Raw genomic sequence first — 111,048 nt, 5'->3', positions numbered from 1 at the left:
CGCGCACGGCGAGGCAGCCGCTGGGGCAATGGGTATAGCCCATCTCGGTCAGGGCCGTGACGAGATAGATGATCGCCAGGGTGCCGTCCATCGGCTTGCTCCGCAGGTTGCGCCGCGATTCACACTAGTGACGACGCGAGGGGACTGCCAGCGCCGTTCATTCCGCGCCGTGTCGTCGTGGACGACCCCACGGAACGACAGACCAGCGCGGGCACGCCTGGTTTCAGGAAGACTGACTGGCCTTGGCCGGCAGCGCCGACCGCAAGGCCTGCCGGCTCTCAATCGTCGTCCGCCGCGGCTCGCATGAGCGGCGCATCGGCATCGGGAGGCAAGAGGCCGAGACCCCTCAGATAGACGCCGATCCCGGTTTCCAGCAGGTCCTCCGGCGGGAAGGGCGAACGTGTGCCCGGAGAGCCCCGCGCGAAGAGCTCCACCACGCCGTGGCTCATCGCCCAGATATGGGCCGAGAACATCTGCGGCGGCGGACGTTTCTCGGGCGGGATGTGGCTGGCGAGATCCGTCGCTGCTTTCTCGAGGACGGCCATGGCGCGGGTGGCGGCGGCGTGCAGCTCAGGCGTGCGCTGGATCGAGATGCCGCTTTCGAACATCGCAACGTAATGCCCCGGGAACCGCCTTGCGAAGGCGAGATAGGCACGGCCCGTGGCCTCGAAGGCGGCGAGAGCCGAGGGCTGACCGCCGGCATAGGCATGGTCCATGAGGTCCCCGAAGATGGCGTAGCCCTGCTTTGCTGCCTCGGCGATGAGGTCTTCACGGCCCTCGAAGTGGCGGTAGACGGCGGCCGGGGTAACGCCGGCGCGCTTGGCCGCCTCGGACAATGTGAACCCGGTCGGCCCCTTCTCCTCGATCAGCTCGAGCGAGGCCTCCACCAGCGCCTGCCGCAGGTTGCCGTGATGGTACCCGCGTTTAGGCATCCCAGATGTCGGGGCCGCGACAGATGTCGAGGTCGATCGCCCCGATCCGTTTCGACCGTTTCCCCGCATAATCGATGCGGCTCAGGACGGTCTGCACCGCGGCGATCCGCGCACGGCTCTTGTCGTCGGAGCGGACCACGGTCCAGGGCGCGACATGGGTATCCGACCGGCGCAGGGTCTCGGTGATCGCCATGGAGTATTCATCCCATTTGCGCAGGCCCTCGATGTCGATCCAGCTGAGTTTCCACTGCTTCAGCGGATCGCCTTCGCGCTTGAGAAATCGGCGCAGCTGCTCGGCGCGGCCCACGTTCAGCCACAGCTTCACGAGGTAGATGCCCTCGTCGACGAGCATCTCCTCGAAATGTGGAAGCTGGCGGAAGAAGTGCTCGCGCTGGCGGTGCGTGCAGAACTGGAAGACATGCTCCACCACGCCGCGGTTGTACCAGGACCGGTCGAAGAGAACGATCTCCCCCGCGGTCGGCAATTGCTCGATGTAGCGCTGGAAATACCACTGGCCGGCCTCGATGTCCGAGGGCTTGGAGAGGGCCACCACGCGGGCGACCCGGGGGTTGAGATTCTCCGTCATGGCCTTGATCGTGCCCCCCTTGCCGGCGGCGTCGCGTCCCTCGAAGACGATTACCACGCGCTTGCCCGACTGCCTGACGTCGGCCTGCAGGCGCACGAGCTCCTCCTGCAAAGGGTCCATCGCCGCCTTGTAGTCCTCCTTCGACAGACGCACGCTGTAGGGATAGCTGTCCGAAAGGATGTCGCGCTTCTCTCCCGTCCGGATTGCGGCGCGCAGCTCGTCGGGGGCCTCCTTCTCGAGGTAGTGAGTGATTGCGCCGTCGAAGGGAAGCTCCATGTCCGTCTCCGTCCCTGTGGTGCCGGACATCCTGCCCCCGCCTGCCGCCGTGCGCAATGTGGCCCTGTCAGTTCAGCCCGGCGCGCCGTGCGGCGCGGTCCACTGCCTCGGCCACCGCCTCGGGCGCGACGTTCTGAGGAATGTGACCGATACCCGGAAGGGCCATCAGATGGGCCGTGGGCGCCTGGCGGGCAAGAGGTTCGGCATGGATCTCGAACGGGACGGTGGTATCGGCCGTGCCGTGAACGATCTCCAGAGGGACCGTGATCGTGGCGTAGTGCGGCTGCAGGGCGGTGATCTCCTGCTTCAGCGTGGCGCGCTGCGCCGCATTGGCGCGCAGGCTCTCCGGCCGGGTGATCAGCGGCGCGCCGATCGCCTCTGCATAGCCGGGCGGCATCTCCTGTGGACCGAAGACACCCCGGATCTGCTGCGCGACATAGTCGGGAGGAACCCACGCCGAGATCAGCGGCACCGCCAGGGCGCTCCCCAGGGGATGCGAGGTTAGGCGGTAGAGCGCGGGCAGATCCCCCTCCCAGCGCTGGGAGGGGGAGGAGACGGCGACAAGGGCCGAGAGGCTCGCAGGATGACGGGCGGCCCAGGCCAGCGCCACGGCGCCGCCGTAGCTTTGCCCGAGGACGATCGGCTTCTCGGCGCCAAGCTGCGCCGCTGCTGCCTGCAGAACGCGGGCCTGTGCCTCGATCCCCTCCTTGCCCTGGAGGCGATCGGAATAGCCGAGGCCGGGGCGATCGAAGGCGATCACGCGGTAGGTGCGGGCGAGGATCGGCGCGAGGCGGAAGGTCATGTCCCGGGTATTGCCGGACGATCCGTGTATCAGGACCACATCCGGCCCCTCGCCTGAAACCACCGCATGGATACGCCGGCCCTCGACCGTGACGAAGCGACCCTCGGGAGGATAGGCGGCCTCGCCCGCCTTCACCCTGGCAGAAAGGCGCAGACCGGTCGCGACCGTGCCGAGGGCGATGACGGCGGCAAGGCCGAGCAGGGTGGCACGCAGGAGCATGAGGCGCAGATATGGCAGGCCGAGCCGATATCCATGGGCAATCCCCGGATCACGACGTCACGGACGTCAGGGCCGGCGCCGAAGTCCCCGGGGCAGGTCGGGGCATGGAACTGTCATTCAGCGGCGCAGGTCGGTGGACCGGCGGCCGATCTCGCCCATGTCGAAGGGCGTCGTGAGGTAGATTTCGGAGATCCAGTTGCCATACAGAAGATGCGCATGGCTGCGCCAACGGTTCTGGGGCTTCTTCGTCGGATCGTCGCCGGGATAGTAGTTGCGCGGCACGGCGATGGGCTCCCCCTTCACGGCGTCGCGGTCGTATTCCTCCTTGAGGGTACCGCTGTCGTATTCCAGGTGATTGAAGATGTAGAGGGCCCGGTGTGCGGGATCCTCGACGAGGCAGGGTCCGACTTCGGGACTGTCGACCAGCACGCGCAGGCCCTCATGCGCCTCGATCTCGTCGCGGCGCATCTCCGTCCAGCGCGAGACGGGGATCACCATGTCATCGGAGAACCCCCGCAAGAGCGGGCTTTCAGGCGCGCAGAGCGCATGGCGGTAGCAGCCGAAGGCCTTTGCGCTGAGCAGATGCTTGGGCACCCCGTGGAAGTGGTGGATCATCGCCATTCCGCCCCAGCAGACGCCGAAGGTCGAATGGACATGGGTCTGGGTCCAGTCGAAGACGCGGGTCAGTTCGTCCCAGTAGGTCACCTCCTCGAAGGGCAGGTGCTCTATCGGGGCGCCCGTGATCACCAGCCCGTCGAAGGTCTCACCCGAGGCCGCGACGTCGGCAAAGGGGCGGTAGAAGGCCTCCATGTGCTCTGCGGCGGTGTTCTTCGTCTCGTGCTCGGTCATGCGGATCAGGTGGAATTCGATCTGCAGGGGGGTGGCGCCGATCAGCCGGGCGAACTGCGTCTCGGTCTGGATCTTCTTGGGCATCAGGTTCAGGAGGCCGATCTTCAGCGGCCGGATATCCTGCCTCTCGGCAAGCGCCTCGTCCATCACCATCACCCCTTCGCGGGAGAGGACGGTGTAAGCGGGAAGGTCTGCGGGCAGCTTGATCGGCATCGGAAGTCCTCAGGCAGCGAAGCCCCGATGGAGTAATGCGGGCGCGCCCCCCGCACAAGCCGGGCAGGGCGGTCAGTCCCGCTGGCGGCGGGCGAGGGCGGCGGCGACCATTTCGACCACGTCAGCCGCGTCACGCGTCGCGGAGACCTCATCGGCTGTGACGCTGACGCCCCAGCGCGCCATGGCGGCGTAGAGCGGCGCGCGGTGGGCGAGGGCGCGGGCGTAGGTTGCGCGGATGAAGGCGTCCGGATCGACCTCGTGAGGCGCGCAACCGGTCTCGGCGAGATAGTCGCGCCAGCAGCTGTCGAGAAAGTCCGGCTGGTAGTACATCGGCTTCGGCGCCGCGTCGAAGCGCCGGATCAGCGTTTCGGTATGGGCCTCGCTGCCCACGAGATGCACCATGAGGCACCGGTCCGAGAGATGCCGCAGGATCGGGTCGCCCGGATCTGAGGGATCCACCACCTCGCAGATCGACCCGCCGGAATCGCAGATGAAATGGGGATAGCCGTAGAGCGTCTCCGCCCGGTCGATGAAATGCCCGGTGTCGAGCAGCGCCGCCCGCTCCGCATCGCGGTGCAGGGCCTGCCGCAGACGGTACTCCTCGATGGGCAGGCCGCCCCTTGCGGGATCGCCGGGCTTTCCGAGGTAGGTGGAGAGTGGGGCGAGATTGTCGAAGGTGATGTTCGAGCCGATGTAGATCGAATCGCTCATCAGAAGGTCACGCAGCAGCGGCACCGACATGGCCAGGCGCTTGGCGTTGTCGGCGATGGCCTCACCCATGTAGCGCGTGCCGATGCGGTAATCGACCGAATAGTGGAACCAGTCGCCGGCGCCGCGCAGGAGCGAGGCGAGGCGGGTCTTGCCGAGGCCGGACATACCGAACACCAGCAGGCGTTTTCGGTCGGAGGCCGTCCAGTCGTGGGGTGAGGTGTAGAGCATGGGCGGCATCGGTAGGGCCGGTCACAGGAATCTTCTAGAAGATTCTTGCCTCCCCATGATCTTCCAGAAGATCATGGGGCCTTAGCGTGCGCCTCGGATCCAGCCGCCGCCCAGAACGCGGCTGGTCCCGGGCTCGTAGAAGACGCAGGCTTGACCCGGCGCCACGCCTTCCTCGGCCACCGCCAGTTCGACCTCGGCCTCGGTCTCCGAGAGCGGCCGCAGGACCGCCTCGGCCGGTGGACGGGTGGAGCGGATCTTCACCGCGATCTCGCGCTCGGTTTCGCCGGCGAAGTCCCCGTCGCCGAGCCAGTTGACCTCTCTGATCGGCACCCGCCGCGTCGCGAGCATTTCTTTCGGCCCGACGATGACCCGCCGCGCCTCCACGTCGAGACGGACGACATAGAGCGGCTCCGACAGCCCGCCGATGCCGAGGCCGCGTCGCTGGCCGACAGTGTAGTGGATGACCCCCCGGTGCTCACCCAGCACGCGCCCGTCGGCGTGAACGATCTCTCCGGGATCGGCGGCGCCCGGGCGCAGCTTCTCGATCACGGAGGCATAATTCCCGTTCGGAACGAAGCAGATGTCCTGGCTGTCGGGCTTGTCGGCCACGGAAAGGCCGTGCCGCGCCGCGAGTGCCCGGGTTTCCGCCTTGCTCCTCAGGTGGCCCAGCGGAAAACGCAGGTAGTCGAGCTGTTCGCGCGTGGTCGAGAAGAGAAAATAGGACTGATCCCGTGCGGGATCGGCTGCTGCGTGAAGTTCAGGGCCGAGCGGTCCGTCCATGCGCCGGATGTAATGGCCTGTGGCCATGCAGTCGGCCTCCAGATCCTTCGCCGTTTCCAGCAGGTCCCTGAACTTCACCCGTTCGTTGCAGCGGATACAGGGAACGGGCGTGGCGCCGGCCAGATAGCTGTCTGCGAATTCGTCGATCACGCTTTCCCGGAAGACGTTCTCGTAATCGAGCACGTAATGGGGAAAGCCCATGGCCTCGGCCACGCGCCGCGCATCGTGGATGTCGCGCCCCGCGCAGCATGCGCCCTTCCGGGCCAGCGCCGCACCATGGTCGTAGAGCTGCAGGGTGATGCCCACGACGTCATAGCCCTCGGTGGCGAGTTCCGCAGCGACGACCGAGCTGTCGACGCCACCCGACATGGCGACCAGCACCCGGGTCTCGGCGGGCGGCTTGGCGAAGCCCAGGGAGTTGAGCTCAGTGTCGAGGGGCATGTCGGCTCCGGTGCGGCGGGGGCGGGGAAAGAGCCGCAAATATAGGAAAATCCGAGATACTCTCAAGACCCGGTTTCACCCGCGCTTAAGACCCCTCGCGCCAGTCTCTCCGCGATGGAACGACAGAAGGCGGGATCGACGATGTATCTCAGGAAGGTGGAAGGGCCGCGGTCGGTCAGGCTTGCCGACGGGTCGGTGATGACCCGGGCCGATCTGCCCTCCGTGAAGACGGTGCGCTGGGTCGCCTCGCGCAAGGCCGCCGTGGTGCGCGCGGTTTCGGCGGGGCTCCTGCTCCGGGAGACGGCGTTGAAGATATATGGCCTTTCGGAAGAGGAATTCGACGGCTGGCGCTCTGCGGTCGAAACCCACGGCGAGGCGGCGCTGCGGGCGACGGCGCTGCAAAGGTATAGACAACCCTAGGTAGAACATCTACCGTCGCGGAGGACGGTAACGCCGGCTTAACCATTCTGCGCCAGAACTGGCGACAGGAACGAGAGAGCGGAGAACCCTGATGCGCGTCCTGCTGGTAGAAGACGACCCGACGACCTCGAAGAGCATCGAGCTGATGCTGACGCACGCCAACCTCAACGTCTACTCCACGGACCTCGGCGAGGAAGGGATCGATCTTGCCCGGCTCTACGACTACGACCTGATCCTGCTCGACCTGAACCTGCCCGACATGAACGGCCTCGAGGTGCTGCGCCAGTTGCGCGTCGGTCGTATCGACACGCCGATCCTCGTCCTGACCGGCGAGGAAGCGACGGAAAGCAAACTGAAAAGCTTCGGTTTCGGCGCCGACGACTACCTGACGAAACCGTTCCATCGCGAGGAACTCGTCGCCCGGATCCACGCCATCATCCGCCGCTCCAAGGGCCATTCGCAATCGGTGATCCGGACCGGGCGGATCCTGGTCAATCTCGACGCCAAGACGGTGGAGGTGGACGGCGCGCCGGTTCATCTGACCGGCAAGGAATACCAGATGTTCGAACTGCTCTCCCTGCGGAAGGGGACGACCCTCACCAAGGAGATGTTCCTCAACCATCTATATGGCGGCATGGACGAACCCGAGTTGAAGATCATCGACGTCTTCATCTGCAAGTTGCGCAAGAAATTGAGCCATGCCACTGGCGGCGAGAACCATATCGAGACGGTCTGGGGGCGGGGCTATGTCCTGCGCGACCCCGATCCCGAGACGCTGGGCGGGAGCCGCCTTGCGGTCGGCGCCTGATCTGCGGTCCTGCGGTCGCGGGTTGACCCGGAGCAGGGCCTGCACCCGGTTGTGACCGGCTCATGTCCCGCGACTCCCTTCCTCGCATGCCCTGGGCCGCTTTGCAGTGACATGATCGCGCCGTGAAGTCCGGCAACCGGCGCGCTCGCAGGCGGCTTGCGCCGGCGCCGCCTCCGGCTGGCGACGCGACGTTCCCTCCGGCCGGTCCAGCGACCCGCCCCTGCCTTGCGGTCTGGACGGCTTGCCGCGGTCGGTCTAGCACCATCGTGGCGAGAAGCGGGACGGATGAGGGGCAGGCGTTATGGCCGACAGACCGGCGGTGAGCGAACTTACGGAAGCTCAGGCCCGGATCGAACTTGCGCGGCTGGCGGACCTGCTGGCCGCGGCCGACCGGGCCTACCACGTCGAAGACGCGCCCCATCTCAGCGATGCCGACTACGATGCGCTGAAGCGGCGCAATGCCGAGATCGAAGCACGGTTTCCCGGGCTGAAGCGCGCGGATTCGCCGTCGGACATGATCGGCGCGGCCCCGGCGGAGGGGTTCGGCAAGGTCACACACCGGGTCCGGATGATGTCGCTGAGCAATGCCTTCGATACCGGCGAAGTCCGCGAGTTCGACGCCTCCATCCGCAAATACCTCGGACTCGGAGCGAACGAACGGCTGACCTATACCGCGGAACCGAAGATCGACGGGCTGAGCCTGTCCCTCCGCTACGAGGCGGGCCGGCTCGTGCAGGCCGCGACCCGCGGCGACGGACAGGTCGGCGAGAATGTCACGCGCAATGCGCTGACGCTGAAGGACATCCCGGACCGTCTCCCTGATGGCCCCGAGGTTCTGGAGGTGCGGGGCGAGGTCTACATGAGCCATGCCGACTTCGCGGCGCTCAATGCGCGGCAGGAGGAGGCGGGGGCAAGGACCTTCGCCAATCCGCGCAACGCCGCGGCGGGTTCGCTGCGGCAACTCGATTCCGAGATCACGCGCCGGCGCCCGCTGCGGTTCTTTGCCTATTCCTGGGGCGAGGTCTCCGCGCCGGTCGCCGTCACCCAGCACGACGCGATGGCGCAGTTCCGGGCCTGGGGCTTCCCGGTCAACCCGCTCACGGAACTCTGCGAAGATGTCGATGCGCTCCTTGCCCATCACGCGCGGATCGAAGCGCAACGGGCGACGCTGGGCTATGACATCGACGGTGTGGTCTACAAGGTCGACGACATCGCGCTCCAGGAGCGACTGGGGTTCCGCTCCACCACGCCCCGCTGGGCGCTCGCGCACAAGTTTCCCGCCGAACTCGCCTGGACCCGGCTCGAACGGATCGAGATCCAGGTCGGCCGGACCGGTGCCCTTTCGCCGGTGGCACGCCTGATGCCGGTGACCGTGGGCGGCGTGGTCGTCTCGAACGCCACGCTGCACAACGAGGATTACATCGCCGGCAGGGCCGCCGATGGCACGCCGATCCGGGACGGCAAGGACATCCGCGAGGGAGACTGGGTGCAGGTCTACCGCGCCGGCGACGTCATACCGAAGGTCGCCGACGTGGACCTCTCGAAGAGGCCGGAAGGGGCACAACCCTACGACTTTCCCGAGACCTGTCCGGAATGCGGCTCTGCCGCGATCCGCGAAGAGGGCGATGCGGTCCGCCGCTGCACGGGGGGGCTCATCTGCCCCGCACAGGCCATCGAGAAGCTCAAGCATTTCGTGAGCCGCGCCGCCTTCGACATCGAGGGGCTGGGCGCGAAGCAGATCGAGATGTTCTGGTCCGACACCGCCCTGCCGATCCGGGAACCGGCAGACATCTTCACTCTTGCCGAGCGCGATGCCGGTAATGTCTCGAGACTGGAGCACCGCGAAGGCTACGGCGCGACCTCGGCGCGCAACCTCTTCGCTGCGATAGAGGAACGGCGGACGATCCCGCTGGCCCGCCTGATCTTCTCTCTGGGGATCCGGCACGTGGGCGAGGTGGCTGCAGGTGATCTCGCGCGGCATTTCGGCACCTGGGAGGCGCTCGCTTCCGCCGTCGATGCGGCCGCACCCGCCGCGGCGCGCCACGCGCTGGCGGAGGACGCGGTCATCGCCGAACGCGAGGCCGCAATGACCGAGGGCCGGCGCGCGCGGGTCGGCGAGACACGCGAGAGGATCTGGACGGACCCGCCGCTTCCCGAAGCGGCCCGCGCAGCCTGGGAGGACATCGTGGGCATCGACGGGGTCGGCGCCACGCTCGCGCAGAGCCTGGTGACGACCATGGCCCAGACGGAGGAACGGGCGTCGATCGACCGTCTGGTCGCTCACCTGCGCGTCGAGCCCGCCGAACGGCCCGCCGCCGACAGCCCGATCGCCGGCAAGACCCTCGTCTTCACCGGAACCCTGGAAAGGATGAGCCGCGCCGAGGCAAAGGCGCGGGCGGAGGCCCTCGGCGCGCGCGTGTCTGGCAGCGTCAGTGCCAAGACCGACCTCGTGATCGCGGGTCCGGGGGCCGGCTCGAAGGCGAAGAAGGCCGCCGAACTCGGCATCGAGACGATCGACGAAGAGGCCTGGCTCGCGCTCGCGGGCCGCGCATGAGCGGAAGACCCGAACCGCTCTGGCCCCTTTTCTCGGGCCTCGAGGTGCTGGATGGGATCGGGCCGAAGACGGCGAAAACCCTGGTTCAGGCCGGGATCGCGACACCCAGGGACATGGCCTACACGCTGCCCTATGCGGGAACGGACCGGCGGCTGAAATCCTCGATCCGGGAGGTCGTGCCGCCGGCGACCGTCACGGTAAAGGTGCGCGTGGGCCGGCACATGCCACCCACCGCCCGCGGTCGTCCCTACCGCGTGGCGGTGGACGATGCGCAGACCGAGTTTCTGCTGGTCTTCTTTCACGCGCGCGACGACTGGCTGCGCCGGCAATTGCCCACGGGCCAGACACGGATCGTCTCGGGCCAGGTGGAGCTGTTCGACGGCGTGGGCCAGATGGTCCATCCCGACCACATCCTGACGCCCGACGAGGCGCTGACGATCCCGGAGTTCGAGCCGATCTATCCGCTGCCCGGCGGCGTCACGCAGAAACTGATGTTCCGGGCGTCGCGGGCGGCGCTCTCGCTGGCTCCCGAGCTCGACGAGTGGATCGATCCGCCGCTCATGGCGCGGCAGGGCTGGCCGGGCTGGCGTGAGGCGCTGGCCGCTGCCCATGCGCCGCGGGGGCCTGACGACCTGATCGCCACCGCCCATGCCCGTCAGAGGCTCGCCTATGACGAACTCATGGCGCATCAGCTGACACTGGGTCTGGCGCGCCAGACGATGCGGCGCGGAAAGGGGAGGGAGACGCGGGGCACGGGCGCACTGCGGGACAAGGTCCTGAAGGCGCTGCCCTACAGCCCGACCGGGGCGCAGTCCCGCGCCATCGCGGAGATCGAGTCGGATATGGCGGGTCCGCGCCGGATGAACCGCCTGCTGCAGGGCGATGTCGGCTCGGGCAAGACGCTGGTGGCCTTCATGGCGCTCCTCATTGCGGTGGAATCGGGCGGGCAGGGGGTGATGATGGCCCCCACGGAGATCCTCGCCCGGCAGCATCTGGAGGGGCTGTCGCCGCTGGCCGCCGATGCGGGCGTCCGGCTGGAGTTGCTGACGGGCCGCGACAAGGGAGCGGAACGGGAGGCGAAGCTCGCGGCCCTGGCGGCGGGAGAGATCGGCATTCTCGTGGGGACTCATGCGGTGTTCCAGAAGGACGTGGCATTTGCCGACCTGCGTCTCGCCATCGTGGACGAGCAGCACCGTTTCGGAGTGTCGCAGCGCATGGAACTGGGGGCGAAGGGCGCGCGGGCGGATGTACTGGTGATGACCGCGACGCCCATTCCGAGGTCTCTGGCGCTGGCGCATTACGGCGACATGGACCTCTCCGTCCTCGACCAGAAGCCGCCGGGCCGGACTCCGGTGAAGACGTCCGTCGTCTCCGCCGCTCGGATGGTGGAAGTGGTGGAGCATCTGCGGCGGGCCGCCGGCGAGGGGCGGCAGGCCTACTGGGTCTGCCCTCTGGTGGATGACAGCGAGGCGAGCGAGCTGACATCGACCGAGACACGATACAAGGCCCTGCGCGCCGCCCTCGGCGAGGATGCCGTGGGTCTGGTCCACGGACAGTTGCCGCCCGCCGAGAAGGACGCCGCGATGGCACGCTTCGTGGCGGGCGAGACGCGGGTGCTCGTCGCCACGACGGTGATCGAAGTCGGGGTGAACGTGCCCAATGCCTCGATCATGGTTATCGAGGGCGCCGACAGTTTCGGCCTCGCGCAACTGCATCAGCTGCGCGGGCGCGTGGGACGGGGGGCCGCCGCCTCCACCTGCCTTCTGATGTATGCGCCGCCCTTGTCCGAGACGGGGAGGCGAAGGCTGGAGATCCTGCGCGAGACCGATGACGGTTTCCGGATCGCCGAGGAAGACCTTGCCATGCGCGGGATGGGGGACCTGATAGGCACCGCGCAATCCGGCCTACCCAGGTTTCGCGTGGCGGATCTGGAGCGTCAGGCCGCGCTGATGGAGCTTGCCCAGTCCGATGCGCGGGCGCTTCTCAACACCGATCCGACACTCGAAAGCGACCGGGGTCGGGCCGCCCGAATGCTGCTCTGGCTGATGGAACAGGACAGGGCGATCCGCCTGCTTTCGGTCGGCTGACACGTTTTGTTCCCCGATGTTCATAGAAAGTTCTGGACAGTCGGCGCCGAATATGAGAACAAAGGGTCAACAAACAGCAGGCACACCAAGGAGGCGAGACGATGGCACAGACGATCCGGACGGCGCTTCACCGCTCCCGCGACACTCTTCTGGCCGATACGATCGGCGTCCTCTCCCTAGTGGTTCTCCTGTTCGTCGGCCTTTCCCTGCCCGGACTGGTCTAACCCTCTGCCCGAGCCCTTCGCGCCGGCCCGTCTTGCGTCGCACCTGCCTGTCCCCGCGGCGCTGGACCCATGACTGCCTGTCCCACGGTTCCGGGGTTGCCTCCCCTGCCGACGGGTCCGGACTCCGCGATACGGTTCTGCCTGCCGCCGCCATGCCCGTCCCGGCATGTGCGGCGGTTTTTTCTTTCGCTGGAATGAAGGACGTCACGCGCCCGAGACGGACCCTTCAGTCACGGGCCGACCGCCACGCGTCAGGCGTTCGCCCGCTCTCGCGCATCCTCGAACGCCTTCAGGGTCGCGTCGAAGGCCAGAAGGATCGAGGCATGTCGGTTGCGGTAGTCGCGAGCCGGCTCCAGCACCTCGAATCCGTCCCAGGGCGCCGCCGGCACCGGGCCGCCATCCTTGAGCATAGCGGCAAGGGCATCGCGGCCGGCACAAACCTCATCCTCGGTACGGCCGATGATGTTGGCCCCGACCACCGCAGCGGAGGCCTGACCCAGCGCACAGGCCTTCACGTCCTGCCGGTAATCCGCGATGCGGCCATCGTTGAGCATCAGATCGACCGTGACGGTGGACCCGCACAGCGGCGAACGCGCCCGGGCCGTACCTTCGGGCGCCTCGAGACGCCCGACCCGGGGCATGTCCGCAGCGAGCGCGAGGATGCGCCCGGAGTAGAGTTTCATCAGCTCGGCTTCGGCCATTGCGTTGCCTCCATCCCGCATTGCGTCGTAGATAGGGCCGTTCGACGCCCGCGCAAAGGAGCAATGCCATGCGGTTCGATCCGGCCTCGCTTGAATTCGACGCGCAGGGTCTGATCCCCGCGATTGCGCAGGATGCAGAGAACGGCCAGGTGCTCATGCTCGCCTGGATGAACGCGGAGTCGGTCGCCCGGACCCTGGAAGAGGGTCGCGTGGTCTACTGGTCGCGGTCGCGCGCGGCATTCTGGCGCAAGGGCGACACCTCGGGGCATGTGCAGGAACTCGTGGAGATGCGCCTCGATTGTGACCGCGATTGCCTGTTGCTCCTGGTGCGTCAGACGGGTGCGGCCTGTCACACCGGGCGACGCAGCTGCTTCTTCACCGCGGTGCGCGAAGGCGAAGAGCAAGAGATCGCGGCGCCGCTCTAGGCGGCGTCCGCCATGGCGCGCAGCAGCGCGCGCAGGGCATCGGACGGTGTCTCCACGTCCCAGATCTCTTCGCCGATCCCGAAGAAATCCGTTATTGGAGAGAGGGTTCGGATGGTCTCTTCATCCAGGTTCCCTTCCGCGACCACGGGAACTTCGATCATGTCGGACCACCACTGGAAGAGGTCCGGCTCGGCCCGGCTGCCGTCGCCGAGGGCCGAGGCGCCCGCAGGGCCGAAGCTGACGTAATCGGCACCGGCCTCGCCGGCGGTCATTCCGTCATGGCTGGAACGGCCGCAGAAGGCGCCCACGATGGTATCGGCCCCCAGCTTCTTGCGCATGGCACGAACCGACCGGGCGCCGTCCGTCAGGTGGACACCATCAAGACCGAGGCGCTCTGCAAGGACGGCGTGGGTCTCGATCACCAGCGCGACGTCCCGCGAATGGGTCACCTCCCGCAGCGCATCGGCCGCGCGGCAGATGACGTCCTCGTCACGGGTGGCCAGCGCCAACCGGACGCAGGCCACCTCGGCCAGGTCGAGACAGGCCGCAAGCCTTGCAGGGAACGTGGATAGCTCGAATGCGGGAGGCGAGATCAGGTAGAGCTGGGGCGGCCCGGAGGCGTCTGTCATGGCAGGACTTCGTCGGTTCTTGCTGGAGCCGCGGCGCGGCGGTTTGCCGCTCGTAACAGGGAAATCCTGGCTTGGCTACTTCGGCGGTAGCGTCGCCACGTCGGCGGGGGCCAGGCCGAGGAGACGCCCCCGCAGGTCATCGTCTGCCATGGTTTCCGCGCCGGCGGTCACGAAACCGCCCATGGGCCTGCCGGTCGGCGCCAGTCGCTATACGCCGGAGGAGCGAGCGCCTCGTCCTCGCCGGCCCGTCCCCCCGGAGATGCCGGCATCGTCCAGGGCGCCAGAGGCCATGTTGCCGTCGAGCATGGAGGAGAGCGCGCCGAACATGCGCCGTTCGGCGACGGGTCCCGCGTCGGCGAGTTTCCTGCGCAGGAGGGCGGCGAGTCCGGGGTCGAAAGCCATGGCAACTGCCTTGTCCGGGGGGGCGCCTCGGCGTATCACGCCGCGGCCCCGAAGGAGAGTGCCCATGTCCGATCCCGTAGCGCCGGCATTCGTGCTGATCCGTCCCCAGATGGGCGAGAACATCGGCGCCTCTGCCCGGGCCATGTGGAATTTCGGTCTTGACCGTATGCGGCTCGTGACGCCGAGGGACGGCTGGCCGAATCCATCCGCCGTGGCACTGGCGAGCGGGGCGGGGCGGCTACTGGACGGCGCGCAGGTCTTCGAGAAGGTGGCGGAGGCGGTGAGCGACTGCACCTATGTCTACGCCACGACCGCGCGTCCGCGGGAACTGACGAAGCCGGTGCTGACGCCCGAGGCCGCCATGCGAGACGCCGCGGCGCGGGTGGCCACGGGGGAACGCGTGGCGGTGATGTTCGGCCCGGAGCGGGCTGGGATGGAGAACGAGGATATCGCCCGGGCCTCGGCCATCGTAACGGTCGACGTGAACCCCGATTTTCCCTCGATCAACCTCGCGCAATGCGTGCTTCTGCTCGCCTATGAGTGGCGACGGGCGACACACGAGGCCCTGCCCGAACGGCTGGAGGGTCAGCGCACCGATCTGGCGACGCGACTGGAGATCGAACGGCTGGGCGACCATTACGAGGAACGGCTCGATGAAGCAGGGTTCTTCTTTCCCGCGACGAAAGCGGAGGGAATGCGGCTCAATCTGCGCAACCTCTGGAGCCGTCTGCCGTTGACTCAGGCCGATGTTCAGATGCTCCACGGCATGCTGCGGCAGATGATACGCTGGAAGGAGCGCGGCTGACCCGCGTCCCGATGAAGCAAGGCGTCGGCTTGCGGGGGTCACGGGTCGAGCCTAGCTTGCCGCGCAAAGGAGCGAGGCATGGCAAAGAAACCGAGGGCGATCTTCGAGGACGTGGCGACGCCCGGGCGTCAGCAGGCGGCGGCCACGGGTGCGATCGAGCGCGCCGGCGGCAGTGGCGCACGCGGGGCGGTGCGAATCTGGCTGATGGTGCTCTTCGCGCTGGTCGTCGTGATGATCGCGGTGGGCGGCATGACCCGGCTGACGGATTCCGGGCTGTCGATCACCGAATGGGCGCCCGTGACGGGCGCGATTCCTCCGCTGAATGCCGAGGACTGGCAGCGCGAATTCGACCTCTATCGCCAGATCCCCGAATATCAGCTGCAGAACGCGGGCATGACGCTCGACGAGTTCAAGGTGATCTACTGGTGGGAATGGGGCCACCGGCAGCTCGGGCGCTTCATCGGCCTCGTCTGGGCTCTGGGGTTCCTCTGGTTTCTGTTGACCCGGACCCTGCCGCGCGGCTGGACCGGGCGCCTTCTGCTGCTTGGCGGTCTGGGCGGGCTGCAAGGGGCGATCGGCTGGTGGATGGTATCCTCGGGGCTCGAGCCCGGGATGCTCGACGTGGCGTCCTACCGGCTCGCCATACACCTGGGATTGGCCTTCGTGATCCTCGGCCTGATCGCCTGGTACACGTTCCGGCTCGCACGGCGGGAGGCGGATCTGCTGCAGGCGCGCCGCTCCGCCGAGGCGCGGCTCTTCGGCGGGACAACCGGGCTCATGCATCTGGCGTTCGTCCAGATCCTGCTCGGTGCGCTGGTGGCGGGCATCGACGCGGGCCGGATGTTCCCGACCTGGCCCGACATGGGCGGCGGCTTTCTGCCGCCCGAACCGATGGTGCTCGACCCGTGGTGGCGCAACTTCTTCGAGAATGCGGGAACGGTGCAGTTCGTCCACCGGATGGCGGGTTATCTGCTCCTCGTGCTTGGTGTCGCCGTCTGGCTGCGCGGGTGGCGCTCGCCGAACGGGCGCACGCGATTTGCCATGAACGCGGTTCTGGCGGTGATCCTGCTGCAGGTCGTCATCGGCATCGTCACGGCGCTCTACTCGGCGCCCTGGCAGCTGGGGATTCTGCACCAGGCGACGGCTGTGCTGCTCTGGGTCCTTATCCTGCGCGCGCGGTTTCTCGCGCGCTATCCGTTGCCGCAATCCCTGCGAGGTACCGCATGACCACTCCCTTCGACGACCTGATGGCCCACGCGCGCGAGACCGCCGCGCTCGAGCAGGTGGCCGGGAGGCTCGGCTGGGACCAGGAAACGGTGATGCCCCGGGGGGCGGCAGCCCAACGGTCCGAGGAAATGGCGGCGATGGAGGGCGTCCTCCACGCCCGTCGGACCGATCCGCGGGTGGGCGACTGGCTTGCGGCGCTAGAGACGGACACGCTGACCGCCGAAGATCTTGCGCAGGTGCGGCTCATCAGGCGCGCGTTCGACCGGGCCACACGGGTGCCCGCGAGGCTCTCGGCCGAGATCGCGCGGGTGACCTCCCGAGCCCAGGGCATCTGGGCCGAGGCGCGGGCGGCCGACGACTTCGACGCCTTCGCCCCCACGCTCGCCGAGGTGGTGTCGTTGAAGCGCGAAGAGGGGGCGGCCCTCTCGAACGGCGGCGACGTTTATGACGCGATGCTTCAGGATTACGAGCCCGGCATAACCGGGAACGAACTCGACGCCCTCTTCGGACGGCTCCGTCCGCGGTTGGTGGCGCTTCGGGAGGCGGTGCTGGCGAGGCCTCCCGCGCCGGCGCTCACCGGCGTGTTCGACGAAGCCGCACAGATGCGGCTGTCGCGCAAGGTGGCGGGGGTCTTCGGCTACGACATGAAACGCGGACGCGTGGACAAGGCAGTCCACCCGTTTTCCTCCGGTTCGGGACAGGATGTGCGGATCACGACGCGGACGGCGCCCACGGACCCCTTCAACCGCCTCTACTCGACGATCCATGAGGTCGGGCATGCCGCTTATGAGCAGAACGTCGATCCCCGCTATCTTCTGACTCCCCTCGGCTCCGGCGTCTCTATGGGCGTGCATGAAAGCCAGAGCCGCATCTACGAGAACCAGCTCGGCCGCAGCCGCGCCTTTCTGGGCTGGCTCTGGAGCGAGATGCGCGATGCGTTCGGCGACCTGGGCCTGGCCGACGAGGACTCGCTCTACGCAGCCGCGAACGGGGTTCACCGGGGCTACATCCGGACCGAAGCCGACGAGGTGCAGTACAACCTCCATATCCTGCTGCGCACCGACCTCGAGCGGGCGCTGATCTCGCGCGAGATCGAGGTGAGCGATCTGGAAGAGGCCTGGAACCGCAGGTTCGAGGCGGATTTCGGTTATGCCGTCGACCGACCGTCGAACGGTGTCCTGCAGGACGTCCACTGGTCGGTAGGGCTCTTCGGCTATTTTCCGACCTACACGCTCGGCAACGTCTATGCGGGCTGCCTGCACGGGGCGCTGCGCAAGGCGGTCCCTGACCTCGACGCGCATCTCGCGGCGGGCGACCTTGCGCCAGCCACGGACTGGCTGCGGGACAAGCTGCAGCGGCATGGCGGACTGCGGGAGCCTCTCGACACCATAGCGGCCGCAACCGGAGAAGCGCCCACCGAGGAGCCGTTGCTTGCCTATCTCGAGACGAAGTTCGGCGCGCTCTACGGGCTCTGAGTATCGGATCATTTGCGACTGATCCGAGCCGAATGGTCGCGAATATTGGGGGGCCTCAACACACCATCCGGATGGGTCCCGGCGCACGGACCACGAGGAACTGACCGCCAGCCTCGCGCATGTGGAAACCCCGCGACCGGACTTCGTCCAACAGCCTGTCACGACCGATCTCGCGGTCGACCCAGTCGATCTTTCGACGCACGATGTCGCCCGAACGGGCGGATTTCGTGGTGGACATCTGCCGCATCCACAGGTCGGGATCGTGGGGAAGGATCGGGGCGTCTCCCATCGCTCCACCCGCACGGACTTCGGTTAACGCATCACTAGGCGCGGCGCCTGCGCCGCCGTCCGCCGCCTCCCGCCTCGTTGCCCGCCTTGGCGGCCTCGGCATAGGGCGTGCCGGCCTCGACCTGCTCCATGACGCGTGCGAACCCGATCCAGCTCGAGCCGTTCGGGTCGTGGTTCATCAGCATGTTCGCCGCCCGGATCGCCTCCATCTCGACCGGCCGGACCGGGTTCATGATCGCCGAGGTCATGCCGGATGCGATGGCCATGGGCAGAAAGGCCGCATTGATCCCGTGGCGGTTCGGAAGGCCGAAGGAAATGTTGGACGCGCCGCAGGTCGTGTTGACCCCGAGTTCCTCGCGCAGCTTGCGCACGAGGGCGAAGACCTGCTGTCCGGCGGAGGCCATCGCTCCGATGGGCATCACCAGCGGATCGACGACGATGTCATGGGCCGGGATCCCGTAATCCGCCGCCCGCTCGACGATCTTCTTCGCGACGGCAAAGCGGACCTCGGGGTCCTCGCTGATGCCGGTGTCATCGTTGGAGATCGCCACCATCGGCACATTGTACTTCCTGACCAGCGGCAGGACGAGCTCCAGCCGCTCCTCCTCGCCGGTGACCGAATTGAGCAGCGGACGGCCCTCGCAAGCCTCGAGACCCGCTTCGAGCGCCCCGGGAACCGAGCTGTCGATACACAAGGGGACGTCCACAAGCCCCTGAACCAGCTCGATCATCCGCCGCATCAGCGGCGGCTCGGTCTGGTTCGGATCAGGGTTCGAGTTGTAGACGACGCCCGCGTTGACATCGAGCATCGTGGCTCCGCAGGCGACCTGCTCCAGCGCATCCCGCTCCACGGTGGAGAAATCGCCCGCCTCGAGCTCGGCGGCGAGCTTCTTGCGCCCCGTCGGATTGATGCGCTCGCCGATGACGCAAAAGGGCTCGTCAAAGCCGATCACGGCGGTCCTTGTCTTCGACTCGACGACGGTGCGGGTCATGCACGGGGCTCCTTTCAGGGGTGGTTGAAGAGCGCCGTTTCGAGCGCAGGATCGGAGAAGTCGCGGATCACGAGCCGGGCTCCGGCGGCGCGCAGCGCCTCGGGCGCCAGGCTCGAGGTCAGGCCCACGGCATGGGCCCCCGCGGCAGAGGCCGAGGCGAGACCCGCGCGGCTGTCCTCGAAGGCCACCGCGCTGGCCGGGTCCACGCCCAGCCGCCGCATCGCCTCGGCATAGGGAAAGGGATCGGGCTTGCCGCGCGGACAATCGTCGCCCAGCACGATGGTGCCGATGCGGTCCGAAAGCCCGATCGCGGCGAGCATGGCGTGGGCGTTCTGCGTCGGGGCGTTCGACACGACTGCGACGGGCCAGGCTTCTGCCTCGGCCCGGTCGAGGAGGGCAAGCAGCCCGGGCATGGGTTCGGCCGAACGGCCCAGCCTTTCTCGAAAGCGGGCTTCCTTCAGGTCGGCCATGGCCGAGGCATCGGCGGCGGGAAAGAACTCGCCGAAGATGTCGGCATTCTGGCGGCCGTGCAGATGGCCGATGTAGAACGCCTCGTCGATCTCCCGGCCATGCTCGGCGAAGAGCTCGACGAAGACCGCAGCATGGAGCGGGTCGGTCTCCAGCATGGTGCCGTCGAGATCGAAGAGTAGCGCAGGCATGTCCGGTCAGGCGCTCGCGGTCGTGGCGGTGCGGCCCGCTTGCCCGCCAAGACCGCCCGCCCATGTCGCCGCAACCTCGATCCCGCCGAGCGGGAACAGATGGACCTGAGCGATGCCGAAGCCCGGATGGGCGGCCTTGTGGGCCGCGAGCGCCGCCAGGAGTTCCGTGGGTTCGTAGGGCAGAAGAAGTTTGGTGACGTCCATGGCGCGTCTCTGCAGCACCCGCAGGGACGGGCCGACACCGCAGGCGATGGCGAAGCGGATCATGGTCTGGAGTTTCGCGGGGCCGGCGATGCCGACATGAACCGGAAGGTCGATGCCTTCTTCCGCAAGACCATCGACCCAGGAGATGATCGGGTCGGCCTCGAACGCGAACTGCGTGACCAGCGCCATGTTCGCATCGGTGCGCTGCGAGAAGTCGTGCTTCCAGCGCAGGGCGGCCTCCACGTTCGCGTGGCCGCCCTCTGGGTCGATGTCACGGTTTCCCTCCGGATGGCCGGCCACATGGAGCCGGGTGAGCCCCGCACGATCGAGAAGGCCGGACTCGAGAAGCTGCATCGACGAATGAAAGGCACCGCGCGGCTCGGCCAAACCGCCGGCGAGCAGAAGAGCGCCGGTCACGCCCGCCTCCCCCTGGTAGCGGGCAATCCAGTCGGCGAGTGTGGCGGTATCCGCGATCAGTCTCGCGGGCAGGTGCGGCATGACTTCGAAGCCCTCGGCGGCGAGCCGTCTCGCCGTGCTCACCATGTCCTCGATCGGCGTGCCGTCGATATGGGCGATGTAGACGCGCGTCCCCGCGGGCAGGAGCGCGCGGAAATTCCCGACCTTCGCGGCGGTGCGGGGCATCACCTCGATCGAGTAGCCCGACATGAACTCGGCCGGGCCGCCGGGGAATTGGCCGAACCTCGCAGCTGAGGCGGTCTTGCGGCGAAAGTCGAACAGGGCCATGAGCGTGTCTCCGATGCGCATCCGGGTTCAGGCCCGGCCGTCGTTTCCGATAAGGGCCATCAGCCGGCCGTCGTCGTAATCCGCCTCGAGGCCTGCCGCGATGTCCTTGGCAGCTTGACGGTCGTCGCCCTCGACCTCGATCGGATCGGCCCTGCGCCAGTCCGCAAGATAGGCGTCGGTTCCGGTGGCGCCGCTCTTCATCGCGGCGCGGTCGATGGCCTGCTCGAACCGCTCGGCGAGCGGGAGCTTCACGGCGCGTCGCCCCTTTCCGGCCATGACCTGAGCCGGAATGTCACGCCAGTAGACAATGGTGACCTGCGCCATGGACCTCTCCGGAGGATGCAACTTCCTGATGCTCTCATAGCGATGCGGCCGACACCGTCACCGCCGGAATTCGACGGAACGGCGCGACTGCGCGACGGCCGGCATGCCACGAGTAGGAGGCGGGGGACAGGGATGGCCGACAGAATATCGAGCCTGCGCCGGTGCGGCCCGCGCATCCCGGGCGGCCATCGCGGGTCTGTCACAAAGCTTGCCAGATGGGACGCGGCTGAATAATCTGATGCCAACTCATGATTGGAGGGCGTGACTGATGGCGCCCAGGCGTCCCAAGGGTGCGGGCGCCTTCCCGAAACCGGTCGAAGGCGCCGCCCCCGCTCCGCCGGATCCCGCGACGCTCTATGCGGCGCTGGATCTCGGCACGAACAGTTGTCGGATGCTGATCGCCCAGCCGAAGGGCAGTCAGTTTCATGTGATCGACAGTTTCTCGAAGTCCGTTCAGCTCGGCTCCGGGCTTGAGAGGTCGGGTCGGCTCAGCCGTGCGTCCATGGGGCGGACGATCGGAGCCATTCGGATCTGCATGCAGAAGATCCGGCGCCACAAGGTGAGCCGGATGCGCCTCGTGGCGACCGAAGCCTGCCGTCGCGCCACGAATGCAGCCGAGTTCATTCGGGAAGTGCGCAGCGAAACCGGTCTCAGCCTCGAAATCATCCAGCCCGAGGAGGAAGCGCGTCTCGCGGTGATCTCCTGCGCGCCTCTTGTGTCGACCCGGACCGAACAGCTTCTTGTGGTGGATATCGGCGGCGGATCGACGGAGCTTGTCTGGATCGACCTGACCAAGGTCCCCCGGCACGACAGGCCGAAGGCGATCATGCGGCTCCATTCCGGGTTCAGGCAGGACCCGGGACCATTTCCGGCCGCCAAGGTGGTGGACTGGATCTCCGTGCCGCTGGGCGTCGCCACGCTGCGGGACCAGTTCCGCGACGTTGAGGACGACAATGCACGGTTCGCGCTGATGTCCTGGTTCTTCGAGGAGAACCTCGCGGAGTTCGCGCCCTATGCGTCCGAGCAGGTCAAGGAGGGGTTCCAGATCATCGGCACATCCGGGACGGTCACGACCGTCGCGGCCTCCCATCTGGGTCTCAGGCGCTACGACCGGACAAAGGTGGACGGGCTTCGGATGACATCCGAACAGATCGACGCGGTCATCCGCTCCTACCTCGCCATGGGACCCGAAGGACGCCGCACCGATCCGAGGATCGGTAAGGACCGGCATGCATTGATCATGTCCGGCTCGGCGATCCTGCAGGCTCTGATGCGGCTCTGGCCGACGGACCGCCTGTCGGTCGCCGACCGGGGCTTGCGCGAGGGGCTGCTTTACGCGCAGATGTCGGCCGATGGCGTGCTCGAGGACGGGCCGTATTGAGCGGCTGAGTATCCGCGAATACTCAGGCTCGAATTCTCGCGAAAATTCGGCGGAGCGACATGGCGAAGCGCACACGGAAATCCAGCGGGCGGGGCGAGCGGGACCTGACGGTAAAGGTCAAGTCCGCCCGCGGACGAAAGTTGTCGTCCACGCTCTGGCTGCAGCGCCAGCTCAATGATCCTTATGTGAAACGCGCGAAGGCTGACGGCTATCGCGGACGGGCAGCATACAAGATCCTCGAACTCGACGACCGGTTCCGATTCCTCGTGCCCGGCGCACGCGTCGTGGACCTCGGCGCGGCGCCCGGCGGGTGGAGTCAGGTTGCGGTGTCACGGGTCAATGCGCTCGGGGAGAAGTCCGGCAAGCCCGTGGGTCGGGTGCTCGGCATCGACCTGCAGGAGATCGAGCCCATCCCGGGAGCGGAGCTGCACCGGCTTGATTTCCTCGAGACCGACGCGGACGCGCAGGTAAAGGCATGGCTCGGTGGCCTGGCGGATGTGGTGATGTCGGACATGGCTGCCGCCTCTTCCGGGCACAAGCAGACCGACCACCTGCGGATCGTCGCCCTGTGCGAGGCGGCGGCGCAGTTCGCCTTCGATGTGCTGGAGGAGGGCGGGACCTTCGTGGCGAAGGTGCTCGCAGGCGGCGCGGAGGGCTCTCTCCAGACCCTGCTCAAGCGCCGTTTCGAGAGCGTGGCCAACGTCAAGCCGCCCGCCTCGCGGTCCGACAGTTCCGAGAAGTTCGTCGTTGCCCGAGGATTTCGCGGGCGCGACGGATCGGACGGGCTGGAAGATGCCACGGATGGTGACGTGCCCGGCTGAGAGGACGCGAGGCGCAATGCCTCGGATCGGACTCAGGCGTCGAAGGCGCAGATGTCCCGGCCGGAGACCACCGCCGTCAGCCAGACGGCACCCGCGCGCTCGCGCACAGCGATGCCGTAACCGGCGAGACGGTGGCGCCATTCACGCTCCGAGACGCACCGGTTGCGCTCGTCGCGGGCAAAGCGGCGGATGTCGTCGGGGTTGCTCATGTCTGTGGGCATCTGTTTCTCCGGGCTTCATGGGTGCCGTATGGGCAAGGCCATCTGAGCGCCCGATGGCGGCGGGATGCGGTCCACAATTGGGAAATCTCGCGGCAATTGTTTCCGCTCGGCGAAACGCCTCAGTCCCCGCCGAGCAGCGCGTCGATCTCGTCGCCCGACGCCGCGCGTCCGAGTCCCACGAAGCGGCCGTGCTCGAACATGTCGCGGCCCGCATCGACGATCACGCGATGGGTCACCCGGGCGAGAGAGGATCCGAGGGAGATCCTCGCCACGCCGGCTTCGGCGAAATCTTTGACCGTCTGATTGGCGAAGCGCCCGCTGACCAGCGCGTTGACCGGAAGCGTCGTCTCCGCGCAGATCCGGCGGAGGTCGTCCATATGGGCCGGTCCCGGGGCGTAGAGGACGTCCGCACCCGCGGCCTCGAAGGCACGCAACCGGCGGATCGCCTCGTCGATGCCGTAACCTCCGCCCAGCATCCCGTCGGCACGCGCCGTCAGCACGAAGTCGCGGGGCAGGGCGCGCGCGGCCTCGACCGCCGCCGCGACACGCTCCACGGCAGCCTCGAAAGGGTAGGGCTCGGTCCCCGGCAGACGGATGTCCTCGAGGGTCATGCCGGCGAGACCCGCCTCCGCCGCGAGCCGGACGGTCTCGGCCACCGCTTCGGGGGCGTCTCCGAACCCGTTCTCGAAATCCCCCTGCACGGGGACCGAAACGGCCTCTTTCAGCCTGACCGCATGATCGAGCGCCTCGTCACGACTGACCCGTCCGCCGTCGGAACGGCCGAGCGTGAAGGCATGGGCGGCCGAGGACGTCGCCACGGCCTTAGCGCCGAGGACTTCCAGAAGACGGGCGGAGCCCGCGTCCCACGCATTTGCCAGAACGAAGGGCGCGCCGCGGCGGTGCAGGGCGCGGAAGACGGCGCCGGGGTCGTCGGTCATGGAAAATCCGCTCGGTCTGGGTACCGCCAGACCCTAGGCGCGCACCCCCTGCCGGGCAAGCCTCCTCTGAGCTCAGGCCAGACTTCCGGCGGCGAAAGGCCGGGTCGGCCGGTCGAAGATTCGCCGCCCGAGAAGGGAGGCGGTCAGATCCACCATCAACGAGGCGGTGCGTCCGCGGTCGTCGAGGAACGGATTCAGCTCGACAAGATCGAGCGAGGCCACGAGACCGCTGTCGTGCAGCAATTCGAGCACGAGATGCGCTTCGCGGAAGGTGGCGCCCCCGGGCACGGTCGTCCCCACGGCGGGCGCGATCGCCGGATCGAGGAAATCGACGTCGAGCGAGACATGCAGCAAGCCGTCGGCCGCCGCCACCCGTTCGAGAAATGCCCTGAGCGGCGCGGCGATGCCTTCCTCGTCGATGCGGCGCATGTCGACGAGTGTCGCCTCGGTCTCCTCCAGCGCGGCACGTTCGGGCGGGTCAACCGAGCGCAGACCCACGAAGCAGAGATGGCCGAGAGGCACCGGCCTCTCTATGGGCGGAAAGGCCTCGAACCCGGGCAGGCCCGCCGCATAGGCGACGGGCGTTCCGTGCAGATTGCCGCTTTCGGTCGTCAGCGGCGTGTGGAAATCCGCATGAGCGTCGAGCCAGAGCACGAAAAGCGGACGGTCGAGCGCCCGGGCATGCGCCGCCATGCCGGCAAGGGACCCGAGCGAGACGGCATGATCCCCGCCGAGAAAGATCGGCAGGCCCCGGGGCGCGACGTCCCGGGCGGTCTCGGCGAGAACGCGCGTCCAGCCGACCGTCTCCGCCAGACCGTGCACCATCGGGTTCGCCGGCGACGGCACGTCCGCGGCCGCGGCGCTGAGGTTGCCCATGTCGGTGACCCTGTGCCCGAGCGAGGCCGCCGCCCGCATGAGGCCCGCCACCCGCAGCGCATCCGGCCCCATCAGGCAGCCCCGGGCGCGCTTGCCGCAGTCGAGCGGCGCGCCGATCAGGAAGATGTCTCTCGTCATGGTTCCAGCCTACCCGGACGTGCCCCGGGATGAAATGGACTCACGCGGGCCGCCGCGCCGTTGCCGCGAAGAACCAGATCACGGCCAGCGCAAAGCTCGCAGAGGCGTTCCAACTTGCCATGGACAGGCCGAGGACCTGCCAGGCGACCTCGTCGCACATCACGACAGGATCGACCGCCGCACTGCCGGGCAACAGGCTCTCCGCCGAGAGGCCGCTGAGCCCACCTCCGCTGGAGCTGCAACTCGCGGGTCCCTCCCACCAACCGCGCTCCACCCCGGTGTGATAGACGCCGAAAGCGCCGGTCGTCAGCGCCGCCAGCGCACCGAGCACGGCCGCCGGGCGCAGAGGCAGGATGGTCAGCGCCAGCACCCCGAACAGGATCGCCGCCGCATGGGGCCAGCGCTGCCAGAGGCAGAGCTTGCACGGCGCATAGCCCAAGGCCTGAAATCCGAAGGCGCCGGCCAGCAGGACGAAGGAGCCTGCGGTCGCAAGAAGGACGAGCTGTCTCTCGGTCATGATCTTTCCGGTATCGGCTCAGAGATAGGTGACGGCCGCGAAACCGCCTGCAAGAAGCAGGCAGAAGAGAATGAACATCAGGCCCAGGCGCCGCTCGATGAAGGCCCGTATCTCCTCTCCATAGTACCACAGAAGCCATGCGACGAGAAAGAACCGCAGGCCGCGGGCGAGGATTGACGTCACGACGAATGTCGCCAGCGGCAGGCCGGTCCAGCCCGACATGATGGTGATGACCTTGTAGGGAAAGGGGGTGACCCCCGCAATCAGCACGGGCCAGAAGCCGAAGTCGTTGAAGCGTACGTTGAACGCCTCCATCGCATCGCCCTTGCCGAGACTCTCCAGAACGGGCCGGCCGATCTCGTCATAGGCCGCGAAACCGATCCAGTAGCCGGCGATCCCGCCCAGCACCGAGGCAGTCGTGCAGAGTGCCGCGATCACGAAGGCGCGGTGTGGCGCGGCGAGGATCATCGGGATCATCAGCACGTCGGGCGGGATCGGAAAGACCGAGCTTTCCGCAAAAGCAACTATGGCCAGGGCCCAGAGCGCGTAGCGTGTCTGACCGAGCGTGATCGTCCAGTCGTAAAGCCGTCTCAGCATGGTCCTGTCCGCTCTGCCCGCCGCCTTAGGGCACGGGCAGCGCCGACGGTCAAGCGCGCCGCCCCGCGTTGACGCGCACGAGGCGCGGGCGTAAGCGAGTCCCGCTGGCCGGTGTGGCGGAATGGTAGACGCAGGGGATTCAAAATCCCCCGATGGCAACATCGTGAGAGTTCGAGTCTCTCCACCGGCACCAGTTCGGAATTTCGCATGGTCGGGCCGCAACGGAGCGGCGGGGCCTTCCGGACCGGTCCCTGGGTGGCGACGGCCGGGCCGACGTCGGCGGTCTCTTGAACGCGCCCCGGGAGAGTGGTTTCTGAAAGGTGCCAGATAGGAGTGGCATCATGAGTCTCGAACCAGACATGGCCGCGCCCCTGAGCATGAGGACCGACGCGGAGACGATCCGGCGGATCAAGTTGGACGTCAGACGCCGTCTGCATCGGTCCCTGGACCACCTGATCTTCGAAGCGGCGGCGGATCAGGTGCCGCCGGCGCTGTCGCGCGAGCGGCTGGCGGCGTTGACCCTGTCCGAGCCGTTCCCGTCTCCGATCGTGTTCGCGGCCCATGCCGCCCTGCTCAGGGCGGCCGAAACCGATCGCGCCGATCTCTTCGCGCGCGACAGCGCGGCGCTCGCAGCCCTGCCCGAGGGCGAACATCACGCGCCCGAAGCCCCGGTGATGGCGCTCCTGCACGAACGGGCGCTGTCGCCGGCGGCCTGCGAGTTCCTGAAACGCGCGTTTCTCGACGACATCGGCCTGACGGCCGACCTCGTCGGGCCGTCCGAGGAGGAAGCCGACCGCGCGGCGGATCTGGTCGGACTCGCGCTTTCAGGGTTCGGCCAGGCGCTGCCCGAGCGCCACGCCGAATTTTCCGCGCTCGTCTGCATGATCGTCCTTGCGAAGCCGGGACCCGAGGCGGATCGCGGCTTTGGCGGTGCAACGGTCTTCGACGCTTTCGGGGCGGTCCTCGTGAACGTGGAGGCGCTGAAGTCGCCGGCGAGAACGCTGATGACGCTCGTGCATGAAGCGGCGCACCAGCAGCTGTTCCTGTGTCATCTCGACGACCCGGTACTTCTCAACGACGCGGAACCGCGTCATGTCTCGCCCCTCCGAAAGGAGCCGCGGCCCATGGAAGGGGTGTTTCACGCCGCGTGGGTCTCGGCGAAGATGGCGCTTGTCGCAGACGCGATGCTGCGGTCCGGCAACAGCCCGCAATGGGTCGCGGAGCTCGCCGCCTATCGCGAAAGCTCCATCGCAGCGGTGCAGGACGCCCTGCCGACGATCGAGGCCGGAGCCGAGTTCACGCCACTCGGGGCCGAGTTGTTCCGGGAACTGCGCAGCACGGCGGAGGCGCTGTGAACGAGCCTCAGGACCTCGGGCGGGTCTTTCTGAACCATCTGGGGGCCGACCCGATGGCCGTGTTCGCCGAGTCCGGGCCGCGGACGGCGACCCGCGCCGACGTCGCCGCCCGGGCGGCGACTCATGCCCGGAGGATCGGCGCCTCGGGCGTCGGTCAGGGGGATCTGGTGGCGCTCGCCTGTCTCGACAGCCTGCACGCGATGGAGGCCACCATCGGCTTGTGGTCTCTGGGGGCGGCGCCTGTGTATTTCGACATCCGCCAGCCTCCCGCCGAGATAGCGGCCGCGGCGCAGAGGGTGGGCGCTCGGGTGGTCCTGACCGACATGCCCCGGCTCGCGGGCAGGGACGGGATCGCGGCGCTGGACGAGCCGTCAGGGACCCCGGCGCAAGTTCTGCCGTCGTCTCCCGAGAACGCGGCAGACCTGCCGGCAATCTGGGTTTCCTCATCGGGAACCACGAAGACGCCGGTCCACCAGGCCCGCACGCACCGGTGGATGATCGCCGCCATGAGAGATGCGGAGGTCAAGCTGCGCTCTCATCCGCTGCCGCCGGCGCTGGTCGTGGGCAGCCTCGCATTCGGCGCGGTCGCGAACACCTGGTTGCGCGCGGTCATGGGCGGAACACCCGTGCTCGCGATGCCCCTCTTCCACCATGTCGCAGAACTCGACGCGGCGCTGATGCGGCCGGACATCCGCTTCGCTGCGCTGCCCCCGGTGGTCCTGCGGGATCTGCTTTCGCTGCACAGGGACCGGGATGTTGCCGCACTGGGACCTGCCTATCCCCAGCTCGAGTCGCTGGTGTCCCTCGGCGGTCCGATCGCCCCTGAAGACCTCAGACGGATGCGGGACCTGCTGTCGCCCACCGCGCGCAACGTCTATTCGCTCACGGGTGTCGGGCCGGTTGCCTATCTCGAGGGCGAGGCGATCGACACGCGGTCGGGCTCGGTCGGGAAGATCCTCGACGGCGTTGCGGTGACAGTGACCGACGACGAGGGAAACACGCTGCCGCCCGGGCAGAGCGGACATATCACCGCCTGTAACACTTCCATGGGAGGGCCAGCCGTGGCGACAGGCGATGTCGGGCGGCTCGACCCGGACGGGTTCCTGACCATCATCGGCCGCTCGGCTCAGCTTGCCTGCCGCAACAGCGTGACGGTCAATCTCTCCGTGCTGCAGGACCGCGTCCTCGCCCATGACGGCATCAGGGACTGCATGGCCTTCGCCGTACCCGACCCCGCCGACGGAGGCGACCGGATCGCGCTCGCCGTCGAGACGGCACTCTCGCGGAGAGACGTCGTGCTCTGGCTGAGATCGGCGATTCCCGCGCTGCAACGGCCCGATCTGGTCTGGGTCAGCGCCGAGCTGCCCCGCACACCCTCGGGCAAGATCGCTCTGCGGGAACTTCAGGCGCTGATGGCGCGCGGAGTGCAGGAAGGGACCTGTGTCTTTGTCGCGGTCTGACGGCATCCCCGACCTCGAAGCGGTGGTCGCCGCGGTCTTCGCAGCGGTCTTCCCCGATGCAGATATCACGCGGGAGAGCGATTTCTTCGACCTCGGCGGCGACTCGGGTGCGGCTCTGGAGATCGTCCTTCACCTCGAGGAGAGGCTGGGGCGTCCGGTGCATCCGGCGGCGCTCTTGCATCACCCCGTGGTCGGGGACCTCGCGTCATTCCTCATGGCGGAGGCCGATTCCACCTCGTCGAAATAGGACCGCAGCCCCGCAGCGACGCGCTCGACCGTGCCCACTTCGAAGTATCCGCCGTGAGAGACCCCCGACAGCACCTCGCGCCTGTGCGGACCGAAACCGCGGCTTGCCGCGTCGGGATCTTCGCGGAAAGGATCGCTCTGCGGGTCCTCTTCGCCGTAGAACAGCAGCTTGGGCAGATCGAGCCGGTCGCCCGGCCGCGCGTTGATGAAGGCGAGGGCCGGAACCACGGGCCGCTCGCGGTTGAGCCGCCGCACGACCTCCATCGCAATGGACGTGCCCTGGCAATTTGCGCCCACGCAGAGGAGACCGTCGCCCACCGCCGGGCGGAGCGCATCGGCATAATGGGCCGCCAGTCTTCGCCCGACGTCCAGCTTCAGCGACGCCTCGGGGACGATCATGTGGAGCGAGCGGCCATAGATCAGCGGCTGGTCGGGGCCGAGGGCCGCGGCGAGGCGCTCGGGTTCGCGCTTCGAGTTGAAGATCCAGAACAGGGGAGTACGGCTCCCGCCGGGATTCAGCCGCCGCAGCACGCCCGCGGAGTCGAGCGGTGTCCCGGACCATTGCTCCATGAGCCGCGAGAGCGCCCTCAGATTGTCGGAAAAGTCGGCGGGCATGTCCGGTCCGGGGTCCCCCATGACGCTGTCAGGACCGGACTTCCGGTCCCTCGCGAAGCCTGACCATCGAAGAGGCGGACACGCAAGGCCGGCGACAGAAACGGTGCCCGGCAGGGAACTGTTGCGCGATGAGCTGGCGCGTGGTCTACTTCGTTCGTCGAGGGCCAATGATCGCCGCCGACGTGCAGGAACCGGCCAGCCGAAAGGAAGCCCCATGAAACTCGATACGAAGAAGACCCTCCGCCTGTACGGTTCCGCCGCTGCGGCCAGCCCCAAGGCAAGCTTCGAGCCGACCGAGAACTGAACCGACGCGGTCCCGGTCGTCGAACCGACGACGCGGCCGGGAAGATCTCATGGGGCAGCACGGCCGCTTGCGCGCCCCATCTGCGCGGCGTCCTGCCGGAGCCGGTCGAGGACCGGTTCGGGCGGCTCCGCTCATCGGGACCTGAATCTCCAAAGAAGCTTCGACCCGACTGCCGTCGGGCGGTTCGCGCAGGTCGCGGTCGAGCGTTCAGGTCCAGGCGTCCTTCTCCGCACTCAACTGTTCGCCGGAACCGCCGGGCGGGGTCACGCATCCCGGGACACACTGCGACGCAACTCGCCTCGCGGGCGGGGCGGCCCGTAGGCGCGCCGGGGACGCGGCCCCCCGGACGCAGGCGCGCGCCGGGTCATCTTTCGTCAAGCGCACCATGGCGCGATTCGGAAAGCCTCCGTCGGAAGCCTGTCCAATCCCCCTCAGCTGTCCCGGATTGGTTCCCCACTCTGAACGAAATTAAGGCACCGAGATGGCGCCCTATGCCTTCAAGGCTGCCATGTCGAAGGCCCCCACTGTCTACGGAGGATGCACAATCCTCCGGCGAGTGACCTCCGATCCGGGACCGGAGATGCACAAGGTTCAGTGACAACTATAGGAAAATTGCGTGGACTCTGTCTGCCGCAACCTCTCACTCGGGCGCGCAACCGTTTCCCCATCCGGTCCGGAGCTGCCTTGAAACCGGCCCGCCAAAGCCACGAACGACCCCATTTGCGCCACAAGTCGGACCAGAATCCGCTTTGTCCGGTCGGACCGCCGGCATAAGACATGAGAGCCCGACTGGGGGGCAATTGGTCGCTGGGGGGCGACCGGGCAGGCGGACGCCAGGACGCGGACGATCTGCTTAAACGGTGTCTGCGGGTTCGAAGACCGTAAGGACATGTGGCCGTGACTCCGTTCGGAGACGGCTTTTGCAAGGCGGCCCGTTCGCGGGTTCGAAACGGCGTGGCCAAACTGGCTGCGGCTGCATGTAACAGCCCGGCCATCGGATGCCGGAAACGGTGTGGAGACGGAAAATGTCGGAACCGATTGCGATCAAGAACAGTTCGTTCGAGAAGAACAGCCTGAAGGACGGCAAGTGGGATCATGGCGTCGTCGACTGGCACAAGTCGGGCTCCGTCGGAGAGTTCAATCCAACCGCACACCAGCTCCCCCAAGGCGTTATCGACGGCCACAACGTGGCCTATCTCAGCGGCCACGGGGCGAAGCTCTTCCAGACGCTCGACGAGAAGTACGAGGCCGGAAAGGTCTACGAGTTCTCCGTGGACATCGGTGACGGCTCGTTCAGCGGCAGCGGCAACATCTCCTACGAGGTCAATGTCTATGCCGGTCACACGCTGATCGGCACGGTCTCGGGCAAGACCGGTGACATCAATTCGCTCAAGTCGGTCACGGTGGATACCTCTGGCAGCAACGATCCGTCCCTGAACGGGCACAGCCTGCGGATCGAGATCGTGAACAAGAGCGGCGGAGATCTTCTGATCGACAATGTGAAGGGCTCCGTCCACGACGTCGTCGAACTCGACGGCACGGTCCAGGGCACCGAGGGGGACGACCTGATCGACCTCGACTACGACGGCGACCCGCAGGGTGACCGGATCGACAATGCCGATGCGATCCTGCCGGGCGCCGCGCCCGATGACGACCTTGTCTTGGCAGGCGCAGGTGACGATACGGTCTTCGCTGGCGAAGGCGATGATGTCGTCTATGGCGGCGCTGGCAACGACACGCTCTCCGGCGAGGCCGGCAACGACACCCTCTTCGGGGACAGCGATCTCGACACCGAGACGCGGGGCCGCGAAGTGCTGGAATGGTCGAAGTCCGGCTTCAAGGACGACCAGGAGGTCACCGGCTTCACGCAGAACACCGGCAGCGTCTCGGTCCAGGTCTCCGTATCCAAGGCCAATTCGGGCCTCGATATCGAGTACGAGGACGATGACCGGATCAATGTCGATGGCGTCGATACCGGCGACCTCGGACCGATCAACGACACGAGCACGCTGAAGTTCAGATCGTCGTCGAGCAAGGAAGACGGCAAGGTCACTCTGAACTTCTCGGAAGAGGTCGAGAACGTCTCGTTCCGCATCGCCGATCTGGACTTCGACGCCTCCTTCTCGATCTTCGCCTTCGACGCCGCCGGAAACCCGGTGCCGGTGCAGTTCGTCAATGCAGGCAAGAACGTGAAGGTGGTGGACCGGGACGGCGACGGCACTCTCGAGGCGGTCAAGGACACCAACAGCCACGACGGTCAGAGCACCACCTCCCCGGACAACTCGGTCGGGGTCGAGATCGCCGGTCCGGTGAGCAAGGTCGTGCTGTCCTACGACGCCCTCGGCAGCAAGACGTCCGGCACCAACATCTCCGACATCTACTTCGACGCGGTCACCATCGAGGAAGGCGTGACCGGCACCGGCAACGATGTGCTCTTCGGCGGTGAGGGCGACGACACGCTCTTCGGCGAAGCCGGCGACGACACCCTGTTCGGCGGGTCGGGCAACGACAGCATCGACGGCGGCAGCGGCAACGACCTGATCTACGGGGACAACGGTCCGTCTTCGGGCACCGGCGCACCGACGGGCCCGAACCTGATCAAGAACGGCTCCTTCGAGAACACGACCGGCATGGCCAAGACGGGCTACGGGTTCGTGTCGACGAGCGGCGTCATTCCGAACTGGTCGGACATCAACGGCGAGGAGATCGACGTCCACAATGACGGGCGCGGCGGGCTCAACGCCACCGACGGCAAGAACTGGCTGGACCTCGAGGCGAGCCCCGGCAACAACCGGATCGGACAGGACGTCCACGACGTTCAGTCGGGCGAGACCTACCGTCTGACCTTCGATGCCGGCGACGGCGATTTCCTTCCGTCGAGCGGCTCTGCCGAGAACCTGGTCAAGGTCTACTGGGGTGGTGAACTCATCGCCACGATCGACCCGCCGCAGGGCAGCTTCCAGACCTTCACCTTCGACGTGGTGGGCGGCGCCGGCAACGGCTCCAACCGGCTCGAGTTCGCAGGCACCGGCAAGGAGGACAACTTCGGCGCCTCCATCGACAGCGTGTCGCTGTTCCTGCTGGATGACGGAACCGGGGCGGACGGCAACGACACCATCTTCGGTGGCGACGGCGACGACGTGGTCTTCGGCGGCGGGGGTGATGACAGCATCCGCGGCGGCAACGGCGACGATACTCTGTCCGGCGATGCCGGTGACGACAGCATCATCGGCGGCGACGGGAACGACGTGATCTTCGGCGGCGACGGGGACGACACGCTGGACGGGGCCAAGGGCGACGACAGCATCTTCGGCGGTGCGGGCGACGACTCGATCCAGGGCGGCGAAGGCGACGATTACGTCGAGGGCGGCGCGGGAGACGACCGCATCGTGACCGGCATCGGCAGCGATACGGTCTACGGCGGCGACGGCGACGACTTCATCAACACCGGAAATCACGCGTCCCCGGCTCTCGACAGCGGCTTCCCTCCCTATCTGGGGCTCCCGGGAGTGGCGCCGGACGCGAACCCTGACGACGACAAGGACCTGGTGTTCGGCGGAGCGGGGAACGACACCATCCTCACCGGCGACGATGCCGACACGATCTACGGCGGCGAAGGGGACGACTTCATCGACGCGGGCATCGACAACGACCTTGTCTACGGCGACGAAGGCGACGACACGATCATCGGCGGCCAGGGCGAGGACGTGATCTTCGGCGGTGCCGGTAATGACCTGATCTATGGCGGGCTCGAGGCCGACGTCGGACTGATCGACGACACCGGCAATCCCTTGCTCGACGATCCGCTTCCCAACGACAACCGCGACACGATCTACGGCGGAGACGGCGACGACACGATCTTCGGCAGGGACGACAACGACACCCTGTACGGCGATGCGGGCAACGACCTGCTCGATGGCGGGATCGACGACGACGAGCTCTACGGCGGTGACGGAGACGATACGCTGATCGGCGGGCAAGGCGACGACCTCCTCGTCGGAGGTGAGGGCAACGATACGGCCTTCGGCGGCGACGGGAACGACACGTTCATCGACGGCGCGGGCTCCGACACCTACTTCGGCGGCTTCGGCAACGACACCTTCTTCGGCGGAACCGGCGGAGATCTGGTGATCGGTGGCGAGGATCCCGACGACGAGGACATCGACGTTCTCGACCTGACCGGCTCGGGTGTCGTGTCGATCGACCGCAAGATCGACGTCGGCGACGGCGAGGACGATCCGGAATCGGGCCTCGTGACCTTCGAAGACGGCACGACCATGATCTTCCGCGAGATCGAGACGGTCATTCCCTGCTTCACGCCGGGCACGACCATCGCGACGCCGCGGGGCGAGGTGCTTGTCGAGGAGCTGAAGGTCGGGGACCGGATCGTGACCCGGGACAACGGCCTGCAGGAGATCCGCTGGGTCGGCCAGAAACGGTTCACCGGCCGCGACATGGCGGCGACGCCGCACTTGCGCCCAGTGCTGATCAAGGCCGGAACCCTTGGCCATGGCCTGCCAGAGCGGGACATGATGGTCAGCCCCAACCACCGGGTGCTGGTCACCGGCGAGAAGCCGCAGCTCTACTTCGAGGAAACTGAGGTACTCGTGGCGGCCAAGCACCTTGTCGGCAAGCCCGGTATCCACCGGGTGGACGTGGCGCAGACGACCTATGTCCACTTCATGTTCGACCGTCACGAGGTGGTCCTCTCTGACGGCGCATGGACGGAAAGCTTCCAGCCAGGTGACTGGACGATGAAGGGGATCGACGCTGGACAGCGTGCCGAGATCCTCCAGCTCTTCCCCGAACTGGCCGAGCGCGAAGGCCTCGATGGCTACACCTCCGCCCGGATGGCGCTGAAGAAGCACGAGGCGCGCCTCCTCGTGGACTAAGACGGACCTCCCCGCGTACTTGTGGCGCGGGGCGGACCCTGACCGGGAACTTCCGGAAAGCGACTGTTGCGCGGGTTTCGGCCGGACGGGTGCCGAGGCTCGCGCATTCCGTTCCGGATGTGGGTTGCAGGCCGCCTGGCCCGGGTCGCGACGAGGTCTGTCCAGCCCGGGCTTCGCCACCGTTCGTACATGGGTCAGACCGGTTCCAGAGGGTGAATCGTAAACCGCGCAACGATGCAGGACCAGCGGGCGCGACTGTTCGGGGAAAACAGCCAAAGACCTGACATCATTTGCATTTTTGGCGAGAATAGGCAAAGGCAGTCGCAGCGGGCGAGACTCCGCGACGCCCGATCCGAAAGAGGCCCATGACATTCGACACTCCCCCCGACCCGGCTCGCACGCGGCCCCTTTGGCTCGCCGCGCGGACGCTTGTCGCGACGGTGCGCGGGGAAATGCCGGTCGAACAGCTGCAGCCGGGGCTTCGGGTCTTGACCCGCGCGGCAGGGCTGGTCCGGGTGCTTACGGTGGGCACCGATCCGGGACGCGGCCCGAAAGGTCCGAAGGCGGTCATTCTGCCGCCGGGGGCCCTCGGCCAGGGCCTTCCGGAACGCGAACTGACCGTCATCGGGGATCAGCGGCTCCTTGTCTTCGGCGCGCGCGCCGGGAACGCCGGTGACCGGTTCGTCGCGGCGGCGGAGCTGGCGGTCGCCCGCCACGTCGAGGAGAACACGTTGATCCGGCTTGAGCTTCTCGTCGAGGGTCCCGTGGCGATCCTCGCCAACGGCGCCTGGCTTGGCTCGGCCCTTGCCTGCGACAGGGCCTGTGCGAGGGCCGGGGCGGACGAACCCGCCTGACCGCGCCTACCTCGAGAGGAAGGCCTCCCAGTCTTCGGGGCTGTCGAGATCCTCGCAGGCCCGCCGGCCTTCCAGCGGAACCTCCGTCAGCTCCTCCCGGTGAGCCCTGACCACCGCGGCCGCGCCATGGTCCCCATAGAGGTGCGCGAACTCCGGCAGCAGGTCGTGCGCGAAAAGGACCGGATGACCCGGCGTGCCGTCCTCGGCGGTGGCGCGGCAGATAAGGATGCCGGGTGTGCGGGCCGCGACGAGGCGCTGGAGATCGGCGGTTTCGATACCCGGCATGTCCGGCAGCATCACCAGCAGATCGCGGTCGGCCTCCAACGCTGCCAGTGCGCCCGCGCGCAGGGAACGGGACAGGCCCTCGTTGGCATCCGCAAGGGTCTCCGAGCGGAGCCGCCCTCCTGCCGTCGCCATCAGCCGCAGCACCAGCGCGGTTCGTGCCGGTCGATCGGGGGGCAAGGTGACGAGGACGGGCCACCCGGTCCCGAGCGCCTGAGCGACCTGCCGCCCTAGGAGCGGCACGCCCTCCACCGGCCGGGTCAGCTTGTCGGCGCCTCTCATGCGTGACGAAGCCCCTGCGGCGGGTATGAGGATCAGCGGCCCTTCCGTCATCACCCGAGCGTCCTTTCCCCTTCGGCATGGAACGGAGGCCGCGTCGCAGGCCGCGCCGGCCGCCGCTCGTCCAGGAACTCGTTTCTCATCCCGAGACCGTCCCGGGCCCGGTCGCGCGGGACGAACCCCGAAGCGACCGACACGCCCGCCCGGGGCGGATACCCGCCCGAGGTGCAGAGCCCCTGCACCCGACCGTCGATCCAGATGGGCTCATGGCCCTGTACATGGGCATCGTCCACGGCCGCCGTGAAAGCCTCAAGCACGCGGTCGCGCAGCACCGCTCTCTCGCTGTCCGCTCCTGCGCTGATGGGCCTGTCGGCTTCCCACAGGGTTTTCCACAGGCTGCACTGGTTCATCGGGGGGCAGTAGAGCCGGAAGCCGGGGTCGTCTCCATAGCTCATCCGATGCACGAGGCAGGTCACCTGGCGTACCGCCATGGGTCGAACATCGAGAAGGCGCGGATCAGTCGGATCGCGGGTCGCCAAGGCGAGCGGATCGTGCGTCCGGAGGCCGGCAATCTGAAAGCCGGTGACCCTGACTGATACATTCTCAACATCGACGTCATCCTCGAGATGCGTCTCGAACCATCGCAGGTGGATTTCCTGCGCACCATAGCTGCCGGCACGCCGGAATTCGGTCTCGCTCAGGCAGGAGATCGTGAGATCGCTCATCAGCCGGCCGGAGGGCGACAGCATCGGCGGGAGGGCGAGCGGGTTGGGCCGCGGGACTCGGCCCGCCATGATCCGGTCGAGCCAGCCGCGCGCGTTCCGGCCGGACACGCGGAATTTCCCGAAGTTCTGCAGTTCGTTCTTGCCGACGGAGTTACGCACAGGCCGACCTTGGCGGTCCGTGGCCTCCCGGGAGTTGGACCGGCGGAAGAGGGCGGGGTCTCGACGCGGGGCTGGGCATGCGTTTTCATCCGGGGGCCTCCGGGTACTGGTCTCGGGGTCAGAGTAGGGGCTGCCGGGGGTCGGGGCCATGGCCCGAGGCGACGGATCGGCCCGTCGTGGGCGACCTGTCCGGCGGGACCGGCTGCACGTCCGTGGCAGCGTTACACGATGAAACGGCATGTAACTGCATGTTTTCATTGTATTTTATGGCCTCGCCCGTGGAGTCCGTCCAATGGAGCGGGAATTTCCGATCCGCCCGCGCCCGAGGCTCAGCAGCTCTCGATGCCCCGGATCAGCAGCGCCATTCCATGATCCACCGTGGCCGCCCGGACCCGGTCCCGACCGAGGGCGCCGAAGTCCACGGTCTCCGTCATCGTCCCGGAGCGCGTCGACAGTCCGAAACAGACACGCCCCTCGGGCTTCTCCGGCGTGCCGCCGCCGGGCCCCGCGATGCCGGTGACGGAAACCGCCACGTCCGCGCGTGCGCGCGTGCGCGCGCCCTCGGCCATCTCGCCGGCGGTTTCCTCGGAGACGGCGCCATGGGCGGCGAGCGTCTCGCTACGCACCCCCAGCAGGTCGCGTTTCGCGTCGTTCGAATAGGTGACGAACCCGTAGTCGAAGATGGCGGAGGCCCCCGCCGCGTCGGTCACCCGGCCCGCGAGGAGACCACCCGTGCAGCTTTCCGCAGTGGTCACTTTCAGGCCGCGGGCGCGTGCCAGTTCCACCAGCCGGCTCACAGGATCACCGGCAGATGGGCCAGCGCGGCCAGCACGATCACGCAGAGCCCGGCCATCGCCCCCGCGATCAGGTCGTCGAGCATCACACCCCAAGGGGTCTGCAGCCGGTCGGCCCGGCCCACGGGCCCCGGTTTCCAGATGTCGAAGGCGCGAAAGAGCAGGAAGGCCGCGATCCAGCCCGGCCAGAGCGCGGTGATCTCCGACCCCACCCACCAGGCGCCGAAGCTGACGGGCAGCAGCGCCACCCACTGGCCCGCCACCTCGTCGATGACGATCCAGGACGGGTCCTCATGGGCGCCTCGGGTCAGTTCGGTCGTGGCCCAGGTGCCCGCCGCGATGACCAGAACGAGCACCGCCAGCACCAGGAACGGACCGCCGGCCCAGTGCAGCAGCAGAAGCGCGGGCAGGGCGGCGAGGGAGCCCCAGGTGCCCGGGGCGGGCTTCAGCAGGCCCACATAGAAGAAGGTGGCGATCAGGCGCGTCACGGGCGCACCAGGGTGACGGTGGCCAGCGCCGCGATGCCTTCCTCGCGTCCGGTGAAGCCCAGCCGCTCGGACGTGGTGGCCTTGATGCTCAGGCGGTCCGGAGCGATCTCCATGATCTCGGCGGTGGCGGCGACCATCGCCGCGGCATGGGGGCCGATCCTCGGCCGCTCGCAGACCAGCGTCAGATCGGCGTTCGAAATGGCGTAACCGCGTTCGCGGGCGAGGCCGCAGGCGTGGCGCAGGAAGATCTCGCTGGCCGCTCCCTTCCATTGAGGATCGCTCGGCGGGAAGTGGCGGCCGATGTCGCCGGCGGCCAGCGCGCCGTAGATCGCATCGGTCAGCGTGTGCAGGCCCACATCGGCGTCCGAGTGACCCTCGAGCGCGCGGTCATGAGGAATGCTCACGCCGCAGAGGATCACCGAGTCCCCCGGACGAAAGCGGTGCACGTCGAAACCGTTGCCGGTGCGGATGTCCATGGGTCACTCCCTGGGGCGCGCGCCGGAGCGCGGCTTGTGCTCTCGCCCTTCCTTGCCGTCCTGCGCGGCCACGTCCAGCCCCGGGATACGCGAAATTCGGTTGCTGCGCGACGGGCGGCCGATGATCGCACATCGTCTGGCCGGCCTGAACTTTGGGCATCGGGAGCCGTATGCACTTCAACGCCGCACAAAAAACAGGCAAAGGCAGGAGGCGCACCGGCTTCCCGCCGCAGGATATTGAGGTTCGGCGCCGGGATGATAGGTCTCTTGAGCATTCGCACAAAGTTTTGGCACATGACCGCCTTCGCAGCACAAGAATCGCCGGGGCTCGATCTCGGATCGGAGCGGCTGACGCCGCCCGTGGCGCTCGCCCCTCTCGCGGGCATCACCGATCTGCCGTTCCGGCAGCTCGTCGCGGGTTTCGGTGCGGGCTGGGTCGTGTCCGAAATGGTGGCGAGCCAGGAAATGGTGCAGGGTCACCTCGGGTTTCGCGCGCGGGCGGAGCTGGGATTCGGCGAGGCGCGGACGGCGGTGCAACTTGCCGGGCGGGAGGCGCACTGGATGGCCGAGGCCGCGCGGATCGCCGAGGCGAACGGCGCGCGGATCATCGACATCAACATGGGCTGTCCCGCGAAGAAGGTGACGACGGGGCTGTCGGGATCGGCGCTCATGCGCGAGCCCGACCATGCGCTCTCGCTCATCGAGGCGGTGGTGCGGGCCGTCAGGGTGCCCGTGACCCTGAAGACGCGGCTTGGCTGGGACGACGCCTGCCTGAACGCGCCCGACATCGCGCGGCGCGCGGCGGAGGCGGGCGTCCGGATGGTGACGATCCATGGCCGCACGCGCTGCCAGTTCTACAAGGGCGCCGCAGACTGGGCCGCCATCCGATCCGTCGTCGAGGCGGTGCCCGTTCCGGTGATCGCGAACGGAGACATCACCGGACCGGCGGCCGCGCGGCGCGCGCTCGCGGCCTCGGGGGCGGCGGGGGTCATGGTGGGACGGGGCGCGCAGGGGCGGCCCTGGGCGGTGGCGGAGATCGGCCATGCCGTGTTCGGCGCACCGGCCCCGAAGGTGCCACGGGGAGCGGCGTTTCTCGACATGGTGTCAGGGCATTACGAGGCGATGCTGAGGTTCTACGGGCGGGCGCTGGGCGTGAAGGTCGCGCGCAAGCACCTCGGGTGGTACATGGACGAGGCGGGCACGCCGGGGGAGCTGCGCCGGCCGGTGCTGACCGGCGACGATCCGGGCCGGGTGCTGCGCGACCTGCGGCCTGCGCTGATGGCAGAGGCCGCGGCATGACGATCCTCGATCCCGGGCTGTGGAATTCGCTGCCGGTCCCCGCGCTGCTCATCGCGCCCGACGACACGCTGGCGGAGACGAACCCGGCGGCGGAGCTGTTCCTGAACCTGTCGTCGAAGAGCCTCGCGGGTGCGCCGCTCTGGGACAAGGTCATGATCGACGCTGCGATCGAGGAGCCCTATGCGCGGGCGCGGGCGCAGCGGACCTCGCTCTTCGTCAACGACGTGGACGTGGGCTCGGGCGAGCGGCCACCGGTGCAGTGCAACATCCAGTTCGCGCCGCTGCAGGGGTCGGACGGCTACATGCTGATGATGATCTCCCCGCGGGAACTGGCCAGCCGGGTGACGCTGAACGCCCAGTCGGGCAAGGCCGCGCGCTCGGCCATCGGCATGGCGGAGATGCTGGCCCACGAGATCAAGAACCCGCTCGCCGGGATCACCGGGGCGGCGCAGCTTCTGTCCATGGGGCTGACGAACGGGGACCTGGAGCTGACGGATCTGATCGTCGAGGAGAGCCGCCGCATCGTGAAACTTCTCGAGCAGGTCGAGGAGTTCGGCAACCTGCGCCCGCCGCAGACGCGGGCGGTCAACGTGCATGACCTCCTCGACCGGGCGCGGCAGTCGGCCAGCGTGGGCTTCGGCGCGCACATGGTCTTTCTCGACGACTACGATCCCTCGCTGCCGCAGACATGGGCCGATCCGGACCAGCTTCTGCAGGTTTTCCTGAACCTGCTGAAGAACGCGAGCGAGGCGGGGGGCGAGGGCGGCGTCATCAAGCTGCACACCTTCTACGAACAGAGCCTGAGGGTGCGCGGCAAGGACGGGGAGCCGGTGCGGCTGCCGCTCCAGGTGGAGATCATCGACGACGGGCCGGGTATCCCGCCCGAGATCGCGGGAGAGATCTTCGAGCCCTTCGTGTCGGGGCGCGAGAACGGCACCGGGCTCGGCCTCGCGCTCGTGTCGAAGATCATCGCGGACAACGGGGGCTGGATCTCGGTGGACAGCATCCCGGGGCGGACCGTGTTCCGGCTGTCGCTGCCGCTCGTGCCCAAAGACGCTCAAGACGTGGAAGAGGACTGACCCATGGACGGAACCGTTCTGGTCGCCGACGACGACCGCACCATCCGCACCGTTCTGACCCAGGCGCTGACCCGCGCGGGCTGCAAGGTCCATGCGACCTCGTCGCTGGTCACGCTGATGCGCTGGGTGGAGGAGGGCAAGGGCGACCTCGTCATCTCCGACGTCATCATGCCCGACGGCAACGGGCTGGAGCAGTTGCCGCTGATCTCCGAGAAACGGCCGGGGCTGCCGGTCATCGTGATCTCGGCGCAGAACACGATCATGACGGCGATCCAGGCGGCGGAGAAGGAAGCCTACGACTATCTGCCGAAACCCTTCGACCTGCCGGACCTGATGAAGCGGGCGGGCAGGGCGCTCGAGGTCAAGCGCCGCGCGCCCGCGCCGCGGCCCGAGACCACGGAGAGCGGCGAGGGCGATCTGCCGCTCGTGGGGCGGACGCCCGCAATGCAGGCGCTCTACCGGCTGGTGGCGCGGGTGATGAACACCCAGCTTCCGGTGATGATCGTCGGCGAGAGCGGGACCGGAAAGTCGCTCATCGCGCGGGCGATCCACGACTTCTCCGACCGGCGCACGCTGCCCTTCGTGGTGGCGACCGCGGCCGATCTGGCGGGGGCGGACGGGCCTTCTGCGCTCATCAGCCGGGCCCGGGGCGGCAGCCTCGTCTTCGACGAGGTGGGCGATTTCCCGGAGGAGGCGCAGGCGCGGATCGTGCGGATGCTCGACGCGCTGTCGGACAGCGGACCGCGGATCATGTCCACGAGCCAAGTCGACCTGATGGGGCGGCTCGAGGCCGGGCATTTCCGCGAGGACCTCTATTACCGGCTGAGCGGCGTCACGCTGACCGTGCCGAGCCTGCGGGAGCGGGTCGACGACATTCCCCTGCTGGCGGAGCATTTCCTTGTCCGCGCCGAGCGGGAGGGCGCCAATCTCAAGCGTCTGAGCCCCCAGGCGCTCGATCTGGTGCGGGCCTACTCCTGGCCCGGCAACGTCCGGCAACTGGAGAACGCCGTGCGCCGGCTGGTCTATACCGCGACGGAGGACGAGATAACCCGGACGGAGGTCGAGCATGTGCTCGGCAACCAGCCCGCGATGGAGCCCCTGTCGGGCGCCGCGGAGGGCGAGAAGCTCTCCGCCTCCGTGGCCAAGCATCTGCGTCGGTATTTCGACCTGCACGGGGGCGTCCTGCCGCCCATGGGCCTCTATCAGCGCATCCTGAAGGAGGTGGAACTGCCGCTCATCGAAATCGCGCTGGATGCGACGGGCGGCAATCAGGCCAAATGTGCCGACCTCCTCGGGATCAACCGCAATACCTTGCGTAAAAAGATAACGGACCTCGATATTCGCGTGACACGCCGCCGCAAGTTGATGTAAAGCCGCCACAGAACCGTGGCGAAGCGACCATGTCGCGAGAAGACCACGGCAGCATGGCGGTGGGGTCACAGTGTGGCCCGCAGGACAGGGCGAACAGGTGCGGCGGTCCCTCATGGATCTCAAGCTCGGCCGGCTGAGTCGGTGGCGCCGCAAGAGGCCCGCCGAGACCATGATGACGTTCACACTGGTGGCCCTGGGCCCGATCCTCGCGATCCTCACGCTGATGGCGTTCGGGCCGTTCGGGGACGGCGGCGCCTCCGGCTGGCTGCGACTGATCCTGACCGCCGACCTCGTCTATGTCCTGGTGATCGCGGCCCTTGTCGGGCAGCGAGTCTTCTTCATGGTGGTGGCGCGGCGGCAGCGCTCCGCAGGCTCGCGGCTGCACCTGCGGTTGACCGGCGTCTTTGCGCTGCTGGCGCTGATCCCGACGGTGCTGGTGGCGGTCTTCGCCGTCGTCACCATCAACATCGGTCTCGAGGGCTGGTTCTCCGACAGGGTGCGCAACGTCGTGGGTTCCTCCCTCGCCGCGGCGCAGGCCTATGAGGAAGAGCACCGACAGCAGGTCTCCCGGGACGGGCAGGCGCTGGCCAACTACCTGGAGAACGAGCGGCGCGGCGAGCTCTACATGTCGCCGGGCGAGATCCGGCAGGCCCTCGGCCGGGTCGAGGCGCAGATCGAGCGCGGGCTGACGGAAGCGTTCGTGATCGACGGCACCGGCGAGATCGTTGCCCGCGGCGCGCAGTCCTACCTCTTCGATTTCGAGCGCCCCGAGCCCGAGGTGATCGAGGCCGCGCTCGAGAACGGCATCGCCATCATAGAGGACTGGTCCAACAACGAATTCCGCGCCCTGATCCCGCTCGACGGCTTCGTGGACCGTTTTCTCTATGTGAGCCGGGCCGTGGACGGCTCGATCCTCGCACTGCTCGACGAGACGCAGGAGACGGTGGCGCTCTATCAGCAGCTCGAACGCGAACGCGGGCGGGTGCTCTTCGAGGTGGGCCTGATCTATCTCGGCTTCGCGGTGATCCTGATCCTCGCCGCGATCTGGCTGGGCCTCTGGTTCGCCGAACGGCTGTCGCGGCCGGTAGGCCGGCTGGTCGTGGCCAGCCAGAAGGTCGGCGCGGGCGATCTCGACGTGCGTGTGCGCGAGGAGTCGGGCGACGACGAGATCGCCCAGCTCGGACGTCATTTCAACGCGATGACCGCGCAGCTCAACACCCAGCGCCGGGAGCTTCTGGACCGCACCGAGCAGATCGAGCGGCGTCAGCGGCTCTTTCACAGCGTGCTGTCGTCGATCAGCTCCGGGGTCGTGGGGCTCGATCCCCGGGGCCGGGTGACCTTCGTCAACCATTCCGCCCAGCGGCTCCTCGACTTCGATCCGGCGGGCGAAGCGGTTTCCGTGGCAGTCGCCGTGCCAGAGTTCGGGCCTCTCTTCGACCGGCTTCGCCGGGAAAAGCGCGCCGTGGTGCAGGACCAGATCGACCTCGTGCGGTCGGGCAAACAGGAGAGCCTCCTCGTGCGGATGTCGCCCCGGCGCGTGGCCTCGGGCAAGGTCGAGGGCTACGTCGTGGCCTTCGACGACGTGACGGACCTGGTCAGCGCCCAGCGGATGGCGGCCTGGGGCGACGTCGCGCGGCGCATCGCCCACGAGATCAAGAACCCGCTCACCCCGATCCAGCTCTCCGCCGAGAGGATCAAGCGCAAGTTCGGCCGCAGCCTCGAGGGGGCAGACGCCGAGGCGCTCGAGCAGATGACCGGGGTCATCGTGCGTCAGACAGACGATCTGCGCCGTATCGTGGACGAGTTCAGCAAGTTCGCCCGGATGCCGACCCCGGAGCGACTGACGAACGATCTCACGGCGCTGGTGAAGGGGGCGGTGACGCTGCAGGAGGCGGGACAGCCCGAGGTCCGCTTCCGCGCCGACCTGCCCGAGGTGGCGGTGATCGCCCAGGTCGATGCCACGATGATCGGCCAGGCGCTGACGAATTTGATCAAGAACGCCGGAGAAGCAATTGAAAGCTATCGTGAAACCGGAGCAGAGGTCGAGGGCGAGGTGCGGGTCGTCATGACCCTCGGAGAGGGCGAGGCGCGGATCGAGATCTCCGACAACGGGATCGGCCTCCCCGAGGACCGCGCGCGGCTCTTCGAGCCGTATGTGACCACCCGCGAGAAGGGCACGGGCCTCGGCCTGCCCATCGTCAGGAAGATCATCGAGGAACATGGCGGGACGCTGACCCTGACCGACGCCGAGCCCTTCGGGCCCGACGGCAGGCAGGGCGCCTCGGCCGTCGTCACCCTGCCGACCGCGCCCGCGAGGGTGCGCGAGGCGGAAAAAGAAGCAGTATGAGGTAGATTCATGGGCGATATTCTCATCACCGACGACGAGCGGGACATCCGCGAGCTGATCGCGGAGATCCTGCACGACGAGGGGTATTCCACCCGCGTCGCGGGCACGTCCGACGCCTGCATGGCCGAGATCGCCAAGGACCCGCCCGCCATGCTGATCCTCGACATCTGGCTCAAGGACAGCGCCATGGACGGCATCGACATCCTGTCGAAGGTCAAGCGCGAGCATCCCGACATTCCGATCGTCATCATCTCGGGCCACGGCAACATCGAGATCGCGGTCGCCGCGATCAAGCAGGGGGCCTACGACTTCATCGAGAAGCCGTTCAAGATCGACCAGCTTCTGGTGGTGATCCGCCGCGCCATGGAGACGAGCCGCCTGCGTCGCGAGAACCTCGAGCTGAAGCGCGGCGAGCGGGGCACCACGGAGCTTCTGGGCGAGAGCGCCGCGCTGAAATCGCTGCGGTCGCAGCTCGAGAAGGTGACGCGCTCGAACGGGCGGGTGATGCTGACCGGGCCGGCGGGCGCCGGCAAGGAGATTGCCGCGCGCTACATCCACGCGAAATCCACACGGGCGCAGGCGCCTTTTATCTGCGTCAACTCCGCCTCGATCGAGCCCGATCGGATGGAAGAGGTCCTTTTCGGCCGTGAAAGCCCCGAGCGGGGGATCGAGCGCGGGCTTCTCGAGGAGGCGAACGGGGGCGTTCTCTATTTCGACGAGGTGGCGGACATGCCGCTCGGCACCCAGTCGAAGATCCTGCGGGTGCTGGTGGACCAGCGCTTCCAGCGCGTCAACGGACACGAGAAGGTGCAGGTGGACATCCGCGTCATCTCCTCCACCAACCGCGACCTGCCCGCCGAGATCGCCGACGGGCGGTTCCGGCAGGAGCTCTATCACCGGCTGAACGTGGTGCCGATCTCGGTGCCCTCGCTGGAGGAGCGGCGCGAGGACATCCCGCTTCTGGCGGAGCATTTCATCGAGATGTTCAACCGCACCCAGGGCCTGCCGCTGCGGCCCTTGGCCGAGGACGCGCGGGCGCTTCTGCAGACGATGACCTGGCCCGGCAACGTGCGGCAGCTGCGGAACGTGGTGGAGCGGGTGCTGATCCTCGGCGACAGCACGGGCGAGATCACGGCGCGGGAGCTGCCCTCCACCGACGACCGCTCGGGACCGGAGGAGGACCGCGTGGTCCTGTCGGGCGGGCTCGCCACGCTGCCGCTGCGCGAGGCGCGGGAGCTGTTCGAGCGGGAATACCTGCTGACCCAGATCAACCGCTTCGGCGGCAACATCAGCCGCACCGCGGCCTTCGTGGGCATGGAGCGCTCGGCGCTGCACCGCAAGCTGAAGAGCCTCGGCGTGGTGACCTCGAACAAGGCGGGCGCGCGGGTGGCGCATGTCGAGGGGTGATCCGGAGCGGGTGGGTGGGGTCAAACCCCACCTGACATGGGTGACGACCTCGCGCCTCTCTTTCGGAGGGTGGCGCGGGTGACTGGGCGGGAGCCTCCGGCGGGGATATTTCAGGCCAGAAGAAGCCGGGGTGAGGCGCTTCGGGCCGCACGGCGCGCATATCGGGGCACTGGCCCGGTCGGGACCTGCTGTCAGTCCGGATCGGTGTCGCGGCGGATCTTCGTCGTGAGCCAGAGGGCGAGCGCGGCGAGGGTGAAGGTGGCGAGCGCGTGGGGCAGGGGCGTCCCGTCGAAGGCGAGACCCACGGGCACGGCGATCGCAACGGCGCCGAGGGTGCCCACGGCGCTCACCACAGTGGCTGCAAGCCCCGCGACATGGCCCATCGGCTCCAGCGCCAGCGCGTTGAGATTGCCGATGCAGAGCCCGGCCTGGAAGAACAGGCTGACCGTCCAGATCACGTAGAGCGGGAATTCCACCGCCTGCGGCAGGGGCAGGGCGAGCACGGCGATCATCGTGGCGGAGAACGCGATCTGTGCGGTGAACATGCCCTTGATCATCGCCCGCATGCCCAAGGTCACCACATAGCGCGCGTTCACGAAGCTGGAGCTCGCGGCCAGCACCGCGATCAGGCCGAACCAGAGGTGAAAGCTGTCGCCCCGGCCGTAGGTCTGGTCGAAGGCGAGCTGGGTGGTCTGCAGCGTGGCGAAGAGCATTCCGAGCACGATTGTCTGCACGATGGTCGAGAGCCGCGCGGTGGGATGGGCCCACATCTCGCGCAGGGCGGCGGCGATATCGGTCGGGCTGTAGCGGCGGCGGGCGGCCTCGGGCAGGGTCTCGGGCTGACGCAGGGCGAGCCAGGCCGCGCCGAGAAGCGCGAAGACCACGAAGGCGGGAAAGATGCCGCGCCAGCCCACCGTGGCGATGATGCCGTAACCGAGCGTGGGCGCGATGGCCGGGACCAGCGCGAAGACCATCATCACGAAGGACAGTGTCCGCGCCATCTGCCGCCCGGAATAGAGATCGCGCACCATGGCCATGGCCGCCACCCGCGGCGCCGCGGCGCCGAGGCCCTGGATCAGCCGCGCCGCGAGCATCGTCTCCAGCGTGGGCGCGGCCCAGGCGAGAAGCGCACCGCCGATATAGAGCACCGCCCCGCCGAGGATGACAGGCTTGCGGCCGAAACGGTCGGACATCGGCCCGGTGATCAGCGTGCCCAATCCCATGCCGGCGATGAAGGCAGACAGGATCAGCTGCGCGCGATTGGGCGCCGCGGCCGACAGCTCGGCGCCGATCTGCGGCAGGGCGGGCAGCATGGCGTCGATGGAGAAGGCCACGGTCGCCGTGAGCATTGCCACGAGGGCGATGAACTCGATCTCCGAGAGGCGTCGTCGGGGGTCGGTCGCCGCGGCGGGCCGGGTGGTGTCGGTCATCGGTCGTCCTCGTCCGCCGGTTTCTGGCGCGCCTGCTGCCGGTCGTGGCGCTTCTGACGCTCGGCCTCGGCGCGGCGCAGCGTGCGCCGGGTCTCGGCCTTGCGGATGATGGCGAACTGGCCCAGCTGCTGGATCGCCACCACCACCACCGCGATGCCGAAGAAGATCAGGACCGTCGTCGCGATCTTTCCCAGCGCCGTTGCGGGGATGAGGTTGCCATAGCCCACGGTCGACAGGGTCACCACCGTGAAGAAGTAGGACTCGAGCCAGGTCCACCCCTCGACGTGGCGGAAGAACACGGTGCTGCCCGCGACCACGAGGATCACGATGAGCACGAGCAGGAGGGCGCGGCGGCCCGTCACGGCGCGGAGTCGTCCGGCCCGTCCATCAGTTCGGCGATGACCCGACGCCAGAGCTCGGGGGGCTGCGCGCCGGGCACCGCATGGCGGCCGCCGACGATGAAGGTGGGCACCGCCGTCACGCCCATCTCGCGGACGCGGGCCTCGCGTTCGGCGATCTCCTCCCGGTCCGCGTCGCTGGCCAGGAGCCGCAGCACCACCGCCGCGTCCATGCCCGCGCCGTCGGCCACGTCCGCGAGCACGTCGGTCTCCCCGATGTCGCGGCCGTCGCGGAAATAGGCCTCGAAGAGGCGCTGGACGACGAAGCTCTGGCAGCCCTCGATCCCGGCCCAGTGGATCAGCCGCTGGGCGTCGACGGTATTGGGCACCCGGGTGATGCCGTCGAGGTCCAGCACCACGCCCGCTGCCTCGGCCCGCTCGCGCACCGCCCTGTAGGCGTCGCCGCCGGCGGGATCGCCGAACTTGGCCCGAAGATAGTCGGCGCGGTCCATGCCTCCGGGCGGCATGTCGGGATTGAGCTGGAACGGGTGCCAGACGATCTCGAACGGGTTGCCCGCGGTCTCGAGCGCGCGGTCGAGCTGGGTCTTGCCGATCAGGCACCAGGGGCAGATCGGATCGGAGATGATGTCAAGCCTGACCATGGTCGGCCTCCCAATGGGTTCTGAGCGTCCGGCGCTGGAGCTTGCCGTTCGCGCTGCGGGGCAGGGTCTCGCGGTGGATGTAGAGGCGGGGGTGCTTGTAACGGGCGAGACGCGTCGCGGCATGGGCCGCGAGCGTCGCTTCGTCGAGGGGCGTACCGGTGTAGAAGAGGCCGATGACCGTGGTGTCGGGGCGGGGGCGGAGATCGCAGGCTGCGGCCTCCTCGATGCCGGGATGGGCCTCCATCGCGGTCTCGATCTCGAGGGGCGAGACCCTGAGCCCGCCGGCGTTGAGCATGTCGTCGGCGCGCCCCTCGTAGATCAGGGCGCCCTCTTCGGTTTCGCGGGCAAGGTCGCCGGTGAGGAACCAGTCGCCGTCGAACCGGGCGGCGGTCTCTTCGGGCGCGTTCAGATAGCCCAGCATCAGGCCGGGGTCGCCGCGATGCACGGCGATCTGGCCGGAGCGCAGCGCCGTGCGCCGGCCCTGCTGGGGAAAGCCGAGGGTCCCCGGGGGTGCCGGGCGCAGGGGTGAGCCCGACACGAAGGTGGAGCATTCGGACAGGCCGTAGGCCTCGTGGAGCGCCGTGCCGGTGGCTGTCGCCCAGGCCCTGCGGATCGTCTCGGGGAGCTTCTCGCCCGCCGAGAGACCGTGGCGGAGGGTCGGCAGGGTCGGCAGGGGCTGCCGCAGCATCCGGCGGAAGACCCCGGGTGCGGCCGCGAAGATCGTGGCGTCATGGCGGCGCAACAGCAGCGGCAGAAGATCGGGGGCGCTGCCGGCTGCCGGGATGAGCGCGGTCGCCCCGAGCGTCCAGGGGTCCAGAAGACCGGTGCCGAGCGTGAAGGTCCAGTTGAAGGCGCCGGCATGGAGGAGGCGGTCCGACGGCAGGAGGCCGGTCCAGCCAGCGTGCATGGCCGCGCGGGCGAGGATCGCACGGTGGGCATAGACGACGCCGCGGGGGCGGCCGGAGGTGCCCGAGGTGTAGACGATGTAGCCCGGCCGCTCGGGATCCCCCCGGTGCCAGGGTGCAGGGGGCAGGGCGGCCATGGTCCGGAGGGTCTCGCCGGCGAGGACCGGGGCCGGATGGTCGGGCAGGGCGGGGCCCTCGCCCGCGAGGACCGCGGCTGGCGCGAGGTCCGCGGCGATGGCGGTGATCTCGGGCACGGTCAGGGCGGCGGAGGTCGGCACGGGCACGAGGCCGGCCGCGATTGCGCCGAGGAAGGCGACGGGGAACCCCGGCGTGTCGCCGAGGCGCATCAGCACGCGGTCGCCGGGGACGAGGCCCGCCTCGAGAAGGCCGGTCGCGGTACCGCGAACCGCGGAGATCAGCCGCCCGTAAGACCAGCGGTCGGCGCGGGAGGGGCCGAGGACGCAGAGCGCCACCCGGTCGGGCATGGCCGCGCCTGCGGCCAGCACATGCTCCGCAAGGTTGAAGGACACGGCAGGGGGGCGCGGCATGGACAAGGGGCTAGCGCCGGGTGGACGGAGTTGCAAGAATTGAGGCTTGGGGCTACTGGCAGGCGCATGACCACCCGGGATCCCATGAGCCTCATCCGCATCGCCCGCGCCGGGGGGCGCACCGAGCTCGCGCCGCCTCTGGATCTCGGGCAGCGGGTGCGGGCGCTCCGCAAGGAGCGGGACTGGACGCTGGAGCAGGCGGCGCGGGAGGCGGGACTGGCGCGCTCGACGCTCTCGAAGATCGAGAACGGGCAGATGTCGCCCACCTACGAGGCGCTGAAGAAGCTCGCGCTCGGCCTCGGCATCACGGTTCCCCAGCTCTTCACGCCCCCCTCCGACACCTCGGCGGCGGGGCGGCGGGTGCTGACGAAGATGGGAGAGGGGACGGCCCACGCCACGGCCACCTACGAGCATACGCTCCTTGCCGAGGAGCTGAGCCAGAAGCGGATGCTGCCCTACCGCGCCCGCATCCGCGCGCGCAGGATCGAGGAGTTCGACGGCTGGGTCCGGCACGACGGGGAGGAGTTCCTCTATGTGCTGACCGGGGAGATCCGTCTTTACACCGAGTTCTACGAACCGGTGGACATGCGTCGTGGCGACAGTGCCTATTACGATGCGGCCATGGGGCACAACGTGGTCTCCGTCAGCCCCGAGGATGCGACGATCCTCTGGGTGACGTCGCTGGCGTAGCCGAGGCATGCGGTGCGGCCCGCTGGGCCGCGCTGCCTGTGCCGGCCCCCGCCTCCGGCGGAGCCCGGCGGAGGGGGCGCTGCCCCCTTCGTCGAAGGCCCGGGGCTTTCGACGCCCCCGGGATACTTCAGGCCAGAAAAACCGGAGGCGCGGCCCCCTGGGAAGGGTCAGCGCTCGGGGACGAGGCCGCGCGGGCTGAACCGCAGCACCAGGAGCAGGACGAGGCCCATGGTCAGCAGACGCATGTGGGCTGCGGAGCCCATCAGATGGTCCGCGAGCGCGCTGCCCTCGGGCATCAGCGAGGTGACCGCGGCAAGGAGCGCGGCGCCCATGGGCTCCACCTGGACCCAGAGCCACCAGACGAGGAACCCCCCGATCACCGCGCCGTAGTTGTTGCCCGACCCGCCCACGATCACCATCACCCAGATCAGGAAGGTGTAGCGCAGGGGCTGGTATGTGGAGGGCACGAGAAGCCCGTCGAGCGTCGTCATCATCGCCCCCGCCATGCCGCAGACCGCGGAGCCGAGGATGAAGATCTGCAGGTGGCGGCGGGTGACGTCCTTGCCCATGGCCCCGGCAGCGGTCTCGTTGTCGCGGATCGCGCGCATCATGCGGCCCCAGGGCGAGTTCAGCGCGAGCTGGGCCAGGATCAGCAGGGCCACCAGCACGACGGAGAACATCGCCGTGTAGCCGAGCTTGATCGAGATGTTGGCCGCGTCCACCACGCTGACCCCCCAGTCCGAGGCGAAGGCGATGAAGCCCGGATCGGCCTGGAGTTCCACCGCGTCGGGCACCGGGCGGGGGATGTTGTTGACGTTCTTGACGCCGCGCGACAGCCAGTCCTCGCTCTTCAGGATCGCGATGATGATCTCGGCGATGCCGAGCGTGGCGATGGCGAGGTAATCCGAGCGCAGGCCGAGGGCGGTCTTGCCGATGATCCAGGCCGCGCCCGCGGCAAGGAGCCCGCCCACGGGCCAGGCGAGAACCACCGGCAGGCCGAGCCCGCCGAGAAAGCCGGTGGCCGCCGGGTCCACGGCCTCGACCGCGGTCCGCGCCGGATCGAAGACCGAACGGTAGATCGTGAAGCCCACGACGATCACCGCGAAGGTGGCCCATCCCCGCCAGCGGGCCGGCGCCGCCCGGAACGTCAGGATCGCGGCCACGATGGTCGCGGCGCCGAGCGCCATGGCCGCGAGGATGCCGAGGCCCCCCGCCTCCCAGGCCGGGCCCACGGGATCCATGGCGATGAGCACCGTGGCGAGGCCCCCGAGAGCCACGAAGCCCATCACGCCCACGTTGAACAGCCCCGCAAAGCCCCACTGCAGGTTCACCCCCAGCGCCATGATCGCCGAGACGAGGCCCATGTTCAGGATCAGCAGCGCCGAGTTCCAGCCCTGCACCATCCCCGTTCCGAGGATCAGCAGCGCCACGAGCCCCGAAAAGAGCGGAATGCGAAGGGAGTTGCTCATACGGCCTTGCCCTTGAAGAGGCCCGTGGGCCGGATCAGCAGCACCACGATCAGGATGATGAAGGAGACTGCAAACTTGTATTCCGTCGCCAGAAGCTGGACGAGGCCCGCGGGTTCCCATGCCTCCGGCAGGAGGTAGGAGAGGATCTTGCGCAGCGGATAGGTGATCGCGACCTCAGCGAAGGCGATGATGAAACCGCCCGCGATGGCTCCGATGGGCGAGCCCAGCCCGCCGACGATGGCCGCGGCGAAGATCGGCAGCAGGAGCTGGAAATAGGTGAAGGGCTTGAAGGTCTTGTCGAGTCCGTAAAGCGTGCCCGCGATGGTCGCGAGCGCGGCCACCAGAAGCCAGGTCACCATGACGACCCGTTCCGGGCTGATGCCCGACAGCAGGGCCAGGTCCTCGTTGTCGGAGAAGGCGCGCATCGACTTGCCGGTGCGGGTGCGGTTCAGGAACCAGAAGAGCGCCGCGACGACGATGATCGCGGTCACGATGGTGATGGCCTGGGTGGTCCGGAGCGCGAGGCCCTCGTCGAGGCCGGACCAGTCGCGGAAGGCGTTCGCCGACAGGATGAAGCGCTCGCCATCGGCGAAGCGCTGGTCGTCCACGCCGATCACGAAGCGGGTGAGACCGTTGTAGACGAACATCACCCCCATGGAGACGATCACGAGGATCACCGGCGCCGCCCGCTGCGCGCGGTAGAAGCGGTAGACGAAGCGGTCGGTCAGCAGGAGCAGCGCGGCCGCGCCCAGGATGCCCACGGGCATGGCGATGAGGGCGGTGGGCAGGGGGCCGAGGCTGACGCCCGCCGCCTGCAGCGCCCAGGTCAGGAGGATCGTCACCATGGTGCCGAAGGCCATGGTGTCGCCATGGGCGAAATTCGAGAAGCGCAGGATGCCGTAGATGAGCGTGACGCCGAGCGCGCCGAGCGCCAGCTGCGCGCCATAGGCGGTGGCCGGGATGACCACGAAGTTCATAAGCGCCACGAGGGCGTTCAGCATATCCGTCAAGCTCAGCGTCCCCCGCCCCCGGACGGGTCGTCGCGACGACCCGGATCAGGCAGCGGTTGTAGGCCGTGGCCGGGGAGGCTGCAACGAAAAACCCGGACGGTGCGGGGCCACGACGCCGCGATCAGGCGTCGCCGTCGTCCTCGCCGATGGGAAGGCAGGCGCCTTCGAGCGTCGAGACGAGTTCGCTGTTGACGAAATAGGCGAGTTCGGAGGTCAGATCGGGCAGCAGGGTCAGCACGTATTCCGACGACCCGAGCGACAGGAAGGCGCGGGTGCTGTCGTCCCGGTCGCGGGCGGGTTCGAACACCGGCACGATCTGGATGCCCCAGTGCACGCTGCCCTGCTGGTCGGCGCCGAACTGCTGGGTGCCGCCCGCACCGGAGTCGCTCCCCTCGACGACCGTACCGGGGGTCTGGTCCGCCCCGTCGTTCGCATTTCCTTCGCCCTCGACCGCCACCTGCGGCGCGAAGAGGGTCAGACCGGTCTCGTGAGGGGCGCAAAGCCCATCGGGCACGCAGGCCCGGACATAGGCGCAGGCGTAGCTCTCGGCCGCGGCGGGACCGGCGAGGACGGCCATCGCGGCGGCGGCGGGCAGGGCAGGGAACAGGCGGGTCATCGGCGAAACATCCGTTCTGGGGCTCGTTCCGCAGGGATCGTGAGTGCCCAATGGGTCGCGAATGGGGCGCGGGCGCGGCGTCGGTGTGGCGATCGTCCGGGCGAGGCCGGTGTCAGCCGCCGAGGAAGCTCTTGCGCACCTCGGGGTCGGCGAGGAGTTCGCGCCCGGTGCCGGTGAAGGCATTGCGGCCCTGGACCAGCACATAGCCGCGGTCGGCGATCTCGAGGGCCTGGCGGGCATTCTGTTCGACCATCAGGATCGGGATGCCGGTGCGGCTGACCTCGATGATCCGGTCGAAGAGCTCGTCCATGACGATGGGGCTGACGCCGGCGGTGGGCTCGTCGAGCATCAGCACCTTGGGCCGGGTCATCAGCGCGCGGCCCACGGCGACCTGCTGGCGCTGTCCGCCCGACAGCTCTCCGGCGGGCTGGCGGCGCTTGTCGCGCAGGATGGGAAAGAGGTCGTAGACCTGCTCCATGGTGGGGCGGATGTCGTCGCGGCGCAGGAAGGCGCCCATCTCGAGATTCTCCTCGACGGTGAGCGAGGTGAAGATGTTGCGCACCTGCGGCACGAAGCCCATGCCGGCGGCGACGCGGTCCTGGGGCGAAAGGCGGCTGATGTCCTGGCCGTCGAGCACGACCCGGCCCTCGCGCAGGTCGAGCATCCCGAAGACGGCCTTCATCGCCGTGGACTTGCCCGCGCCGTTGGGGCCCACGATCACGGCGATCTCGCCCGGGTCCACCGAGACGGTGCAGGCGTGCAGGATATCCGCCCCCCTGCCATAGCCGCCGGTCATGTCGATTCCGGCGAGAAAGGCCGTCTCGGTCGAGGGCGTGGCCTCGCCCTTCAGCGACGAGGACATGCTCGCCCCGTCGCGCGGATTGGCGATGGAGCGGTCCTTGTTGCCGCGGTCGGAATAGGCGTCGGTCACAGGCTCGTCCTCCGTCGTGCCGTCCCGGGCGGGAGGGCACATGGCTCAGCCGCCGGGCGGCATCGGGTTCAGCGGGCGCGGATCGGGGCGGTCCGAGGGCACCGTCCAGAGATCCGGATCGCGGGGCGGCGGCAGGCGCAGGGCGGCAAGCGCCGCGTCATGGGTGCGGGCATGATCGGCCGTGAAGGCTGCGCCGGTATCGTAGGTCAGCACGTAGACGGCAAAGCCGTCGCCCAGCACCACGGTATCGGCCACGGTCACCGCCTCGTCGCCATCGCCCAGCGCATAGACGACCTGCTCGGCGGCGCGGTCGGTGAGGGCGACGCGGTCGCGCGCCAGCTCCGGCAGGCCCTCCGTGAGACCACGCTCCGCGGCGAGAAAGGCGTCGAGCTCGCGGCGCACGAACCACGGATCGGTCGTGGCGGAGGCCGAGAGCACGGCCACCTCCACCCTGAGGCCGTAGGGGCCGAGCGCGGCCAGAAGCGCGGTGCCGTCGGGCGTCTGCTCGATCGCATCGGGAGCGAGACCTGCCGCGGCGCCGCAGAAGGCCACGCCGGAGGGCAGGGCGGTGCAGCCCTCTTCGGCCCGCAGGTCGAGCCCCACGATCAGCGCGAGCGCGAGAACGGCCGGGAGCTTCACGGACGCACCCCCAGGGCCGAGATGGCGTCCCTGTGGAGCGCGGAATGGGTTTCGTCGAGATATTCCGCCTCGGCGCGCGTCTGGATCAACGCCACGCCGCCGCCGGTGGACACGATGGTAAGCGCGAAGACCAGCGGCTCGTCGAAGCTGCCCGACACGAAGGCGACGCGCAGGGCGAGGCCGGCGCCGGTCTCGGGGCGGTCCTCGAGGATCGGCCGGAAGGCGGACAGGTCGTCGCCGATCAGCCGCTCGGCCATGTCGGTCACCGTCAGGCGCAGCTCCTCCGCGGAAGGGTCCTCGGGCACCTCGACGGCCTGGATCGAGAGGGTGACGTCTCCGGATGTCAGGGTGAGGCCGATCTCCGCCGTCTCGAGCGGAACGCCCTCCCATCCGGTGCCCCCGGGACAGAAGGCAAGGTCCGCGCCCAGCTCGGTGCAGCCCTCCTGCGCGAAGGCCGCCGCCGGCCCGATAGCGAGGCCGAGCGCGAGGACCGGCAGCATCGGTCTCAATCCACGCCCTCCAGGCCGCGCAGGGCCTCGAGCGCGGCGGCCGCGAAGCCGGAATGGGCCTCGGTGACGTAGCCGGCCTCCCGGACGCCGGTCTGGACGAGGAACGTGCCCGCCGGCGCGCCGACCAGGGTCACGGTGATCGCCGAGATGCTGTCGCCGCCCCCGACGAGGAAGGCGAGACGCGCGGTCTCGGCGCCGGGATGCGCCGGCCGGTCCTGGAGGAGCGGCTGCATCGCGTCCATCCCGCGGTCGAGGAAACTCTGCGCCACCTCGTTCGCGGCCTCGCGCAGGGCCTCCGGTGTCAGCCGCTCGGGATCGTGGCGCATGATGGTGACGAGCTGCACGGTCCCGGCGTCCGCACCCTGGATGCGGGTCTCCATCTCCGCGAAGGTCCAGCCGTCGAAGACCTCGGCGTCCGGGCAGAAGCTCACCGTCGTGCCGGCGAGGTCGTAGCATTCCAGCGCGGCAAGAGGCGGGGCGAGGAGCGCGAGACCGAGGGAGGGCAGGAGCGTCCGGATCACGCGCCGGCCCCCGCCAGCTTGCCCTTGTTCTTGAGCCCGGTGCCGAGATAGGCCTCGATCACCTGCTCGTTGGCCTTGATCTCGTCGAGCGTGCCTTCGGCAAGCACCTTGCCCTCGGCCATGCAGATGACCGGGTCGCAGAGCCGTCCGATGAAATCCATGTCATGTTCGATCACGACGAAGGTGTAGCCGCGCTCCGCGTTCAGCCGAAGGATGGCGTCGCCGATCGTGTTCAGCAGCGTGCGGTTCACGCCGGCGCCCACCTCGTCGAGGAAGACGATGCGGGCGTCGACCATCATCGTGCGGCCCAGTTCCAGCAGCTTCTTCTGGCCGCCCGAAAGGTTCCCCGCCTTCTCGTCGGCCAGATGATCGATGGTCAGGAAGTCCAGCACCTCGTCGGCCTTCTGCGCGAGGGCGCGTTCCTCCTGCGCGATGCGTCCGCGGTGGAACCAGGCGTTCCAGAGCGTTTCCCCGGACTGGCCGCCGGGCACCATCATCAGGTTCTCGCGCACGGTCATGGAGCTGAACTCGTGGGCGATCTGGAAGGTGCGAAGCAGGCCCTTGTGAAAGAGCTGGTGCGGCGGCAGGCCGGTAATGTCGTCGCCGTCGAGGATCACGGAGCCCGACGTGGGCGGCAGCAGCCCGGCGATGACGTTGAAGAGCGTGGACTTGCCCGCGCCGTTGGGACCGATGAGACCGGTCACAGAGCCGCGCGCGATCTCGAGGCTGGCGCCGTCGACGGCGCGAAAGCCGCCGAAGGCCTTCACCACGTCGCGCACCTCGATCATCGGTCCGGCCATCCCTGTCCCCTTCGCCCCTCCGCGGTCCCGTCCGCGGTATCCTTCATCCTGCCCCGGAAAACACTGCGGTGCATGGATAAACGGCGCGGGGTATGCCCCGCGCCGTCAATTGGGTCAAGACCGGCCCCGCACGGGGACCGGCAGGCCGTCCGGCCTTACTTGAATTCGACCGTTTCGTAGGCGGAATCGGTCACCGTGTAGTGGCGATAGGTGCCGGCGGCTTCACCGGGTCCGATCAGTTCCACGTTGGTGGCGCCGACATAGTCGATCTCGCCCCCGTCGGCGAGGATCTGCAGCCCGCGGGCCAGCTCGCCCGGCAGGATCGGCTCGCCCGGCGCATTGGCCACGTTCATGATGTTGGCGGCGATGGCGGCGGGGGTCGCCTCTCCGCCGGCCTGCATCGCGAGCGCGATCAGGGCCGCGGCGTCATAGCTCTCGCGGGTGAAGGAGCTGCCGAAGTTGATGCCCGCGGCCTCTGCGGCGTCGTTGAACGCATCGGTGCCTTCGCCTTCGGCCCAGGGCACGGCGCCCATGGAGCCTTCCATCACGTCGCCCAAGCTGGCCAGCAGGGCCTCGCCATACATGCCGTCGCCCATCAGGAAGGTGTCGAAGGCGCCGGTGTCGGTCGCGGCCTGGATCATGCCCGCGCCGCCGCCGTCGGAATAGCCGAGCACGGCCAGCACCTCGCCGCCCGCGGCGTCGGCCGCGGCGACCTCGGCGGAATAGTCCGCCTTGCCGTCCTCATGGGGCGCGGCGATCGTCACGGTGCCGCCCATCGCCTCGAAGGCCGCGGTGAAGCTGTCCGAGAGGCCCTTGCCGTAGTCGGAATTGGTGTAGCTCACCGCCACTTCTGACACGCCGGCGTCCATGGCGATCTGCGCCAGCACCTCGCCCTGGCGGGCGTCGGACGGAGCCGTGCGGAAGAAGAGGTCGTTGTCCTCGGCCGTGGAGAGCGCGGGCGAGGTGGCGGAGGGCGAGATCATCGGGATGCCGTTCGGCACCGCGACGTTCGAGAGCACCGCGCCGGTCACGCCGGAGCAGTCCGCGCCCATGATCGCGACGACGCCGTCCGAGGTCACGAGACGCTCGGCCGCGGCGGTGGCGGCGGCGTTGTCGATGCAGGTCGAATCCGCGCGCACGGACTCGAGCATCATGCCGCCGAGCACGCCGCCGGCCTCGTTGATCTCGTTGATCGCGAGTTCGGCCGAATCGGCCATGTGGGGCGTCAGGCTTTCGATCGGGCCGGTGAAGCCCAGGATGACGCCGATCTTGACGGTCTCACCGTCGGACTGGGCGAAGGCCATGCTGCCGGCGAGGGTCGCCGCGGAGGCGAGAAGCAGTCTTTTCATTCAGTTACTCCCTGATGGAACCGTTATTCCATCCGGAAACCTAAAACGGCCCGCCGCAAAAGGAAAGAAGCAGCGTAGCGGCGGGCAGACGCTTGGCCCGGCGCGCACCCGGGGCTAGCCTTCCGCGAGCGATATCACCGGAGGTTCCGATGCCCGTCGACGCCACAGCTTCCCCCCGCGCCGCCCGACTCGCCGCCGTTCTCGCCCTCTGCCTCGGACAGTCCTCCGCGGCGGAGCCCATCGTGCCCGCCGTCTTCGCCGATTACGACAGCTACGAGAGCTATGTCGTCGACACGATCAGCGTCCGCGACTTCGCCGGACTGGTGGTGGCCCTCGGAGGGGGCAACGAATACTCCGCCGAGGAGCTCGTGGCGGTGAACGCCCAGCTCACCCGGGCCCTGCCGAGAGATTTCGAGAACCAGTCGCTCATGAGGGCGGTGGATCACGGGAACGGGTTTCGCGAGGAGGCGCGGGCGTTCTGGACGGGCAAGCAGTACGGCTACTTCTACGCGCTGCTGCACGACCGGGGCGAAGAGCTCGTCGTGATCCGCTTCGAGGTGAACACGAGCGCGGGCTACATCATGCAGCAGTTCTGATCCCGCGCCGCGGGAGGCCGTCCGCCCTGATCCCCTCGGGCCCTCAGACCGCCATCCGCGCCCCGTGGGCGCCGCGTTCGCGATAGGGCGTCGTGTCGTAATGGGCGCGGTAGCATTTCGAGAAATGCGACGGCGAGGTGAAGCCGCAGGCCAGCGCCACGTTGATCACGCTCATGTCGGTCTGCATCAGCAGGTTCCGCGCCTTCTGCAGGCGCAGCTCCATGTAGTAGCGCTTGGGCGAACGGCTGAGATAGCGCCGGAACAGCCGCTCGAGCTGCCGCGTGGACATGCCCACGTCCCGCGCGAGGATCGAGGGGCTGATCGGCTCTTCTATGTTGTGCTCCATCATCTGGATGACCTGGCTGAGCTTCGGGTGCCGCACGCCGATCCGGGTGGGGATCGAGAGCCGCTGGGTATCCTGGTCGGTGCGGATCGACGAATAGATGAGCTGGTCGGCCACGGCCGTGGCCAGCTCCTCGCCATGGTCGTCCGCGATGATCTTCAGCATGAGGTCGATGGAGGCGGTGCCGCCCGCGGTGGTGATGCGGTTGCCGTCGATCACGAAGACCGATTTCGTCAGCGTCACCTCGTCGAACTGCTCGGCGAAGCTGTCCTGGTTCTCCCAGTGGATCGTCGCCCGCCTGCCCTCGAGCAGCCCCGCCCTGGCGAGGCTGTAGCCCGCGGTGCAGAGCCCGCCCATGGTCACCCCCTTGCGCGCCTCGCGCCGGAGCCAGGAGATCAGCCGCTTCGTCGTGGCCTGCTGCACGTCGATGCCGCCGCACAGAAGGACCGTATCCTCCCGGTCGAGCTCGCCGAGGTCCATGGTCAGCGCCAGAGAGATGCCGGCCGAGCAGGTCGCCGTCTCGCCGCCCTCGCCGGACAGCTCCCAGGAATAGAGCTCCCGCCCCGCCATGCGGTTGGCGATGCGGAGGGATTCCACCGCGCAGGAGAAGCAGAGCAGCGTGAACCGGTCCAGTAGCACGAAGACGAAGCGGCGCGGCCTCGACGGCGGATCCGCGATGGGGACCGTCTGTATCTCGATGTCCATGGCGGGAGGTCCAGGCTTCCGAAAACGTCGCGGGACCACATCAGCTTTCCCCGCCCGGATCAAGGGAAGCCCGGCCGCGCCGCCGCTTTTCGCGGTTGGCGCTGGGGGTTGACCGGTCTATAGGAGGCGCCCGGAGCCCCATGGCCGGATGCGCATGGGACCAGACGCGGGAGACCAGACATGAGCGAGTGGCAGAAAACCGACTGGCGCAGGAAGCCTCGGGTGCAGATGCCCGATTATCCCGACACCGCGGCGCTGAACGCGGTGGAGGAGAAGCTCTCGAAATATCCCCCCCTCGTCTTTGCCGGCGAGGCGCGCCGCCTGCGCAGCCACCTCGCCAAGGCCTCCCGCGGCGAGGCGTTCCTGCTGCAGGGCGGCGACTGCGCCGAAAGCTTCAAGGATTTCAGCGCCGACGCGATCCGCGACACCTTCAAGGTCATGCTGCAGATGGCGATGGTGCTGACCTACGGCGCCAAGGTTCCCGTCATCAAGGTGGGCCGCATGGCGGGCCAGTTCGCCAAGCCGCGCTCTGCCCCGACCGAGATGAAGGGCGACCTCGAGCTGCCGAGCTACCGCGGCGACATCATCAACGAGCTCGACTTCTCCGAGGCCGCGCGGCTGCCGAACCCCGAGAAGATGCTCCAGGCCTACACCCAGGCCGCCGCCACGCTGAACCTCCTTCGCGCCTTCTCCACCGGTGGCTTCGCCGACGTGCACCGGGTGCACCAGTGGACGCTCGGCTTTACCGACCGCGAGGAGAGCGAGCAGTACCGTGCCATGGCGGACCGGATTTCCGACACGCTCGACTTCATGAACGCCGCCGGCCTCAACGGCGACACCAACCATGAACTGGCCACGGTGGAATTCTACACCTCGCACGAGGCGCTGCTGCTGGAATACGAGGAGGCGCTGACGCGGATCGACTCCACCTCCGGCAAGTGGCTGGCCGGATCGGGCCATTTCATCTGGATCGGCGACCGCACGCGGCAGCCCGACGGCGCCCATGTGGAATTCTGCGCTGGCGTGCAGAACCCGATCGGGCTGAAATGCGGACCCTCGATGACCTCGGGCCACCTCAAGGCCCTGATGGCGAAGCTGAACCCGGGGAACGAGGCGGGGCGGCTGACGCTGATCACCCGCTTCGGCGCGGGGGCGGTGGGCGAGCATCTTCCGCGGCTGATCAAGGCCGTGCAGGAAGAGGGCGCCAACGTCGTCTGGACCTGCGACCCGATGCACGGCAACACGATCAAGTCGGCGACGGGCTACAAGACGCGTCCCTTCGATTCGGTGCTGCGCGAGGTGCGGGAATTCTTCGATGTGCACCGCGCCGAGGGCACGATCCCGGGCGGCGTGCATTTCGAGATGACGGGCGCGGACGTCACCGAATGCACCGGCGGGGTGCGCGCGGTCACGGACGAGGATCTCTCCGCCCGCTACCACACCGCCTGTGATCCGCGGCTCAACGCCTCGCAATCGCTGGAACTCGCGTTCCTCGTGGCCGAGGAGCTGACCGCGCGGCGGGCGACCCTCACCGCGGCCCGCGCGGGCTGAGACGGCCGACCGGGGCCGGGGCGCGCGGCCCGGCCTCAGTCGTTGTCGACCACCAGTCTGAGGAACGGACGCTCCGCCTCTGCGAGTCCGGGTTCTGCGAGTCCGGGTCGCGACGGTGCACGACGTAACCGTGCGGCCGGGATGCCGGGTCGGTCTCCCCGGCGCCGGGTCGGACCGGTCAAGGTCACGGTCTCGAGGCGCATCGGCCCCGGCGCGATCTCGAGCGACAGGCGGCCCGGTCTCGTGCGCCCGGAGACGGCGAGCACGCCGACCGCATGGATCACCGCCCCGTCGTCGCCGCGGAGCGGCAGCAGAAGCAGCCGCCCCGCGCGACTGCCGAGGCCGAAACGCCCGGGGTTGCGCAGGGGGAGGTCGAGGATCGAGGGATCGTCGAACAGGCGCGCCAGATGGGTCGCAAGCGGTGCGCGCGCGGCGCCCGAAAAGAACACCGACAGCGGCATGCCCCGGGGATCCATGCCCAGAAGCGCGGTCACCTCCCGTCCCGCCACGCGCAGGCGGGCGACGCCGGGCGCGACGCGCGACATCAGGAACGCATGGGGCAGGGCCTCTCCGACCCGGGTGAGGTCGAGGTCCCGGCGCAGCGGGACGGTGCCGGCGTGCTGGCGGAGCTCGGACCATGCGGCCTCGACCTGCGCGAAGACGGCGGCAGACGGGACCGGCGCATCCCCGTTCGGTTCGTGATCGCGCATGTCAGGTGCCTCCCCCACCGCAGTCGGCTTCGATCTTCATTCTTCATTAAGTCTACGCGGGATTCGCGGGAAGATGGCTATCGAAGTGTTAACGGGTTAACGCCTTGCCCCCGTGCAGCTGTCCTCGTAAGTCCGCCGGAGCCGGACGAGCCGATGGGAGCGCTGCCACCGTGACCCTTTCCATGACCGCCTTCGCCAGCCGGCGCGGCACCCACGAGGATCGCAGCTGGGCCTGGGACCTGCGCGGCGTCAACGCCCGCGGGCTCGATCTGCGGCTCCGGGTTCCCGACAGCGTGCCGGGTCTCGAGGCAGCGGCACGGGCCGCGATCTCGGCGCGGCTTGCGCGGGGCGCGGTGACGCTGTCGCTGAAGCTGGGGCGCGACGGGGGGGCGGCGTCGCTGTCGCTCGACGCGACACAGCTCGACCGGGTCCTGGGCGCCTTGCACCGAATCGAGGAGCGGGCGGCGGCCACGGGCCATGCGCTGGCGCCCGCGACGGCCGCCGACATCCTCGCCACGCGGGGCGTGATCGCCACCAAGGAGGCCGAGGACGATGCAGAGCTCCTGCCCGCGCTGATGGCCGATCTCGAGACGCTGCTGGACGAGTTCGTCACGATGCGCGCCAGCGAGGGCGCGGCGCTGGAGCGGCTGATCGAGGGGCAGCTCTCGGAGATCGCGCGCCTCGTCGACGCCGCCGCCGAGGCCGCCGAGGCCCGCCGCGACGAGGCCCGCACCGCCCTGCGCGAGGCTCTGGCCCGGGTGATGGCCGAGGTGGAGGCCGACGAGGCGCGAGTGGCGCAGGAGCTGGCGCTTCTGGCGGTGAAGCAGGACGTGACCGAGGAGATCGACCGCCTGCGCACCCATGTCGCCGCCGCCCGCGCGCTTCTCGCCGAGGGGAAGCCCGTGGGGCGCCGCCTCGACTTCCTTGCGCAGGAGTTCAACCGCGAGGCCAACACGCTCTGCTCCAAGGCGCAGTCGAAGGCGCTGACGGCCCTCGGGCTGGAGCTGAAGGCCGCCATCGAGCAGATGCGCGAACAGATCCAGAACGTGGAGTAAGCCCTTGGCCCGCCGTGGACTTCTGATCATCCTCTCGTCGCCCTCGGGGGCGGGCAAGTCGACCCTCTCGCTGCGGCTGCGGGCCTGGGACCCGACGATCCGGTTCTCCGTTTCCGCCACCACCCGACCTCCGCGCCCCGGCGAGGTGGACGGGCAGGATTACCATTTCCGCAGCGAGGCGGAGTTCAAGCAGATGGTCAGGGAAGGTCGGATGCTTGAACATGCCCATGTCTTCGGCAATTTCTACGGCAGCCCCCGCGGCCCCGTGGAGGAGGCCATCGGGCAGGGCTGCGACGTGCTCTTCGACGTGGACTGGCAGGGCGCGCAGCAGGTGCGCAACTCGCCCCTGAAGGATTCCGTCCTGTCGATCTTCCTTCTGCCGCCCTCCATCACGGAGCTGCGCCGCAGGCTCGAGGAACGCGGCAAGGACACTACGGAAGTTATTGAAAAAAGGATGGAAAAAAGCTGGGATGAGATCAGCCACTGGGACGCCTACGACTATGTCCTCGTCAATGACGATCTCGACGCCACCGAGGCGCAGCTGAAGACCATCGTGACCGCCGAGCGCCTGCGCCGGCCGCAGCAGCCGGGGCTCGTGGACCATGTCCGCCGGCTTCAGACCGAATTCGAGGAGAGCCTGTAATGCTCTATGCCCTGGGCGACCGCCGCCCCGACATTGACGACAGCGCCTGGGTCGCACCCGGCGCCCATGTGATCGGAACCGTGATCCTCGGCGCCGATGCTTCGGTCTGGTTCGGCGCCACCCTGCGCGGCGACAACGAGCCCATCGAGGTGGGGCAGGGCTCGAACGTGCAGGAGAACTGCGTCTTTCACACCGATCCGGGCTTTACTCTGACCATCGGCGCGGGCTGCACCATCGGGCACAAGGCGATGCTGCATGGCTGCACCATCGGGGAAAACACGCTGGTCGGCATGGGCGCCACGATCCTGAACGGCGCGCGGATCGGCGCGAACTGTCTCATCGGCGCGGGCGCGCTGGTCACCGAGGGCAAGGACATTCCCGACGGCAGCCTTGTCATGGGCATGCCAGGCAAGGTGATCCGCGCGCTCGACGAGGAGGCCATCGAGGGTCTGCGCACCTCGGCCCGCCGCTATCAGGAGCGCGCGCGCCTCTTCCGCGCAGAGCTGAGGGCGCTGACATGAGCCCGCGCCGTCCCGCCTGGCCCGGCCATGCCGGCGCCATCCCTCTCGTCTCGCCGCTCCAGCCCTCGGTCGTCTATCGCTCCGCCGATCCCGACGCGCTCGATGCGCAATATGCCAGCGGCGCGGGCTATACCTATGCCCGCGAGGGACATCCCAACGCCGATGTGCTGGCAGGGCTGATCGACGGCATGGAGGGCGCCGATGGCGGTTTCGTCACCGGGTCTGGCATGGCGGCGATTTCGGCCATGTTCCTCGGCCTTCTCAGGGCGGGCGATCATGTCGTGGGGGCGGACCAGCTCTATGGCCGCACGCTCCGGATGATGAACGCCGAGCTGCCGCGGCTGGGCATCGACACCACGCTCGCCGATGTGACGGACGCCGCCGCGATCCGTGCCGCGATCCGGCCTGAGACGAAGCTCGTGGTGGTGGAGGTCGTCTCCAACCCCACCATCCGCATCGCGGACATGGAGGGCATCGTCGCCGCCACGCGGGAGGCAGGTGTGCTTCTGGCGGTGGACAACACGTTCACCACGCCCGCGCTCTACCGTCCCCTTGCCGAGGGCGCCGATATCGTCATCCATTCTGTCACGAAGCTGCTGTCAGGTCATTCCGACACCACGCTGGGCTATGTCGCGGCGCGCGATCCGGCGCTGACCCGTGCGATGTGGGAGGCCAACGAGACCTGGGGCCTCACGCCCTCGCCTTTCGACTGCTGGCTGGCGGAGCGGGGCATGATGAGCTTCGAGCTGCGCCTCGCCCGGGCGGAGGCGAATGCCGAGGCGCTGGCCGAGGCGCTGACGGGGATGCCCGGCGTCCGGCGCGTGCTCTGGCCGGGGCGCGCGGATCACCCGGATCACAACCGCGCCATGGCCGTGTTGGGCGGGCGCGGCGGCAACATGCTCAGCTTCGAGGTCGAGGGCGGCCGCGAGGCGGCGAATGCTCTGGTGCGGGGGGCAGAGGGCATCGCCTTCGCGCCGACGCTGGGGGATGTCTCCACGACTCTGTCGCATCCCGCCTCCTCCTCGCACCGGGCGGTCCCGGCGGAGGCGCGTGCAAGGGTCGGTATCTCCGAGGGCTTCTTTCGCGTCTCCGTGGGGATCGAGCCCCCCGAGGACCTGATCGCCGCCTTCCGGCGCGGAGTCGAGGCGGCTAGTGCGGCGGCGGCGCGGGGCGGCGCAGGGTGACCACGTCGGCGGCGAGCACGACGTCGAAATCGATGCAGGGCGCGGCGCGGCGGACCTCACGCCGCACGAGGCCCGGGTTCGGCAGGTCGTTGGCCACCGCGCGATAGCGTCCGAGGAAGCCGAAACTGGCCAGTTGCTGCGCCACGTCGAGCGCGTCGAAGCCATTGGCCATGAGCGGCGACAGGACCATGTCCACCTCGGGCCCCGTACCGAGAAAGCGGCCCAGCTCGCCGTAGTCGCAGAAGTGGAAGCCGGGCATCTGCGCGGGGCGTCCGCGGTGTCCGCTCCAGGCCGCCCGTGAGCCCACCACGAGAACCACAGGCTCCAGCATGGGCGCTAGCCGCACCGCCTGACACATCGGTCCGTCCCCCTCACCGGCCCATCAGCCCCGGAAGGCTGCCCCAAGGGCCGTTTCTGTCCCTCGGAGATCAGGATTTTCGGTCGCGGGCCGGGCTGTCAACATTTATGTGAGACGGGTCCCGTGCAGCGGAGGGCCTGAGGCAACCGTTTTCCGGGCGGCTCCGGCCATGTGAGGATCAGATGAGCACATTGAGCGATATCGAGGCCCTCGTCTCGGCGATGCCGGTGCCGGTGATCTTTCTCGGCCCCGACGGGCGCATCCTCGCCGCGAACCCGCCGGCGACGGGACTGATGGGGCACGAGGGCAGGGGCCGGCACTACATCACGGCCCTGCGCCAGCCCGAGCTTCTCGACGTGGTGGAGCAGACCTTCGCGGATCACGCACCGCGCAAGACCCGGTATCTCGGCACGGCCGGGCGGCGCGACACGACCTGGCGGGTGACCGCGGCGCCTGCGCGTCTGGCGGGCGGCACCGGGGTGCTGCTGACCTTCGAGGACGTGACGGCGGTGGAGGAGGCGGGGCAGATCCGGCGGGATTTCGTAGCCAACGTGAGCCACGAGCTGCGCACGCCGCTGACGGCCCTGCTCGGCTTCGTCGAGACCCTGCGCGGCCCCGCGCGGGAGGATGCGGCGGCCCGGGACCGCTTCCTCGGCATCATGGAGCGGGAGGCCGCCCGGATGGCCCGGCTGGTGGAGGATCTGCTGTCATTGAGCCGGGTCGAGGAGAACGAGCGGCTGCGCCCGGTGGAGCCGGTGGTCCTGTCGGACCTCGTGCTCGAGGTGGCCGAGATGGTCCGCCCGCTCGCGCTTCAGGCGGGTCTGGAGCTGCGGGTGCGCGTCCCCGACGAACGGGTGGAGGTGCCGGGCGACGCCGAGCAGCTGCGGCAGGTCATCAGCAACCTGCTGGAGAACGCGATCAAGTACGGCCGCGGCGGCCCTGCGGTGGAGCTGTCCCTCGGCAAGCCCCAGCCGGAGAGCCCGCTCCGGACGCAGGGGGTGCGCCTGTCGGTCCGCGATCACGGCGAGGGCATCGCGAGCCACCACATCGCACGGCTGACCGAGCGGTTCTATCGCGTGGACAGCCACCGCTCCCGCGAGGTGGGTGGCACCGGGCTCGGCCTCGCCATTGTCAAGCATATCGTGAATCGCCACCGTGGCCGCCTGCGAATCGAGAGCGAGCCGGGGCAGGGGAGCCGCTTCACGGTGATTCTGCCAAGCGGCGATCCGGGATCGGGCGGCGTCCTCTGACGTAGCGGAACGGCGCCGGGCGGCGGGGTTTCAGGCATGATCGGGGATGATGTCGCGGGTCACACCACAAGATATCGCGCAACCCGCGCCTTCCTGCCGCAATTTACGCGGCGGCTTCCCGGCATGTCATCAAACTTTTACATGAATGTCACATAGGTGAAGCGTCCGATCCATAGCGGTCGCCGCGAGGGGGCGGCCGGGTTGCCGCCCCGCTCGCAACAACTGACAGGAGCTTCCCATGTCCTTTGCGAAACTGACTGCCTCGTCGGTCGCCATCGCGGCTGTCTGTGCGTCCGCCGCCGTCGCCCAGTCGCGCAACAACGTGCAGATCTCGGGTTCGTCGACGGTTCTGCCCTACTCCTCCATCGTGGCCGAGGCGTTCGGCGAGAACACCGACTTCCCGACCCCCGTTGTCGAAGGCGGCGGCTCCTCGGCCGGCCTCGCGCGGTTCTGCGAAGGCGTGGGCGAGAACACCATCGACATCGCCAATGCGTCGCGCGCCATCCGCGAGTCGGAGATCGAGACCTGCGCCGCCAACGGCGTGACCGACATCATCGAGGTCCGCTTCGGATATGACGGCATCGTCTTCGCGAGCCAGATCGACGGCCCCGAGTTTACCGCCTTCACCCAGGAGCAGTGGTACAACGCGCTGGCCGCCGAGCTGCCGGTGGACGGCGAGATGGTCGCCAACCCGAATACCACCTGGGCCGAGGTCGATTCGTCGCTGCCCGACGTCGCCATCAACACCTTCATCCCCGGCACCCGTCACGGCACGCGCGAAGTGTTCGAAGAGAACGTGCTTCTCGTCGGTTGCGAGGAGTCGGGCGCGCTCCAGGCGATGATCGACATGGGCATGTCCGAGGATGACGCCGAGGGCGCCTGCATCTCCGTCCGCACCGACGGCGTGTCGGTCGACATCGACGGCGACTACACCGAGACCCTGGCCCGCATCGCCGCCAACCCCGACGGCATCGGCGTGTTCGGCCTGTCGTTCTACGAGAACAACACCGACACCCTGAAGGTCGCCACCATGGGCGGCGTCGCGCCCTCGACCGAGACCGTCGCCTCCGGCGAATATCCCGTGTCGCGTCCGCTGTTCTTCTACATCAAGGCGGCCCACATCGGCGTGATCCCCGGCGTGAAGGAATACGCCCAGTTCTTCATGTCCGACGAGATCGCCGGCCCCGGCGGCCCGCTGTCGAACTATGGCCTCGTGCCCGACCCGGCGATCGCCGAGACCCAAGCGAAGATCGAAGCCGAAGAGACCCTCTGAGGTCCCATGCGGGAGCGGCCCCCGGGCCGCTCCCGCACCCGTCGCGCGGACGAAAAACGCGCATCGGATCCCGCCGCGGTCGCGGGACAGGCTGACCGGACCCCGGGCGGTCGACCGCACCACGAGATGTCCCCGCAGGAGCCTTCATGCCCGCCTTCTGGATCCTAATCATCGTCTTTGCCGTCGCGGCCGCGGGCTACGTCCTCGGACGCAGGCGCGCGATGGTCTCGGCGGGGGGCGACATCCGCAACCTGCACTCGCTGCCGGGCTTCTACGGCACCAACGTCGCCCTGAGCGGCCTTGTCGCGGCACTCGTCGTTCTCGCCGTCTGGACGGTGGCGCAACCCGTGCTGATCGAGCGTTCCGTCGCCAACAGCCTGCCGCCGGACTCCTATGCCTCCACCGCCGAACGCTCGCTGATGATGGCCGATGTGCGCCGGGTGGCGAACGGGCTGGATCAGGCCGTCGAGCAGGGCGCGATGACCGAACAGGCCTCGCGCGATATCCGGACGGAGTTCACCGATATCCGCACCCGGCTCGGCGAGATCGGGGTGGCCCTGGGATCGAACGTCACGGCCGCGACCCTGCGGGCCGCGCAGCGATACCGCGCCATGTCCGCGACCGGCGATCTGTGGAAGACGATCCTGGTCCTCGCGCTGTCGCTGGGCGGCACGGCCATCGCGCTCGCCCGGACCAACATGGACTTCCGCGCCCGCCCCACGGTGGAGCGCGGCGTGCTCGTCCTCCTGATCGCGGCGGCCTGCATCGCCATCGCCACGACCCTTGGCATTCTCTTCTCGCTGATCTTCAACACGATCGAGTTCCTGCGGCTTTTCCCGCCTGCGGAGTTCTTCTTCGGCACCACCTGGTCGCCCTCGTTCACGGGGCGCGGCGGCGGCTCTCAGCTCGGCATCCTGCCACTCTTGTGGGGCACGCTCTACATCTCGGTCGTCGCGCTGCTGGTGGCGGTTCCGATCGGCCTCTTCGCCGCGATCTACCTGTCCGAATACGCCTCGCCCACAGTCCGATCCTTCGCCAAGCCGCTCCTCGAGGTGCTGGCCGGCATCCCCACCATCGTCTACGGCCTTTTCGCCCTGCTGACGGTCGGCCCGCTCCTCGTGGACGTCTTCGGCGCCGGCGGCCTGCTGGGCGTAGGCTGGATGCGCGGCGGGACCGCGGTGATGACCGCCGGCCTCGTCATGGGCATCATGCTGATCCCCTTCGTGTCCTCGCTGTCGGATGACATCATCAACTCGGTCCCCCAGGCGATGCGGGACGGCAGCCTCGGCCTCGGCGCCACCCATTCGGAAACCGTGCGGCAGGTTGTCCTGCCCGCCGCCTTGCCGGGCATCGTGGGCGCCATCCTGCTGGCTGCGAGCCGCGCCATCGGCGAGACCATGATCGTCGTGCTCGGGGCAGGGGCCGCGGCCGCCCTGTCGCTCAACCCGTTCGAGGCGATGACGACGATCACCGCCAAGATCGTCAGCCAGCTGACGGGTGACGCCGATTTCACCTCGCCCGAAGCGCTGGTCGCCTTCGCCCTGGCGATGACCCTCTTCGTGATCACCCTCGGCCTCAATGTCCTCGCACTCTGGATCGTGCGCCGTTACCGGGAGCAGTACGAATAATGACCGACGCGACAGCGCCCCTTCCCGCGGCCCGTGCGACCGGCAGGAAGTCGAGTTCCATCCTCGAGCTCGACGCCCGAACACGGCGCCGCAACGCCGCCGAAGCGCGGTTCAAGACATACGGAATCATCGCGATCTGCCTCGGGCTCTTCTTCCTCGTCTGGCTGCTCTCGGCCATCGTGCGCAACGGCGTGCCGGCCTTCACCCAGACCTTCGTGACGCTCGAGATGGAGCTGAGCGCGGAAGAGGTCGCCGCCGCCGAAGCCTCGGTGGTCAAGACCTCGGCCTACCGCGACATGATCCGCGCAGAGCTGATCGAACAGATGGAGCTCAACGGCATCGAGACCGACATGACTCCCGAAGTCCTCGGTCAGCTTCTGTCCTCGGGGGAGGCGAACCAGCTGAGGACTTGGGTTCTCGAGAACCCGTCGTCCATGACCGAGGGCGCAACCGTGACCCTTCCCTTCCTCGCGGCGTCGCGGGTGGACGGCTATGCGAAGGGGCGCGTGACCCGGGAAAGTCTCGCGCGGGACTCGAACCTCTCGCCCGCCCATCTCGACCTCGTCGACCAGCTCGAGGAGGCGGGCATCGTGGAGCGCCGCTTCAACCTCGCCTTCATCACCGGCTCCGACGCCTCGGACGCGCGGCCCGAACAGGCCGGGATCGGCGTGGCGATGCTGGGCTCGTTCTTCATGATGCTGGTGGTGCTGTTCCTGTCGCTGCCGATCGGCGTGGCGGCCTCGATCTACCTCGAGGAATTCGCGCCGAAGAACCGGATCACCGATTTCATCGAGGTGAACATCTCCAATCTTGCGGCGGTGCCCTCCATCGTCTTCGGCATCCTCGGCCTCGCGATCTTCATCCAGTTCATCGGCCTGCCGCAGTCCGCGCCTCTCGTGGGTGGCCTCGTGCTGACGCTGATGACTCTGCCCACCATCATCATCTCCACACGGGCCTCGCTGAAGGCGGTGCCGCCCTCGATCCGCGACGCGGCCCTCGGCGTCGGCGCCTCCAAGATGCAGTCGGTGTTCCACCACGTCCTGCCGCTGGCGATGCCCGGCATCCTCACCGGCACGATCATCGGCCTCGCGCAGGCCCTGGGAGAGACCGCGCCGCTGCTCCTCATCGGCATGGTCGGCTTCATCGCCTCGAACTACCCCGACGGCGTGGCCTCGGGCTTTCTCGATCCGAACTCGGCGATGCCCGCGCAGATCTACGAATGGGCCAAGCGGGCGGACCCCGCATTCTACGAGCGCGCCTGGGGCGGCATCATCATCCTGCTGGGCTTCCTGCTGACCATGAACATCATCGCCATCATCCTTCGCCGCCGCTTCGAGCGTCGCTGGTAATTCCGGACAAGGACCTGCAACATGGACGATCTCAGACTGACGGAGCGCAGCGTGGACCAGACCGACATCAAGATCTCCGCCCGCAACGTGCAGGTGTTCTACGGCGACACCCATGCGATCAAGGACGTCGACGTCGATATCGAGGACAAGACGGTCACCGCCTTCATCGGCCCCTCGGGCTGCGGGAAATCGACCTTCCTGCGCTGCCTCAACCGGATGAACGACACGATCGACATCTGCCGCGTCGAGGGCGACATCACCATAGACGGAGAGGACATCTACGACAGGCGCGTGGACCCGGTGCAGCTCCGCGCCAAGGTCGGCATGGTGTTCCAGAAGCCGAACCCGTTCCCCAAGTCGATCTACGACAACGTCGCCTACGGCCCGAAAATCCACGGTCTGGCAAAGAACAAGGCCGAGCTCGACGAGATCGTCGAACGCGCCCTGCGCCGCGCCGCGCTGTGGAACGAGGCCAAGGACCGGCTCCAGACCCCCGGAACGGGCCTTTCGGGCGGCCAGCAGCAGCGGCTCTGCATCGCGCGTGCCGTGGCGACCGAACCCGAGGTCCTGCTGATGGACGAGCCGTGCTCGGCGCTCGATCCGATCGCCACGGGCCAGGTGGAGGAGCTCATCGACGAGCTGAAGCAGGATTACTCGGTCGTCATCGTGACCCACTCGATGCAGCAGGCCGCCCGCGTCAGCCAGAAGACCGCCTTCTTCCATCTCGGAAACCTCGTGGAATACGGCGAGACCGGCAAGATCTTCACCAATCCCGAAGACAAGCGGACGGAAAGCTACATCTCCGGACGGATCGGCTAGGGCAGGGCGCCTTGCCGCAACAGCCTCGAAGGGCAGTGCAATGATCAGTGACGAACAGCATATCGTCTCGGCCTACGACCGGGATCTCGAGGCGATCCAGGCCCATGTGATGCGCATGGGCGGTCTCGTGGAGGCCGCGATCCTCGACGCCGCCCGCGCGCTCGAGACCCGGGACCTCGAACTGGCCGAGAAGGTGCGCAAGGGCGACAAGACGATCGACCAGCTCGAGGAGCGCATCAACGAGGAATGCGCGCGCACCATCGCGCTGCGCGCGCCCGTGAGCCAGGACCTGCGGGTGCTGCTGACGGTCTTCCGCCTCTCGGGCAGCCTCGAGCGGGTGGGGGACTACGCCAAGAACATGGCCAAGCGCACCTCCGTCCTCGTGGAGATGCGCCCGATCCAGGGCTCCGACGCCGCCCTGCGCCGGATGTCGCGCGAGGTGCAGCTGATGCTGAAGGACACGCTCGACGCCTACGTCCGCCGCGACGCCGACCTCGCCGAGGACGTGCGCCAGCGCGATCTCGACGTCGACCAGATGTACAACGCGCTGTTCCGCGAGTTCCTGACCTTCATGATGGAGGACCCGCGGAACATCACCGCCTGCATGCACCTGCATTTCATCGCCAAGAACGTGGAACGCATGGGCGATCTCGTCACCAACATGGCCGAGCAGGTGATCTATCTCGTCACTGGCAAGGTTCCCGACGACACCCGCCAGAAGGGCGACGAGACGCCGTTCATGAATTTCGACGACGAAAGCCAGTGAGGCAGGACGGATGAGCCCGGCGCAGCCCCATGTGTTGATCGTGGAGGACGAGATGGCCCAGCGGGAGATGCTGGGCTACAACCTCGAGGCCGAGGGGTTCCGCACCTCCAAGGCCGAGGACGGCGAACAGGCGCTGGCGCTGGTGGAGGAAGACACGCCCGACGTGATCGTTCTGGACTGGATGCTGCCCAATCTGTCGGGGATCGAGGTCTGCCGGCAGCTGAAGACCAGGCCAGAGACGCGCGGCGTGCCGATCATCATGCTCTCCGCGAAATCCGAGGAAGTGGACAAGGTCCGCGGGCTGGAGACCGGCGCAGACGACTATGTCGTGAAACCCTATTCCGTGTCGGAACTCATGGCCCGCGTGCGCACCCAGCTGCGCCGGGTGAGGCCCTCGACGGTTGGGCAGGTGCTGACCTACGAGGATATCGTCCTCGACAGCGAGACCTACCGCGTCAGCCGGGGCGACAAGCCGCTGAAGCTGGGGCCGACCGAGTTCCGCCTCCTGTCCACCTTTATGGAAAAGCCCGGCCGCGTCTGGTCGCGCGAGCAGCTCCTCGACCGGGTCTGGGGCCGCGACATCTACGTCGACACGCGCACGGTGGACGTCCACATCGGGCGGCTGCGGAAGGTGCTCACCCAGCACGGCGGCAGCGATCCCGTGCGCACCGTGCGCGGCGCGGGTTACGCGCTCGGCTGAACCGCGAGACCGGCCCGCAAGGGCCGGACGAGCGGCACTGGCATCCCCGGAAAAATGACGTCACCCTCCCGAAAACCGCCGGGGGACCTTCATGCCATCGAGTCGCACGTCACCATCCTTTCCCGATGCCGAATACTGGGATCGCGTCGAGAAGACCCGCGCGGCCATGGAGGCCGAGGGGCTCGACGCGATCATCGTCTCGGACCCGTCCAACATGGCCTGGCTCTCGGGCTATGACGGCTGGTCCTTCTACGTCCATCAGGCGGTCTTTCTCAGCCACGAGGGCGAACCGCTCTGGTGGGGCCGGGGCATCGACGCGGCGGGGGCGCTCAGGACCGTCTTCATGGAGGAGGACAGCATCTTCGGCTATGCCGACGACTACGTCCAGAACCCGGACAAGCATCCTATGGAGGACCTGGCGAAGCTCATCGAGGCCTACGGTCACGGCGGGCAGAGGATCGGCGTCGAGATGGACAATTACTATTTCAGCGCAAAGGCTTACCAGGCACTCTCAAAGCATCTTCCGAAGGCGAAGCTGGTCGACGCCACCGGGCTCGTCAACTGGCAGCGCGCGATCAAGTCCGACACGGAAATCATCTACATGCGTCGCGCGGCCGACATCGTCACCGCCATGCATGCCCGCATCCGCGAGATGGCCGCGCCGGGCCTGCCGAAGCATCAGCTCGTGGCCGAGATCTACCGCACCGGCATCGCGGGTGTTGGCGGTCACTGGGGCGACTATCCCGCCATCGTGCCCATGGCCCCCTCGGGCCTCGACGCCACCGCGCCGCACCTGACCTGGGACGACACGCCGCTCCGGACGGGCGAGGCGACCTTCTTCGAGATCTCGGGCGCGCACCGGCGCTACCATTGTCCGCAGTCGCGCACGCTGTTCCTCGGCGCGCCGCCGACGAAATACATCGACGCGGAGAAGGCGGTGACCGAGGCCACGGAGGTGGCGCTGGAACAGGCGCTGCCGGGCAACCGCTGCGAGGACATCGCCGCGGCCTTCAACGCGACGCTCGCGCGGTTCGGCTATGTGAAGGACAATCGGTGCGGCTACGCGATCGGGCTCAGCTATCCGCCGGACTGGGGCGAGCGCACCATGTCCTTCCGGGCAGGCGACCGCACGATCCTGCAGCCGGGGATGACCTTCCACTTCATGCCCGCGCTCTGGCTCGACGACGGGGGCATCGAGATCACCGAGCCGATCCTGATCACCGAGACCGGTTACGAGAAGCTTGCAGGAACGCCCGGAGGCCTTGTGGTCAAGGACTAGGGGGCCGTGGCGCAGCCTCCATAAGTCGGATAATCAGTATTATGTCAAATATTCGGAAAGCGGGCGGTTGCGCCACCGGGGCCGCCCGGGCACCGGTGGCTGCGTCACATGTCAGCTCTCGAGTTCGGTCTCGAGCTGCGCCTGAAGCCGCGCGTTCAGAGCGGCATCGGTCTGCGCCGCCGTGCTGATCGCCATGTACTCCTCGACGGTGATGCCCTGGGTCGTTTCCACAGCTTCGGCCATGGCGACCTGAGCCTCTTCGACGAGAGCCGTCCGGGCAGCGTCGTCGGCGGCCGCCTCGATCAGCGGCTGGTATTCGAGAGCCACCTGTTCGACATTCAGCGCCGCAGCGATGAAGGATGCGACCATCTCGTCGGTCACCTCGGCCGTGCCCATCGGCGCATCGCCCGCCATCGGCGCGTCGCCGGTCATCGGCATGTCCATGTCGCTGTCCTGGGCCAGCGCGGGCATCGAGACGAGGCCTGCCAGCGCCGCGGCGGCGAAAATCCGGGTGGTGATCATGTGGTGTCCTTTCGGGTGTGATCGGTCAGAACCCCTTCGGGGCTGCCTTGGCACCTATGGACCTGCCCGGAACCGCGCAAACGGGCCGGCGGCGATGCGCCGTCCCGCTCGGCGCCGGTCGGCAGCACCCCGCCGACCGGCGCATGTCATGCAGTTTGCGAGGAACCCCCCGCAAGTCTTGGGGATTGTTGCCCTTCCGGCGCTACATGTTCGCGTCAGCCCAGGCTTGGACCTCTGCCGCCACCTCTTCCCGGGACCAGTCGTTCGCCGGCCCGACGAAGCTGTCGTCAAGGAACGTGTCCACCGGCACGACCTCCTCGAACGCCCCGGTCGCGACGAGTCGCTCCTGGAGCCCTTCCCAGACCTCCGGCTGCAGTCCGCCGAACTGCTCCGTCTGCGGCAGCGTCACCTCGATGGAGGCGGTCAGGAAGTTCTGTCCGAACTCCTCGCTCTCCCATTCCTCGGGCACCGCCCGGCGGGAGATCTCGGCCAGCACCTCGCGGTCGAGCTCGCCCACATAGGCCCCCTTGGACCAGGCCCTCAGGAAGCCTTCGACGATGTCGCGCAGCTCGTCCTTGCGGTCGGTGCTGATGACGAAGTTGCCCGCGGGGCTCAGCAGCACCGCCTCGGGGGTGATCAGCCGGATCTCGATCCCGTTGGCCTGCAGCGCCAGCCAGTCCGAGGAGGCGCCCGAGATCGCGGACACGGTCTGGTTCTGGAACGCGGCGGCCAGCGTCGGACCGCCCTCACCCACCACGACCGTCTCGACGTCGTCGAGCGACATGCCCACGGCATAGAGCGCCTGGGCGAGGAACGCCCGGTCGCGGTCGGTCACGAGGCCCACGGTGGTCCCGGCCAGTTCCTCGATGCTCTGCACCGGACTGCCCGCCGCGACCGCGATGCCCTCGGGCGCCTTCTGGTTCGCCTCGTAGATCACCTCGACCGCGACATCGGCCGAGACGGCCGAGAGCGTCTCGCTGGCGTCGAGGATCGCGAGGTCCGCCTGCCCGTTCTGCACGAAGGCCACATAGGGGATCGAGGTCTCCGATGGCAGCAGCTCCACCTGGATGCCTTCTTCCTCGAAATACCCCAGCGCCTCCCCGGCGATCAGCGGATAGAAAATCGTGGAGCGCGGAAGCGGGTTGATCATGGTGACCGTGGTCAGCTCCTGCGCCGCCGCCGACACGGGCAGGATGCCTGCGGCCAGCGCGGCCGCGACGAGGGTTCTCGATGTCTGCATGTGGTGGTCCTCCCGGCATCCGGCGGGCACGTCCGCCCGACCGAACGCGATTCGTTGAGCTTCGATCTGTGCAAACGATTGCACAGGAACCCGCAAAACGGGCGATGAACTGACAACAACATCTCTTTACGTTGACAGATCGCCCGCGCCCGCGTCAAGTCGTCCCCTGCGCGGGTGGCGCCAGATCCCGAAGAAAACGGGCGGGCCCGTTAGGACCCGCCCGCAAGACGTTGATCTGAAGAAGATTTCAGCCTTGGGAAACTTTCGCGACCTCGGCCGCGAAATCTTCCTTCTGCACCTCGATGCCCTCGCCGACCTCGAGCCGGACGAAGCCCGTGACCGTCACGCCCGCCTCGGTGGCCGCCTGGCCGACGGTGACATCGGGGTTCACCACGAAGGCCTGGTTCAACAGGGTGACCTCGGCCATGAACTTCTTCATGCGGCCCTCGATCATCTTCTCGATCACCTGCTCGGGCTTGCCGCTCTCGCGGGCAATGTCGATCTGGACCTGACGCTCCTTCTCGACCACGGCGGGATCGAGATCGGACTCGTCGAGCGCCGCGGGGTTGACCGCCGCGATATGCATGGCGACCTGACGGGCAAAGGTCTCGTCCGCGCCGTCGATGGCAACGAGCACGCCGATCTTGCCCATGCCCTCGGTCGCGGCATTGTGGACGTAGGACACGACCTTGCCGCCCGTGAGCTTCGCCATCCGGCGCACGGTCATGTTCTCGCCGATCGTGGCGATCTTGTCGGTGACCACGTCCTGCACGGTCTTGCCGCCCATGTCGGCCGCCAGCAGTTCCTCGAGCGAGGACACGGTCAGCGCCTTGGCCGCGATGCCGCGCACCATCTCCTGGAAATCGGCGTTCTTGGCGACGAAGTCGGTCTCGGAGTTCACCTCGACGGCCACGCCCGTGCCGCCCTCGACGGCAACGGCGACCAGGCCCTCGGCGGCGGTGCGGCCGGATTTCTTCGCGGCCTTGGCGAGGCCCTTGGTGCGCAGCCAGTCGACGGCCGCGTCCATGTCGCCGCCGGTCTCGGTCAGCGCCTTCTTGGCGTCCATCATGCCGGCGCCCGTGCTTTCACGGAGCTCTTTCACCTGTTGAGCGGTGATGGCCATTGCTCTTCTCCTTTGGCATCTGGGTAGGCCGGGCTTAAGCCCGGCCCACGACAACGGGGTGACGGGTCACCGGGCGGGTCAGTCGACCTTCTCGCCCGGCTCCTTGTTGTCGAGATCGAGGGGCGCGTCCTCGGGCACATTGGCCACGGTGGCGTCGCTCGGCGTGTCGTGACCGGTTTCGACCCCGGCTTCCCCGGCGGCCTGGGCGGCTTCCTCGGCGAGGTATTCCTCGGCGAAGGCCTCCATCTCGCCCATGTCGACGCCCGCGGCGCCGAGCTGGGCCGACATGCCCTCGAGCGCGGCGCGGCTCACGAGATCGCAGTAGAGCGAGATCGCGCGCGCAGCGTCGTCGTTGCCGGGGATCAGGTAGTCCACGCCCTCGGGCGAGCAGTTGCTGTCGACCACGGCCACGACCGGGATGCCCAGCTTCTTGGCTTCCGCGATGGCGAGGTCTTCCTTGTTGACGTCGATCACGAACAGCAGGTCCGGAACGCCGCCCATCTCGCGGATGCCGCCCAGAGAGGCGGTCAGCTTCTGCTGCTCGCGCTCCATGCCGAGGCGTTCCTTCTTGGTCAGCCCCTCGAAGCCCATGCCCGCGGCCTCGTCGATGGCCTTCAGCCGGCCGATGGATTTCGACACGGTCTGCCAGTTGGTCAGCGTGCCGCCGAGCCAGCGATGGTTCATGTAGTACTGCGCACAGCGCTCCGCCGCCTCGGCGATCGGCCGCTGGGCCTGACGCTTGGTGCCGACGAACAGGATGCGGCCGCCCTTGGCGACGGTGTCGTGCACGGCCTGAAGCGCGCGGTCCAGCATCGGGACCGTCTGCGTGAGGTCGAGGATGTGGATGCCGTTGCGGGCGCCGTAGATGAAGGGGCCCATCTTCGGGTTCCAGCGCTGGGTCTGGTGGCCGAAGTGCACGCCAGCCTCGAGCAGCTGACGCATGGAGAACTCTGGAAGAGCCATGGTCGTGTCCTTTTCCGGTTTCAGCCTCGGCGGGGGATCAGGGCCGTCATGGTCCCAACCGGTGGACGGTGCGGGATGTCTCCCCGAACCGCCCGCCCCCGCCTGCGGGTTAGGTGCCGCGCCCTTAGACCACTCGGCTCCCGGACGCAAGGGTTCCCCCTGCCCCGCCCGTCAGCCGGAGCCGGTCAGCCCCTGCGCCAGCCAGTACGCTCCCGCAAGGGCCGCGAGCGCGCCGCCGCTGCGCCGCAGGCCCTCCGGATCGCGCGAGCCCGCCAGCGCCGGCAGCGTCAGCACCGCCGCGGCGAGCGCCGCCAGCGGCAGGAGCGCGCGCGCCGCCTCCGGGCCGGCCGCTGCGGTGATCGAGAGGGCTAGGACCGGCATCAGCACAAGCCCGATCCAGAACCCGCCCTGCCCCGCACTTCGGCCGCGCAAGCCCGAGGTCAGCACATAGAGCGCCGCCCCCACCGCCAGCGCCGCGACCAGCACCCCCGCCGCGATCCCCGCGACCGTCAGCGGATCAGCCAGAAGATCGAGCGGCCGCAACTCCATCGGATCGCGCGCCAGGACGGCCCCCTGCACGAGCCCCAGCCCGGCCGCGAGCGGAACCCGACCGGGCGCCGCCGCCCCCCGCAGGAGCGCATCCGCCCCCACGAGCATCAGCCCCGCGCCCGCGAGCCCGGTGCCGAACGCTGACCCCGGCACGACCCTGACGCCCGCCGCGGCGACCAGCCCCAGCGTCGCGGCACCGCCCCAGACCGCCCCCAGCCGCAGCATGCCCGCGAGCCCCGGCGCGAGCAGCGCCAGCGACGCGACGAGCGCCGCATGGACGGCGCCCAGCGGCAGGATGCGGTCGATGCCCGCCACCACCGCCACAGCGACGCGCTCCAACCCCGCCCTCGCGCCGCCGCCCAGCGGGATGGGCTCCGAGATCAGGCCCGGCTCGAGATAGCCCGTATAGGGCGCCTCCACCCCCTGCTGACGCAGCACCAGGTCGCCGAAGCGCGGCGCCCAGCCCACCTCGACGGCCCGCGTGCCCGGGGGCAGAGCGGCCTCCACCAGGAAGATCGAGGGACGCGCCAGATCGGGATCGCCCACGTCCCCGGGCTCCACCGAGACGAGCCGCAAATCGAGAGGCCGGCCATCGCCGCGGACCACGATGCCCTCCGCCATCCGGGGCCAGAACGCGCGGAAGGCGGCGGCAAGCTCCTCCGGCGGCAGGGCGCGCAGCGCGTCGTAGGCATCGTCGCGCTCCGCTTCGGACGTGTCGGTCAGTCCCTCGAGATCGATGCCCGCCACGAAGGCCTCGAGATTGGCCGCAACGGTGAAGACGAGCGCCCCGCCTTGCCGCTCCATGTCGGCGATGGCGGGGCTCACCTCGTGGGCCAGGGCCGCCCGCGGCGCGCAGAGGACCGCCATCACCGTCACGGCGAGGATTGACGCGGGGACGCAGGACCGCAGCTTGCGGGCGAACCACGGGAAGATCGTCATGTGCATCCTCGCCTTCTCGCTGGGCTTGCCGCGGTCACCGTCTCCGCCGCGGCGCACGACTTCCGGATCGAACACCTCGCCTGCCGGATCGTCGCGGACGGTAACGTCACCGGCCACCTCGTCAACGGCGAGACCTTCGGAGGCGTCACCCATTCCGACCTCCCCCGGCGGTGCACCCGCCTCGGCCTGGCGACCGGCGGGCAGATCGGGCCGGTCGAGGGGCGGCTCGGGGACAGCCCGCCCTCAACGTGGCGGCGCCCGCGGAGGCGCTGGAGGTCGTCGCCCCTGTCTCCGTGGTCGAGGTGGTGCGCCATGCCGAGTTCGCCGCCTTCCTGCGCTTCACCGCGCACAAGGACCTCGGCGACCCGGAAGCCCGCCACCGCGCCGCGGGCGATGCCGAAACCGGCTTCGGCAAGGCCTTGGGGCGGCCCCGACGCGGCCGCAGGCCGCACCATGTCCCTACCCGCCCGTCACCCGTCGCGGGGCGAGGGCGCCGAGACAGGCCTCCACCTGGGCCTCGGTCGTCACCGCGCCGGACAGCTCCAGCACGGGCTCGCTCCGCGTCGAGAGCCAGCTCAGGTGGCGGTGGAGCGACCGCCCGCCGAAATAGGGATCGTCATAGGAGGACGCCCAGTCGAGAAACGCCCGGTGGGTGCGCTCCATGTCGCCGCCGGGGCCGACGCGCGCGCCGAACCGCGCCTGCTCGCGTCGCCTGAGCCGCAGCATCCTCTGCGCCGTCGGAAGCCGCAGGAAGATGACGAGGTCGAGCCCCGCCAGCACCGGATCGCCCCAGCCGTCCGCCGAGCCCGAGAGCACCCAGCCTTCCGGACCCTGCGCCGCCGCGATGAGCGCCAGCCGCTCCGACACGCTGCGCTTGACCGTGTAGGGCGGGTCCACAGGCGCCCAGTAGAACGCGTCCGTGTCGAGATGCGCGACGCCCAGCTCCCCGGCCAGAGCGCGGCCGAGGGTCGTCGTCCCCGTCCCCGCGCCCCCCGTGATGTAGACGCGCGGGCCCAAGCCTACTCCTCGGCCCGCGCCTCGGCCCGGGACTTGCCCGAAACCTCCTGCGCCAGGGTCGCGGCCATGAACCGATCGAGATCCCCGTCGAGCACCCCCGACGTGTCCGAGGTCTCCACCCCCGTGCGCAGATCCTTCACCATCTGGTAGGGCTGCAGCACATAGGAGCGGATCTGGTTGCCCCAGCCCGCGCTGCCCTTGGCGTCATGGGCCTCCTGGATCGAGGCGGTGCGCCGTTCCAGCTCCATCTGGTAGAGCCGCGATTTCAGCGCCTTCATGGCGATGTCGCGGTTCTGGTGCTGGGACTTCTCCGAACTCGTCACGACGATCCCGGTGGGTTGGTGGGTGATCCGCACCGCCGAATCGGTCGTGTTGACGTGCTGCCCGCCCGCGCCCGAGGAGCGGTAGGTGTCGATGCGGATATCGGCCGGGTTCACCTCGATCTCGATGTTGTCGTCGACCACCGGATAGACCCAGACGCTGGCAAAGGAGGTCTCCCGCGTGCCCTTGCCGAAGGGAGAGATCCGCACCAGCCGGTGCACGCCGCTCTCGGACTTGAGCCAGCCATAGGCATTGGCGCCCGAAATCTTATAGGCCGCCGACTTGATCCCCGCCTCGCCGCCGGCTTCCTCGGATTGCAGCTCCACCTTGTAGCCATGGGCCTCGGCCCAACGGACATACATGCGCTGGAGCATCTGCGCCCAGTCGCAGGCCTCGGTGCCACCCGCGCCCGCGTTGATCTCGAGGAAGGTGTCGTTGCCGTCCGCCTCGCCGTCGAGCAGCGCCTCGAGCTCCTTCTGCCCGGCCCGCGCCTTCAGGGCGCGCAGGGCCTCCTCCGCCTCGCGCACCACATCGGCATCCTCCTCCGCCTCGCCCATCTCGATCAGTTCGATGTTGTCGTCGAGCTCCCGGGCGATGCTCTCGTAGGTCTCGATGGAATCCAGCAGCGCCTGCCGGTCCCGCATCAGCTTCTGCGCAGCGGCGGGGTCGTTCCACAGCGCGGGATCCTCCACGCGCGCGTTGAACTCCTCGAGCCGGTGGGCCGCGGTCTCCCGGTCCATCCGCTGGGCGAGCAGGCCCAGCGACTTGCGGATGTCCTCGACGATGCTCTGGATCTCGGCGCGCATGTTGCCCTCTTTGCGGTCTGGGGGCCCTGATAGACAATGCGTATTTCCGTCACAAGGGACGCCGCGGACCGCCGGCCGCGCGGCGTGACGCACCGCCGCCGCATTACGGCCAGCGGAATTAACCAAACGGCAACCAATTTCGCGCAATTGGTAAAGGCGGCCGGGGGCGGTTCTCGTCCGGCGGCCCGGCAGCTTGAGACGAGGGAGACGACGCGCGCGATGTTCAGGACCTGCCCCCCTCTTGTCCCCTTCGTGGTCGCACTTCTCCTCCCGGGGCTCTCCCCCGCCCAGACCGTCGTCGAACCGCCCCCGGCGCTACGGGCTGCACCGCCGGCCCAGCTCTCGTTTCCCGCGACGTTCGGCGTTCCGAGCGCGGTCGCCCCCCGCGCCGGAACCGCCTTCGTCGGCGCCAGTTTCGCCCACCCCCGCGCCGGCATGAAGGGGCTCGGCAGCGACGGCGACCTCGTCCTCGGCTACAATACCGGCGATCCGATCGACGGCGTCAGCCTGACCTTCGGCCTCGCCCTGACGGGGCTGGAGCCGTTCGGCGACGCGGGCGCATTCAGCGTCTCCGCCTCCCGCCTCCTGCGCGCGGGCGGCGCATCGGCGACCTTCGCAGGGGTCTCGCTGTCGAATCTCGCCCCCTGGGGAGAGGCCGCGGACCGGCCCGAGATGTCATCGGTCTACGTCTCCCACCTTGTCGGCCTGCCGGCCGCGGGCGCGGAACTGCCGCTGCAGATCAGCCTCGGCTACGGCACCGACACGACCCGCGCCGCGGACGGCTCGGGCCGCCTCGACGACGGCGCCTTCCTCGGTCTCGGCCTCGGGCTGACCCCCTTCGTCAGCGGCAGCGTCTCGGCGACCGAAACCCAGGTCAACCTCGGCGCGACGGTCTCGATCCCCCGGACCGGGGCCAGCCTCAGCCTCGGCGTTCTCGATGCCGCCGATGCGACGGATCACCGGCAGGTCAGCCTCTCCATCGCGCTCGGGTTCTGACCGCCTTCCCGAAAGGACATGCCATGTCGTGCAAACCCCTCGTCCTCGCCGTCGCCCTCGGGCTCGCCCTGCCCGCCGCCGCGCGCGCCGGCGACACCGTGACCGACAACCTGCCCGGCGGCGCGGTCCAGCAGCCGGGCGCGGGCGCCGTGGCCGCTCAGCTGAATGCGGCGCCGCTGCCGACGATGATCGCTCCCGGAGGCCAGCCGCCGCCCACGGGCTCGGGCACCGCGGCTCCGACCTCTCCCGGCGCCACGCCGCTGCCCGGACCCTTTGCCATGCGCAGCACCCGCGGCCGCTCCTTCGCCACCGCCTCGCCCTTCATCGGCCGTGTCCTGAATTCCTACGCCCGGCCCTAGGGCGCGCGCCGCGCCCCCGTCCCGCCCTCAGTACAGCCCGCCCGAGGACAGGGTGCCGAAGGACGCCCGCGGGCCGACCTCCACGTTGCGCCCGGTGGAGGTGGTCACCGTGGTCGACACGCCGCGCGCCGCGCTCACCTCGTCCACCAGCGGCAGATCGCCGGCCATGGCGAAGCCGCCGTCGAAGGTGATCCCGAAGATCGGCTCCTCGCCGGGGCGGAAGCACTCGTTGACCACGTTGCCGCCCGAGGCGCCCGCGGGCAGCCGGGCCCCGGAAAAGCGGTCGATCGGAATGAACTGACAATCCTCCGGCACGACGAACTCGCCCCCGCCGTAGCGCCCGATCGCCTCGGCCATGAATCGGTTGAAGACCGGCCCGCAGATCCCGCCGCCCGACGCGCCCGACCCCAGGCTGCGCGGCGTATCGTAGCCGATGTAGCAGCCCGCCACGATGTTCGAGGAGAAGCCCACGAACCACACGTCCTTGGCGTCGTTGGTGGTGCCGGTCTTGCCCGCGACCGGCACCGGCAGGTTCACGGTCCGCGCCGCGGTGCCCCGCTCGACCACCCCCTCCAGCATCGAGACGAGCTGATAGGCGGTGATCGGGTTGATGACCCGCTCCCGGCTGGAGGTGATCCGTGGCGCCTGGCCCTCCGGCAGATCGGCGACCGAGCAGTCGACACAGGTGCGCTGGTCGTGACGGTAGACCGTGCGGCCATAGCGGTCCTGCACCCTGTCCACCAGCGTCGGCTCCACCCGCTCGCCGCCGTTGGCGAACATCGCATAGGCGGCGACCATGCGGAACAGCGTGGTCTCGTCGGCACCGAGGGCCGTCGACAGGACCCGGGACATGTTATCGTAGACCCCGAACCGTTCCGCATAGCGCGCGACCGTGTCCATCCCGATCTCCTGGGCAAGCCGGATGGTCATCAGGTTCCGCGACTGCTCCACCCCGGTCCGCATCGGCGTCGGGCCGTAGAACTGGTTCGAGGCGTTCTGCGGCCGCCACAGACCCTGGGGCGTGTTGATCTCGATGGGCGCGTCCACGATGATCGACGCGGGCGTGTAGCCGCTGTCCAGCGCCGCCGCGAAGACGAAGGGCTTGAACGCCGAGCCCGGCTGCCGCAGCGCCTGCGTGGCGCGGTTGAACACCGAATCCTGGTAGCTGAAGCCCCCCTGCATGGCGATCACGCGCCCGGTGTTCACGTCCATCGCCATGAAGGCGCCCTGCACCTGCGGCACCTGCCTGAGTGTCCAGCGGATCAGGCTGCCGTCGCTGTCGGAGGTCATCTGGCGCACATGCACCACGTCGCCCACCTCGAACTCGGCGAAGAAATCGCCCGGGAGCCACGAGATATCCTCCCGCGGCACGCTCACCCGGCCCTCGACACCCTCGACCCCGAGGATCATCTGGCCCTCCTGCCGCTCGATCACCACGGCCGGCAGCCAGGGGTTCTCCAGCACGATGTCCCGCGCCACGTCCACCTCGGCCAGCGCCACGCGCCACGCCGCCTCGGTCTCCAGCAGAGCCGGGTCGATGCTCTCCCCCGTCCCGCGCCAGCGCCCGAGGCTCCGGTCGTAGGACTCCAGCGCAATGCGCAGGCTCTCGGTCGCCACCTCCTGCATCTCCGGGTCGATCGTCGCCCGGATCGCAAGCCCGCCCGAGAAGAACTCCTCCTCCCCGAACTCGAGGCTCAGCTGCCGCCGGATCTCGTCGGTGAAATAGTCCCGCGGCGGCAGGTCCGAGCGGAACGAGGGGATATCCCCCGACTGCACCGTGCGCAGCGGCAGCGCCACCTCGGCCCGGTAGGTCTGCTCGTCGATATAGCCGTTCTCGAACATCTCGCGCAGCGTGTTGTCGCGCCAGAAGACCGCCACGTCGTAGTCGCGCACCGGGTGCCGGTTCGACGGCGCCTTGGGCAGCGAGGCCAGGTAGGCCGCCTCGCCCGGCGTCAGTTCGTCCAGCGACTTGTTGAAATAGGTCTGCGCCGCCGCGGTGACGCCGTAGGAGTTCTGCCCCAGAAAGATCTCGTTGAGATAGAGCTCGAGGATGCGCTCCTTCGACATCGACTCTTCCATCCGCGCGGCGAGCAGGATCTCCTTGATCTTGCGCTCCGCCGTCCGGTCGCTCGACAAAAGGAAGTTCTTCATGACCTGCTGGGTGATCGTGGAGGCGCCCCGCAGGTTCTCCCCCCGGGTGCGCACCGCGTCGTAGAACGCCACGACCATGCCGCGCACGTCATAGCCCGAATGCTGATAGAAGTTCTTGTCCTCGGCCGAGATGAAGGCCTGCTTCACGAGGTCCGGGATTTCCTCCGCCGGCGTGAACAGTCGCCGCTCGGTGGCGAATTCGTCGATGATGTCGCCTTCGGGATTGTAGATCCGGCTTATCGTCTTGGGCGTGTAGGACGCGAGGGTGTCATAGCTCGGCAGGTCCCGCCCGTACATGTGGAACACGGCCCCCACCGTGAGACCCGCCATGAAGACGCCCAGCACCACCAGCGAAAACAGCGCGCCGAGAATGTTCATGATCGGTCGGAGGATCAACGTCAGGCTCCACGCGGCGCAAGGGTTGCCCGCTTATAGGCGCGGGTCCGCCCCGGGTCAAAAGCCGGGGCGGCCTGCCCGGCCCTTTTCCGCCTGCCGCAACGATCACGCTTGCGTGCCCTTGCACCGCGGCCCGCCGCGCGCGAGATCAAGGCCATGTCAGACGCCATGACCCCCGAAGAGATCGCCGCCCTCTACGACCGCATCGCGCCCGACTGGGCCTCCGCCCGCAGCCAGGCCCTGACCGAGCGCCGGTGGCTCGACCGCTTTCGCGCCCACATGCCCGTCACCGGCCGGGTGCAGCGGGTCCTCGATCTCGGATGCGGCGCGGGCCGGCCCATGGCGCGCTACCTCGCGGAACGGGGCGCCTCGGTCACGGGCGTCGATGCCGCGCCCGCCATGGTCGCGCTCTTCGCGGAGAACATGCCCGGGCACGCGGCGGTGAAGGGCGACATGCGCAGCCTCGACCTGGGCGAGACCTTCGAGGGCCTTCTCGCCTGGGACAGCCTCTTTCACCTCGGCCCCGACGATCAGCGCGCGGCCGTGCGGACCATGGCGGCCCATGCCGCGCCGGGCGCCGCGCTCATGCTCACCACCGGCCACCGCGCCGGCGAGGCCTGGGGCGAGGTCGCCGGAGAGCCGGTCTGGCACGCAAGCCTCGATCCGGGCGAATACCGCACGCTGCTGACCGAGGCGGGCTTCGACGTACTGGCCTTCGTCCCCGAGGACGAAAGCTGCGGCGGCCATACCGTCTGGCTCGCCCGCCGCCGCCGCCCGGCGGATCTGCCGCCCGAGGGCTGACCGCCGTCCGAACCGGCACCTCCGGCTGTCGCGCGCGACAGCCTCAGGCACGCGGGATCACCCCCCGGCGCCGCGTCTCCGCTCGTGTGGCAGCAGGATCCGCAGGGTCGTGCCGCCCTCGCTGTTCCAGCTTCCCTCCGCGCCGATCTGCCGGATCAGCGCCTCGATATAGCTCAGCCCCGACGCTCTCCCGCTCGTCCGCGGCTGATCGAGCGCATCACCCAGCCCGTCGCCGCCGTCGCTGAGCTCGACCTCGACGCCCTCCTCGCCGTTCACCACGGACAGGAAGACGTCGCATCGGTTCTCCCGCACCGCGTGCTTCAGCGAATTGGTCATGAACTCGTTGGCGATGATGCCGAGGGGGATCGCGGCGCCGCTCTCGACGACGATCGACTCGATCCGCGTGCGCAGGTCGCAACGGGTGGTCCTGTCGGACCCGAACGACGCGATCTGCGAACAGAGCGCCGAGAGGAACCCGCCCAGCTCGATCTCGTCGATATCGCTCGAACTGGTCAGCAACTCGTGCAGTTGCACGAGGGTCTCGATCTGCCCGAGGATCAGCGCAGTCTCGTTGCGCACCTCCGGATGATCGGTCCGGGTGTTCCGCGTGCGGATGAGGCTTTGCAGGACCGACAGGTTGTTCCTGACCCGGTGCTGCAATTCCCCCAGCGCCCGCTCCCGTTCCTGCACGGCGCGGCGCAGGGCGTCCGATTTCGAGAACCGCTCGATCGCCGCGCCCACGATATTGGCGTAGCCCTGCAGGAACTCCACGTCCGACTGCGTGAACTCCCGTTCCTCGCGGCTATCCACCTCCAGGAGGCCGAACGGCGGCGCGCCCTCGCTGCCCGGGATGATCACGTTGACCATGGACTTGACCCCGTGGCGCTTCAGGAAGGCCGGATAGTCGAACCCGTCCTCCTCGAGTTTGGACGAGACCGCCGGCTTTCCGTGATAGAGCGCGAACCCCTCCGAGGACGTTTCCGGCCGCGGCACGACCTCCTCGCCGACGATGCCGTCCTCCCAGCCTATCCCCGCCACGACGCGCAGGTGCTGCCCGTCATCCTCGAGTCGCAGGACCTTCGACAGATCCGTTTCCAATGCCTCCGCGCAGCATTCGCAGGCCTTGGTCAGGATCTCGTCGAGGGACTCCGACTGGAGCGCAATTCGTCCGAATTCCACGATCACGCTGCGCTGCGCGAGCAGCGCCCCGGTCGTGACCTCCCTGGTCGCGCTCATTCACGGCCTCCATCCCAGCAGGAGTGGACCCTAGAGCCGCGACGCAACCGGCGCAATACGGGGTCCTTCATCCTCCCCGGACACGGAAGACACCCGTGGCCGTGGCCACCAGCGTGCCCGCCCCGTCCCAGAGACGCGCCTCGGTGAAATAGGTCCGCCGTCCGCCCCCCGTCACCCGCCCCTCGGCCATCAGGGCGGAGCCCCGGGCCGGGGCAAGGTAGTTCACGCTGAGCGACAGGGTCTGCGACATCGGCCGCTCCGCTCCCTCCGCCTCGCCGGGGAACACCCCGGCATAGCCCATGGCGCTGTCGAGGATCGTCGCGTGGACCCCGCCATGGGGCACGCCGTGGCGGTTCATCAGCGCCGGCGTCACCGCCATCTCGAACCGGGCATAGCCCGGCCCCCAGCCGGTCAGCCGGTGCCCCAGATGCTCCTGAAACGCCGAGGACGGCTCGGCCAGCGCCTCCGTCAGCGGATGCAGGTTCTCGGGCCAGGCTGTCCTCAACGGTCGCTCCCCGGGCCGATTCCCCTGTGCGGGTCCGCCCCGCGGATCGGTCCATTAACACTTTTCATGCTTCTTTTCATGTTCTTCCATCCGGTCTCAACGTGGGACCGCCTCACTGCCGCCGCAGCGGCGCCCGCGCCGCCTCCTCATCCGCCCAGGCTTCGATCCCCCTAACGAGCCCCTCCACGATCGTCGCCCGCCCCGCCGGATCGGTCAGCCGCTCCCTATCGTCCGGATGGCTCAGAAAGCCCGCTTCGACCAGCACGGAGGGAAAGTCCGCCGCCCTCAGCACCGCCAGCACCGCCTCCCGCCGCGGCCGCGAGTTAAGCGTCGCCCCCGACCCGCGCAGACCCTCCACCAGCGCGTCGGCCAGCCGCAGCCCCTCTGGCGCGGTCTCGATCCGCGCCAGATCCATCAGAACCGCCGCCACCTCGTCGTCCTGCCCGCTCAGGTCGAGCCCCGCCAGCAGGTCGCCCCGCCCGTGCCGCTCCGCCAGCCGATCGTTGGCCTCCTCCGCGCCCTCCTCCGCCAGCGTGTAGACCGAGGCCCCCGTCGCCTGCGGCCCCTCCAGCGCGTCGGCATGGAGCGAGACGAACAGATCCGCCCCCGCCTCCCGCGCGAGACTCATCCGCGCCGACAGGGGAACGAAGGTATCGTCGGCCCGCGTCAGCACCGGCACCATCCCCGCCCGCGCCACAGCCTCGGCTAGCTCGAGGCCCAGCTGCAGCATCAGGTCGGCCTCCGTCACCCCCTCGTATTCCGCCCCCGGATCCACGCCGCCGTGGCCCGGATCTATCGCCACCACCACGACCCCGTCGTCGGCCGTGAGAGCCTCCGCCGGCGGCGCGGGCAGCGGCCGGTCCCAGAGCCCCGTCTCCGGCGCCCCCGACCGTGCCGCGAACTCTTCCGGATCGACGCGCGACAGCCGCAGCTCCACCACCGCCTCCCCCGTCGCCGCATCGGTCCGCATCGCCGCCGTCCTCACCGCCAGCGGCCCTGCGAGATCCACAACCATCCGGCTCCAGCCGGGGGCGAAGCGGCCCATCCGCAGCGCCGTCGCCCCCTCGGCTCGCAGGAGCGCCGCCGGCTCGGCGCCGCCCCAGTCGACCTCGCGAAAGTCCATCACCAGCCGCGGCGGCCCGTCGAGGGTGAAGACCCGCCACGGTACCGCCTGCGACAGCGCGAGCCGCACTTCGAGGTCCTCGCCCAGGTCCGCCACGACGCTGCCGGTCAGGTCCAGTCGCGCCAGCCCCGTGAAATCCTGCGCCGTCGCAGCGCCCCCGAGCCACAGCGCGACGAGCGCCGCCACCAGCCTCCTCATTCGGCAGCCGCCCGGCGCGCGGCCATGAACCGTTCGAGCCGCGCCAGTCCTTCGCGGATATCGGCGGTCGAGCGAGCGTAGGAGAACCTCAGCCACCGCCTTCCGCGGGCCGGGTCGAAATCCACCCCCGGCGTCACCGCCACCCCCGCGCCGTCGAGGATCTCGCGCGAGAAGGCCAGCGCGTCGTCGGTATGGTCGCCCACGTCGGCATAGACGTAGAACGCCCCGTCCGGCGGCGCGAGAGCGGCGAACCCCGCCCGCGGCAGCCCCTCCAGCATCAGCCGCCGGTTCTCGGCATAAACCGCCACGTTCGCGTCGAGCTCCTCGGTGCAGTCCATCGCATGAAGCGCCAGCCTCTGCGCGGCATGGGACGGGCAGATGAAGAGGTTCTGCGACAGCCTCTCGACCGTGCGGACCATGGCCTCGGGCACCACCATCCAGCCCACCCGCCAGCCGGTCATGGAGAAGTACTTCGAGAAGGAGTTGACGACGACCGCCTCGTCGGTGACCTCGAGCGCGCTCACGGCCCTCTCTCCATAGGTCAGACCATGGTAGATCTCGTCCGAGATCAGCGCGGCGCCGCTTTCCGCAGAGGCCGCCGCCAGGCCGGCGAGGTCCTGCCGCGACAGCATCGTGCCGGTCGGGTTGGCCGGGGAGGCCACCAGCAGCCCGTCGAGCGCGTGGGCCGCCACATCATCGGGGACAGGCTGGAAGCGGGCGCCGAGCGAGGTGGGTATCCCGACCGGCGTCATCCCCAGCGCATGAAGGATCTGCCGGTAGGACGGGTAGCACGGCTCGCCCAGGCCGACCCGCGCGCCGCCGTCGAACAGCGCCGTGAACGCGAGGATGAAGGCGCCCGAGGCGCCCGCGGTCACGACAACACGGTTCGGGTCGAGGTCGAGGCCATACCAGTCGCGGTAGTGGCGCGCGATGCGGGCCCTCAGCTCGGGCAGTCCGAGGGCCACCGTGTAGCCGAGCGGCCCCGCCGCCATGTCCCGGGCAAGCCGGTCCAGCGCGGCCGCGGGCGCGCCGGTGCCGGGCTGGCCGACCTCCATGTGAATGATGGAGCGGCCCGCCGCCTCGGCGGCGCGGGCGGCCTCCATCACGTCCATCACGATGAAGGGATCGACGGCGCCGCGCCTTGATGTTCGCATGACCCTACCTCAAGCTTTGTCCCGGTGTGCCAAGGGCCGCACGGGCTCGTCAATGCGCCGCGGCCTTGGCAGTGGCACCGTTTCGTGATGGAAGGGCCGCGTCGCCCGAGCCCTGGAGACCCTGAATGACCCGCAGCCGCCTTGCCGCCCTCGCCCTTGCCGCGAGCCTCGCCACGCCCGCCGCGGCCTTCGATCTCGAGGCGATGACCGATGCCGAGCGCGCGGCCTTCCGCGCGGAGGTGCGGGCCTACCTGCTCGACAATCCCGAGGTGCTGATGGAGGCGATCGGGGTGCTGGAACAGCGCGAGGCGATGGCACAGGCCGAGGCGGACCGGATGCTGGCCCGGGAAAACCGCGAGGCCCTGTGGAACGACGGGCATTCCTGGGTCGGGGGCAATCCGGACGGGGACGTGACCATCGTGGAGTTCGTGGACTACCGCTGCGGATTCTGCCGGCGGGCGCATCCCGAAGTTGAGGCACTGCTTGAACAGGACGGCAATATCCGCCTGATCATGAAAGAATATCCGATCCTCGGAGAGTCCTCCCTTGCGAGCTCCCAGTTCGCCATCGCGGTCAAGCGTCTGCATGGGGACGCGGCCTACAAGGACGTTCATGACGCGCTCATCAGCCTGCGCGCCGATGCGACGCCGGAGACGCTGGCGCAGCTTGCGGAGGGGTTCGGGTTCGAGCCGCAGCCGATCCTGGACGAGATGGGGTCGGTCGCCGTGGCGCAGGTGATCGAGGAGAACCGAGCGCTTGCCCAGAGGATGCAGATTTCGGGCACGCCCACCTTCGTCGTGGGCGACGAGCTCCTGCGGGGCTACCTGCCGGCAGCGCAGATGCAGGTGGTGGTGGACGAGGTCCGGGCCTCAAGCGACGGCTGAACGCCGGGGTCCCGGGGGCGTCCACACGTGGACGCCCCTTAAGTCTTTTCTTTGAAAGATAATTTTCAGACAAAGTCAGCCGGAAGCAGTTACACGCGCCTGCCAATCCAGACAGCCTGCCCGACAACGTGTAGTGCGTCAGTGTCAACTTCATAACTAGCGTATGCGGGATTGGCTGCCAGGACGCTCACTTGGAATCCATTAGGTGCCCGATCCAGTTTCCGTATCTTAACCGCAGAACCGTAGCCCACGGCAAACAGACCGTCCCGGTCAGTACTGTTCCGGGACCGATCTAGAAGAACTACATCGCCGTCCATCAGAACGGGCACCATCGCCTCTCCACGTACAGCGACAACACAAAGCTCCTGATAGGGTGAATTGGTCAGCCGCCGCAGGAAATCAGATGGAAACCCGAAAGCCTTAAGTTCATTCGGCACATGTAGGCGATCCCCTCGACATTCGATTGCATCAATCTCAAAAAGGGGAACATACGTAATATTATCAGTGCTTTGCGTCAATTTCAAACTGTCGCCGTCGAGATCGCCGCCCTCGCGAAGCCAGTCCCCGGTCACTCCCAACACCTTCGCCACGGCGTCGATGGCCTCGTTGTCAGCCCCACGCTCCACCGGCTTCCCGCTCTCTGCCCGGCGCTCCCAGTTGCGGATCAAGTCGCCCGAGCGACCGGCCAGAATGCCAACTTGGCGCTTCGACAGGTTCTTGGCTTTGCGACGCTCTTCCACCCGAGCGAGCATTTCTTTCAATACCATCGTCATCCTCCGAAAGGGCGGTCAGCCAACCTCAACCGCATGGGACGAAAATATACCGCAAACTCCCATAAATCAACCGCTCCATTAGGTTAAGATGCAGAATTACGCTTACTGTCTCCCCTGCAAGGAGGGGACCGATCTCGCCCGCAACTTTACAAGAACATCAGGTTTATGGGCAGAGTTCTGCCAGGACGACATATGGAGACGACCCGCTGCACGACTTCGCCCCAGCCTCGGTGCGGTTCCAGTACCCGCTCGGAGCCGTCATTCTACGGTCATCATGGGGGTTGTGCGGCGCCAGACACTGCTCATGCCTTTACCTTGCGTCACTCTAGCGATCGCCAGCTTCGTCCTGAAAGGAGTATCCTGAAGAGTTGACGTCCTGCGGCCCCTAGAGGCTGACCTATTCCGCCGCGGCCTTCGCAGCGTCCAGTTCGGCGGCCTTCTTCTCGACCTCTTCCACGATGTGTTCGATCATCCGGTCGTTCGACATCTTGTGGCTCTGCTTGCCGGCGAGATAGACCATGCCCGCGCCCGCGCCGCCACCGGTGAAGCCGACATCGGTCATGAGCGCCTCGCCGGGGCCGTTCACGACGCAGCCGATGATCGACAGGCTCATGGGCGTCTTGATGTGGGCCAGCCGCTCCTCGAGGATTTCCACGGTCCTGATGACGTCGAAGCCCTGCCGCGCGCAGGACGGGCAGGAAATGATGTTGACGCCACGGTGGCGCAGTCCGAGGGATTTCAGGATCTCGTAGCCGACACGCACCTCCTCCACCGGATCGGCAGAGAGCGACACGCGGATCGTGTCGCCAATCCCCATCCAGAGCAGGTTGCCGAGGCCGATCGCGCTCTTGATCGTCCCGGACATGAGGCCGCCCGCCTCGGTGATACCGAGGTGAATGGGCGCGTCGGTGGCGTCGGCGATGCCCTGATAAGCGGCGGCGGCGAGAAAGACGTCGGAGGCCTTCACGCTGATCTTGAACTCGTGGAAGTCGTTGTCCTGCAGGATGCGGATGTGATCGAGCCCCGACTCGACCATCGCTTCGGGACAGGGCTCGCCGTACTTCTCGAGGAGGTGTTTCTCGAGGCTCCCTGCGTTCACGCCGATCCGGATGGAGCAGCCGTGATCGCGGGCGGCCTGGATGACCTCCCTGACGCGTTTCGCATCGCCGATGTTGCCGGGATTGATCCGCAGGCAGGCCGCCCCGGCCTCGGCGGATTCGATGCCGCGGCGGTAGTGGAAATGGATATCGGCCACGATGGGCACCGGGCTTTCGCGCACGATCTCCTTCAGAGCCTTCGATGACGCTTCGTCGGGGACGGAGACGCGGACGATATCCGCGCCTGCCTCGGCGCAGCGCCGGATCTGCTCGACAGTCGCCTTCACGTCGGTGGTCAGGGTGTTGGTCATCGTCTGCACCGAGATCGGCGCATCGCCGCCCACGGGAACCGAGCCTACCCATATCTTGCGGCTCTCCCGGCGGTAGATGTTGCGCCAGGGACGGACGGGATTGAGCGACATCGGACCTCTCAGAATGCTCTGCGACGGGAACCTATGCCCCTCCGGCGGACCGGACAAGCCGTCACTCCGACGCGGGAGCCTCGTCGGCCGGTCCGACCTGGCGGGCCTGGGCCACGCGCACCCATTCCGCAAGGTCGTTGTCGGCGTTCAGATCAGCGACCTCGTAGCGGTCCCGGAGGGCATCGGCGGAGAGCGCGACGTTGGAACTGACCGATCCGTTGGGGCCGACCGGGCCGTAGTGCTGGCCGTTGACCGCGAAATAGACCGCGCCCGACTCGCCGATCCGAAGGCGCGCGGGCTCTTCCGTCTGGGGCACCACATAGGTGTCGCCCGGTTCCATGATCCGTTCGTAGATCGTGGAGCCATCCGGCCCGGTCACGCGGACCCAGGCGGTGCGCACCGCCACCAGTTCCACCGCAGGGGTCGGGTCCTGGGTAACCTGCACGCCGGAGGGCGACAGCGCCGGAACCGCGGGGTCGCTCAGGCCGGCGACCTCGGCGGACTCGTCCGTGGCGGGGAGCGAGCCGGTCGCCTCGGCCAGCGCCGCCGCGATCGGGTCGGACGTCGCGAGGGCCGCATAGGCGGAGGCCGGCTGGGCGGGATCGGTCTCTATGCCCGCCACCAGTGCACCGACCGCAGACGGGCTCAGTGTGGAAATCGGCGCATCCCGCGCGACCATGACCGGGACGTCAAGGGCCTGCGGACGGTACAGACGGTCCAGCGCCTCGGGGCTCGGGGCGGATCCGGACCCGATGGCGGCCCGTTCGCTGCCCGGCGCGGAGAGGGCCGCGCCGCCGGCGAGCGGATCGACCTCCGCCACCACGGTGGGGGCCTGCTCGACCGGGGCGAACTGGACGCGCTGCACCTCCTGCAGGACGGTCCAGCCGCCGTAGCCCAGCCCGCCGATCAGCGCGAGGAGCACGAGCACGGAGCCCACCGCCCCGGGCTCCACCCGGGACAGGAACGCCTCTCCGGCGGGGACGAAGGGCGTGGTGGGCGACGCGAACATGTCGGTGTCCGTCGCAGGTTTGCGCTGTTCGCGCTTCTGCTTCACGGCGGAGGCCGCGGGCGACATGCCGTGGGTCGTCTGAAAGCCGCTTTCGGCGCAGAACGTGGAGAAGGCCCATTCCGGATCCATCCCGAGATACCGGGCATAGGACCGGACGTATCCCGCGATGAAACCGGGCGTCTCGAAGGCGGAGGGATCTGCATTCTCGATCGCGGCGATGTAGGCGGCCTTGATCTTCAGCTCGCGCTGAACGTCGAGCAGGCTTTTTCCAAGCGTGGCCCTCTCGCCCCGCATCAGATCGCCGAGCCGGAGGTCGAACGCGTCGAAACCGACAGGTTCCTCGACGTGCACTTCCTTACTGCGCCAGGGGGTGCGCCCGATCATTCGCCGTCCTGCTGCCCTTGTTCCCCAAGATATCCGCGAGCCGTCGATTCGATCCAGCAAGGGATTAATCAGTGGGTAGCATAGCCGGAGGACCTGCGCACCCGCCGAAAATGACTAACCGGCAAGTTCGGCACGATTCAGCGCGCAGGCCGACCAGAGGGCGTCGAGACCACGCACCAGTGCATCCATTTCGCGCGGTCCGTGAACCGGCGAGGGGGTGAAGCGCAGTCGCTCCGTCCCGCGCGGCACGGTCGGGAAGTTGATGGGCTGGACGTAGATCCCGTGCTCCTCGAGCAGGCGGTCGGAGATCGCCTTGGTGTGCAGGGGGTTGCCCACGATCAGCGGCACGATGTGGCTGCCGTGGTCGATGATCGGCAGGCCCAGCATCTTCAGCCGGGTCTTGAGGATCTTCGCCTGGGTCTGGTGCTGGTCGCGCCGCTCCTGGTCGGTCTTCAGGTGGCGCACGCTGGCCGCGGCGCCGGCGGCCACGACCGGCGGCAGGGAGGTGGTGAAGATGAAGCCCGGCGCATAGGAGCGGATCGCGTCGCACATCCGGTCGGACGCGGCGATGTAGCCGCCCATCACGCCGAAGGCCTTGCCCAGCGTGCCGTTGATGATGTCGACCCGGTGCATCAGCCGGTCGCGTTCGGCCACGCCGCCGCCGCGGGGGCCGTACATGCCCACGGCATGGACCTCGTCGAGATAGGTCAGCGCGCCGAACTCGTCGGCGAGATCGCAGATCTCGCGGATCGGGCCGAAATCGCCGTCCATCGAATAGACGCTCTCGAAGGCGATGAGCTTGGGCGCCGCGGGATCGTCCGCCTCGAGCAGCGCGCGCAGGTGGGCGAGGTCGTTGTGGCGGAAGATGCGTTTCGCCCCGCCGTTGCGGCGGATGCCCTCGATCATAGAGGCGTGGTTGAGGCTGTCGGAATAGATGATGAGGCCGGGAAACAGCTTCGGCAGGGTCGAGAGCGTCGCGTCGTTGGCGATATAGGCGGAGGTGAAGACCAGCGCCGCCTCCTTGCCGTGCAGATCTGCGAGTTCGGCCTCGAGCCGCTTGTGGTAGACCGTGGTGCCCGAGATGTTGCGCGTGCCGCCCGAACCCGCCCCGGTGGCGTCGAGCGCCTCGTGCATGGCCTCGAGGACGGCCGGGTGCTGGCCCATGCCAAGGTAGTCGTTGCCGCACCAGACGGTGATCGGCCGCTCCGTCCCGTCGGTCCGGCGCCAGGTCGCGTGGGGAAACTGCCCGCGCTTGCGCTCGATGTCGATGAAGGTGCGGTAGCGGCCTTCCTCGTGCAGCCTGGCAATGGCCTGGTCCAGGTGCGCCTCGTAATTGGTCACGCCGCTTCCCCTTCTGGAACGTTTCTAAGCCTCATATAGTCCCCCCGGACCATGAACAACCGCCCGAGGATGCGCCACATGTCGCATCTCCGGGACCGGGAATTTTCCGCGTTTCCCATGGTGAACAACGGGTTCAGCGGTCCGGCGACATGCCGGTGCAGACTGGTTACCGGTGCGGGCGGGTGCGGACCTTGACTCAGGTCAAGCCGCGGCGCGACCTCTCCCCCTCGCGCGGCCGCGCTGCTAGGCTCGCGGCGAACCCGCCGAAGGAGCCTTCATGACACTCGCCCCAGTGCTCGACCGTATCGACCGTGACCTCGACTCCGCGCTGGAGCGGCTGATGGCGCTTCTGCGCATTCCGTCGATCTCAACCGACCCCGCCTATGACGGAGAGGTCGCCCGGGCGGCGGACTGGCTGGTAGAGGATCTCAGGTCCATGGGATTCGATGCGCAGGCGCATTCCACGGCGGGCCATCCGATGGTCGTGGGCACAGCCGGGACCGGCGCGCCGCATCTGCTGTTCTACGGCCATTACGACGTGCAGCCCGTGGACCCGCTGTCGCTCTGGCACCGCGACCCGTTCGACCCGGCGGTGGAGGAGACCGACACCGGCCGCGTGATCCGGGGCCGGGGCGCCGCGGACGACAAGGGCCAGCTGATGACCTTCGTCGAGGCCTGCCGCGCCTGGATCGCGGTCCATGGCGCCCTGCCCTGCAAGGTCACCATGTTCTTCGAGGGTGAGGAGGAATCGGGCTCGCCCAGCCTCGTGCCGTGGATGAAGGAAAATCCCGACGCGATCCGGGCGGACCTCGCCCTGATCTGCGACACCGGCCTCTTCGACTCCGAGACGCCGGCGATCACCACGATGCTGCGCGGCCTCCTCGGCGAGGAGCTGACGATCACCGGACCGCGCATCGACCTGCATTCGGGCATGTACGGCGGGCCTGCCCGCAACCCGATCCGGGTGCTCTCGCGGGTGCTTGCGGCGCTCCACGACGATCAGGGCCGCGTCACCGTGCCCGGCTTCTATGACGGCGTCCCCGAGATCCCCGCGGAAATCCGTGCGCAATGGGACGGGCTGGGCTTCGATGCGGACGCCTTTCTCGGCGCCGTGGGCCTGTCGCAGCCTGCGGGCGAGGCCGATCGCACCGCGCTCGAGATGATCTGGTCGCGCCCCACCTGCGAGATCAACGGGATCAGCGGAGGCTATACCGGCGAAGGCTTCAAGACCGTGCTGCCTTCGAAGGCGAGCGCCAAGATCAGCTTCCGCCTCGTCGGCACCCAGGACCCCCACGCGATCCGGAAGAGCTTCCGCCGGATGGTCGAGGAGATGCTGCCGCCCGACTGCACGGCCAGCTGGCACGATCACGGAGCCTCCCCGGCCTCCGTCATGACGACGGACGACCCGGCCTTCGAGACCGCGCGGCGGGCCCTCAGCGCGGAATGGCCGAACCTCGCGGCCTTCATCGGCTCGGGGGGGTCGATCCCGGTGGCGGGCTACATCAGGTCGATTCTCGGGATGGAGTCGATGCTGATCGGATTCGGACGCGACGACGACGCGATCCACAGCCCGAACGAGAAATACCACCTCTCGTCCTTCCACCGCGGTGCCCGGTCCTGGGTGCGGATCCTCGACGCGCTGGCGAAGGGCTGACCGGCGTGGAAGCTCCCGGAATGGCCCCGCATCGTCAGGGGGGAAGTGGCGCGGTTGACGGGGCTCGAACCCGCGACCCCCGGCGTGACAGGCCGGTACTCTAACCAACTGAGCTACAACCGCGCGTAGCGGGGCGGATAGCTCAGCGGTGCGCGGGCGTCAACGCGGATGATCACGGCGGAAGACGGGGCAGCCCCTGTCTTGCGCACGGTCCGGCACCAATCCGCTTCGGACACAGGGTCAATCCGGAGGGCGGAGGTTCGCGGGTCTCCGCCCCGCACCCCGGGATGGTGACTGCCGGAAAAGAGAAGGACACCGCCATCGCGGACGAGGGCGGAGGCGGCCCGATCCGCAACTTCCGGCTGCGGCGTCGGCCGATCGGGCGCCGACCGGGCAATCAGACCGTGGCCCCGGTTCGCCGGAGGAAAGGGGGGAAGTGGCGCGGTTGACGGGGCTCGAACCCGCGACCCCCGGCGTGACAGGCCGGTACTCTAACCAACTGAGCTACAACCGCGCATCTCGTTCGGCGCGTCTGCGCCTCGGAGTGAGCGGGGTTCTAGGGGGCCACGAGTCGGGGGTCAAGCGGCAATCGTCGCACTCGGTCGTTGCCGCTCCGCCATGCCGTCGCGGACCAGCCTCCTCCCGGGCTCGATAATGCTTGCGAAAACGTGATCTGCGGCGAATCGTTCTTCCTGCCTGACTGCCTGTTGTCCTTGGGGAAACCGATTCGATGACTTTCGACCGCCGGACGTTTCTGTCCGCAGCGGGCTGCGCCCTGACGGCCGCCGCCCTGCCCTCGACCGCCGCGGCGCAGGGGGTGATTTCCCTGCCCGACGACCTGGTGGCGAACGACCATGCCACGGTCACCGCGGTCGCCACGGCGCAGCCCGTCGTCGCGATGACCTTCGACGACGGCCCCCATCCCTCGCTGACACCGCAGCTTCTGGACATGCTGGCCGCGCGCAACATCAAGGCGACGTTCTACCTGATCGGGAACCGGGTGGCGCAGTTCCCCGCCATAACCCGGCGCATCGCCGCGGAGGGGCACGAGATCGGCAACCATTCGTGGTCCCATCCGTTTCTCAACGGGCGCTCCGACCTCAGCGTGATCCGCGAAATCGATGCCACAACCGAGGCGATCTTCGATGTCACGGGCAGGCCCCCCGTCACCTTCCGCCCGCCCTACGGCGCCTTCACGAATGCGCAGAGGCGGATGCTGCACGCACACCGGCGTCTGCCGACGATCCTGTGGTCCGTGGATCCCCAGGACTGGCGGCGACCGGGCTCGGGCGTGATCGCCAGCCGCATCGTCAGCCATTCGCGGCCCGGGGCGATCATACTCACCCACGATATCCATTCGGGCACGATCGCTGCCATGCCCGCCACACTCGACGGGCTGACGGGGCGCGGCCTGCGCTTCGTCACCGTCAGCCAGATGCTTGGCTGGCCGCTCTGGCAGAGCCGCCATTTCCGCCGGGTCGCCGCCTCCTAGAGGCTGTCAGGCCGGGAGGGGGATGAACTCGGCCTTGTCGTCCACGGGCAGCTGGAACCGTCCATGTTCCCAGTCCCCTGCGCGCCAGGCTTCCTTGGCGGCCTCGATCCGGTCCATCGAGGAGGCGACGAAGTTCCACCAGATGTACCGCGGCCCGCCCATGGTGGCCCCGCCGAGCAGCATCAGCCGCGCGCCCGCGGGACCCGCCTTCACGCTGACCTTGTCGCCGGGGCGGAAGACAAGCATGCCTCCGGCGTCATGCACCACGCCGCCGCTCTCGATGGAGCCCTGCAGGATGTAGATGCCGCGGTCCTCTTGGTCGTCCGGCAGGGGGATCGCGGCGCCAGGGCCGAGTTCCGCATCGGCGTAGAACATCTCCATGGGCACCTGCGCCGGGGCAGTCTCGCCATATGCGGTGCCGAGGATCAGGCGCAGGGCCTTGCCCTCCCCCTCGATCACCGGAAGCGCGTCCTTCGGGTTGTGGACGAAATCGGCGGGGTCGTCCTCGTTGGCCTCGGGCAGGGCCATCCAGGTCTGGATGCCGAAGAGATCGGTGCCGCGGGCGCGGACCTCGCCGTCGATCCGTTCCGAATGGGTGATGCCGTGCCCGGCGGTCATCAGGTTCACCGCCCCGGGCTCGATCCACTGGTCGGTGCCGAGGCTGTCGCGGTGATGCATCGTTCCGCGGAAGAGGTAGCTGACCGTGGAGAGGCCGATATGGGGATGGGGGCGCACGTCGATGCCCTGGCCGGTGAGGAACTCCACCGGGCCGAACTGGTCGAAGAAGATGAACGGGCCGACCATCTGCCGCTGCGGCGCGGGCAGTGCGCGGCGCACCTCGAAGCCGCCGAGATCGCGCGCCCGCGGGATGATCACGGTCTCGATCGCGTCCACCTCGTCGCCGGTGGGCGTATGGGGGTCCAGTGCCGGATTCCAGCTCATCGGTCGTCCTTCCCTCTTCGTCCCGGTTCATACTCTAGGATGAACGGGGCCCTCGGTCACGCCGCAGGGACGCAGACGGGCTGTGCGGAGGAAGGTGGTGGGTGGTGAGGGGCTCGAACCCCCGACATCTTCGGTGTAAACGAAGCGCTCTACCAACTGAGCTAACCACCCCCGCGGGCCGCGCCGGATTAGACCGAGGGGGCCTGCCGCGCAAGGTCCGGCGGTGCGAGGGTCTCGTGGCGGCCGGCGGCGATGCGGAAGATCACGCCCTGCCCGCCCGGCAGGTCGGCAAGCCGGTCCGGGGTGCGGCCGGTGGCGATGGTCCTGAGAACGCGCGAGGTGATGCCGTGGGTGACGATCACCGTGGGGCGGCGGAGATCCGCGAGGACGGCGGCGCAGCGCTCCCAGAGGGCGGCGAAGCCCTCGCCTTCGGGCGCGCGGGCGTAGCGGTCGAGGAAATGCTCGTCGGGAGCGGGCGGCGGGGACAGGGCGTCGGCTTCGGCGCGGGTGAGGCCGGCCCAGCGGCCGACCCCGATCTCGCGAAGGCGGGGGTCGGGGACGGGGGAGAGGCCGGTGGCGGCGGCGACGGCCTCGGCGGTCGTCAGGGCGCGGCCCTGGGGGGAGGTCCTGAGGTCGTGGGTTGCCGGGCCGATGCCGAGCCCGGAGAGGAGCGCGGCCATGGCTCGGGCCTGGTCGAGGCCGAGGGGCGTGAGGGGCGAATCGAGGGCGCCCTGCCAGCGGCCCTCGGCGTTCCAGGCGGTCTCTCCGTGGCGGAGGATCAGGAGTTCCGGGAAGGTCGGCATGGAGCGGGTCCGGGCGTTTCACGATGAAACGCTTTACAAGCCTTTGTTTTGAAATGGAATATCGGAAAATCGCGATTGCGCCGGATCGGGGTCCGGCAAGGGGCGGAAAAGGCTGTGAAATGAGGGGCTTGGGCCTGATGACGCGGGTGGAGCCGGGCCGAGGCCCGGCCTACGGCGGGTTATTCGGGGCGCAAGTCGCTGTAATCCGTGGCGATCCATCTCTGCCAGGCGGGGCGCTGCGCCAGACGCGCGCGCCAGTCGTGGAGGCGCGCGGAACCGGGCGCGAGGCCGGGCGCGATGTCGAAGAGGCGATACATCGGCGTGCCAAGGGCGATGTCGGCGAGGCCGAAGTCCGCCCCCGAAAGCCAGCCCGTGCGCCCGAGGCCCTCGTCCATCACCGACAGAACCCCGGAAAGCTCGCGCTCCAGCGCCTCTGCACGCGCGGCGGAGCGCTCCTCGGGGCGCAGGCGGACGCGCTGGTAGAAGAGGCCGATGAAGGGCGGCATCAGGGTGGAGGTGCCGAACTCCATCCACGGGTCAGCGGTGGCGAGGCTGGCCGAAAGCGCGTGTTCGGGATGGCGGCGCGCGAGGTGGCGCAGGATGGCGTGGCTTTCCCAGACCCCCTGCCCCGCGTCCTCGAGCACCGGGACCTTGCCCGCGGGCGTGAGCGCGCGGAAGGCCGGATCGTCGAGGCCGCCGTGGCGGCCCCCGACGACGCGATGGTCGAAGGGCAGGCCCAACTCGTCGAGCGCCCAGAGCACCTTCTGGACGTTGACGGAGGTGGGCCTGCCCCAGAGGATCACTTGATCGCCTGGGGATTGATCGGCGAGCCCGCGGCGCCCGGGATGTGCAGCGGCGGCGCGGAGAAGAAGAACTCGTAGACCCCGTCCTCGGCGCAGTCCTCCGCCAAGTCCTTGACGTAGAAGATCTCGCCCATGGAGATGCCGATGGCGGGGATCACGACCCAGTGCCAGGGCTGGTTGGCCTCGTCGGTCTCGTTCGGGCGCACCTCGCAGCCCCAGGTGTCGGCGCAGATCGCGGCGATGTCGTGGTTCTTGATCCAGTGCGCGGTCTCGAAGGCGAGGCCCGGCGCATCGCCGCCCGCGTAGCCGGTCCAGTCGCCCTTGGCGAGGCAGCGCTCCTGGTGGCCGGTGCGGACGATGACGAAATCGCCCTTGCGGATCTCGACGCCCTGGGCCGCGGCGCAGCCGTCGAGATCGGCGTTGGTGATGGGATAGCCGTCCTCGAGGCTGTCCACGCCCTTCCACCGGGCGATGTCGAGGAGCACGCCCCGGCCCACCATCTTGTCGCGCACCTTCTCGATGCCGAGACGCTTGGCGCCGGCCACGGTCACGTCGGTGGCGGGATAGCCGTTGTACATCTTGTCATCGAGGAAGATGTGACAGAGCGCGTCCCACTGGGTCGAGCCCTGGCAGGGCAGGTTGATGGCGTCGTCGGCATAGCGCAGGTAGGCCTTGCCGTCGCCGTCCTGGGCGCCGACCACGGCGTCGGTGCCCGTGGCGAGCATCTGGTGGATCATGTTCCAGCGCCCGCCGAAGAGCCCCGACTGGATCTTCTGCTTGAGGTCGAGGCCGAGCGCGAAGCACTTGCCCTTCTTCACGAGTTTGGCCGCGTTCACCACGTCTTCGGGGGTGACGTTGTTCAGCGTGCCGATCTCGTCATCCTCGCCCCAGCGGCCCCAGTTCGACAGCTCTTTCGCGGTGCGGTAGATGTCGTCGCGTGTCAGTTTCGTCATCGAGGTCTCCTCCCTGCCCGGCCCGCTGCCGGCGTTATTTATCGAGTGAAAAATTAATCCGCCGGAGTGTCAATCGGACTTGTGAGCATCCGGACCCGGCCGTAGCTTATCGGTCGATAACAAGGGAGGGACAGATGGCCGAGGTGAAGAGGATCGACGTCGTGTTCGAGGGAAGCGGGCGCGCGACGGGCAAGATGCGCAATGACATCAAGGTGGACTGGCCGGCCCAGGGCGAGAGTTTCGACCTCGCCACGGACGAGGGTCCGTTTCACGGGGGAGACGGCACGGCGCCGCCGCCCCTGGCGCTGTTCACCGCGGCCCTGACCGGCTGCCTCATGACGCAGATCCGGGCCTTCTCGAAGCGCCTGAAGGTGCCCGTGGGCGAGGTCGCGGTAAAGGCACGGCTGCACTGGTATTGCGAGGCGGAACCGGGCGCGCCCTATGTGAGCCACCCGGTCGGGTTCGATCTCGACGTGGATCTGGACAGCCCCGCGCCGATGGCGGATCAGGAAAGGCTGCTGGAGGCCGCGAAGAAGGGTTGCTTCCTGGAACAGACACTGGCGCAGGGCCTTCAGGTGGGACATCGGCTGAAGGACGGCGAGAGCTGGGTGGACGCCTGACGGAGGGGAACATGCCCGACGACAAGAGCCCGGACGGTACGGAGGGGGCGCGGCGCAAGCGGCTACCCTCGTCCGAGCGGCGCGAGGAGTTCATCGCCAAAGCGGTGGAGTTCTTCGCCGAGGAAGGGTTCGAAAGCTCCACGCGGGGACTTGCGCGCCGGCTGGGGGTGACGCAGCCCCTGCTCTACCGCTATTTCCCGTCGAAGGACGACCTGATCTCCGAGGTCTATGACGCGGTCTATGTGGGGCGCTGGCGACCCGAGTTCGAGCGGCTGATCGCCGATCGCTCGCGGCCGCTCGAGGACCGGCTGAACGCCTTCTACGGGGTCTATACCGAAGTGATCTTCAACCGGGAGTGGATGCGGATCTATCTCTTCTCGGGCCTGAAGGGCGTGGACATCAACCGCCGCTACATGGGGCTGGTGCGACGGCGGATCCTCGAGCCCATCGTGGCCGAGGCGCGGGCGGAAGAGGGACTGCCGGAGCGGCCCGCGACGGATGCGGAGATCGAGTTCGCCTGGGTGATGCACGGGGGCATCTTCTATTACGGCGTGCGCGACCTGATCTACGAAAGCGCGGTGTCGGCCGACAAGACGGAGGTCATCGGCGACGCGGTGGCGGCGCTGCTGTTCGGACTGAGGCGCCGGTTCGGGATGGAGGACCGGAAGGCGCCGGGGGGGCCGGGCCGAGGCCCGGCCTGCGGTTGAGGGCGGCGCGGGGCTCCGCGCGGTAGAGGCCGGGCTGAGGCCCGGCCTGCGGCGCGGGTCTACATCTCCACGAGGTCGTCGTCGTCCGTGCCGTCGACCGCATCGAACTCGAGCCCGTGGGCGGCGCGGATCTTGTCCTCGATCTCCAGCGCGGTGGCGGTGTTCTCCTTGAGGAACGTCTTGGCGTTCTCCCGGCCCTGGCCGATGCGCTCGTCCCCGTAGGAGAACCAGGCGCCGGATTTCTCCACCACGCCGGCCTTGACGCCGAGGTCGAGAAGCTCGCCGGTCTTGGAGATGCCCTCGCCGTACATGATGTCGAATTCCACCTGCTTGAACGGGGGGGCGACCTTGTTCTTGACCACCTTCACACGGGTCTGGTTGCCGACCACCTCCTCGCGGTCCTTGATCGCGCCGATGCGGCGGATGTCGAGGCGGACGGAGGCGTAGAATTTCAGGGCGTTGCCGCCGGTCGTCGTCTCGGGCGAGCCGAACATGACGCCGATCTTCATGCGGATCTGGTTGATGAAGATGACCATGCAGTTCGAGCGGCTGATGGAGCCGGTCAGCTTGCGCATGGCCTGGGACATGAGGCGGGCGTGGACGCCGACGGAGCTGTCGCCCATGTCGCCCTCGAGCTCGGACTTGGGCGTGAGGGCGGCGACCGAATCGACCACGACCATGGAGACGGCGCCGGAGCGCACGAGCGTGTCGGTGATCTCCAGCGCCTGTTCCCCGGTGTCGGGCTGGGAGATCAGCAGCTCGTCGAGGTTCACGCCGAGCTTCCTGGCGTATTGCGGATCGAGCGCATGCTCGGCGTCGACGAAGGCGCAGACGCCGCCCTTCTTCTGTTCCTCGGCGACGCAGTGGAGCGTGAGCGTGGTCTTGCCCGAGGATTCGGGGCCGTAGATCTCGATGATGCGGCCCTTGGGCAGGCCGCCGATGCCGAGGGCGATGTCGAGGCCGAGCGAGCCGGTGGACGTGGCCTCGATGTCGGCGAGCTTGTTGTCGCCGCCGAGGCGCATGATCGAGCCCTTGCCGAACTGCCGCTCGATCTGGGCGAGGGCGGATTCGAGCGCCTTCTCCTTGTCGGGATTCTGTTTGCCTGTCTTCATCGCGAGAAGGTCTGCCGTTGCTGCCATTGGTGGCGCTCCTTATCCCATGCAGACCGAGGGGCCTGCAATCGCTGCTTCGTTCACCTCTTGTTCCCGGATGTATGGGACCAAAGGGAGAACATTTCAACTCGAATTTTCCCCCTCATCCTGTGCGCGGGAGTGTTAAGGAAGGGTTCACGACGGGGCGAACGCGGGATCAAGGTGCTTATGCTGGTGTTCTGGAAGGAAAAGCTGGTCTTTCTCGCGGTGCCCAAGACGGGGACGACGGCCCTCGAGGGCGCGCTGGCGCCCCGCGCCTCCATGGTGATCCGCGATCCGCCGGAACTGAAGCATTCCGCGATCTACCGCTACCGCCGCTGGCTCGAACCGTTCTTCGAGAAGGCGGGCCGGCAGGAGATGGAGACCCTGGCCGTGGTCCGCCATCCGGTGGACTGGCTGAAGAGCTGGTACAGGTACCGCCACCGGGACGAGCTCGCGGGGCATCCCAACTCCACGCGCGGCCTGAGTTTCGACGAGTTCGTCACGGATTACTGCCGGGCGGAGCCGCCGCCCCATGCCCTGGTGGGCAGCCAGGCGACGTTTCTCCTGGATCGGGACGGAGGACTCGGGGTGGACCACCTCTTCCGCTACGAGGAGCTCCCCGCGCTGATGGCCTTCATCGAGGCCCGTCTCGGCCTGCGGCCCGAGACGAAACGGCTCAATGTCTCGCCGCCGATGGAGCTTGCGCTCTCTGCGGAGGTGGAGGCGCGGTTCCGGCAGAGGCGCGCGCGGGAGTTCGCGGTCTGGGAGAGGGGCACCGGCGAGGACGCGGGCGCCGCGGTGACCGCGGGTCTCCGTGAGGGGCGGCCGGAGGACGGGTGATCAGGCGGGGCGCCTGCGGCGCGCCTCATGCGCTTGCCCCGCCCGGTGGGCGAGGCAAGCGGGGGGCTCTGCCCCCCACGCCGAAAGCCGGGGGCTTTCGGCGACCCCCCCGGGATATTTCCGGCCAGAAAAGACAGGGTGTCGGGACATCCGGGAGACGCGGCGCCGCACGCGACCGGGCGTCCCGGCCGCCTCATCGGGCCGGTCTAGTGTACCGGCATCTGTCCCGCATGGGACATGAACGCCGGCGGAAAGTCGCTCCAGTCCGCGAGGATCGTCACGTCGTCGGCCCAGTCGGAGAGATCGGCGCCCGCGAGATGGCCGGCGCCCGCGTAGAGCAGCGCCCTCATGCCGGCCGACCGCGCCGCGACGAGGCCGGAGGGGCTGTCCTCGACCACGAGGGTGCGCAGGGGATCGGCGCCCATCCGGCGGGCCGCGAGCAGGAAGAGATCGGGCGCGGGCGGCGGGCGCGCGACCTCGGCGGCGCTGAAGGTCCGGTCGCCGAAGAACCGGTCGAGCCCGGCTGCGGAGAGCGTGGCCCCGAGCCGCTCCGGACCGGAGACGGAGACCGCGCAGAAGGCGGGACGCAGACCGGCAAGCAGGGGTGGAAGGCCCGGCGTCGCCCGCAGATGCGGGCGGTAGTCCTCGAGCAGGCGCCCGCGGCACCGGGCGGCGAAATCCGGCGGAAGATCCGTGCCGAGGCAGCGCGCCAGAGGCGGCACCGCCGCTGTCAGGGCGCGGCCGCCGAGAAGATCGCCCAGCAGCCCGGCCCCGGCGGACAGGCCCAGCCCGGCGAGTTCGTCGGCCACCGCCGCGCGGACGGGACCCTCGCTGTCGACGAGAACCCCGTCGCAGTCGAATATGACCAGATCGACCGTCACATGCCCGCCCGTTGCAACCGCGGGTAGAGATTACTCCAGCGCCGGCGCGAAAGCGAGCCTGTCGGACTCGCAGGGCGGATGGCCATGGCGATCCTCCAGGGGATCGCGGCGCCCCGGCCGACCGGTCCCGCGTCGCGCCGCGCGGCGGAGGCGGGCGGGATCAGAGATCCCTGAGGAAGTCGAGGGTCATGGCGACCGCCTCCGCGCGGGCCGCGGGGTCGAATTCCAGAAGACTGAGATCGGATTTCTCCTGCTGGTCGAAGCCATGGGTGACCCCGGTGAAGGTATGCACGCCGACCTCCGCCCCTGCCGCGCGCAGGCCGCCGGCGATCTCGAGACAGCGCTCCTCGTTGGTGATCATGTCCCCCTCCACCAGCAGGAAGAGATAGCGCGGGTCCTCGGGCAGGTCGCCGCGGTATCCCACCGCCGCGGGGCCGCAGTAGGGATAGTAGAGGACCGCGCCCACGACACCCGTATGGGGCGGGCTGGCGAGTGCCGCGGGCCAGCCGGTCAGCAGGGGCGGCACCACGCCTTCGGCGGAGAGGGCGAGGAAGTCGAGAGAGGCCCAGCCGCCGTGCGAGAGACCGATCAGGACGGCGCGGCCGGCGTCGAGCTCGGCGCGCGAGCGGATCTCGGCGAGGGTCACGGCCACGTCCGAGGCGCGCTCGGCCCCGTTGAGGAGCTGGCCGGTGCAGACGAGACGCCAGAGCTGGTTCTCGCCGAGGCCGCGGGGGGTATGGCTGTCGACCTTGACCGAGGCCCATCCGATGCCGGCGAGTTCGCGGGCCAGGAGGTCGAGATTGCGGCGCGGGCCGTCGCAGCCCGAAAGCAGCATCGCCACGGGATGGGGTCCCTCGCCTTCGGGCAGGGTCCAGACCATCTCGGGCGCGAGGTCCTGCAGGAGCTCGCCGGGGTCGAGTGCCACGGCGCTCCAGCCCAGCCTTCCGCGGAAGCTGTTGAGGGTGACCGCGGAAAAGAGCAGCGCCACGACCGCAAGGGCCCAGATCAGCCGACGCTTCCAGCGTGTCATTCCCTCTCTCTCCCGTGCGGTTCGCCGGCGGCCCTGTCCGGAACGGCCCGATGCGGACGAGCGGCTCCGCCGGACGCCGTGGGACATAGCCCGCAGGACGGCGGGGCGCTACCGCCAAGTCAGCCCCGGGCGTCTCGGAGCGGCGGTCGGTCCGGCCGGGTGCGGGGTCGCGGGCGGCCACGGGGCAGGCGGCGGCGCCGGCTGTCGGCGGCGTCGGACCGGCATGGACCGCCCTGCCCCGTCCGCGCGCCCGCATGCGTCCCTCCGCGCGGGGGCCGCCGTCGCGGGCGGAGGCTTTCCGCCGACACCGGCCCGCGCGCGTCGCCGCGTCAGGTTGCTGTCAGCACGCCGCGCGTAAGCGATGACTGTCCCGCGGCTTCCGGGCTCGCGGAGCGATCAGACATGAGGAGCGACAGAGATGGACATCAACGGCAACAACGGACCGAACAGGCTCAACGGCACCAGCCGCGACAACGATATCTACGGCCGCGGCGGCAATGACACGCTGTTCGGCTTCGGCGGCGACGACGATCTGTACGGCGGATCGGGCAATGACACGCTGTTCGGCGGAACCGGGGACGACGATCTCTACGGCGGCCCGGGCAACGACAGGCTCGAGGGCGGTCCCGGCGACGACGACCTCGAGGGCGGCCCCGGCGCGGACGTCTTCGTCTACTCCTCCGGCCACGACGAGATCGAGGACATGACGCGCGAGGACCGGATCGTCCTCGATCCCTCGCTCGGCATCCGGAGCTTCTCGCAGCTGATGAGCCTTGCCCGGCCCCACGACGACGGCGACGACACGCGG

The 111,048-nt window shown here is 68.5% G+C and carries 110 protein-coding genes, 4 tRNA genes and 1 pseudogene (2 of these 115 only partly in view); 47 read left to right on the top strand and 68 right to left on the bottom strand.

Annotation, left to right across the window (positions count from 1 at the left end):
- From EAT49_RS01090 to mnmA, 7 genes are all read right to left on the bottom strand, one after another.
- Positions 1 to 91, bottom strand: the beginning of a protein-coding gene (locus EAT49_RS01090; protein WP_123640425.1) for an acyloxyacyl hydrolase. The gene continues 422 nt to the left of window position 1, outside the view; the window shows 91 of its 513 coding nt (coding positions 1–91); it begins with the start codon at positions 89 to 91; its stop codon lies off the left edge, out of view.
- Between the two features lie 187 nt (positions 92 to 278).
- Complete coding sequence (locus EAT49_RS01085) at positions 279 to 932, bottom strand: TetR/AcrR family transcriptional regulator (protein ID WP_123640423.1); 654 nt, start codon at positions 930 to 932, stop codon at positions 279 to 281.
- On the bottom strand, positions 925 to 1,794 hold the full coding sequence (gene ppk2 / locus EAT49_RS01080; protein ID WP_123640799.1) for a polyphosphate kinase 2: 870 nt from the start codon (positions 1,792 to 1,794) through the stop codon (positions 925 to 927). The genes EAT49_RS01085 and ppk2 overlap by 8 nt, the downstream gene beginning before the upstream one ends.
- Before the next feature lie 67 nt (positions 1,795 to 1,861).
- Positions 1,862 to 2,815, bottom strand: coding sequence for an alpha/beta fold hydrolase (locus EAT49_RS01075; protein ID WP_246003718.1), 954 nt, complete (start codon positions 2,813 to 2,815; stop codon positions 1,862 to 1,864).
- Between the two features lie 117 nt (positions 2,816 to 2,932).
- On the bottom strand, positions 2,933 to 3,877 hold the full coding sequence (locus EAT49_RS01070) for a homoserine O-succinyltransferase (RefSeq protein ID WP_123640421.1): 945 nt from the start codon (positions 3,875 to 3,877) through the stop codon (positions 2,933 to 2,935).
- Between the two features lie 72 nt (positions 3,878 to 3,949).
- Positions 3,950 to 4,816 carry an ATPase gene (locus EAT49_RS01065; protein ID WP_123640419.1) on the bottom strand — a complete coding sequence of 289 codons (867 nt, stop codon included), beginning with the start codon at positions 4,814 to 4,816 and terminating at the stop codon, positions 3,950 to 3,952.
- 81 nt (positions 4,817 to 4,897) lie between these two features.
- A complete protein-coding gene (gene mnmA / locus EAT49_RS01060) occupies positions 4,898 to 6,037 on the bottom strand; it encodes a tRNA 2-thiouridine(34) synthase MnmA (protein WP_123640417.1) in 1,140 nt (379 codons plus the stop codon).
- Between the two features lie 141 nt (positions 6,038 to 6,178).
- Between mnmA and sciP the strand changes: the two genes are divergently transcribed.
- The 5 genes from sciP (at position 6,179) to EAT49_RS21675 (ending at position 12,130) form a co-directional block, all read left to right on the top strand.
- A complete protein-coding gene (gene sciP, locus EAT49_RS01055) occupies positions 6,179 to 6,457 on the top strand; it encodes a CtrA inhibitor SciP (RefSeq protein WP_123640797.1) in 279 nt (92 codons plus the stop codon).
- 91 nt (positions 6,458 to 6,548) lie between these two features.
- Positions 6,549 to 7,265 (top strand): response regulator transcription factor CtrA, encoded by a 717-nt coding sequence (ctrA, locus tag EAT49_RS01050; protein WP_123640415.1) that lies wholly within the window; start codon positions 6,549 to 6,551, stop codon positions 7,263 to 7,265.
- 301 nt (positions 7,266 to 7,566) lie between these two features.
- On the top strand, positions 7,567 to 9,819 hold the full coding sequence (gene ligA / locus EAT49_RS01045) for an NAD-dependent DNA ligase LigA (protein WP_123640413.1): 2,253 nt from the start codon (positions 7,567 to 7,569) through the stop codon (positions 9,817 to 9,819).
- Complete coding sequence (gene recG / locus EAT49_RS01040; RefSeq protein ID WP_123640411.1) at positions 9,816 to 11,906, top strand: ATP-dependent DNA helicase RecG; 2,091 nt, start codon at positions 9,816 to 9,818, stop codon at positions 11,904 to 11,906. Before ligA ends, recG begins: the two co-directional genes overlap by 4 nt.
- Positions 11,907 to 12,007: 101 nt before the next feature.
- Positions 12,008 to 12,130 carry a hypothetical protein gene (locus tag EAT49_RS21675; RefSeq protein WP_281274698.1) on the top strand — a complete coding sequence of 41 codons (123 nt, stop codon included), beginning with the start codon at positions 12,008 to 12,010 and terminating at the stop codon, positions 12,128 to 12,130.
- Between the two features lie 251 nt (positions 12,131 to 12,381).
- On the opposite strand, the gene EAT49_RS01035 is transcribed toward EAT49_RS21675, so the two are convergent.
- Positions 12,382 to 12,831 (bottom strand): iron-sulfur cluster assembly scaffold protein, encoded by a 450-nt coding sequence (locus tag EAT49_RS01035; protein ID WP_123640409.1) that lies wholly within the window; start codon positions 12,829 to 12,831, stop codon positions 12,382 to 12,384.
- A 68-nt stretch (positions 12,832 to 12,899) separates the two neighbouring features.
- Here EAT49_RS01035 and hisI point away from each other — a divergent pair, with 68 nt between their 5' ends.
- The gene (gene hisI, locus EAT49_RS01030) at positions 12,900 to 13,256 is read left to right on the top strand and encodes a phosphoribosyl-AMP cyclohydrolase (RefSeq protein WP_123640407.1); all 357 of its coding nucleotides are present in this window, start codon (positions 12,900 to 12,902) and stop codon (positions 13,254 to 13,256) included.
- On the opposite strand, the gene EAT49_RS01025 is transcribed toward hisI, so the two are convergent.
- Entirely contained in the window at positions 13,253 to 13,885 is a 633-nt protein-coding gene (locus tag EAT49_RS01025; protein ID WP_123640405.1) for a thiamine phosphate synthase, read from the bottom strand. The genes hisI and EAT49_RS01025 overlap by 4 nt on opposite strands.
- Positions 13,886 to 14,092: 207 nt before the next feature.
- Positions 14,093 to 14,287, bottom strand: a complete 195-nt coding sequence (locus EAT49_RS01020; protein ID WP_123640403.1) for a hypothetical protein — start codon at positions 14,285 to 14,287, stop codon at positions 14,093 to 14,095.
- Positions 14,288 to 14,351: 64 nt separating this feature from the next.
- Between EAT49_RS01020 and EAT49_RS01015 the strand changes: the two genes are divergently transcribed.
- The 3 genes from EAT49_RS01015 (at position 14,352) to EAT49_RS01005 (ending at position 17,794) form a co-directional block, all read left to right on the top strand.
- A complete protein-coding gene (locus EAT49_RS01015) occupies positions 14,352 to 15,092 on the top strand; it encodes an RNA methyltransferase (RefSeq protein WP_123640401.1) in 741 nt (246 codons plus the stop codon).
- Positions 15,093 to 15,170: 78 nt separating this feature from the next.
- On the top strand, positions 15,171 to 16,319 hold the full coding sequence (ctaA, locus tag EAT49_RS01010; protein WP_123640399.1) for a heme A synthase: 1,149 nt from the start codon (positions 15,171 to 15,173) through the stop codon (positions 16,317 to 16,319).
- Positions 16,316 to 17,794, top strand: coding sequence for a carboxypeptidase M32 (locus EAT49_RS01005; protein WP_123640398.1), 1,479 nt, complete (start codon positions 16,316 to 16,318; stop codon positions 17,792 to 17,794). Before ctaA ends, EAT49_RS01005 begins: the two co-directional genes overlap by 4 nt.
- Positions 17,795 to 17,849: 55 nt before the next feature.
- Here EAT49_RS01005 and EAT49_RS01000 read toward each other — a convergent pair whose 3' ends face one another.
- The 5 genes from EAT49_RS01000 to EAT49_RS00980 are packed head-to-tail and all read right to left on the bottom strand — an operon-like array spanning position 17,850 to position 21,005.
- Positions 17,850 to 18,083: an N-(5'-phosphoribosyl)anthranilate isomerase gene (locus EAT49_RS01000; RefSeq protein WP_123640396.1), complete on the bottom strand. Its 234-nt coding sequence runs from the start codon at positions 18,081 to 18,083 to the stop codon at positions 17,850 to 17,852.
- A 34-nt stretch (positions 18,084 to 18,117) separates the two neighbouring features.
- On the bottom strand, positions 18,118 to 19,074 hold the full coding sequence (locus tag EAT49_RS00995; protein WP_123640394.1) for a methyltetrahydrofolate cobalamin methyltransferase: 957 nt from the start codon (positions 19,072 to 19,074) through the stop codon (positions 18,118 to 18,120).
- A 14-nt stretch (positions 19,075 to 19,088) separates the two neighbouring features.
- Positions 19,089 to 19,733, bottom strand: coding sequence for an HAD family hydrolase (locus EAT49_RS00990; protein WP_123640392.1), 645 nt, complete (start codon positions 19,731 to 19,733; stop codon positions 19,089 to 19,091).
- 6 nt (positions 19,734 to 19,739) lie between these two features.
- Entirely contained in the window at positions 19,740 to 20,681 is a 942-nt protein-coding gene (locus EAT49_RS00985) for a methylenetetrahydrofolate reductase (protein WP_123640796.1), read from the bottom strand.
- 27 nt (positions 20,682 to 20,708) lie between these two features.
- Entirely contained in the window at positions 20,709 to 21,005 is a 297-nt protein-coding gene (locus EAT49_RS00980; protein ID WP_123640390.1) for a virulence factor, read from the bottom strand.
- 268 nt (positions 21,006 to 21,273) lie between these two features.
- Between EAT49_RS00980 and EAT49_RS00975 the strand changes: the two genes are divergently transcribed.
- Both EAT49_RS00975 and EAT49_RS00970 read left to right on the top strand, forming a co-directional pair.
- Positions 21,274 to 22,386 carry a Ppx/GppA phosphatase family protein gene (locus tag EAT49_RS00975; protein ID WP_123640388.1) on the top strand — a complete coding sequence of 371 codons (1,113 nt, stop codon included), beginning with the start codon at positions 21,274 to 21,276 and terminating at the stop codon, positions 22,384 to 22,386.
- A 59-nt stretch (positions 22,387 to 22,445) separates the two neighbouring features.
- Positions 22,446 to 23,207: an RlmE family RNA methyltransferase gene (locus EAT49_RS00970; protein ID WP_123640386.1), complete on the top strand. Its 762-nt coding sequence runs from the start codon at positions 22,446 to 22,448 to the stop codon at positions 23,205 to 23,207.
- Between the two features lie 32 nt (positions 23,208 to 23,239).
- On the opposite strand, the gene EAT49_RS00965 is transcribed toward EAT49_RS00970, so the two are convergent.
- The 5 genes from EAT49_RS00965 to EAT49_RS00945 form a co-directional block, all read right to left on the bottom strand.
- Positions 23,240 to 23,428, bottom strand: a complete 189-nt coding sequence (locus EAT49_RS00965; RefSeq protein ID WP_123640384.1) for a hypothetical protein — start codon at positions 23,426 to 23,428, stop codon at positions 23,240 to 23,242.
- Positions 23,429 to 23,547: 119 nt separating this feature from the next.
- A complete protein-coding gene (locus EAT49_RS00960) occupies positions 23,548 to 24,366 on the bottom strand; it encodes an isocitrate lyase/PEP mutase family protein (RefSeq protein WP_123640382.1) in 819 nt (272 codons plus the stop codon).
- A gap of 72 nt (positions 24,367 to 24,438) precedes the next feature.
- Positions 24,439 to 25,380: an arginase gene (rocF, locus tag EAT49_RS00955; protein ID WP_123640380.1), complete on the bottom strand. Its 942-nt coding sequence runs from the start codon at positions 25,378 to 25,380 to the stop codon at positions 24,439 to 24,441.
- 40 nt (positions 25,381 to 25,420) lie between these two features.
- Positions 25,421 to 25,897 carry a disulfide bond formation protein B gene (locus tag EAT49_RS00950; protein ID WP_123640378.1) on the bottom strand — a complete coding sequence of 159 codons (477 nt, stop codon included), beginning with the start codon at positions 25,895 to 25,897 and terminating at the stop codon, positions 25,421 to 25,423.
- A gap of 18 nt (positions 25,898 to 25,915) precedes the next feature.
- Positions 25,916 to 26,494, bottom strand: a complete 579-nt coding sequence (locus EAT49_RS00945; protein ID WP_123640376.1) for a YqaA family protein — start codon at positions 26,492 to 26,494, stop codon at positions 25,916 to 25,918.
- A 107-nt stretch (positions 26,495 to 26,601) separates the two neighbouring features.
- On the opposite strand from EAT49_RS00945, the gene EAT49_RS00940 reads away from it, so the two are divergent.
- The 4 genes from EAT49_RS00940 (at position 26,602) to EAT49_RS00925 (ending at position 29,556) form a co-directional block, all read left to right on the top strand.
- Positions 26,602 to 26,687: transfer RNA gene (locus EAT49_RS00940), tRNA-Leu, on the top strand.
- Positions 26,688 to 26,835: 148 nt separating this feature from the next.
- On the top strand, positions 26,836 to 27,849 hold the full coding sequence (locus EAT49_RS00935; RefSeq protein ID WP_123640374.1) for an aKG-HExxH-type peptide beta-hydroxylase: 1,014 nt from the start codon (positions 26,836 to 26,838) through the stop codon (positions 27,847 to 27,849).
- Entirely contained in the window at positions 27,846 to 29,309 is a 1,464-nt protein-coding gene (locus tag EAT49_RS00930) for a class I adenylate-forming enzyme family protein (RefSeq protein ID WP_123640372.1), read from the top strand. Before EAT49_RS00935 ends, EAT49_RS00930 begins: the two co-directional genes overlap by 4 nt.
- Entirely contained in the window at positions 29,296 to 29,556 is a 261-nt protein-coding gene (locus EAT49_RS00925; RefSeq protein WP_185020602.1) for an acyl carrier protein, read from the top strand. The genes EAT49_RS00930 and EAT49_RS00925 overlap by 14 nt, the downstream gene beginning before the upstream one ends.
- On the opposite strand, the gene EAT49_RS00920 is transcribed toward EAT49_RS00925, so the two are convergent.
- On the bottom strand, positions 29,490 to 30,170 hold the full coding sequence (locus tag EAT49_RS00920) for a hypothetical protein (protein ID WP_123640368.1): 681 nt from the start codon (positions 30,168 to 30,170) through the stop codon (positions 29,490 to 29,492). The genes EAT49_RS00925 and EAT49_RS00920 overlap by 67 nt on opposite strands.
- 1,329 nt (positions 30,171 to 31,499) lie before the next feature.
- Between EAT49_RS00920 and EAT49_RS00915 the strand changes: the two genes are divergently transcribed.
- Complete coding sequence (locus tag EAT49_RS00915) at positions 31,500 to 35,366, top strand: Hint domain-containing protein (RefSeq protein ID WP_246003717.1); 3,867 nt, start codon at positions 31,500 to 31,502, stop codon at positions 35,364 to 35,366.
- 365 nt (positions 35,367 to 35,731) lie between these two features.
- Positions 35,732 to 36,220: a Hint domain-containing protein gene (locus EAT49_RS00910; RefSeq protein WP_123640364.1), complete on the top strand. Its 489-nt coding sequence runs from the start codon at positions 35,732 to 35,734 to the stop codon at positions 36,218 to 36,220.
- Positions 36,221 to 36,226: 6 nt separating this feature from the next.
- Here EAT49_RS00910 and EAT49_RS00905 read toward each other — a convergent pair whose 3' ends face one another.
- From EAT49_RS00905 to ispF, 5 genes and pseudogenes are all read right to left on the bottom strand, one after another.
- Positions 36,227 to 36,835: a nucleotidyltransferase family protein gene (locus EAT49_RS00905; protein WP_123640362.1), complete on the bottom strand. Its 609-nt coding sequence runs from the start codon at positions 36,833 to 36,835 to the stop codon at positions 36,227 to 36,229.
- Positions 36,835 to 37,815, bottom strand: a complete 981-nt coding sequence (locus EAT49_RS00900; protein ID WP_281274697.1) for a glycine cleavage T C-terminal barrel domain-containing protein — start codon at positions 37,813 to 37,815, stop codon at positions 36,835 to 36,837. Before EAT49_RS00900 ends, EAT49_RS00905 begins: the two co-directional genes overlap by 1 nt.
- A 179-nt stretch (positions 37,816 to 37,994) precedes the next feature.
- On the bottom strand, positions 37,995 to 38,453 hold the full coding sequence (locus EAT49_RS00895) for a CinA family protein (protein ID WP_246003738.1): 459 nt from the start codon (positions 38,451 to 38,453) through the stop codon (positions 37,995 to 37,997).
- Positions 38,454 to 38,458: 5 nt separating this feature from the next.
- Entirely contained in the window at positions 38,459 to 38,947 is a 489-nt protein-coding gene (locus EAT49_RS00890; protein WP_123640356.1) for a phosphatidylglycerophosphatase A family protein, read from the bottom strand.
- Positions 38,944 to 39,423: pseudogene (ispF, locus tag EAT49_RS00885) on the bottom strand (2-C-methyl-D-erythritol 2,4-cyclodiphosphate synthase); the annotation flags it as partial. The gene EAT49_RS00890 and the pseudogene ispF, both read right to left, overlap by 4 nt.
- Positions 39,424 to 39,717: 294 nt before the next feature.
- Here ispF and dusB point away from each other — a divergent pair.
- The 5 genes from dusB (at position 39,718) to ntrX (ending at position 46,926) form a co-directional block, all read left to right on the top strand.
- Positions 39,718 to 40,722: a tRNA dihydrouridine synthase DusB gene (gene dusB, locus EAT49_RS00880; protein WP_123640352.1), complete on the top strand. Its 1,005-nt coding sequence runs from the start codon at positions 39,718 to 39,720 to the stop codon at positions 40,720 to 40,722.
- The gene (locus tag EAT49_RS00875; protein WP_123640350.1) at positions 40,719 to 41,801 is read left to right on the top strand and encodes a two-component system sensor histidine kinase NtrB; all 1,083 of its coding nucleotides are present in this window, start codon (positions 40,719 to 40,721) and stop codon (positions 41,799 to 41,801) included. Before dusB ends, EAT49_RS00875 begins: the two co-directional genes overlap by 4 nt.
- Before the next feature lie 3 nt (positions 41,802 to 41,804).
- Positions 41,805 to 43,172 (top strand): response regulator, encoded by a 1,368-nt coding sequence (locus tag EAT49_RS00870; RefSeq protein ID WP_123640348.1) that lies wholly within the window; start codon positions 41,805 to 41,807, stop codon positions 43,170 to 43,172.
- Between the two features lie 169 nt (positions 43,173 to 43,341).
- A complete protein-coding gene (locus tag EAT49_RS00865; RefSeq protein ID WP_246003715.1) occupies positions 43,342 to 45,519 on the top strand; it encodes a sensor histidine kinase NtrY-like in 2,178 nt (725 codons plus the stop codon).
- A gap of 9 nt (positions 45,520 to 45,528) precedes the next feature.
- Positions 45,529 to 46,926 (top strand): nitrogen assimilation response regulator NtrX, encoded by a 1,398-nt coding sequence (gene ntrX, locus EAT49_RS00860; RefSeq protein WP_123640344.1) that lies wholly within the window; start codon positions 45,529 to 45,531, stop codon positions 46,924 to 46,926.
- Between the two features lie 191 nt (positions 46,927 to 47,117).
- Here the strand turns inward: ntrX and EAT49_RS00855 are convergent, their stop codons facing one another.
- The 4 genes from EAT49_RS00855 to EAT49_RS00840 are packed head-to-tail and all read right to left on the bottom strand — an operon-like array spanning position 47,118 to position 50,809.
- On the bottom strand, positions 47,118 to 48,356 hold the full coding sequence (locus tag EAT49_RS00855; RefSeq protein WP_123640342.1) for an MFS transporter: 1,239 nt from the start codon (positions 48,354 to 48,356) through the stop codon (positions 47,118 to 47,120).
- A complete protein-coding gene (locus EAT49_RS00850; protein ID WP_123640340.1) occupies positions 48,353 to 48,718 on the bottom strand; it encodes a potassium channel family protein in 366 nt (121 codons plus the stop codon). The genes EAT49_RS00855 and EAT49_RS00850 overlap by 4 nt, the downstream gene beginning before the upstream one ends.
- Positions 48,715 to 49,356, bottom strand: a complete 642-nt coding sequence (locus EAT49_RS00845) for a DsbA family oxidoreductase (protein WP_123640338.1) — start codon at positions 49,354 to 49,356, stop codon at positions 48,715 to 48,717. Before EAT49_RS00845 ends, EAT49_RS00850 begins: the two co-directional genes overlap by 4 nt.
- On the bottom strand, positions 49,343 to 50,809 hold the full coding sequence (locus EAT49_RS00840) for a class I adenylate-forming enzyme family protein (protein WP_123640337.1): 1,467 nt from the start codon (positions 50,807 to 50,809) through the stop codon (positions 49,343 to 49,345). Before EAT49_RS00840 ends, EAT49_RS00845 begins: the two co-directional genes overlap by 14 nt.
- A gap of 66 nt (positions 50,810 to 50,875) precedes the next feature.
- Between EAT49_RS00840 and EAT49_RS00835 the strand changes: the two genes are divergently transcribed.
- Positions 50,876 to 51,499, top strand: coding sequence for a helix-turn-helix domain-containing protein (locus EAT49_RS00835; RefSeq protein WP_123640335.1), 624 nt, complete (start codon positions 50,876 to 50,878; stop codon positions 51,497 to 51,499).
- 167 nt (positions 51,500 to 51,666) lie between these two features.
- Here EAT49_RS00835 and EAT49_RS00830 read toward each other — a convergent pair whose 3' ends face one another.
- The 9 genes from EAT49_RS00830 to EAT49_RS00790 form a co-directional block, all read right to left on the bottom strand.
- Positions 51,667 to 52,968: a branched-chain amino acid ABC transporter permease gene (locus EAT49_RS00830; protein ID WP_123640333.1), complete on the bottom strand. Its 1,302-nt coding sequence runs from the start codon at positions 52,966 to 52,968 to the stop codon at positions 51,667 to 51,669.
- Positions 52,965 to 53,969, bottom strand: coding sequence for a branched-chain amino acid ABC transporter permease (locus EAT49_RS00825; protein ID WP_123640795.1), 1,005 nt, complete (start codon positions 53,967 to 53,969; stop codon positions 52,965 to 52,967). Before EAT49_RS00825 ends, EAT49_RS00830 begins: the two co-directional genes overlap by 4 nt.
- Positions 53,970 to 54,099: 130 nt before the next feature.
- Positions 54,100 to 54,594, bottom strand: a complete 495-nt coding sequence (locus EAT49_RS00820; protein ID WP_123640331.1) for a hypothetical protein — start codon at positions 54,592 to 54,594, stop codon at positions 54,100 to 54,102.
- A gap of 112 nt (positions 54,595 to 54,706) precedes the next feature.
- Complete coding sequence (locus EAT49_RS00815) at positions 54,707 to 55,567, bottom strand: ABC transporter ATP-binding protein (RefSeq protein ID WP_185020600.1); 861 nt, start codon at positions 55,565 to 55,567, stop codon at positions 54,707 to 54,709.
- A 3-nt stretch (positions 55,568 to 55,570) separates the two neighbouring features.
- Positions 55,571 to 56,164, bottom strand: coding sequence for a hypothetical protein (locus tag EAT49_RS00810; RefSeq protein WP_123640329.1), 594 nt, complete (start codon positions 56,162 to 56,164; stop codon positions 55,571 to 55,573).
- Positions 56,161 to 56,673, bottom strand: a complete 513-nt coding sequence (locus tag EAT49_RS00805) for a hypothetical protein (protein ID WP_185020599.1) — start codon at positions 56,671 to 56,673, stop codon at positions 56,161 to 56,163. The genes EAT49_RS00810 and EAT49_RS00805 overlap by 4 nt, the downstream gene beginning before the upstream one ends.
- Positions 56,670 to 57,194 (bottom strand): hypothetical protein, encoded by a 525-nt coding sequence (locus tag EAT49_RS00800; RefSeq protein ID WP_123640326.1) that lies wholly within the window; start codon positions 57,192 to 57,194, stop codon positions 56,670 to 56,672. The genes EAT49_RS00805 and EAT49_RS00800 overlap by 4 nt, the downstream gene beginning before the upstream one ends.
- Positions 57,191 to 57,982 carry an ABC transporter ATP-binding protein gene (locus EAT49_RS00795; protein ID WP_123640793.1) on the bottom strand — a complete coding sequence of 264 codons (792 nt, stop codon included), beginning with the start codon at positions 57,980 to 57,982 and terminating at the stop codon, positions 57,191 to 57,193. The genes EAT49_RS00800 and EAT49_RS00795 overlap by 4 nt, the downstream gene beginning before the upstream one ends.
- 167 nt (positions 57,983 to 58,149) lie before the next feature.
- Positions 58,150 to 59,343, bottom strand: coding sequence for an ABC transporter substrate-binding protein (locus EAT49_RS00790; protein ID WP_123640325.1), 1,194 nt, complete (start codon positions 59,341 to 59,343; stop codon positions 58,150 to 58,152).
- Positions 59,344 to 59,492: 149 nt separating this feature from the next.
- Between EAT49_RS00790 and EAT49_RS00785 the strand changes: the two genes are divergently transcribed.
- Positions 59,493 to 59,939: a hypothetical protein gene (locus EAT49_RS00785; protein WP_123640324.1), complete on the top strand. Its 447-nt coding sequence runs from the start codon at positions 59,493 to 59,495 to the stop codon at positions 59,937 to 59,939.
- 43 nt (positions 59,940 to 59,982) lie between these two features.
- Here the strand turns inward: EAT49_RS00785 and EAT49_RS00780 are convergent, their stop codons facing one another.
- Positions 59,983 to 60,987 carry a GlxA family transcriptional regulator gene (locus EAT49_RS00780; RefSeq protein WP_123640323.1) on the bottom strand — a complete coding sequence of 335 codons (1,005 nt, stop codon included), beginning with the start codon at positions 60,985 to 60,987 and terminating at the stop codon, positions 59,983 to 59,985.
- 180 nt (positions 60,988 to 61,167) lie between these two features.
- Between EAT49_RS00780 and EAT49_RS00775 the strand changes: the two genes are divergently transcribed.
- Positions 61,168 to 62,538 (top strand): class II 3-deoxy-7-phosphoheptulonate synthase, encoded by a 1,371-nt coding sequence (locus EAT49_RS00775; RefSeq protein ID WP_123640322.1) that lies wholly within the window; start codon positions 61,168 to 61,170, stop codon positions 62,536 to 62,538.
- A 35-nt stretch (positions 62,539 to 62,573) separates the two neighbouring features.
- Here the strand turns inward: EAT49_RS00775 and EAT49_RS00770 are convergent, their stop codons facing one another.
- Positions 62,574 to 63,248: a PAS domain-containing protein gene (locus EAT49_RS00770; RefSeq protein WP_123640321.1), complete on the bottom strand. Its 675-nt coding sequence runs from the start codon at positions 63,246 to 63,248 to the stop codon at positions 62,574 to 62,576.
- A gap of 170 nt (positions 63,249 to 63,418) precedes the next feature.
- On the opposite strand from EAT49_RS00770, the gene EAT49_RS00765 reads away from it, so the two are divergent.
- The 4 genes from EAT49_RS00765 to EAT49_RS00750 are packed head-to-tail and all read left to right on the top strand — an operon-like array spanning position 63,419 to position 66,651.
- Positions 63,419 to 64,303 carry a YicC/YloC family endoribonuclease gene (locus EAT49_RS00765; RefSeq protein WP_246003714.1) on the top strand — a complete coding sequence of 295 codons (885 nt, stop codon included), beginning with the start codon at positions 63,419 to 63,421 and terminating at the stop codon, positions 64,301 to 64,303.
- A gap of 4 nt (positions 64,304 to 64,307) precedes the next feature.
- Positions 64,308 to 64,946 (top strand): guanylate kinase, encoded by a 639-nt coding sequence (gene gmk / locus EAT49_RS00760; RefSeq protein ID WP_123640319.1) that lies wholly within the window; start codon positions 64,308 to 64,310, stop codon positions 64,944 to 64,946.
- The gene (locus EAT49_RS00755; protein ID WP_123640318.1) at positions 64,946 to 65,467 is read left to right on the top strand and encodes a gamma carbonic anhydrase family protein; all 522 of its coding nucleotides are present in this window, start codon (positions 64,946 to 64,948) and stop codon (positions 65,465 to 65,467) included. Before gmk ends, EAT49_RS00755 begins: the two co-directional genes overlap by 1 nt.
- Complete coding sequence (locus EAT49_RS00750) at positions 65,464 to 66,651, top strand: trans-sulfuration enzyme family protein (protein WP_123640317.1); 1,188 nt, start codon at positions 65,464 to 65,466, stop codon at positions 66,649 to 66,651. The genes EAT49_RS00755 and EAT49_RS00750 overlap by 4 nt, the downstream gene beginning before the upstream one ends.
- On the opposite strand, the gene EAT49_RS00745 is transcribed toward EAT49_RS00750, so the two are convergent.
- Positions 66,617 to 67,009, bottom strand: a complete 393-nt coding sequence (locus tag EAT49_RS00745; protein WP_148078722.1) for a hypothetical protein — start codon at positions 67,007 to 67,009, stop codon at positions 66,617 to 66,619. The genes EAT49_RS00750 and EAT49_RS00745 overlap by 35 nt on opposite strands.
- A gap of 182 nt (positions 67,010 to 67,191) precedes the next feature.
- Here EAT49_RS00745 and EAT49_RS00740 point away from each other — a divergent pair, with 182 nt between their 5' ends.
- The 8 genes from EAT49_RS00740 to EAT49_RS00705 all read left to right on the top strand — a co-directional run bounded on the left by EAT49_RS00740 (position 67,192) and on the right by EAT49_RS00705 (position 76,073).
- On the top strand, positions 67,192 to 68,259 hold the full coding sequence (locus EAT49_RS00740; RefSeq protein ID WP_123640315.1) for a sensor histidine kinase: 1,068 nt from the start codon (positions 67,192 to 67,194) through the stop codon (positions 68,257 to 68,259).
- Between the two features lie 238 nt (positions 68,260 to 68,497).
- A complete protein-coding gene (locus tag EAT49_RS00735; RefSeq protein WP_123640314.1) occupies positions 68,498 to 69,532 on the top strand; it encodes a PstS family phosphate ABC transporter substrate-binding protein in 1,035 nt (344 codons plus the stop codon).
- A 146-nt stretch (positions 69,533 to 69,678) separates the two neighbouring features.
- The gene (gene pstC, locus EAT49_RS00730) at positions 69,679 to 71,160 is read left to right on the top strand and encodes a phosphate ABC transporter permease subunit PstC (RefSeq protein ID WP_123640313.1); all 1,482 of its coding nucleotides are present in this window, start codon (positions 69,679 to 69,681) and stop codon (positions 71,158 to 71,160) included.
- Positions 71,160 to 72,509, top strand: coding sequence for a phosphate ABC transporter permease PstA (gene pstA / locus EAT49_RS00725; RefSeq protein WP_123640312.1), 1,350 nt, complete (start codon positions 71,160 to 71,162; stop codon positions 72,507 to 72,509). The genes pstC and pstA overlap by 1 nt, the downstream gene beginning before the upstream one ends.
- Before the next feature lie 21 nt (positions 72,510 to 72,530).
- A complete protein-coding gene (gene pstB, locus EAT49_RS00720; RefSeq protein WP_123640311.1) occupies positions 72,531 to 73,328 on the top strand; it encodes a phosphate ABC transporter ATP-binding protein PstB in 798 nt (265 codons plus the stop codon).
- Positions 73,329 to 73,368: 40 nt separating this feature from the next.
- Positions 73,369 to 74,094, top strand: a complete 726-nt coding sequence (phoU, locus tag EAT49_RS00715; RefSeq protein ID WP_123640310.1) for a phosphate signaling complex protein PhoU — start codon at positions 73,369 to 73,371, stop codon at positions 74,092 to 74,094.
- A gap of 10 nt (positions 74,095 to 74,104) precedes the next feature.
- Positions 74,105 to 74,794 (top strand): phosphate regulon transcriptional regulator PhoB, encoded by a 690-nt coding sequence (gene phoB, locus EAT49_RS00710; RefSeq protein WP_123640309.1) that lies wholly within the window; start codon positions 74,105 to 74,107, stop codon positions 74,792 to 74,794.
- Between the two features lie 91 nt (positions 74,795 to 74,885).
- Entirely contained in the window at positions 74,886 to 76,073 is a 1,188-nt protein-coding gene (locus EAT49_RS00705; protein ID WP_123640308.1) for a M24 family metallopeptidase, read from the top strand.
- Positions 76,074 to 76,184: 111 nt separating this feature from the next.
- Here EAT49_RS00705 and EAT49_RS00700 read toward each other — a convergent pair whose 3' ends face one another.
- From EAT49_RS00700 to prfB, 7 genes are all read right to left on the bottom strand, one after another.
- A complete protein-coding gene (locus EAT49_RS00700; RefSeq protein ID WP_123640307.1) occupies positions 76,185 to 76,595 on the bottom strand; it encodes a DUF4168 domain-containing protein in 411 nt (136 codons plus the stop codon).
- 202 nt (positions 76,596 to 76,797) lie between these two features.
- Positions 76,798 to 77,835, bottom strand: a complete 1,038-nt coding sequence (locus EAT49_RS00695; RefSeq protein ID WP_123640306.1) for an ABC transporter substrate-binding protein — start codon at positions 77,833 to 77,835, stop codon at positions 76,798 to 76,800.
- Between the two features lie 247 nt (positions 77,836 to 78,082).
- Complete coding sequence (gene tsf / locus EAT49_RS00690) at positions 78,083 to 78,958, bottom strand: translation elongation factor Ts (protein WP_123640305.1); 876 nt, start codon at positions 78,956 to 78,958, stop codon at positions 78,083 to 78,085.
- A 78-nt stretch (positions 78,959 to 79,036) separates the two neighbouring features.
- Positions 79,037 to 79,921: a 30S ribosomal protein S2 gene (gene rpsB, locus EAT49_RS00685; RefSeq protein ID WP_123640304.1), complete on the bottom strand. Its 885-nt coding sequence runs from the start codon at positions 79,919 to 79,921 to the stop codon at positions 79,037 to 79,039.
- A 171-nt stretch (positions 79,922 to 80,092) separates the two neighbouring features.
- Positions 80,093 to 81,562 carry a HupE/UreJ family protein gene (locus tag EAT49_RS00680; protein ID WP_123640303.1) on the bottom strand — a complete coding sequence of 490 codons (1,470 nt, stop codon included), beginning with the start codon at positions 81,560 to 81,562 and terminating at the stop codon, positions 80,093 to 80,095.
- A gap of 306 nt (positions 81,563 to 81,868) precedes the next feature.
- Positions 81,869 to 82,426: a P-loop NTPase family protein gene (locus EAT49_RS00675; protein ID WP_123640302.1), complete on the bottom strand. Its 558-nt coding sequence runs from the start codon at positions 82,424 to 82,426 to the stop codon at positions 81,869 to 81,871.
- Between the two features lie 2 nt (positions 82,427 to 82,428).
- Complete coding sequence (gene prfB, locus EAT49_RS00670; RefSeq protein ID WP_123640301.1) at positions 82,429 to 83,553, bottom strand: peptide chain release factor 2; 1,125 nt, start codon at positions 83,551 to 83,553, stop codon at positions 82,429 to 82,431.
- 219 nt (positions 83,554 to 83,772) lie between these two features.
- Between prfB and EAT49_RS00665 the strand changes: the two genes are divergently transcribed.
- Positions 83,773 to 84,549, top strand: coding sequence for a hypothetical protein (locus EAT49_RS00665; RefSeq protein WP_148078721.1), 777 nt, complete (start codon positions 83,773 to 83,775; stop codon positions 84,547 to 84,549).
- Positions 84,550 to 84,572: 23 nt separating this feature from the next.
- On the top strand, positions 84,573 to 84,908 hold the full coding sequence (locus EAT49_RS00660; protein ID WP_123640299.1) for a hypothetical protein: 336 nt from the start codon (positions 84,573 to 84,575) through the stop codon (positions 84,906 to 84,908).
- A gap of 27 nt (positions 84,909 to 84,935) precedes the next feature.
- Here the strand turns inward: EAT49_RS00660 and EAT49_RS00655 are convergent, their stop codons facing one another.
- A complete protein-coding gene (locus tag EAT49_RS00655; protein WP_123640792.1) occupies positions 84,936 to 87,452 on the bottom strand; it encodes a penicillin-binding protein 1A in 2,517 nt (838 codons plus the stop codon).
- A gap of 159 nt (positions 87,453 to 87,611) precedes the next feature.
- On the opposite strand from EAT49_RS00655, the gene EAT49_RS00650 reads away from it, so the two are divergent.
- Positions 87,612 to 88,256: a class I SAM-dependent methyltransferase gene (locus tag EAT49_RS00650; protein WP_246003713.1), complete on the top strand. Its 645-nt coding sequence runs from the start codon at positions 87,612 to 87,614 to the stop codon at positions 88,254 to 88,256.
- Positions 88,257 to 88,313: 57 nt separating this feature from the next.
- Here EAT49_RS00650 and EAT49_RS00645 read toward each other — a convergent pair whose 3' ends face one another.
- The 4 genes from EAT49_RS00645 to EAT49_RS00630 all read right to left on the bottom strand — a co-directional run bounded on the left by EAT49_RS00645 (position 88,314) and on the right by EAT49_RS00630 (position 92,472).
- On the bottom strand, positions 88,314 to 89,492 hold the full coding sequence (locus tag EAT49_RS00645; protein WP_123640298.1) for a sensor histidine kinase: 1,179 nt from the start codon (positions 89,490 to 89,492) through the stop codon (positions 88,314 to 88,316).
- Between the two features lie 67 nt (positions 89,493 to 89,559).
- Positions 89,560 to 89,997 (bottom strand): PaaI family thioesterase, encoded by a 438-nt coding sequence (locus tag EAT49_RS00640; protein ID WP_246003712.1) that lies wholly within the window; start codon positions 89,995 to 89,997, stop codon positions 89,560 to 89,562.
- Positions 89,998 to 90,109: 112 nt separating this feature from the next.
- On the bottom strand, positions 90,110 to 91,318 hold the full coding sequence (locus EAT49_RS00635; RefSeq protein WP_123640297.1) for an N-acetylmuramoyl-L-alanine amidase: 1,209 nt from the start codon (positions 91,316 to 91,318) through the stop codon (positions 90,110 to 90,112).
- Entirely contained in the window at positions 91,315 to 92,472 is a 1,158-nt protein-coding gene (locus tag EAT49_RS00630; RefSeq protein WP_123640296.1) for a pyridoxal phosphate-dependent aminotransferase, read from the bottom strand. The genes EAT49_RS00635 and EAT49_RS00630 overlap by 4 nt, the downstream gene beginning before the upstream one ends.
- Before the next feature lie 125 nt (positions 92,473 to 92,597).
- On the opposite strand from EAT49_RS00630, the gene EAT49_RS00625 reads away from it, so the two are divergent.
- The gene (locus tag EAT49_RS00625) at positions 92,598 to 93,356 is read left to right on the top strand and encodes a DsbA family protein (protein ID WP_123640295.1); all 759 of its coding nucleotides are present in this window, start codon (positions 92,598 to 92,600) and stop codon (positions 93,354 to 93,356) included.
- A gap of 89 nt (positions 93,357 to 93,445) precedes the next feature.
- Here EAT49_RS00625 and EAT49_RS00620 read toward each other — a convergent pair whose 3' ends face one another.
- The 4 genes from EAT49_RS00620 to hemA form a co-directional block, all read right to left on the bottom strand.
- A complete protein-coding gene (locus EAT49_RS00620; protein WP_123640294.1) occupies positions 93,446 to 94,123 on the bottom strand; it encodes a S24 family peptidase in 678 nt (225 codons plus the stop codon).
- A 403-nt stretch (positions 94,124 to 94,526) separates the two neighbouring features.
- The gene (gene ispG / locus EAT49_RS00615; protein WP_123640293.1) at positions 94,527 to 95,648 is read right to left on the bottom strand and encodes a flavodoxin-dependent (E)-4-hydroxy-3-methylbut-2-enyl-diphosphate synthase; all 1,122 of its coding nucleotides are present in this window, start codon (positions 95,646 to 95,648) and stop codon (positions 94,527 to 94,529) included.
- Positions 95,649 to 95,709: 61 nt separating this feature from the next.
- On the bottom strand, positions 95,710 to 97,041 hold the full coding sequence (locus tag EAT49_RS00610; protein WP_123640292.1) for a RodZ domain-containing protein: 1,332 nt from the start codon (positions 97,039 to 97,041) through the stop codon (positions 95,710 to 95,712).
- A gap of 114 nt (positions 97,042 to 97,155) precedes the next feature.
- Positions 97,156 to 98,382 (bottom strand): 5-aminolevulinate synthase, encoded by a 1,227-nt coding sequence (gene hemA / locus EAT49_RS00605; protein ID WP_123640291.1) that lies wholly within the window; start codon positions 98,380 to 98,382, stop codon positions 97,156 to 97,158.
- A 277-nt stretch (positions 98,383 to 98,659) separates the two neighbouring features.
- Here hemA and EAT49_RS00600 point away from each other — a divergent pair, with 277 nt between their 5' ends.
- Positions 98,660 to 100,036: a M20/M25/M40 family metallo-hydrolase gene (locus tag EAT49_RS00600; protein ID WP_123640290.1), complete on the top strand. Its 1,377-nt coding sequence runs from the start codon at positions 98,660 to 98,662 to the stop codon at positions 100,034 to 100,036.
- A 46-nt stretch (positions 100,037 to 100,082) separates the two neighbouring features.
- On the opposite strand, the gene EAT49_RS00595 is transcribed toward EAT49_RS00600, so the two are convergent.
- Together EAT49_RS00595 and EAT49_RS00590 are read right to left on the bottom strand one after the other, a co-directional pair.
- Positions 100,083 to 100,159, bottom strand: a tRNA-Asp gene (locus EAT49_RS00595).
- A gap of 314 nt (positions 100,160 to 100,473) precedes the next feature.
- Positions 100,474 to 100,550: transfer RNA gene (locus EAT49_RS00590), tRNA-Asp, on the bottom strand.
- Between the two features lie 216 nt (positions 100,551 to 100,766).
- Between EAT49_RS00590 and EAT49_RS00585 the strand changes: the two genes are divergently transcribed.
- A complete protein-coding gene (locus EAT49_RS00585; protein ID WP_123640289.1) occupies positions 100,767 to 101,528 on the top strand; it encodes a polysaccharide deacetylase family protein in 762 nt (253 codons plus the stop codon).
- Positions 101,529 to 101,534: 6 nt separating this feature from the next.
- Here EAT49_RS00585 and EAT49_RS00580 read toward each other — a convergent pair whose 3' ends face one another.
- The 5 genes from EAT49_RS00580 to EAT49_RS21010 all read right to left on the bottom strand — a co-directional run bounded on the left by EAT49_RS00580 (position 101,535) and on the right by EAT49_RS21010 (position 105,029).
- On the bottom strand, positions 101,535 to 102,470 hold the full coding sequence (locus EAT49_RS00580) for a pirin family protein (protein WP_123640288.1): 936 nt from the start codon (positions 102,468 to 102,470) through the stop codon (positions 101,535 to 101,537).
- 95 nt (positions 102,471 to 102,565) lie between these two features.
- Positions 102,566 to 102,641 (bottom strand) — tRNA-Val (locus EAT49_RS00575).
- A gap of 17 nt (positions 102,642 to 102,658) precedes the next feature.
- Positions 102,659 to 103,273: a histidine phosphatase family protein gene (locus EAT49_RS00570; RefSeq protein WP_123640287.1), complete on the bottom strand. Its 615-nt coding sequence runs from the start codon at positions 103,271 to 103,273 to the stop codon at positions 102,659 to 102,661.
- Positions 103,274 to 103,452: 179 nt separating this feature from the next.
- A complete protein-coding gene (locus tag EAT49_RS21015) occupies positions 103,453 to 104,076 on the bottom strand; it encodes a glutathione S-transferase family protein (protein ID WP_185020598.1) in 624 nt (207 codons plus the stop codon).
- Positions 104,073 to 105,029: a cyclase family protein gene (locus EAT49_RS21010; protein WP_185020597.1), complete on the bottom strand. Its 957-nt coding sequence runs from the start codon at positions 105,027 to 105,029 to the stop codon at positions 104,073 to 104,075. Before EAT49_RS21010 ends, EAT49_RS21015 begins: the two co-directional genes overlap by 4 nt.
- 134 nt (positions 105,030 to 105,163) lie before the next feature.
- Here EAT49_RS21010 and EAT49_RS00560 point away from each other — a divergent pair, with 134 nt between their 5' ends.
- Both EAT49_RS00560 and EAT49_RS00555 read left to right on the top strand, forming a co-directional pair.
- Positions 105,164 to 105,649 carry an OsmC family protein gene (locus EAT49_RS00560; protein ID WP_123640285.1) on the top strand — a complete coding sequence of 162 codons (486 nt, stop codon included), beginning with the start codon at positions 105,164 to 105,166 and terminating at the stop codon, positions 105,647 to 105,649.
- Between the two features lie 11 nt (positions 105,650 to 105,660).
- Positions 105,661 to 106,356, top strand: coding sequence for a TetR/AcrR family transcriptional regulator (locus tag EAT49_RS00555; protein ID WP_123640284.1), 696 nt, complete (start codon positions 105,661 to 105,663; stop codon positions 106,354 to 106,356).
- Between the two features lie 59 nt (positions 106,357 to 106,415).
- Here EAT49_RS00555 and recA read toward each other — a convergent pair whose 3' ends face one another.
- The gene (gene recA / locus EAT49_RS00550) at positions 106,416 to 107,495 is read right to left on the bottom strand and encodes a recombinase RecA (protein ID WP_123640283.1); all 1,080 of its coding nucleotides are present in this window, start codon (positions 107,493 to 107,495) and stop codon (positions 106,416 to 106,418) included.
- 180 nt (positions 107,496 to 107,675) lie between these two features.
- On the opposite strand from recA, the gene EAT49_RS00545 reads away from it, so the two are divergent.
- Positions 107,676 to 108,329 carry a sulfotransferase family protein gene (locus EAT49_RS00545; protein ID WP_123640789.1) on the top strand — a complete coding sequence of 218 codons (654 nt, stop codon included), beginning with the start codon at positions 107,676 to 107,678 and terminating at the stop codon, positions 108,327 to 108,329.
- A 206-nt stretch (positions 108,330 to 108,535) separates the two neighbouring features.
- Here EAT49_RS00545 and EAT49_RS00540 read toward each other — a convergent pair whose 3' ends face one another.
- Positions 108,536 to 109,210 (bottom strand): HAD family hydrolase, encoded by a 675-nt coding sequence (locus tag EAT49_RS00540; protein ID WP_123640282.1) that lies wholly within the window; start codon positions 109,208 to 109,210, stop codon positions 108,536 to 108,538.
- Positions 109,211 to 109,370: 160 nt separating this feature from the next.
- Positions 109,371 to 110,240 (bottom strand): dienelactone hydrolase family protein, encoded by an 870-nt coding sequence (locus tag EAT49_RS00535; protein ID WP_123640281.1) that lies wholly within the window; start codon positions 110,238 to 110,240, stop codon positions 109,371 to 109,373.
- Positions 110,241 to 110,658: 418 nt separating this feature from the next.
- Between EAT49_RS00535 and EAT49_RS21670 the strand changes: the two genes are divergently transcribed.
- Positions 110,659 to 111,048, top strand: the 5' portion of a protein-coding gene (locus tag EAT49_RS21670; RefSeq protein ID WP_123640280.1) for a calcium-binding protein. Its footprint extends 1,017 nt past the window's final position; the window shows 390 of its 1,407 coding nt (coding positions 1–390); it begins with the start codon at positions 110,659 to 110,661; its stop codon lies off the right edge, out of view.

The sequence above is a fragment of the Histidinibacterium lentulum genome (assembly GCF_003789055.1).
In the GTDB taxonomy this organism is placed as follows: Bacteria; Pseudomonadota; Alphaproteobacteria; order Rhodobacterales; family Rhodobacteraceae; genus Oceanicola; species Oceanicola lentulus.
The sequence above is the reverse complement of the archived record's forward strand: the minus strand, read 5'-3'. Positions and strand labels throughout refer to the sequence as shown.

Coding starts and splice junctions, on each gene's coding strand:
- EAT49_RS01085 (WP_123640423.1), bottom strand. CDS start 932: ATGCCTAAACGCGGGTACCATCACGGCAACCTGCGGCAGGCGCTGGTG.
- ppk2 (WP_123640799.1), bottom strand. CDS start 1,794: ATGGAGCTTCCCTTCGACGGCGCAATCACTCACTACCTCGAGAAGGAG.
- EAT49_RS01075 (WP_246003718.1), bottom strand. CDS start 2,815: ATGCTCCTGCGTGCCACCCTGCTCGGCCTTGCCGCCGTCATCGCCCTC.
- EAT49_RS01070 (WP_123640421.1), bottom strand. CDS start 3,877: ATGCCGATCAAGCTGCCCGCAGACCTTCCCGCTTACACCGTCCTCTCC.
- EAT49_RS01065 (WP_123640419.1), bottom strand. CDS start 4,816: ATGCTCTACACCTCACCCCACGACTGGACGGCCTCCGACCGAAAACGC.
- mnmA (WP_123640417.1), bottom strand. CDS start 6,037: ATGCCCCTCGACACTGAGCTCAACTCCCTGGGCTTCGCCAAGCCGCCC.
- sciP (WP_123640797.1), top strand. CDS start 6,179: ATGTATCTCAGGAAGGTGGAAGGGCCGCGGTCGGTCAGGCTTGCCGAC.
- ctrA (WP_123640415.1), top strand. CDS start 6,549: ATGCGCGTCCTGCTGGTAGAAGACGACCCGACGACCTCGAAGAGCATC.
- ligA (WP_123640413.1), top strand. CDS start 7,567: ATGGCCGACAGACCGGCGGTGAGCGAACTTACGGAAGCTCAGGCCCGG.
- recG (WP_123640411.1), top strand. CDS start 9,816: ATGAGCGGAAGACCCGAACCGCTCTGGCCCCTTTTCTCGGGCCTCGAG.
- EAT49_RS21675 (WP_281274698.1), top strand. CDS start 12,008: ATGGCACAGACGATCCGGACGGCGCTTCACCGCTCCCGCGACACTCTT.
- EAT49_RS01035 (WP_123640409.1), bottom strand. CDS start 12,831: ATGGCCGAAGCCGAGCTGATGAAACTCTACTCCGGGCGCATCCTCGCG.
- hisI (WP_123640407.1), top strand. CDS start 12,900: ATGCGGTTCGATCCGGCCTCGCTTGAATTCGACGCGCAGGGTCTGATC.
- EAT49_RS01025 (WP_123640405.1), bottom strand. CDS start 13,885: ATGACAGACGCCTCCGGGCCGCCCCAGCTCTACCTGATCTCGCCTCCC.
- EAT49_RS01020 (WP_123640403.1), bottom strand. CDS start 14,287: ATGGCTTTCGACCCCGGACTCGCCGCCCTCCTGCGCAGGAAACTCGCC.
- EAT49_RS01015 (WP_123640401.1), top strand. CDS start 14,352: ATGTCCGATCCCGTAGCGCCGGCATTCGTGCTGATCCGTCCCCAGATG.
- ctaA (WP_123640399.1), top strand. CDS start 15,171: ATGGCAAAGAAACCGAGGGCGATCTTCGAGGACGTGGCGACGCCCGGG.
- EAT49_RS01005 (WP_123640398.1), top strand. CDS start 16,316: ATGACCACTCCCTTCGACGACCTGATGGCCCACGCGCGCGAGACCGCC.
- EAT49_RS01000 (WP_123640396.1), bottom strand. CDS start 18,083: ATGGGAGACGCCCCGATCCTTCCCCACGATCCCGACCTGTGGATGCGG.
- EAT49_RS00995 (WP_123640394.1), bottom strand. CDS start 19,074: ATGACCCGCACCGTCGTCGAGTCGAAGACAAGGACCGCCGTGATCGGC.
- EAT49_RS00990 (WP_123640392.1), bottom strand. CDS start 19,733: ATGCCTGCGCTACTCTTCGATCTCGACGGCACCATGCTGGAGACCGAC.
- EAT49_RS00985 (WP_123640796.1), bottom strand. CDS start 20,681: ATGGCCCTGTTCGACTTTCGCCGCAAGACCGCCTCAGCTGCGAGGTTC.
- EAT49_RS00980 (WP_123640390.1), bottom strand. CDS start 21,005: ATGGCGCAGGTCACCATTGTCTACTGGCGTGACATTCCGGCTCAGGTC.
- EAT49_RS00975 (WP_123640388.1), top strand. CDS start 21,274: ATGGCGCCCAGGCGTCCCAAGGGTGCGGGCGCCTTCCCGAAACCGGTC.
- EAT49_RS00970 (WP_123640386.1), top strand. CDS start 22,446: ATGGCGAAGCGCACACGGAAATCCAGCGGGCGGGGCGAGCGGGACCTG.
- EAT49_RS00965 (WP_123640384.1), bottom strand. CDS start 23,428: ATGCCCACAGACATGAGCAACCCCGACGACATCCGCCGCTTTGCCCGC.
- EAT49_RS00960 (WP_123640382.1), bottom strand. CDS start 24,366: ATGACCGACGACCCCGGCGCCGTCTTCCGCGCCCTGCACCGCCGCGGC.
- rocF (WP_123640380.1), bottom strand. CDS start 25,380: ATGACGAGAGACATCTTCCTGATCGGCGCGCCGCTCGACTGCGGCAAG.
- EAT49_RS00950 (WP_123640378.1), bottom strand. CDS start 25,897: ATGACCGAGAGACAGCTCGTCCTTCTTGCGACCGCAGGCTCCTTCGTC.
- EAT49_RS00945 (WP_123640376.1), bottom strand. CDS start 26,494: ATGCTGAGACGGCTTTACGACTGGACGATCACGCTCGGTCAGACACGC.
- EAT49_RS00935 (WP_123640374.1), top strand. CDS start 26,836: ATGAGTCTCGAACCAGACATGGCCGCGCCCCTGAGCATGAGGACCGAC.
- EAT49_RS00920 (WP_123640368.1), bottom strand. CDS start 30,170: ATGCCCGCCGACTTTTCCGACAATCTGAGGGCGCTCTCGCGGCTCATG.
- EAT49_RS00915 (WP_246003717.1), top strand. CDS start 31,500: ATGTCGGAACCGATTGCGATCAAGAACAGTTCGTTCGAGAAGAACAGC.
- EAT49_RS00910 (WP_123640364.1), top strand. CDS start 35,732: ATGACATTCGACACTCCCCCCGACCCGGCTCGCACGCGGCCCCTTTGG.
- EAT49_RS00905 (WP_123640362.1), bottom strand. CDS start 36,835: ATGACGGAAGGGCCGCTGATCCTCATACCCGCCGCAGGGGCTTCGTCA.
- EAT49_RS00900 (WP_281274697.1), bottom strand. CDS start 37,815: ATGGCCCCGACCCCCGGCAGCCCCTACTCTGACCCCGAGACCAGTACC.
- dusB (WP_123640352.1), top strand. CDS start 39,718: ATGACCGCCTTCGCAGCACAAGAATCGCCGGGGCTCGATCTCGGATCG.
- EAT49_RS00875 (WP_123640350.1), top strand. CDS start 40,719: ATGACGATCCTCGATCCCGGGCTGTGGAATTCGCTGCCGGTCCCCGCG.
- EAT49_RS00870 (WP_123640348.1), top strand. CDS start 41,805: ATGGACGGAACCGTTCTGGTCGCCGACGACGACCGCACCATCCGCACC.
- EAT49_RS00865 (WP_246003715.1), top strand. CDS start 43,342: ATGATGACGTTCACACTGGTGGCCCTGGGCCCGATCCTCGCGATCCTC.
- ntrX (WP_123640344.1), top strand. CDS start 45,529: ATGGGCGATATTCTCATCACCGACGACGAGCGGGACATCCGCGAGCTG.
- EAT49_RS00855 (WP_123640342.1), bottom strand. CDS start 48,356: ATGACCGACACCACCCGGCCCGCCGCGGCGACCGACCCCCGACGACGC.
- EAT49_RS00845 (WP_123640338.1), bottom strand. CDS start 49,356: ATGGTCAGGCTTGACATCATCTCCGATCCGATCTGCCCCTGGTGCCTG.
- EAT49_RS00840 (WP_123640337.1), bottom strand. CDS start 50,809: ATGCCGCGCCCCCCTGCCGTGTCCTTCAACCTTGCGGAGCATGTGCTG.
- EAT49_RS00835 (WP_123640335.1), top strand. CDS start 50,876: ATGACCACCCGGGATCCCATGAGCCTCATCCGCATCGCCCGCGCCGGG.
- EAT49_RS00830 (WP_123640333.1), bottom strand. CDS start 52,968: ATGAGCAACTCCCTTCGCATTCCGCTCTTTTCGGGGCTCGTGGCGCTG.
- EAT49_RS00825 (WP_123640795.1), bottom strand. CDS start 53,969: ATGCTGAACGCCCTCGTGGCGCTTATGAACTTCGTGGTCATCCCGGCC.
- EAT49_RS00820 (WP_123640331.1), bottom strand. CDS start 54,594: ATGACCCGCCTGTTCCCTGCCCTGCCCGCCGCCGCCGCGATGGCCGTC.
- EAT49_RS00815 (WP_185020600.1), bottom strand. CDS start 55,567: ATGTGCCCTCCCGCCCGGGACGGCACGACGGAGGACGAGCCTGTGACC.
- EAT49_RS00795 (WP_123640793.1), bottom strand. CDS start 57,982: ATGATCGAGGTGCGCGACGTGGTGAAGGCCTTCGGCGGCTTTCGCGCC.
- EAT49_RS00790 (WP_123640325.1), bottom strand. CDS start 59,343: ATGAAAAGACTGCTTCTCGCCTCCGCGGCGACCCTCGCCGGCAGCATG.
- EAT49_RS00785 (WP_123640324.1), top strand. CDS start 59,493: ATGCCCGTCGACGCCACAGCTTCCCCCCGCGCCGCCCGACTCGCCGCC.
- EAT49_RS00780 (WP_123640323.1), bottom strand. CDS start 60,987: ATGGACATCGAGATACAGACGGTCCCCATCGCGGATCCGCCGTCGAGG.
- EAT49_RS00775 (WP_123640322.1), top strand. CDS start 61,168: ATGAGCGAGTGGCAGAAAACCGACTGGCGCAGGAAGCCTCGGGTGCAG.
- EAT49_RS00770 (WP_123640321.1), bottom strand. CDS start 63,248: ATGCGCGATCACGAACCGAACGGGGATGCGCCGGTCCCGTCTGCCGCC.
- EAT49_RS00755 (WP_123640318.1), top strand. CDS start 64,946: ATGCTCTATGCCCTGGGCGACCGCCGCCCCGACATTGACGACAGCGCC.
- EAT49_RS00750 (WP_123640317.1), top strand. CDS start 65,464: ATGAGCCCGCGCCGTCCCGCCTGGCCCGGCCATGCCGGCGCCATCCCT.
- EAT49_RS00745 (WP_148078722.1), bottom strand. CDS start 67,009: ATGTGTCAGGCGGTGCGGCTAGCGCCCATGCTGGAGCCTGTGGTTCTC.
- EAT49_RS00740 (WP_123640315.1), top strand. CDS start 67,192: ATGAGCACATTGAGCGATATCGAGGCCCTCGTCTCGGCGATGCCGGTG.
- EAT49_RS00735 (WP_123640314.1), top strand. CDS start 68,498: ATGTCCTTTGCGAAACTGACTGCCTCGTCGGTCGCCATCGCGGCTGTC.
- pstC (WP_123640313.1), top strand. CDS start 69,679: ATGCCCGCCTTCTGGATCCTAATCATCGTCTTTGCCGTCGCGGCCGCG.
- pstA (WP_123640312.1), top strand. CDS start 71,160: ATGACCGACGCGACAGCGCCCCTTCCCGCGGCCCGTGCGACCGGCAGG.
- pstB (WP_123640311.1), top strand. CDS start 72,531: ATGGACGATCTCAGACTGACGGAGCGCAGCGTGGACCAGACCGACATC.
- phoU (WP_123640310.1), top strand. CDS start 73,369: ATGATCAGTGACGAACAGCATATCGTCTCGGCCTACGACCGGGATCTC.
- phoB (WP_123640309.1), top strand. CDS start 74,105: ATGAGCCCGGCGCAGCCCCATGTGTTGATCGTGGAGGACGAGATGGCC.
- EAT49_RS00705 (WP_123640308.1), top strand. CDS start 74,886: ATGCCATCGAGTCGCACGTCACCATCCTTTCCCGATGCCGAATACTGG.
- EAT49_RS00700 (WP_123640307.1), bottom strand. CDS start 76,595: ATGATCACCACCCGGATTTTCGCCGCCGCGGCGCTGGCAGGCCTCGTC.
- EAT49_RS00695 (WP_123640306.1), bottom strand. CDS start 77,835: ATGCAGACATCGAGAACCCTCGTCGCGGCCGCGCTGGCCGCAGGCATC.
- tsf (WP_123640305.1), bottom strand. CDS start 78,958: ATGGCCATCACCGCTCAACAGGTGAAAGAGCTCCGTGAAAGCACGGGC.
- rpsB (WP_123640304.1), bottom strand. CDS start 79,921: ATGGCTCTTCCAGAGTTCTCCATGCGTCAGCTGCTCGAGGCTGGCGTG.
- EAT49_RS00680 (WP_123640303.1), bottom strand. CDS start 81,562: ATGGGTGACGCCTCCGAAGGTCTCGCCGTTGACGAGGTGGCCGGTGAC.
- prfB (WP_123640301.1), bottom strand. CDS start 83,553: ATGCGCGCCGAGATCCAGAGCATCGTCGAGGACATCCGCAAGTCGCTG.
- EAT49_RS00665 (WP_148078721.1), top strand. CDS start 83,773: ATGTTCAGGACCTGCCCCCCTCTTGTCCCCTTCGTGGTCGCACTTCTC.
- EAT49_RS00660 (WP_123640299.1), top strand. CDS start 84,573: ATGTCGTGCAAACCCCTCGTCCTCGCCGTCGCCCTCGGGCTCGCCCTG.
- EAT49_RS00650 (WP_246003713.1), top strand. CDS start 87,612: ATGTCAGACGCCATGACCCCCGAAGAGATCGCCGCCCTCTACGACCGC.
- EAT49_RS00645 (WP_123640298.1), bottom strand. CDS start 89,492: ATGAGCGCGACCAGGGAGGTCACGACCGGGGCGCTGCTCGCGCAGCGC.
- EAT49_RS00635 (WP_123640297.1), bottom strand. CDS start 91,318: ATGAGGAGGCTGGTGGCGGCGCTCGTCGCGCTGTGGCTCGGGGGCGCT.
- EAT49_RS00630 (WP_123640296.1), bottom strand. CDS start 92,472: ATGCGAACATCAAGGCGCGGCGCCGTCGATCCCTTCATCGTGATGGAC.
- EAT49_RS00625 (WP_123640295.1), top strand. CDS start 92,598: ATGACCCGCAGCCGCCTTGCCGCCCTCGCCCTTGCCGCGAGCCTCGCC.
- EAT49_RS00620 (WP_123640294.1), bottom strand. CDS start 94,123: ATGGTATTGAAAGAAATGCTCGCTCGGGTGGAAGAGCGTCGCAAAGCC.
- ispG (WP_123640293.1), bottom strand. CDS start 95,648: ATGTCGCTCAATCCCGTCCGTCCCTGGCGCAACATCTACCGCCGGGAG.
- EAT49_RS00610 (WP_123640292.1), bottom strand. CDS start 97,041: ATGATCGGGCGCACCCCCTGGCGCAGTAAGGAAGTGCACGTCGAGGAA.
- EAT49_RS00600 (WP_123640290.1), top strand. CDS start 98,660: ATGACACTCGCCCCAGTGCTCGACCGTATCGACCGTGACCTCGACTCC.
- EAT49_RS00585 (WP_123640289.1), top strand. CDS start 100,767: ATGACTTTCGACCGCCGGACGTTTCTGTCCGCAGCGGGCTGCGCCCTG.
- EAT49_RS00580 (WP_123640288.1), bottom strand. CDS start 102,470: ATGAGCTGGAATCCGGCACTGGACCCCCATACGCCCACCGGCGACGAG.
- EAT49_RS00570 (WP_123640287.1), bottom strand. CDS start 103,273: ATGCCGACCTTCCCGGAACTCCTGATCCTCCGCCACGGAGAGACCGCC.
- EAT49_RS21010 (WP_185020597.1), bottom strand. CDS start 105,029: ATGACGAAACTGACACGCGACGACATCTACCGCACCGCGAAAGAGCTG.
- EAT49_RS00560 (WP_123640285.1), top strand. CDS start 105,164: ATGGCCGAGGTGAAGAGGATCGACGTCGTGTTCGAGGGAAGCGGGCGC.
- EAT49_RS00555 (WP_123640284.1), top strand. CDS start 105,661: ATGCCCGACGACAAGAGCCCGGACGGTACGGAGGGGGCGCGGCGCAAG.
- recA (WP_123640283.1), bottom strand. CDS start 107,495: ATGGCAGCAACGGCAGACCTTCTCGCGATGAAGACAGGCAAACAGAAT.
- EAT49_RS00545 (WP_123640789.1), top strand. CDS start 107,676: ATGCTGGTGTTCTGGAAGGAAAAGCTGGTCTTTCTCGCGGTGCCCAAG.
- EAT49_RS00535 (WP_123640281.1), bottom strand. CDS start 110,240: ATGACACGCTGGAAGCGTCGGCTGATCTGGGCCCTTGCGGTCGTGGCG.